102 protein-coding genes are annotated in these 103,926 nt (G+C 64.9%); 53 read left to right on the top strand and 49 right to left on the bottom strand.

The genetic code is table 11. The annotated features are described in order from the left end of the window. Positions 1–126: 126 nt before the first annotated feature. Together CXY71_RS12515 and CXY71_RS12510 are read right to left on the bottom strand one after the other, a co-directional pair. Positions 127–1,311: an acyl-CoA dehydrogenase family protein gene (locus CXY71_RS12515; RefSeq protein ID WP_104135925.1), complete on the bottom strand. Its 1,185-nt coding sequence runs from the start codon at positions 1,309–1,311 to the stop codon at positions 127–129. A gap of 35 nt (positions 1,312–1,346) precedes the next feature. Further along, on the bottom strand, positions 1,347–2,507 hold the full coding sequence (locus tag CXY71_RS12510; protein ID WP_104135924.1) for a CaiB/BaiF CoA-transferase family protein: 1,161 nt from the start codon (positions 2,505–2,507) through the stop codon (positions 1,347–1,349). Between the two features lie 242 nt (positions 2,508–2,749). Here CXY71_RS12510 and putP point away from each other — a divergent pair, with 242 nt between their 5' ends. Next, complete coding sequence (gene putP, locus CXY71_RS12505) at positions 2,750–4,252, top strand: sodium/proline symporter PutP (protein WP_104135923.1); 1,503 nt, start codon at positions 2,750–2,752, stop codon at positions 4,250–4,252. A 76-nt stretch (positions 4,253–4,328) separates the two neighbouring features. Here the strand turns inward: putP and CXY71_RS22085 are convergent, their stop codons facing one another. Both CXY71_RS22085 and CXY71_RS12495 read right to left on the bottom strand, forming a co-directional pair. Continuing rightward, entirely contained in the window at positions 4,329–4,484 is a 156-nt protein-coding gene (locus CXY71_RS22085) for a hypothetical protein (RefSeq protein WP_233204614.1), read from the bottom strand. 144 nt (positions 4,485–4,628) lie between these two features. Then, a complete protein-coding gene (locus tag CXY71_RS12495; RefSeq protein WP_104135921.1) occupies positions 4,629–5,465 on the bottom strand; it encodes an exodeoxyribonuclease III in 837 nt (278 codons plus the stop codon). A 125-nt stretch (positions 5,466–5,590) separates the two neighbouring features. On the opposite strand from CXY71_RS12495, the gene CXY71_RS12490 reads away from it, so the two are divergent. After that, a complete protein-coding gene (locus CXY71_RS12490; RefSeq protein WP_104135920.1) occupies positions 5,591–6,592 on the top strand; it encodes a TIGR03557 family F420-dependent LLM class oxidoreductase in 1,002 nt (333 codons plus the stop codon). A gap of 48 nt (positions 6,593–6,640) precedes the next feature. Beyond that, positions 6,641–7,438, top strand: a complete 798-nt coding sequence (gene cofE, locus CXY71_RS12485) for a coenzyme F420-0:L-glutamate ligase (RefSeq protein WP_104135937.1) — start codon at positions 6,641–6,643, stop codon at positions 7,436–7,438. Between the two features lie 232 nt (positions 7,439–7,670). Here the strand turns inward: cofE and CXY71_RS12480 are convergent, their stop codons facing one another. Further along, positions 7,671–8,072 (bottom strand): nuclear transport factor 2 family protein, encoded by a 402-nt coding sequence (locus CXY71_RS12480; RefSeq protein ID WP_146071835.1) that lies wholly within the window; start codon positions 8,070–8,072, stop codon positions 7,671–7,673. Positions 8,073–8,204: 132 nt separating this feature from the next. On the opposite strand from CXY71_RS12480, the gene CXY71_RS12475 reads away from it, so the two are divergent. Genes CXY71_RS12475 through cofC form a run of 3 tightly spaced genes read left to right on the top strand, consistent with a single transcriptional unit; the run spans position 8,205 to position 9,530 of the window. After that, a complete protein-coding gene (locus CXY71_RS12475; protein ID WP_104135918.1) occupies positions 8,205–8,441 on the top strand; it encodes an AbrB/MazE/SpoVT family DNA-binding domain-containing protein in 237 nt (78 codons plus the stop codon). Beyond that, complete coding sequence (locus tag CXY71_RS12470; RefSeq protein WP_104135917.1) at positions 8,438–8,854, top strand: type II toxin-antitoxin system VapC family toxin; 417 nt, start codon at positions 8,438–8,440, stop codon at positions 8,852–8,854. Before CXY71_RS12475 ends, CXY71_RS12470 begins: the two co-directional genes overlap by 4 nt. A 19-nt stretch (positions 8,855–8,873) precedes the next feature. After that, positions 8,874–9,530 (top strand): 2-phospho-L-lactate guanylyltransferase, encoded by a 657-nt coding sequence (gene cofC, locus CXY71_RS12465; protein WP_158253082.1) that lies wholly within the window; start codon positions 8,874–8,876, stop codon positions 9,528–9,530. A 3-nt stretch (positions 9,531–9,533) separates the two neighbouring features. Here the strand turns inward: cofC and cofD are convergent, their stop codons facing one another. The 5 genes from cofD to CXY71_RS12440 all read right to left on the bottom strand — a co-directional run bounded on the left by cofD (position 9,534) and on the right by CXY71_RS12440 (position 14,868). After that, a complete protein-coding gene (gene cofD / locus CXY71_RS12460) occupies positions 9,534–10,523 on the bottom strand; it encodes a 2-phospho-L-lactate transferase (protein WP_104135915.1) in 990 nt (329 codons plus the stop codon). Further along, the gene (locus CXY71_RS12455) at positions 10,520–11,308 is read right to left on the bottom strand and encodes an ABC transporter ATP-binding protein (protein ID WP_233198507.1); all 789 of its coding nucleotides are present in this window, start codon (positions 11,306–11,308) and stop codon (positions 10,520–10,522) included. The genes cofD and CXY71_RS12455 overlap by 4 nt, the downstream gene beginning before the upstream one ends. Beyond that, on the bottom strand, positions 11,299–12,315 hold the full coding sequence (locus tag CXY71_RS12450; RefSeq protein ID WP_104135935.1) for a putative F420-0 ABC transporter permease subunit: 1,017 nt from the start codon (positions 12,313–12,315) through the stop codon (positions 11,299–11,301). Before CXY71_RS12450 ends, CXY71_RS12455 begins: the two co-directional genes overlap by 10 nt. A 40-nt stretch (positions 12,316–12,355) precedes the next feature. Further along, entirely contained in the window at positions 12,356–13,342 is a 987-nt protein-coding gene (locus tag CXY71_RS12445; RefSeq protein WP_104135914.1) for a putative F420-0 ABC transporter substrate-binding protein, read from the bottom strand. Positions 13,343–13,503: 161 nt separating this feature from the next. Beyond that, on the bottom strand, positions 13,504–14,868 hold the full coding sequence (locus tag CXY71_RS12440; RefSeq protein WP_104135913.1) for a PLP-dependent aminotransferase family protein: 1,365 nt from the start codon (positions 14,866–14,868) through the stop codon (positions 13,504–13,506). Positions 14,869–15,020: 152 nt separating this feature from the next. On the opposite strand from CXY71_RS12440, the gene CXY71_RS12435 reads away from it, so the two are divergent. The 5 genes from CXY71_RS12435 (at position 15,021) to CXY71_RS12415 (ending at position 21,473) form a co-directional block, all read left to right on the top strand. Beyond that, the gene (locus CXY71_RS12435; protein ID WP_104135912.1) at positions 15,021–15,896 is read left to right on the top strand and encodes a nitrilase-related carbon-nitrogen hydrolase; all 876 of its coding nucleotides are present in this window, start codon (positions 15,021–15,023) and stop codon (positions 15,894–15,896) included. Between the two features lie 79 nt (positions 15,897–15,975). Next, a complete protein-coding gene (hydA, locus tag CXY71_RS12430) occupies positions 15,976–17,409 on the top strand; it encodes a dihydropyrimidinase (RefSeq protein ID WP_104135911.1) in 1,434 nt (477 codons plus the stop codon). A gap of 9 nt (positions 17,410–17,418) precedes the next feature. Beyond that, a complete protein-coding gene (locus CXY71_RS12425) occupies positions 17,419–18,435 on the top strand; it encodes a TIGR03842 family LLM class F420-dependent oxidoreductase (RefSeq protein WP_104135910.1) in 1,017 nt (338 codons plus the stop codon). 46 nt (positions 18,436–18,481) lie between these two features. After that, on the top strand, positions 18,482–19,837 hold the full coding sequence (locus CXY71_RS12420) for an aspartate aminotransferase family protein (protein WP_104135909.1): 1,356 nt from the start codon (positions 18,482–18,484) through the stop codon (positions 19,835–19,837). 136 nt (positions 19,838–19,973) lie between these two features. After that, positions 19,974–21,473 (top strand): CoA-acylating methylmalonate-semialdehyde dehydrogenase, encoded by a 1,500-nt coding sequence (locus CXY71_RS12415; RefSeq protein ID WP_104135908.1) that lies wholly within the window; start codon positions 19,974–19,976, stop codon positions 21,471–21,473. Positions 21,474–21,487: 14 nt separating this feature from the next. Here CXY71_RS12415 and CXY71_RS12410 read toward each other — a convergent pair whose 3' ends face one another. After that, the gene (locus tag CXY71_RS12410) at positions 21,488–22,402 is read right to left on the bottom strand and encodes a LysR family transcriptional regulator (protein WP_104135907.1); all 915 of its coding nucleotides are present in this window, start codon (positions 22,400–22,402) and stop codon (positions 21,488–21,490) included. A gap of 63 nt (positions 22,403–22,465) precedes the next feature. Here CXY71_RS12410 and CXY71_RS12405 point away from each other — a divergent pair, with 63 nt between their 5' ends. The 3 genes from CXY71_RS12405 (at position 22,466) to CXY71_RS21485 (ending at position 24,483) form a co-directional block, all read left to right on the top strand. Next, positions 22,466–22,654 (top strand): hypothetical protein, encoded by a 189-nt coding sequence (locus CXY71_RS12405; RefSeq protein WP_104135906.1) that lies wholly within the window; start codon positions 22,466–22,468, stop codon positions 22,652–22,654. A 93-nt stretch (positions 22,655–22,747) separates the two neighbouring features. After that, a complete protein-coding gene (gene pyrE / locus CXY71_RS12400) occupies positions 22,748–23,296 on the top strand; it encodes an orotate phosphoribosyltransferase (RefSeq protein WP_104135905.1) in 549 nt (182 codons plus the stop codon). Continuing rightward, positions 23,296–24,483 carry a hypothetical protein gene (locus tag CXY71_RS21485; RefSeq protein WP_199184296.1) on the top strand — a complete coding sequence of 396 codons (1,188 nt, stop codon included), beginning with the start codon at positions 23,296–23,298 and terminating at the stop codon, positions 24,481–24,483. Before pyrE ends, CXY71_RS21485 begins: the two co-directional genes overlap by 1 nt. 5 nt (positions 24,484–24,488) lie before the next feature. On the opposite strand, the gene CXY71_RS12380 is transcribed toward CXY71_RS21485, so the two are convergent. Then, positions 24,489–25,289: an HAD-IIA family hydrolase gene (locus CXY71_RS12380; RefSeq protein ID WP_104135901.1), complete on the bottom strand. Its 801-nt coding sequence runs from the start codon at positions 25,287–25,289 to the stop codon at positions 24,489–24,491. A gap of 178 nt (positions 25,290–25,467) precedes the next feature. After that, positions 25,468–26,112: a metal-dependent transcriptional regulator gene (locus CXY71_RS12375; RefSeq protein ID WP_104135900.1), complete on the bottom strand. Its 645-nt coding sequence runs from the start codon at positions 26,110–26,112 to the stop codon at positions 25,468–25,470. A 292-nt stretch (positions 26,113–26,404) separates the two neighbouring features. Here CXY71_RS12375 and CXY71_RS12370 point away from each other — a divergent pair, with 292 nt between their 5' ends. Continuing rightward, on the top strand, positions 26,405–28,099 hold the full coding sequence (locus tag CXY71_RS12370) for a leucine-rich repeat protein (RefSeq protein ID WP_233204613.1): 1,695 nt from the start codon (positions 26,405–26,407) through the stop codon (positions 28,097–28,099). Between the two features lie 107 nt (positions 28,100–28,206). On the opposite strand, the gene CXY71_RS12365 is transcribed toward CXY71_RS12370, so the two are convergent. Beyond that, positions 28,207–29,478, bottom strand: a complete 1,272-nt coding sequence (locus tag CXY71_RS12365) for an Nramp family divalent metal transporter (protein WP_104135898.1) — start codon at positions 29,476–29,478, stop codon at positions 28,207–28,209. 78 nt (positions 29,479–29,556) lie between these two features. Here CXY71_RS12365 and CXY71_RS12360 point away from each other — a divergent pair, with 78 nt between their 5' ends. The 8 genes from CXY71_RS12360 (at position 29,557) to CXY71_RS12330 (ending at position 35,740) form a co-directional block, all read left to right on the top strand. Beyond that, complete coding sequence (locus tag CXY71_RS12360; protein WP_104135934.1) at positions 29,557–30,204, top strand: TrmH family RNA methyltransferase; 648 nt, start codon at positions 29,557–29,559, stop codon at positions 30,202–30,204. A 42-nt stretch (positions 30,205–30,246) separates the two neighbouring features. Further along, entirely contained in the window at positions 30,247–30,615 is a 369-nt protein-coding gene (locus CXY71_RS12355; protein ID WP_104135897.1) for a nuclear transport factor 2 family protein, read from the top strand. Between the two features lie 153 nt (positions 30,616–30,768). After that, positions 30,769–31,254 carry a DUF3151 domain-containing protein gene (locus CXY71_RS12350; protein ID WP_104135896.1) on the top strand — a complete coding sequence of 162 codons (486 nt, stop codon included), beginning with the start codon at positions 30,769–30,771 and terminating at the stop codon, positions 31,252–31,254. Next, a complete protein-coding gene (locus tag CXY71_RS12345; protein WP_104135895.1) occupies positions 31,255–32,541 on the top strand; it encodes an adenylosuccinate synthase in 1,287 nt (428 codons plus the stop codon). Between the two features lie 50 nt (positions 32,542–32,591). Then, positions 32,592–32,771, top strand: coding sequence for a hypothetical protein (locus tag CXY71_RS20715; RefSeq protein ID WP_146071837.1), 180 nt, complete (start codon positions 32,592–32,594; stop codon positions 32,769–32,771). 566 nt (positions 32,772–33,337) lie between these two features. Beyond that, entirely contained in the window at positions 33,338–34,243 is a 906-nt protein-coding gene (locus CXY71_RS12340; protein ID WP_104135933.1) for a DMT family transporter, read from the top strand. A 28-nt stretch (positions 34,244–34,271) separates the two neighbouring features. Then, positions 34,272–34,718, top strand: coding sequence for a chorismate mutase (locus CXY71_RS12335; protein ID WP_104135894.1), 447 nt, complete (start codon positions 34,272–34,274; stop codon positions 34,716–34,718). Positions 34,719–34,816: 98 nt separating this feature from the next. Then, on the top strand, positions 34,817–35,740 hold the full coding sequence (locus CXY71_RS12330) for an SDR family NAD(P)-dependent oxidoreductase (RefSeq protein WP_104135932.1): 924 nt from the start codon (positions 34,817–34,819) through the stop codon (positions 35,738–35,740). Positions 35,741–35,771: 31 nt separating this feature from the next. Here CXY71_RS12330 and CXY71_RS12325 read toward each other — a convergent pair whose 3' ends face one another. Beyond that, a complete protein-coding gene (locus tag CXY71_RS12325) occupies positions 35,772–35,993 on the bottom strand; it encodes a hypothetical protein (RefSeq protein ID WP_104135893.1) in 222 nt (73 codons plus the stop codon). Positions 35,994–36,181: 188 nt separating this feature from the next. Next, the gene (purL, locus tag CXY71_RS12320) at positions 36,182–38,488 is read right to left on the bottom strand and encodes a phosphoribosylformylglycinamidine synthase subunit PurL (protein ID WP_104135892.1); all 2,307 of its coding nucleotides are present in this window, start codon (positions 38,486–38,488) and stop codon (positions 36,182–36,184) included. Between the two features lie 208 nt (positions 38,489–38,696). Between purL and CXY71_RS12315 the strand changes: the two genes are divergently transcribed. Continuing rightward, complete coding sequence (locus CXY71_RS12315; RefSeq protein ID WP_104135891.1) at positions 38,697–39,281, top strand: GNAT family N-acetyltransferase; 585 nt, start codon at positions 38,697–38,699, stop codon at positions 39,279–39,281. After that, a complete protein-coding gene (locus CXY71_RS12310; protein ID WP_104135890.1) occupies positions 39,278–40,093 on the top strand; it encodes a GNAT family N-acetyltransferase in 816 nt (271 codons plus the stop codon). Before CXY71_RS12315 ends, CXY71_RS12310 begins: the two co-directional genes overlap by 4 nt. Positions 40,094–40,824: 731 nt before the next feature. Here CXY71_RS12310 and CXY71_RS22665 read toward each other — a convergent pair. The 5 genes from CXY71_RS22665 to CXY71_RS22075 form a co-directional block, all read right to left on the bottom strand. Next, positions 40,825–41,151: a hypothetical protein gene (locus tag CXY71_RS22665; RefSeq protein WP_368665885.1), complete on the bottom strand. Its 327-nt coding sequence runs from the start codon at positions 41,149–41,151 to the stop codon at positions 40,825–40,827. Between the two features lie 48 nt (positions 41,152–41,199). Next, positions 41,200–42,495, bottom strand: coding sequence for an MFS transporter (locus CXY71_RS12290; protein WP_104135889.1), 1,296 nt, complete (start codon positions 42,493–42,495; stop codon positions 41,200–41,202). Positions 42,496–42,507: 12 nt separating this feature from the next. After that, positions 42,508–43,095: a helix-turn-helix domain-containing protein gene (locus CXY71_RS12285; RefSeq protein ID WP_104135888.1), complete on the bottom strand. Its 588-nt coding sequence runs from the start codon at positions 43,093–43,095 to the stop codon at positions 42,508–42,510. Between the two features lie 98 nt (positions 43,096–43,193). Continuing rightward, positions 43,194–43,580, bottom strand: a complete 387-nt coding sequence (locus tag CXY71_RS12280) for a GNAT family N-acetyltransferase (RefSeq protein ID WP_368665884.1) — start codon at positions 43,578–43,580, stop codon at positions 43,194–43,196. A gap of 126 nt (positions 43,581–43,706) precedes the next feature. Next, positions 43,707–43,907 carry a hypothetical protein gene (locus CXY71_RS22075; RefSeq protein ID WP_233198510.1) on the bottom strand — a complete coding sequence of 67 codons (201 nt, stop codon included), beginning with the start codon at positions 43,905–43,907 and terminating at the stop codon, positions 43,707–43,709. A 375-nt stretch (positions 43,908–44,282) separates the two neighbouring features. Here CXY71_RS22075 and CXY71_RS12270 point away from each other — a divergent pair, with 375 nt between their 5' ends. The 4 genes from CXY71_RS12270 (at position 44,283) to CXY71_RS12250 (ending at position 48,102) form a co-directional block, all read left to right on the top strand. Beyond that, positions 44,283–44,747, top strand: coding sequence for a cytidine deaminase (locus tag CXY71_RS12270; RefSeq protein WP_199184294.1), 465 nt, complete (start codon positions 44,283–44,285; stop codon positions 44,745–44,747). Between the two features lie 52 nt (positions 44,748–44,799). After that, positions 44,800–45,657, top strand: coding sequence for an alpha/beta fold hydrolase (locus CXY71_RS12265; protein WP_104135886.1), 858 nt, complete (start codon positions 44,800–44,802; stop codon positions 45,655–45,657). A 90-nt stretch (positions 45,658–45,747) separates the two neighbouring features. Beyond that, positions 45,748–46,173 (top strand): hypothetical protein, encoded by a 426-nt coding sequence (locus tag CXY71_RS12260; protein ID WP_233204612.1) that lies wholly within the window; start codon positions 45,748–45,750, stop codon positions 46,171–46,173. Positions 46,174–46,734: 561 nt separating this feature from the next. Next, on the top strand, positions 46,735–48,102 hold the full coding sequence (locus tag CXY71_RS12250; protein ID WP_104135884.1) for an NAD-dependent succinate-semialdehyde dehydrogenase: 1,368 nt from the start codon (positions 46,735–46,737) through the stop codon (positions 48,100–48,102). 125 nt (positions 48,103–48,227) lie between these two features. Here the strand turns inward: CXY71_RS12250 and CXY71_RS12245 are convergent, their stop codons facing one another. Then, positions 48,228–49,820, bottom strand: coding sequence for an AMP-binding protein (locus tag CXY71_RS12245; protein ID WP_199184293.1), 1,593 nt, complete (start codon positions 49,818–49,820; stop codon positions 48,228–48,230). Between the two features lie 340 nt (positions 49,821–50,160). Here CXY71_RS12245 and CXY71_RS12240 point away from each other — a divergent pair, with 340 nt between their 5' ends. Together CXY71_RS12240 and CXY71_RS12235 are read left to right on the top strand one after the other, a co-directional pair. Continuing rightward, positions 50,161–50,919: a phosphonatase-like hydrolase gene (locus CXY71_RS12240; RefSeq protein ID WP_104135882.1), complete on the top strand. Its 759-nt coding sequence runs from the start codon at positions 50,161–50,163 to the stop codon at positions 50,917–50,919. 2 nt (positions 50,920–50,921) lie between these two features. Next, entirely contained in the window at positions 50,922–52,160 is a 1,239-nt protein-coding gene (locus CXY71_RS12235) for an alcohol dehydrogenase catalytic domain-containing protein (protein WP_233204611.1), read from the top strand. 50 nt (positions 52,161–52,210) lie between these two features. On the opposite strand, the gene CXY71_RS12230 is transcribed toward CXY71_RS12235, so the two are convergent. Further along, positions 52,211–52,672, bottom strand: coding sequence for a DUF3817 domain-containing protein (locus tag CXY71_RS12230; RefSeq protein WP_104135880.1), 462 nt, complete (start codon positions 52,670–52,672; stop codon positions 52,211–52,213). 91 nt (positions 52,673–52,763) lie between these two features. On the opposite strand from CXY71_RS12230, the gene CXY71_RS12225 reads away from it, so the two are divergent. Together CXY71_RS12225 and CXY71_RS12220 are read left to right on the top strand one after the other, a co-directional pair. Continuing rightward, complete coding sequence (locus CXY71_RS12225) at positions 52,764–53,171, top strand: hypothetical protein (protein WP_104135879.1); 408 nt, start codon at positions 52,764–52,766, stop codon at positions 53,169–53,171. A 241-nt stretch (positions 53,172–53,412) separates the two neighbouring features. Continuing rightward, the gene (locus CXY71_RS12220; protein ID WP_199184292.1) at positions 53,413–54,279 is read left to right on the top strand and encodes an EamA family transporter; all 867 of its coding nucleotides are present in this window, start codon (positions 53,413–53,415) and stop codon (positions 54,277–54,279) included. A gap of 14 nt (positions 54,280–54,293) precedes the next feature. On the opposite strand, the gene purQ is transcribed toward CXY71_RS12220, so the two are convergent. From purQ to kynA, 5 genes are all read right to left on the bottom strand, one after another. Next, positions 54,294–54,989, bottom strand: a complete 696-nt coding sequence (purQ, locus tag CXY71_RS12215; protein ID WP_104135878.1) for a phosphoribosylformylglycinamidine synthase subunit PurQ — start codon at positions 54,987–54,989, stop codon at positions 54,294–54,296. Beyond that, positions 54,989–55,273 (bottom strand): phosphoribosylformylglycinamidine synthase subunit PurS, encoded by a 285-nt coding sequence (locus CXY71_RS12210; RefSeq protein ID WP_104135877.1) that lies wholly within the window; start codon positions 55,271–55,273, stop codon positions 54,989–54,991. The genes purQ and CXY71_RS12210 overlap by 1 nt, the downstream gene beginning before the upstream one ends. A gap of 84 nt (positions 55,274–55,357) precedes the next feature. After that, positions 55,358–56,650 (bottom strand): kynureninase, encoded by a 1,293-nt coding sequence (locus tag CXY71_RS12205; RefSeq protein ID WP_104135876.1) that lies wholly within the window; start codon positions 56,648–56,650, stop codon positions 55,358–55,360. Then, complete coding sequence (locus tag CXY71_RS12200; RefSeq protein ID WP_104135875.1) at positions 56,647–57,546, bottom strand: amidohydrolase; 900 nt, start codon at positions 57,544–57,546, stop codon at positions 56,647–56,649. Before CXY71_RS12200 ends, CXY71_RS12205 begins: the two co-directional genes overlap by 4 nt. Next, the gene (kynA, locus tag CXY71_RS12195; RefSeq protein ID WP_104135874.1) at positions 57,543–58,397 is read right to left on the bottom strand and encodes a tryptophan 2,3-dioxygenase; all 855 of its coding nucleotides are present in this window, start codon (positions 58,395–58,397) and stop codon (positions 57,543–57,545) included. Before kynA ends, CXY71_RS12200 begins: the two co-directional genes overlap by 4 nt. Positions 58,398–58,493: 96 nt before the next feature. Here kynA and CXY71_RS12190 point away from each other — a divergent pair, with 96 nt between their 5' ends. Continuing rightward, the gene (locus CXY71_RS12190; protein WP_158253080.1) at positions 58,494–59,210 is read left to right on the top strand and encodes a TetR/AcrR family transcriptional regulator; all 717 of its coding nucleotides are present in this window, start codon (positions 58,494–58,496) and stop codon (positions 59,208–59,210) included. A gap of 42 nt (positions 59,211–59,252) precedes the next feature. Here CXY71_RS12190 and CXY71_RS12185 read toward each other — a convergent pair whose 3' ends face one another. The 3 genes from CXY71_RS12185 to CXY71_RS12175 all read right to left on the bottom strand — a co-directional run bounded on the left by CXY71_RS12185 (position 59,253) and on the right by CXY71_RS12175 (position 61,995). After that, positions 59,253–60,167: a VOC family protein gene (locus CXY71_RS12185; RefSeq protein ID WP_233204610.1), complete on the bottom strand. Its 915-nt coding sequence runs from the start codon at positions 60,165–60,167 to the stop codon at positions 59,253–59,255. Between the two features lie 155 nt (positions 60,168–60,322). Next, a complete protein-coding gene (locus CXY71_RS12180; protein ID WP_104135872.1) occupies positions 60,323–61,279 on the bottom strand; it encodes a phosphoribosylaminoimidazolesuccinocarboxamide synthase in 957 nt (318 codons plus the stop codon). A gap of 14 nt (positions 61,280–61,293) precedes the next feature. After that, positions 61,294–61,995 (bottom strand): FadR/GntR family transcriptional regulator, encoded by a 702-nt coding sequence (locus CXY71_RS12175; protein ID WP_104135871.1) that lies wholly within the window; start codon positions 61,993–61,995, stop codon positions 61,294–61,296. Between the two features lie 126 nt (positions 61,996–62,121). Between CXY71_RS12175 and CXY71_RS12170 the strand changes: the two genes are divergently transcribed. The 3 genes from CXY71_RS12170 to CXY71_RS12160 are packed head-to-tail and all read left to right on the top strand — an operon-like array spanning position 62,122 to position 66,250. Next, on the top strand, positions 62,122–63,489 hold the full coding sequence (locus CXY71_RS12170) for an SLC13 family permease (RefSeq protein ID WP_104135870.1): 1,368 nt from the start codon (positions 62,122–62,124) through the stop codon (positions 63,487–63,489). Positions 63,490–63,527: 38 nt separating this feature from the next. Next, positions 63,528–64,736: a CaiB/BaiF CoA-transferase family protein gene (locus CXY71_RS12165; RefSeq protein WP_104135869.1), complete on the top strand. Its 1,209-nt coding sequence runs from the start codon at positions 63,528–63,530 to the stop codon at positions 64,734–64,736. After that, positions 64,733–66,250, top strand: a complete 1,518-nt coding sequence (locus tag CXY71_RS12160) for a carboxyl transferase domain-containing protein (RefSeq protein WP_104135868.1) — start codon at positions 64,733–64,735, stop codon at positions 66,248–66,250. The genes CXY71_RS12165 and CXY71_RS12160 overlap by 4 nt, the downstream gene beginning before the upstream one ends. 112 nt (positions 66,251–66,362) lie before the next feature. Here CXY71_RS12160 and purD read toward each other — a convergent pair whose 3' ends face one another. Further along, positions 66,363–67,628 carry a phosphoribosylamine--glycine ligase gene (purD, locus tag CXY71_RS12155; RefSeq protein ID WP_104135867.1) on the bottom strand — a complete coding sequence of 422 codons (1,266 nt, stop codon included), beginning with the start codon at positions 67,626–67,628 and terminating at the stop codon, positions 66,363–66,365. Positions 67,629–67,679: 51 nt separating this feature from the next. Between purD and CXY71_RS21125 the strand changes: the two genes are divergently transcribed. The 3 genes from CXY71_RS21125 (at position 67,680) to CXY71_RS12145 (ending at position 73,038) form a co-directional block, all read left to right on the top strand. After that, positions 67,680–67,820, top strand: a complete 141-nt coding sequence (locus CXY71_RS21125) for a hypothetical protein (protein ID WP_158253079.1) — start codon at positions 67,680–67,682, stop codon at positions 67,818–67,820. Between the two features lie 80 nt (positions 67,821–67,900). Continuing rightward, the gene (locus tag CXY71_RS12150; protein WP_104135866.1) at positions 67,901–68,260 is read left to right on the top strand and encodes a sterol carrier family protein; all 360 of its coding nucleotides are present in this window, start codon (positions 67,901–67,903) and stop codon (positions 68,258–68,260) included. Between the two features lie 188 nt (positions 68,261–68,448). After that, positions 68,449–73,038, top strand: coding sequence for a lamin tail domain-containing protein (locus tag CXY71_RS12145; protein WP_104135865.1), 4,590 nt, complete (start codon positions 68,449–68,451; stop codon positions 73,036–73,038). 21 nt (positions 73,039–73,059) lie between these two features. On the opposite strand, the gene CXY71_RS12140 is transcribed toward CXY71_RS12145, so the two are convergent. After that, entirely contained in the window at positions 73,060–73,977 is a 918-nt protein-coding gene (locus tag CXY71_RS12140; protein ID WP_104135864.1) for a ribokinase, read from the bottom strand. Positions 73,978–74,015: 38 nt separating this feature from the next. Between CXY71_RS12140 and CXY71_RS12135 the strand changes: the two genes are divergently transcribed. Genes CXY71_RS12135 through purM form a run of 3 tightly spaced genes read left to right on the top strand, consistent with a single transcriptional unit; the run spans position 74,016 to position 77,185 of the window. Beyond that, a complete protein-coding gene (locus CXY71_RS12135; RefSeq protein ID WP_104135863.1) occupies positions 74,016–74,465 on the top strand; it encodes a hypothetical protein in 450 nt (149 codons plus the stop codon). A 12-nt stretch (positions 74,466–74,477) separates the two neighbouring features. Beyond that, the gene (gene purF, locus CXY71_RS12130) at positions 74,478–76,067 is read left to right on the top strand and encodes an amidophosphoribosyltransferase (RefSeq protein ID WP_104135862.1); all 1,590 of its coding nucleotides are present in this window, start codon (positions 74,478–74,480) and stop codon (positions 76,065–76,067) included. Beyond that, positions 76,064–77,185 carry a phosphoribosylformylglycinamidine cyclo-ligase gene (purM, locus tag CXY71_RS12125; RefSeq protein WP_104135861.1) on the top strand — a complete coding sequence of 374 codons (1,122 nt, stop codon included), beginning with the start codon at positions 76,064–76,066 and terminating at the stop codon, positions 77,183–77,185. The genes purF and purM overlap by 4 nt, the downstream gene beginning before the upstream one ends. A 280-nt stretch (positions 77,186–77,465) precedes the next feature. Here purM and CXY71_RS12120 read toward each other — a convergent pair whose 3' ends face one another. From CXY71_RS12120 to CXY71_RS12105, 6 genes are all read right to left on the bottom strand, one after another. After that, a complete protein-coding gene (locus CXY71_RS12120) occupies positions 77,466–77,747 on the bottom strand; it encodes a DUF3073 domain-containing protein (RefSeq protein WP_104135860.1) in 282 nt (93 codons plus the stop codon). Positions 77,748–77,990: 243 nt separating this feature from the next. After that, positions 77,991–80,126: an APC family permease gene (locus CXY71_RS12115; RefSeq protein WP_233204609.1), complete on the bottom strand. Its 2,136-nt coding sequence runs from the start codon at positions 80,124–80,126 to the stop codon at positions 77,991–77,993. A gap of 115 nt (positions 80,127–80,241) precedes the next feature. After that, positions 80,242–80,460 carry a hypothetical protein gene (locus CXY71_RS22070; RefSeq protein WP_233198514.1) on the bottom strand — a complete coding sequence of 73 codons (219 nt, stop codon included), beginning with the start codon at positions 80,458–80,460 and terminating at the stop codon, positions 80,242–80,244. A gap of 48 nt (positions 80,461–80,508) precedes the next feature. Continuing rightward, complete coding sequence (locus tag CXY71_RS22065; protein WP_233198515.1) at positions 80,509–80,913, bottom strand: hypothetical protein; 405 nt, start codon at positions 80,911–80,913, stop codon at positions 80,509–80,511. Positions 80,914–80,928: 15 nt separating this feature from the next. Then, positions 80,929–81,147, bottom strand: coding sequence for a hypothetical protein (locus tag CXY71_RS22060; RefSeq protein ID WP_233198516.1), 219 nt, complete (start codon positions 81,145–81,147; stop codon positions 80,929–80,931). Between the two features lie 57 nt (positions 81,148–81,204). After that, complete coding sequence (locus CXY71_RS12105) at positions 81,205–81,999, bottom strand: CPBP family intramembrane glutamic endopeptidase (RefSeq protein WP_104135859.1); 795 nt, start codon at positions 81,997–81,999, stop codon at positions 81,205–81,207. A gap of 112 nt (positions 82,000–82,111) precedes the next feature. Here CXY71_RS12105 and CXY71_RS12100 point away from each other — a divergent pair, with 112 nt between their 5' ends. Further along, positions 82,112–83,272: a M20/M25/M40 family metallo-hydrolase gene (locus tag CXY71_RS12100; protein ID WP_104135858.1), complete on the top strand. Its 1,161-nt coding sequence runs from the start codon at positions 82,112–82,114 to the stop codon at positions 83,270–83,272. 187 nt (positions 83,273–83,459) lie between these two features. On the opposite strand, the gene CXY71_RS12095 is transcribed toward CXY71_RS12100, so the two are convergent. From CXY71_RS12095 to hutH, 3 genes are all read right to left on the bottom strand, one after another. Continuing rightward, positions 83,460–84,065, bottom strand: coding sequence for a YitT family protein (locus CXY71_RS12095; protein WP_104135857.1), 606 nt, complete (start codon positions 84,063–84,065; stop codon positions 83,460–83,462). A 57-nt stretch (positions 84,066–84,122) separates the two neighbouring features. Beyond that, positions 84,123–85,664: a M23 family metallopeptidase gene (locus tag CXY71_RS21120; protein ID WP_158253078.1), complete on the bottom strand. Its 1,542-nt coding sequence runs from the start codon at positions 85,662–85,664 to the stop codon at positions 84,123–84,125. Between the two features lie 219 nt (positions 85,665–85,883). Further along, entirely contained in the window at positions 85,884–87,488 is a 1,605-nt protein-coding gene (hutH, locus tag CXY71_RS12085; protein ID WP_104135856.1) for a histidine ammonia-lyase, read from the bottom strand. A 152-nt stretch (positions 87,489–87,640) separates the two neighbouring features. Between hutH and CXY71_RS12080 the strand changes: the two genes are divergently transcribed. Further along, positions 87,641–88,414, top strand: coding sequence for an IclR family transcriptional regulator (locus CXY71_RS12080; RefSeq protein WP_104135855.1), 774 nt, complete (start codon positions 87,641–87,643; stop codon positions 88,412–88,414). An 18-nt stretch (positions 88,415–88,432) separates the two neighbouring features. On the opposite strand, the gene CXY71_RS12075 is transcribed toward CXY71_RS12080, so the two are convergent. Next, positions 88,433–88,996: an alpha/beta hydrolase gene (locus CXY71_RS12075; protein ID WP_146072817.1), complete on the bottom strand. Its 564-nt coding sequence runs from the start codon at positions 88,994–88,996 to the stop codon at positions 88,433–88,435. A 202-nt stretch (positions 88,997–89,198) separates the two neighbouring features. Beyond that, positions 89,199–89,321, bottom strand: a complete 123-nt coding sequence (ykgO, locus tag CXY71_RS12070; RefSeq protein ID WP_104135854.1) for a type B 50S ribosomal protein L36 — start codon at positions 89,319–89,321, stop codon at positions 89,199–89,201. 49 nt (positions 89,322–89,370) lie between these two features. On the opposite strand from ykgO, the gene CXY71_RS12065 reads away from it, so the two are divergent. Next, positions 89,371–90,447: a GTP-binding protein gene (locus CXY71_RS12065; protein ID WP_158253077.1), complete on the top strand. Its 1,077-nt coding sequence runs from the start codon at positions 89,371–89,373 to the stop codon at positions 90,445–90,447. Position 90,448: 1 nt separating this feature from the next. Here CXY71_RS12065 and CXY71_RS12060 read toward each other — a convergent pair whose 3' ends face one another. After that, complete coding sequence (locus tag CXY71_RS12060; protein WP_104135927.1) at positions 90,449–90,910, bottom strand: GNAT family N-acetyltransferase; 462 nt, start codon at positions 90,908–90,910, stop codon at positions 90,449–90,451. A 260-nt stretch (positions 90,911–91,170) separates the two neighbouring features. On the opposite strand from CXY71_RS12060, the gene CXY71_RS12055 reads away from it, so the two are divergent. After that, positions 91,171–93,600 carry a DEAD/DEAH box helicase gene (locus CXY71_RS12055; protein ID WP_104135852.1) on the top strand — a complete coding sequence of 810 codons (2,430 nt, stop codon included), beginning with the start codon at positions 91,171–91,173 and terminating at the stop codon, positions 93,598–93,600. A gap of 58 nt (positions 93,601–93,658) precedes the next feature. Here CXY71_RS12055 and CXY71_RS12050 read toward each other — a convergent pair whose 3' ends face one another. Next, entirely contained in the window at positions 93,659–93,979 is a 321-nt protein-coding gene (locus tag CXY71_RS12050) for a hypothetical protein (RefSeq protein ID WP_104135851.1), read from the bottom strand. An 88-nt stretch (positions 93,980–94,067) separates the two neighbouring features. After that, the gene (locus CXY71_RS12045) at positions 94,068–94,358 is read right to left on the bottom strand and encodes a hypothetical protein (RefSeq protein WP_104135850.1); all 291 of its coding nucleotides are present in this window, start codon (positions 94,356–94,358) and stop codon (positions 94,068–94,070) included. 152 nt (positions 94,359–94,510) lie between these two features. Between CXY71_RS12045 and CXY71_RS12040 the strand changes: the two genes are divergently transcribed. The 6 genes from CXY71_RS12040 to CXY71_RS12015 all read left to right on the top strand — a co-directional run bounded on the left by CXY71_RS12040 (position 94,511) and on the right by CXY71_RS12015 (position 101,797). Further along, the gene (locus CXY71_RS12040; RefSeq protein WP_104135849.1) at positions 94,511–95,695 is read left to right on the top strand and encodes a thiolase family protein; all 1,185 of its coding nucleotides are present in this window, start codon (positions 94,511–94,513) and stop codon (positions 95,693–95,695) included. Positions 95,696–95,741: 46 nt separating this feature from the next. Continuing rightward, complete coding sequence (locus tag CXY71_RS12035) at positions 95,742–96,635, top strand: 3-hydroxyacyl-CoA dehydrogenase family protein (protein WP_104135848.1); 894 nt, start codon at positions 95,742–95,744, stop codon at positions 96,633–96,635. Between the two features lie 50 nt (positions 96,636–96,685). Continuing rightward, positions 96,686–98,743 carry a phenylacetic acid degradation bifunctional protein PaaZ gene (gene paaZ, locus CXY71_RS12030; RefSeq protein ID WP_104135926.1) on the top strand — a complete coding sequence of 686 codons (2,058 nt, stop codon included), beginning with the start codon at positions 96,686–96,688 and terminating at the stop codon, positions 98,741–98,743. Positions 98,744–99,036: 293 nt separating this feature from the next. After that, positions 99,037–99,819, top strand: coding sequence for a hypothetical protein (locus CXY71_RS22055; RefSeq protein WP_104135847.1), 783 nt, complete (start codon positions 99,037–99,039; stop codon positions 99,817–99,819). Between the two features lie 61 nt (positions 99,820–99,880). Beyond that, positions 99,881–100,891, top strand: a complete 1,011-nt coding sequence (locus tag CXY71_RS12020; RefSeq protein WP_233204616.1) for an O-antigen ligase — start codon at positions 99,881–99,883, stop codon at positions 100,889–100,891. After that, a complete protein-coding gene (locus tag CXY71_RS12015; protein WP_104135845.1) occupies positions 100,892–101,797 on the top strand; it encodes a tetratricopeptide repeat protein in 906 nt (301 codons plus the stop codon). 31 nt (positions 101,798–101,828) lie between these two features. Here CXY71_RS12015 and CXY71_RS12010 read toward each other — a convergent pair whose 3' ends face one another. Together CXY71_RS12010 and CXY71_RS12005 are read right to left on the bottom strand one after the other, a co-directional pair. Next, a complete protein-coding gene (locus CXY71_RS12010; RefSeq protein ID WP_368665883.1) occupies positions 101,829–102,263 on the bottom strand; it encodes an ATP-dependent DNA ligase in 435 nt (144 codons plus the stop codon). 119 nt (positions 102,264–102,382) lie between these two features. After that, positions 102,383–103,633: a low temperature requirement protein A gene (locus tag CXY71_RS12005; protein WP_158253074.1), complete on the bottom strand. Its 1,251-nt coding sequence runs from the start codon at positions 103,631–103,633 to the stop codon at positions 102,383–102,385. Positions 103,634–103,926: the final 293 nt, after the last annotated feature.

Below are 103,926 nucleotides of genomic sequence, written 5' to 3'. Positions count from 1 at the left end.
CGCTCTGGCGATGCTCAGCCTCGGCGGACATAAACACGTGCTCCCCGGCCGGGTTTAACCCACGGTTGCGTCAGGAGAGCCGAGAATACTGGCGTTATGCATCGCCCAAGCTCAGCAGTTGAGGCCCTAGCGGAAGGCGGCGATGCCGGTGATGTGCTGGCCGAGAATGAGGGTGTGTACCTCGTCGGTGCCCTCGTAGGTGCGCACGCTCTCGAGGTTGTTGGCGTGGCGCATCGGGGAATAGTCCAGGGTGATGCCGTTGCCGCCGAGCATGGCGCGGGCCTCCCGGCAAATGGCAATGGCCTCGCGGCAGTTGTTGAGCTTGCCGACCGAGATCTGGTGCGGTGCGAGCGTCCCGGCGTCCTTGAGCCGGCCGAGCTGCAGTGCGAGCAGGGTTCCCTTGTTGATTTCGAGGGCCATGTTGACAAGTTTCTGCTGGGTCAGTTGGTAGCCGGCGAGCGGCTTGCCGAACTGCATCCGCTCCTGCGAGAAGGCCAGCGCAGTGAGGTAGCTGTCGCGGGCCGCACCCATGACGCCCCAGACGATGCCGTAGCGGGCCTCGTTCAGGCACTCGAACGGGCCGCGCAGACCGCGGGCCTTGGGCAGCATCGCCGAGTCGGGCAGGCGCAGCTCGGTCAGTTCAATCTCGCACTGAATCGAGGCCCGCATCGAGAGCTTTTGCTCGATCGGCGTGGCGACGAATCCGGGGGTGTCGGTGGGCACGACGAAGCCGCGGATCCCATCATCCGTCATGGCCCAGATGATGGCGACCTGCGCGACCGAGGCCAAGCCAATCCAGCGCTTGGTGCCATTCAGAACCCAGTCGGTGCCGTCGCGGCGCGCGAAAGTGGTCATGCCGGCCGGGTCGGAGCCAGCGGTCGGTTCGGTCAGCCCGAAGCAACCGATCACCGAACCGGCGGCCATGCGCGGCAGCCACTCGTTTTTCTGCTCCTCGGAGCCGTGCTTGTGGATCGCGCTCATCGCGAGCGAGCCCTGCACGCTCACGAAGGTGCGCAGCCCAGAGTCGCCGGCCTCGAGTTCGAGCGCGGCGAGGCCGTATTCGACCGAGCTGCGCCCGGGGCAGCCGTAGCCCGTGAGGTGCATGCCGAGCAGGCCGAGCCTGGCCAGCTGGGGAATGATCTCGAATGGAAAGATCGCATTTTCGTACCAGAGCGCGATGTTGGGCTTGATGGTCATGTTGACGAAGGCGCGCACCTTGCCCCGCAGGGCGATCTCGGTCTCGGACAGCAGGGAATCGATGCCAACGAGGTCGGCGGCGTCGGTCAGATCGGTTTCATTGAGGGTAGTCATGAGTCGCCTTCTTTCAGTAGAGCGGATGCTTATGGTCAGAAAAAGGTCGCCCCATTGTGTTCCCCGAGTAGTGGCGGTGGGCGCCGGTATTGTGCGGGGGTGGCGGAGAGGCTGATCGGATTGGCAATCTGCTGGCTCACCCGCGACCGGTCCGAATCGGTCACCGGCACGACCGGGACCAAGCCGAGTTCAGTGGCCAGTTCGAGCGCCTCGGCGATCGAGTTCACCTTGCCGGCCGGCACACGCACGGTCGCCAGCAGCGTGGTCCATTCTGTGGCCGGACGGGTGGCGAGGCGCGCTTCGAGAAGCTCCTTGAGCGCAGCGCGATGCGCGAGGCGGTCGGCGTTGCAAACGAACCGTTGGTCGACTGCCAGCTCGGGGTGGTCGAGCACCTGCACGAGCGCCCTGAACTGCTTATCGGTGCCGACCGCGATCGCGATCGGATCGTCCAGAGTTCGAAACGTTTCATAGGGCGCGATGCTCGGGTGGGCGTTGCCAAGGCGTTTGGGGGCGACCCCGGTGGCGAGGGTACTCGAGGCCTGGTTGACCAGCCCAGCCAGCAGCGAGGAGAGCAGATTCACTTCGACGCGCTGACCCAGACCGGTCTGCTCGCGCGCGCGTAGTGCGGCGAGAATGCCGACGACTGCGTTCTGCCCGGTCAGTACATCGACGAGGGCGACCCCGACCTTGCTCGGTTCTTCGGCGGCCGAGCCGGTCACGCTCATCAGCCCGCCGACCGCCTGCACGAGCAGGTCGTAGCCGGGTAGGGCGGCGCCGCCAGCGCGGCCGAATCCGGTGATCGAGCAGTAGACGAGCTCGGGGCGCTCCGCGGTCAAACTGGCGTAATCGAGGCCGTACTGTTCCATGACGCCCGGACGGAAGTTTTCGATCACGACGTCGGCACTCAGCGCGAGGGTACGCGCTTCGGCCAGGGCGTTCTCGGCGCGCAAATCGCAGACCACAGAGCGCTTATTGCGGTTGACGCTCGCGAAATAGCTGCCCATGCCGTTCGGGTCGACCGGGGGCACCCAGGCGCGAGTGTCATCGCCGAGCGGATGCTCGATCTTGATCACGTCGGCGCCGAAATCGGCCAGCATCATCGATGCAAAAGGCCCGGCGAGCACGCGAGAAAAATCCGCAACACGAATGCCGTCCAACGGCCCAATCGCAGGTGCCGAACCATCGTTTCCACTCATTCGGATACTGTATCCAATTTGAGATGGGACGGGAAGGGGTGGGCGCCTCCTGCGGTCATTGTGGGCCCGCTCAGCCCGACCTCGGACAGGGGGTAAGCCCTCCGTTATCAAACGGTTACGGGGGCGAATAGGCGGTTAAAGATGGCGCAATGCCCATATTTCTGCGAGACTAGAGCTTTGAGCTTGCTCGCACCTCGAGTAATCACGTCCAGTACGTCGGGCATCCCAACAAAGGAATCCCATTGACGGATCAAACATTTCAACTCATCGCAATCGTTTTATATCTCGCAGGCATGGTCGTCATCGGCTACTTTGCCTTTCGTCAGACCAAAGACCTTGACGACTATATGCTCGCCGGTCGCGGACTCAAACCGGGCACAGCGGCCCTGAGTGCGGGTGCTTCGGACATGTCCGGCTGGCTGTTGCTGGGCCTCCCCGGAGCCATCTACGTGTCCGGTCTCGTTGAGGCCTGGATCGCCATCGGTCTTACCATCGGTGCCTGGCTGAACTGGAAATACGTGGCCCCGCGGCTGCGCTCCTACACCTTCGTGTCAAAGAACTCGATCACCATCCCGAGCTTCTTCGAAAACCGGCTGAAAGACTCGTCGCGGCTATTGCGCGTGGTCTCCGGCCTCATTATTTTGGTGTTCTTCACCTTCTACGTCTCCTCCGGCATGGTGGCCGGTGGCGTGTTCTTCGAGGAGTCCTTCGGCTCCACCTTCCTCACCGGCATGTTGATCGTGGGCGGCATCACCCTGCTCTACACGCTGTTCGGTGGCTTTCTCGGTGCCACCCTCACCGACGTTGCCCAGGGCATCCTCATGCTCATCGCGCTGATCGCCGTTCCCCTCGTAGCACTGAACGCCACTGGCGGAGTCGTTGCGACCCTCGACTCCATCCGCGAAGTCAATCCCGACCTGCTGTCCATCACCGCCGGCGGATCCGTGCTCGGTGTCATCTCGGCCGCTGCCTGGGGCCTCGGTTATGTTGGCCAGCCGCACATTATCGTGCGTTTCATGGCCATGCGCACCCCGCAGGACGCTAAGGCCGGTCGTCGCATTGGCATCGGCTGGATGGTCGCCACCGCCCTGGGTGCTGTTGCGACCGCCCTGATCGGTATCGCGTACTTTCAGCAGAACCCAGACCTGGATCTCGCAAACCCAGAGACGGTGTTCCTGATCCTCTCGCAAACCCTGTTCCACCCCTTCATTGCAGGCCTCGTGTTGGCCGCTGTGCTCGCCGCAATTATGAGCACCATTTCCTCGCAGCTGATCGTGTCATCCTCGGCGTTAGTTGAGGACCTCTACAAGATCGTCGGCAAGAAGGCTTCGCCGAAGCAGCTGGTCATGCTCGGCCGTAGCGGCGTGCTGCTCGTGGCCGTCATCGCCGCACTGATCGCGCTGCAGCAGAACTCGACCATTCTCGACCTGGTCGGCTTCGCCTGGGCCGGCTTCGGTGCCGCCTTCGGACCAGTGGTCATCCTCTCGCTGTACTGGAAGAAGCTGTCCACCTGGGGGGCGCTAGCCTCCATGATCACCGGTGCTGTCGTCGTGTTCGTCTGGGGCAACTCGGCCCTGGGCGACATCCTGTATGAGATCGTGCCGGGCTTTGCGGCCAGCCTGATCGTGGCCGTCGTGGTCTCCCTGGCTACGTTCAAGCCGAACGCCGAAATCGACGCCGAATTCGACCTTGCTGCGGAACAAGCGCACCCGAAGTACCAGGCTCCCAACAAGGTTTCGGTCTAACCAGCCTCAGACCGCGCGCTGCAACGGCATCCGCCGCTGGCCTCACGGTCGGCTGCCGGTGCCGTTGGTGTTGATATCAGCCCACAGGCGCCACGACGAGCAGATCATCGATGGTGCAGATCATCGAAGCGTTGGTCGGGAACACGGTGGCGTCCGGCGGTTTTGCCGGGCTGACCGAGCGCGTTGTGCTGGCGACGGTGCCGTCCGGGTCTGACGACGCTGTCGCATCCACGCTACAGGTCAAGCTGGGACAGACGGCGGTGAAGGAGGCTGCCGGGGGCTGGTTTTCCTGCGGACCCCCAGCAGGCTAGACCCAGCAGGCTAGACCCAGCAGGTGGGTGGGACAACCCCTCGGTGCGGCAGAACAGCGCAGGGCTTAGAAGATCATCGGGCGGTCGTCGTCATCGCCGCCCAGGTCGAGGTCGACGAGCACTGGAACGTGGTCACTCGGGGCGTCGCCCTTGCGCTCGTTGCGGTGGATGCTGGCATCCGTTACCAGATCGGCGAAGGCGGGCGAGCCGAGAATGAAGTCGATGCGCATACCCTCGTTGCGCGGAAATCGCAGCTGTTTGTAGTCCCAGAAGGTGAACCCTTCCGGCACGATCGGCCGCACGACATCGGTCAAGCCGGCCTGCTCGAAGGCGTCGAACGCCGCGCGCTCAAGCGCCGAAATGTGAGTAGAAACGCCGAGTACGAAGCTCGGGTCACCCATATCTTCGTCGCGCGGCGCGACGTTCCAGTCGCCCATCATGGCCAGCGCGAGCGCCGGATGCTGGCTAAGTTCCGCGGCCGCGTGGGTCTCGAGGGCCCTCAGCCAGGCCAGCTTGTAGTCGTAGTGCGGGTCGCCGAGCGCGCGCCCGTTCGGCACGTACAAGCTCCACAGGCGCAGGTCGTTCACGGTCACGCCGAGCGCGCGCGCCTCGAGCGGCTGGTCTGGACCGACCGCACCCTTCAGGAAGCCGGGCATATTCGGAAAATTGGTGACGACATCGGTCATCGGCTCGCGGCTGGCAAACGCAACGCCATTCCACTGGCTCAGACCGTGGATGGCGAGGTCGTAGCCTGCGTCCTCGAACACCTGCGAGGGAAACTGCTCGGGCTTGCACTTGATCTCCTGCATGGCCAGAACGTCGATATCCTCGCGTTCCATCCAGTCGACGATTCGTCCGGAGCGGGCACGAACGGAGTTGACGTTCCAGGTGGCGATGCGCATGCCACCAGCCTATAAGCCGCGAAGCGGATGCTGCTGCTCGTGGTATCGAATGCGGCCCGAGCCGTGTTGCGATTGAATGGGTACGCAGTTGATAGGTACAGTCACCAATGCGCAGGAAGGTCACAATGACGGAGTTGCAGATTGGCTATGCGGCCATGTTGGAGCAGTTCGCACCGGCCGAGGCGGTCGCTCTTTCGGCCTACGCCGAGGAGCACGGCTTCACCGGCGTGATGGCGGCCGACCACTTTCAACCGTGGGTTCCGGCCCAGGGCCAGTCGAGTTTCGTCTGGAGCGTGCTTGCCTCGATCGCCGAGCGCACCACGGGTGACTTCGGCCCCGGCGTGACCGCGCCGACCTTTCGCTGGCACCCGGCCATGGTCGCCCAGGCCTCCGCAACGCTTGCTTCGATGTATCCCGGCCGGCACTGGCTGGGCCTGGGTTCGGGTGAAGCCCTGAACGAGCACATCGTCGGCGGCTACTGGCCCGAAGCTCCCGAACGCATCAACCGCATGTTCGAGGCCATCGAAATCATCTCGAAGCTGTTCACCGGCTCGATCGCCGGTAAGGACGTCAAGCATTCCGGCCAGTTCTTCAAGCTCGAGTCAACCCGGTTATGGACCATGCCCGAGATCGCTCCGGAGATTCTGGTTGCCACCGCCGGACCGGTCACCGCTAAGCGCGCCGGTCGCCTGGCCGATGGCCTCATCACGGTCGGCGCTCCGCTGGAGAAGATCTCAATGCTGTTCGGCAAGTTCGATGACGGTGCCCGCGAGGCCGGCAAGGACCCTTCGGCGATGCCCAAGGTGCTGCAGCTGCACATGAGCTGGGCCGAAACCGACGAAGAGGCCATGACCAACGCGCTGCACGAGTGGCCGAACGGTGGCATGAAGTTTCCGAAGGGGGACATTCGTTCACCGTTCGAGTTCGAGCAGATGGCCAAGCTGGTGCGCCCCGAAGATTTCGAGGGCCGCATGATCATCTCGGCCGACCCCGACGAACACCGCAAGTACATTCAGAAGTTCGTCGACCTCGGCTTCGATCGCATCTACCTGCACAACGTGGGCCGCAATCAGAAGCAGTGGATCGACGTCTTCGGTGCATCCGTTCTGCCGAAGCTCGTTCGGTAGATGACGTACGATTCCCGGCCCGACGCCGCGGCCGCTGAAGTGGGCGCTATGGAGCTATTCGGCCTCAAGGTGTTCACCCTTGGTGGTTTTGGCGAGATTCAGGCTGGCGACGACCTCGCCGACCTGATCGCCGAGGCCGCACAGTCGCGCCTGATAGACGGCGATATTCTGGTCGTGACCAGCAAAATCGTCTCCAAAGCCGAAGGACGTTTCGCCCGCGCCGCTGATCGGGAACAAGCGATCACCGACGAGACCGTGCGCATCGTGGCGTCGCGGGCGTACCCCGGCGGCCTCACCCGCATCGTCGAGAACCGGCAGGGCCTGGTCATGGCGGCGGCCGGCGTCGACACCAGCAATGCGCCCGACGGGGTGGTGCTGTTGCTGCCGGTTGATCCGGATAAGTCGGCGCGTGCCATCTGCGCGGCCCTGCGCGAACGCACCGGACTGCGGCTCGGCGTGCTCGTGACCGACACCGCCGGACGCCCGTGGCGGGAAGGCCAGACCGACATTGCCATTGGTGCGGCCGGGCTCGCGGTACTCGATGACCTGCGCGGCACAACGGATGCCTCCGGTCGCCGCCTCGACGTCACCGTCGCGGCGGTCGCCGACGAGATCGCCGGCGCCGCCGACCTGGTCCAAGGCAAGACCAGCGGCAACCCGGTCGCTGTGATCCGCGGTCTCGGTCGACTGGTCGGAGAAATGGATGTCGCCGGTGCGCGGGCGCTGCAACGGCCGAGCGACACCGACATGTTTCGACTCGGCACGGCTGAGGCCCGCGCCGAAGGGTACGCGGAGGGTTTCGCGGCCGGGCGCGCCGCCGGCGGTGCGACGGGTTCGGCCAGCTGAGCTTCGCGGGGCGGGCCGGGCAGTGCGCGGCCGTTTCCTGCAGGCGCTGTCGTGACCGGCTCGCGCGCCTGGCTTGTCAGCCGCGCGAGCAACAGCGAGGTGCTGGCGCAGCACATGGCAGCGCGACCCGTGCCGTCCGCCAGCCGGAGCCGGGCGTGTCTGCAGCAATTGGTCCCGCCATCCACTCTGCTGGAAACCGGACCTGCCGGACGCGCCTCGCAGGCGAAGAATCCTAGATCGAGATGGTGAGGTTCTGGATCAGGCCGGTCTCGGGCTCGAGTTCGAAGCGGTAGCTCAGGTCGACGCTGCGGCCCGGAAAGTTGCCCTCGATGCGATTGATGACGGTCGTCGCTGACTCGTCTGTCTCGGTACCCAGCAGCGTCGTCGTGTACTCAAACTCCGCGGCGCTGCCCGCCAGCCAGGCCGCGATGGCCGCTTCGCCGGTGTACGTCTTGCCGTCATCCACGACGACAGCGTTTTCGACGAAGGTCTGGCGGGCTGACGCTGGCTTGGCGCTGACGCTGCGCTCAAGGTAGGTGACAACCGCCATGGGGAGCGCCCGAGCCTGTGCGGTGGGTGACTGTGTGGTGGGTGACTGTGCGGTAAGTGACTGTGCGGTGAGTGACGCTGACATGGGACCTCCTGGGCCGTTCCAACGAACGTAGTCGGGTCGATGGATGTATCTACTCGACCCTTGAGGCTACCGCGCCGGGTGGTCCCTGGAGCGTGCTCGCCAGAGAGGGAAAGCGCTGGTAACGTAATCCCTATGGAAGTAACTCTCGATGCCGTCGGCCGGCTCATGGTCCCCAAGGCCCTGCGCGATGCACTGGGACTCCACCCCGGATCAACCGTGGATATTTCTCAATACGGTAGTGGCCTGCAGGTTCTGCCAGCGGGACGGACAGCCCGACTCGTCGACGAAGCCGGGGTGCTGGTGGCTGCGTCCTCGACTCCCATCGACGATGACATCGTCTTTGGCCTGATCGACGCCGGACGCCGTTGAAGACGCTCGTCGCACTCGATACCAGCGTCGCGATTCCCCTGCTCGTAACGAGCCACCGGGCGCACCGAGCGGTTGTCGACTGGTGGCAGGGACGTGAGGTGGCGCTTGCCGGGCACGCGCTGGCTGAGACCTATTCGGTGCTCACGCGGTTGCCCGGTGACGCACGGCTTGACCCCGAATCGGCGTCCCGACTCTTGGCGACGCGGTTTGTGACACCGGTCCTGATGTCCGCTGAAACGGCACGTCGGTTGCCGACAGTCCTCGCAGACCTGGGTCTTGCCGGTGGTGCTGTCTACGATGCATTAGTGGCCCTCGCGGCACAGGAGAATGACTGTGTTCTCGCCACCCGAGATGCTCGTGCCAAAGCGACCTATGATGCCATTGGCGTTCGGCTTGAAGTCGTTGGCCGCTAACTCGTTGGCCGCTAACTCAGTGGCCGCTAACTCGTTGGCCGCCGGCTGGGTCGTCGTGGTGCCGGTCAAAGGAAGCTCGGGCGCCAAGAGCCGGCTCGGGAACATGCCGGAGCGGGCGGCGCTCGCCGACACGATCGCTCTCGACACGGTGACGGCGCTACTCGCAGCATCCGCCGTGGACCGCGTGTTCGTGGTGACCGGCAGCGGGCGCCTCGGTATTCGCCTCGCTGCCCTCGGGGCGGTGATCGTGCCGGAAACGGTGGCCAACACCACGGGGCACGACCGGCTAAACGCCGCGATCGAGCAGGGCATCGCCGCGGCCCGGCTCGTTTGCCCGGATGCGAACCTAGCCGTGATGACCGGGGACCTGCCTGCCCTGCGATTGGCCGATGTCGACACCGTGTTCGGGCTCGCCGCGGCACATCTGCGCTCGATGGTGCCGGACGCCGAAGGCATTGGCACGACGACTCTGTTGGCCCGAGCGGGCGTCATGTTGGTGCCCCGGTTCGGCCTGGACTCCCGCGCCGCGCACGAGAAGGCCGGCCACGTGGTGCTCGATCTACCGTCGCGCTCATCGATTCGGCGCGACGTGGATACCGCCGCCGACCTCGACGTGGCACGCGCGCTCGGGCTCGGGCCGAACACGAGCGTGCTGCTCCATAGTGTTCAGCACTGAAGTTTAGTTAGCGGCAACCAGACGCAGCGCGGCGCCGGCCAGCGCGGTCGTGGTGGGCAGGTCGGTCATCCACAGTGGCACCGCAGCTGAGCGGATGCCGGCCGCCGCCAGCGCGGGCAGCGCCGTGGCATCCGTTTCATCGATCAGCCAGCCATCGAGTATCCCGCCGGAATGCCGCGACCCATAGTGCAAACCCACGCCCACAGCGGTCGTCTCCACTCCAATTGTCGACAGACACGCGTCGGCCATCCCACGCACCGCCACGCCGCCGATGATCGGGGACACCCCGACCACTTGGGCGGCCGTGGAGCGCAGGGCGTCGCGCACGCCAGGCACCGCCAGAATCGTGCCGACCGACACAACCGGATTCGACGGCGGAAGCACAACGAAGTCGGCCGTGTTGATGGCTTTGAGTACACCCGGAGCGGCGACCGCGTCGGTGAGTCCGCGCTGGATGAATCCGCTCACGGCTACCCGAGCGCGGTACCGAACCCACCATTCCTCAAAGTGAATATAATCGCCACTAGCATGTTCGTCAATATTCTCCGCGAGGCATACGTGGGTTTCGACCGGCTGATCGCTCATCGGCAACAGCCGCACCCCCGGCTGCCAGCGGCGGCAGAGAAACTCGGTCGCCTCCGACAGGGTAGAGCCATTTCGCAGCAGATCGGTTCGTACGATGTGCGTGGCGAGGTCGAGGTCCCCGAGTGTAAACCACGACCAGCCGCGACCATAGGCGGCGATCTCGGCTGAGGTCCGGCGGGTTTCAGCGGGTCGGCCCCAGCCCTGCTCCTCGTTGATACCACCGCCCAGCGTGTACATGATTGTGTCGAGGTCGGGGCAGATCCGCAGCCCGTCGAGCCACAGGTCGTCGCCGGTGTTCACGATCACAGTGACCGCCGTATCGGGTGCTGCAACGGCGAGGTGCGCCAGCAGCCCCCGGGTGAAGCGGGCGCCTCCGACCCCTCCGGCCAGGACAGTGACATTTCTCATATGTTTCCCTTCGATGTGGGGGCCGAGTAGACGATAACCGGATGCCCTCCGCGTGGATGCGCCAGAATGAAACAGTCCACCCCATAGACGGCTCCGATAATTTCGGGGGTCAGCACCTCGGCGGGCGTGCCAGCGGCGACCAGTCGACCCGCGTCGAGCAGCAGAATGTGGTCACAGTACGCGGCGGCGAGGTTGAGGTCGTGCAGCGCCATGATCGCCGTCAATTGCAGGTCGCGCACCTGAGCAAGCAGCGACAGCTGGGCGCTTACATCGAGGTGGTTGGTTGGTTCGTCGAGTAGCAACAGGCTCGGTTGCTGCGCCATCGCCCGGGCAATTTGCACGCGCTGCTGCTGCCCGCCACTGAGGGTCTGCCAGGATCGGTCGGTGAGTGATGCCGCGCCGACCGAGGCGAGGGCTCTCAGGGCGACAGCGCGGTCATCCCCGGCGGCGAACGAGCCGAGCAGTCGGCTGCGATGCGGAATACGCCCGAGCAGCACTACCTCGAGCACGGTGAGTTCCACACTCGGCGACGCGTTCTGTTCGAGCAGGGCGATGCGGCGGGCCGCTTCGCGGCGCGGTAGGGATCCAACCGTGACGCCGTCGAGGTCGACGGTGCCTCCAGCCGCTTGTTCGATGCCAGCCACGAGGCGCAGCAGCGTGGATTTTCCGGCACCGTTCGGCCCGAGCAGCCCGGTCACGCTGCCGGTGGGCATCGACGCGGAGATGTCGCGCAAAATCATGCTGCCGTCGATGCCGAACGACAGACCGTTCAGGTCTACGCCCACAAATGCGATTTCTTTCTCTTGATCAGCAAAATAAACACCGGCACGCCGATGAAGGCTGTGATGATGCCGACCGGAAGCTCGCGCGGATCGAACACCGTGCGAGCGAGCGTGTCGGCGATGACCAAAAACAGCGCGCCGCAGACGGCGACGAGCGGCAGCAGCCGGCGATGGCCCGGCCCGCTGATGCCGCGTACGAGGTGCGGCAGAATGAGTCCGACGAACCCGATCGATCCACTGACGGCCACCATGGCTCCGGTCAACAGCGCGACCGCACCGAGCAGCGCCCAGCGGGTGCGGTTGACATTGATACCGAGGCTCGCCGCCGAGGTATCACCGAAGGCGAATGCGTCAAGCCGGGTCGCCGACAAAAGGATGCCGGTGCCGACGACCGCCACGGCCGTCGCCGCGATCGCGACGCTCTCCCAGGTGGCGCCGGCCACCGAGCCGAGCAGCCAGTTGAGAATCTCCCGGTAGGAGTCGCCCTTGGCCGCCCAGAAAATGATGAACGAGGTCAGGGCGCCGGCGAGTTGGGCGATGGCCAGCCCGGCGAGCACAGCCCGCACCGGGGTGATTGTTCCGCCGACCTTGGCGATGCTGAGCGTCGCCACGAGGGCCAGCAATGCCCCGGCAAACGCTGCAACCGGCAGGGCGAAGCCGATGCTGAGAATGACCACGCAGACCGCGCCGACGGATGCCCCGCTCGAGAGTCCGAGCAGGTACGGGTCGGCGAGGGGGTTACGCGTCACGCTCTGCATCACCGCGCCGCTGATGGCGAGGCCGGCGCCGACCAGCGCGGCCGTGAGTACCCGTGGCAGTCGCAGTTGCCAGACGATCGAGTCGACCAGCAAAGGCACCGGCTCGGTCGCGAGGCCGAGGTGCGCGCCGATACTGCCGGCCACCTGCGCCAGGCTGACTGCGGCTGGCCCGATGGTCACCGCTACCCCGCACACGACGACGAGGGCAACCGCCGCGGCCACGAGCCAGGCGAGGTACCTGCTCCGGGTCACGAACCCCACCGAACGGGACGCGAGAGCGGCCAGGAGCGGCTCACTCGAAGCTGGAGAGTTGGGCGATGGCGGAAGAGGCAGCCTCGACGTTGCGCGGGCCGGCCTCGGTCGCCGCGAACGGCAAAATGACGTAGCGCTGGTTTTTCACGGCGTCGAGCACCTGAGTGGCCGGGTCGGATTCCAGGTGGGCGATCTTGGCCGCCGCGGTGTTCCACGTGGCGTCAACGAGCACGATGACGCTCGGGTTGGCCTCGATGATCGATTCCCAGCCGACCGAGGTCCAGGTGTCGGCCACGTCAGCAAAGATATTGCTGAGCCCGGCGGCCTCCATAATTATGGCCGGCGAGCCGATGCCCGCGCCAACGTAGGGGGTGGTCGTGCCGCTCGAGTACCAGACTGCGGTGGTCCCCGCCGAGGCCGGTTCGAGCGCGGCGAGCTCGGTCTCCAGGGTGCTGACCAGAACGGCGGCGGCATCCGCTGCCCCGAAGAGCTCACCGGCTTCGGTGATTTCGGTGAACACGGTCTCGAAGGTGAGCGGGCTGGGCATGGCGTCGCCCTTGCAGGCGGCCGGCGAGACGTAGCTTCCGATGCCGAGTTCGGCGAGACCGGCCCGTTCGCCCACGCCGTCGGCGGTGAAGTTGGACTCCCACCCGCCGTAGATGAAGTCGGGGTTCAGACCGAGCACGGCCTCCCGCCCGGGCAGAAAGTCGCTGATCACGTTGAGGTCGGCGCCTTCGGCGGCGAGTGAATCGGGCAGCGGGCCGTCGAGAAAGGCCGATCCGACAATGCGGTCGCCGAGCCCGAGGGCGAGCAACAGTTCGGTCGCCGAGGACTTGATCGACACGATGCGTTCCGGCGCGGCCGCGACGGTCAGGCTCGTGCCGCAGTTGTCGACGGTGACCGGGTAGTTCGCACTGGCGGCTGGAGTCTCGGTGGGTGAGACGGCGGGGGTGGCCGTGGCGGCGCATCCGCTCAAAAACAGGGCCCCGGCGGCAAGAGCGGCGGCGCGCGCGGTAATTCGAAACATGAGGTCTCTTTCGACTCGTCACGGTGGGCTGCACGAAGCAGCGCGGGCGCAAACTGGCACGGTGTCGTTGGCACAGTATTGGTGGACCTCAGCCCAAATCCAGGCCAGCGGGGCCGGTCAAAGCAAACCGGTGGTCTGCCTCAACTCTAAACCCGGCGGCACTACGCCCAGCGCGCACCGATCGGGTGTACGGCCGAATCAGACGGATGCGCCGCCGCGGCCAGCGCTTCGGCTACCGGTCGCACGTCATCGGGCAGGGCGCCGGCGGTCACCCGAATGAACGTGGGACCGCCCTTGGTCGCCAGGAACGGCGAGCCGCCGGCCACCCGAATGCCCGAGGCGGCGAGGCGTACCAGGGCATCGCGCTCGTTCTGCACCGGCAGCCAGGTGTTGATGCCGTCGGCTTGCCTGACGTTGAGTCCGAACTCGCGGAGCGCCTCGGAGAGGGCGCGTTGCCGCGCAAAGTAGATGTGACGGGCCTCGCTGACCCGCGCCAGGCTGTCGCCGGTGGTGAGCAGGTCGTGCAGAATAGTCTGCAGCATGCGACTGGTCCAGCCGGGGCCGAGCAGGCGCCGCGACACAATCGGTTCGATGAGCGCAGCGGGACCGCCCAGCGCGGCCATGCGCAGGTCGGGGCCGTGCGTCTTCGAGAAGCTGCGCACGTGCAGGGTGCGCTCGGGCAGCCACCGGCCGAGACTCACATCGGGCGCGATGCTGATATCCGCCGAGTGATCGTCCTCGATCACGATGGTCTTCGACGCGGCGCCCGCGCGCAACAGCCCGGCTAGCTGCTCGGCACGCTTGAGGCTCATCGACGTCCCGGTCGGGTTGTGGGCGCGCGGCTGCAGAATGACAGCGACCGGGCCGAGCTTGAGCGCTGCGGCAAAATCGGCGGGAACCAGGCCGTGCTGATCGACGGCCACCGGCAGGCGTTCGAGGCCGAGCTGGTCGAGCAGGTCGAAGAACGGCGGAAACGATGGGTTCTCCACGATGACCCGGTCGCCGAACCGGGTCACTGCGTCGAGGCTGCGCGAAATGGCGTCGAGAGCGCCGTCCACGATGGTGATCGTCTCCACCGGGTACGGCCATGAAGCCTGCAGCACCTCGAGGAGCTCCGGAATGATCGGCAGGTCGTGATAGCTCGGGGTAACCGCGCGCTGTGCAACCCGGGAGAGCGCAGGTCCCAGCGGCGGCAACAACCGCGGGTCTGGCGTACCGCGGGAGAGGTCGAGCCGGGCGGGGCCAACCGCGCCGATCATGGACTGGCTGCGAGCCGGCAACCAGTTGGGCGCTTTGTCCTGCACGAAAGTGCCGCCGCGGCCGCGCGACACGATCAGCCCGACCGCCGCGAGCGCCTGCCAGGCGTGGCTGACGGTCGCGGGGCTCACACCGAGCTCGCCGGCCAGTACCCGCACGGTGGGCAGGCGGTCGCCCGGTGTGAGGCGCCCAGAGGTGATCAGCCGCCCAATGGCAGCGGCGATCCCCGCGGGGGTGCGTTGCTCAATTTCGTCGATAAAGTTCTGCATTGCCCTTGCCTCTGGCTGCGTTGGCCGACAGGATGATTAATGCGTGCGATACACAGAGAAACACATTTGAAATGTTTACGTCAAATAATAACAATACGAACAACGCGGTTCGTAGCGGTCATTGACTAACGAAAGCAAGTGGAAGGCACAGCATGAGTAACGGCACCACCTCCGATACCAGGAACATTGTTCGTACGGCTATCACTCAGGCCACCTGGACCGGCGACGAAGAATCGATGATTCAAAAGCACGAGGGCTTCGTGCGTACCGCGGCCGCTCAGGGCGTGCAGGTGATCTGCTTTCAGGAACTCTTTCACGGTCCCTACTTCGGCATCGTGCAAGACGCCAAGTATTACGACTACGCCCAGCCCGTGCCCGGCCCCATTGTTGAGCGGTTTCAAAAGCTCGCCGCCGAGTACAACATGGTCATCGTCGTGCCGATGTACGAAGAAGAACAGCCCGGCGTGCTCTACAACACCGCAGTGGTCATCGACGCCGACGGAACCTATCTCGGCAAGTACCGCAAGCACCACATCCCGCACCTGCCGCAGTTCTGGGAGAAGTTCTACTTTCGCCCGGGCAACACTGACTACCCGGTTTTTGACACCAAGTACGGCAAGATCGGCGTCTACATTTGCTACGACCGCCATTTTCCCGAGGGTTGGCGAGTACTCGGCCTGAACGGCGCCGAGATCGTGTTCAATCCCTCGGCGACCAAGCCGGGGCTGTCCAACCGCCTGTGGGAGCTCGAGCAGCCAGCCGCCGCGGTCGCCAACCAATACTACGTCGGCGCGAACAACCGTATCGGCAATGAGAAGTCCGAATTCGGCGACGAGGCCGTGACGTTCTACGGAAGCTCTTACTTCGTTGACCCCAAGGGCAACTACGTGGGCGAGCGAGCCTCGACCGACACCGAGGAGATCGTCGTGCGCGACCTCGACCTCGGCGTCATTCGCGAGGTGCGCAACTCCTGGCAGTTCTACCGCGACCGTCGCCCCGACTCGTATGAGGCCCTCGTCGCTCCTTGAAGCGCATAGAACGGATGCTGCCGACCGACCCGGTCGGCGGCATCCGCTGGCCCTGACACTTTTGAGCGAAGAGGATGCCATGAAGACTTTGATCAAGAACGGCAGCGTGGTCAATGCCACGGGCCGAGGAGTCGCCGATGTGCTCATCGACGGGGAGCAAATCGCTGCCGTGCTCGCGCCCGGCTCGAACCTGCTCGGCTTCGATGTCGCGGGCAATGTCGACCGCATCATCGACGCCAGCGGCAAATACGTCATCCCCGGCGGTATCGACGCCCACACCCACATGGAGATGCCGTTCGGTGGCACCCAGGCCAGCGACACCTTCGAAACCGGAACCCGTGCTGCTGCCTGGGGCGGAACGACGAGCATCGTCGACTTCGTCGTGCAGTACACCGGCGAGGACGTGCTCGAGCGCTACGCCGCCTGGCAGCAGAAGGCTGCCGGCCAGTGCGCCATCGACTACGGCTTTCACCAGATCCTCAGTGACGTGCAAGACAGCTCACTGACCGCAATGGACGAACTCGTCAACGAGGGCGTCTCGAGTTTCAAACTGTTCATGGCCTACAAGGGCGTGTTCCTCAGTGATGACGGTCAGATCGTCAAAGCCATGCAGCGCGCGGCCACGAACGGCAGCATGATCATGATGCACGCCGAGAACGGCAGTGTCATCGACCTGCTCGTGCAGCAGGCGGTCGCCGCCGGTAACACCAGCCCGCTGTACCACGGCCTCACCCGGCCCTGGCAGGCCGAAGAAGAGGCCACCCATCGGGCGATCATGCTCGCCAACCTCACCGGCGCTCCTCTCTATGTAGTGCACGTTTCAGCTAAACAGGCCGTGGACCAGATTGCCGAAGCTCGGCACAACGGGCAGAACGTGTTCGGCGAGACCTGCCCGCAGTACCTCTACCTCTCCCTCGAAGACAATCTCGGCGCTCCGGGTTTTGAGGGGGCCAAGTGGGTGTGCTCGACGCCGCTGCGCGCCAGGGTCGAGGGTCATCAGCATCACATGTGGCAGAGCCTGCGCACGAACGACATCCAGATGGTCTCCACCGACCACTGCCCGTTTTGCATGAAAGGGCAGAAGGACATGGGCCTGACCGACTTCTCCAAGATTCCCAACGGCATCGGCTCGGTCGAGCACCGGATGGACCTGCTGTATCAGGGCGTCGTCGACGGCAAGATTTCCCTCGAACGCTGGGTCGAGGTCTGCTCCACCACCCCGGCGCGCATGTTCGGCATGTACGGCCAGAAGGGCGTGATCGCGCCCGGCGCCGACGGCGACGTCGTCATCTACGACCCGAACGGGCACACGTCGATCGGGATGCCTGAAACGGGAAGGGTGAAGACCCATCACATGAACATGGACTACTCCGCCTGGGAGGGCTACGAGATCGACGGCCACGTCGACACCGTCATCTCCCGCGGCAAGGTCGTCATCGACGGCTTCGCCTACCTGGGCACCAAGGGTGATGGCCGCTACATCAAGCGCGGCCTGAGCCAGTACCTGATCTAAGGGAAAACCATGGATTTCGGAGCAGTACTGCAGACCAACCCGCCGTCGGCGCGTACCGTGCAACTGGCAAAACTGGCCGAGGCACACGGTTACAGCCACGTCTGGACTTTCGACTCACACCTGCTCTGGCAGGAACCCTATGTGATCTACAGCCGCATCCTGGCCGAGACCAGCAAGATCATCGTCGGACCCATGGTCACCAACCCGGCGACGCGCGACTGGACCGTGACGGCGTCGACCTTCGCGACCCTCAACGAGATGTTCGGGAACCGTACCATCTGCGGCATCGGCCGCGGCGACTCGGCGGTGCGCACCACCAACGGCGCCCCGACCACCCTCAAGACCCTGCGCGAATCGATCCACGTCATTCGCGAGCTCGCCAACTCCCGCCCGGTCGAATACAACGGTGCCACGGTGCAGTTTCCGTGGAGCCACGGCTCGAGCCTGGAACTGTGGGTCGCCGCCTACGGTCCGCTCGCGCTCAAACTTGCCGGTGAGGTCGGCGACGGTTTCATTCTGCAAATGGCTGACCTCGATGTCGCCAAGTGGATGATCGAGAGTGTGCGCACCGCCGCCTCGAACGCCGGCCGCGACCCATTAAGGATTAAATTCTGCGTCGCCGCCCCGGCCTACATCGGCGAAGACTGGGAACACATGCGCAACCAGTGCCGCTGGTTCGGGGGCATGGTCGGCAATCACGTGGCCGACATCGTTGCCAAGTACGGCGCCGATTCCAATATCCCCACTGCTCTCACCGACTACATCAAAAACCGTGAGGGTTACGACTACAACCAGCACGGTAAGGCGGGCAACGAGCACGCCGCTTTCGTGCCCGACGAGATCGTCGACCGGTTCTGCCTGCTCGGCACCGCGAAAGACCACCTCGAGAAGCTCGAGGCACTCAAGGAGCTCGGCGTCGACCAGTTCGCCAGCTATCTGCAGCACGACAACAAGGAAGAAACCATGCGCGTCTACGGCGAAACCCTGATTCCAGCCCTCACCGACTCCATCATGGCCACGAAGTAGCATTTTTCATCTCCACCACCACCGACCCAGAAAGCCAGCGATATACGTGACTGACACCAGCACACACACTGTCCCTCCCGCAGCCACCGGAGGGACGCCAAGTCTCAATGCGCACACGAGCGAACTCGACCGGGCCCATGTCTTCCATTCCTGGTCGGCGCAGGCGGCGCTGAAGCCGCTCGTCATCGCCGGCGGGCTCGGCTGCCGAGTCTGGGACCACGATGGGCGCAGTTATCTCGACTTTTCGAGTCAATTGGTGAACGTGAATATCGGCCATCAGCATCCGTCGGTGGTGAAAGCCATCATCGAGCAGGCCGCTCTGCTGAGCACCATTGCACCGTCGACGGCGAACCTGGCGCGCGGCCAAGCCGCCCAGCGCATCACCGATCGCGCCCCGGCGGGATTCAACAAGGTCTTCTTCACCAACGGGGGAGCGGATGCGAATGAGAACGCCATGCGCATGGCCCGCCTGCACACGGGTCGTGACAAGGTGCTCTCCCTCTATAAGTCGTATCACGGCAACACCGGGGCGGCCGTGGTCGCCACCGGCGACTGGCGCCGCATTCCGAACGAATACGCGCGTGGCCACGTGCACTTCTTCGGCCCGTTTCTCTACCGCAGCGAATTCTGGGCCAGCAGCGAAGAGGAGGAATGCGCCCGCGCGCTGCACCACCTCGAACGCGTCATCCAGGGTGAAGGTGTCTCGGCGGTTGCGGCCATTTTGCTCGAGTCGATTCCCGGAACCGCTGGAATCATGATGCCTCCGGCCGGCTACCTGCCCGGGGTGCGCGCGCTCTGCGACAAGTACGGCATCGTGCTCATCCTCGACGAGGTCATGTGTGGCTTCGGTCGCACCGGCAACTGGTTCGCCTTCGAGGCGTACGACGTCGTGCCCGACCTGATCACTTTCGCCAAGGGCGTCAACTCCGGTTACGTACCCACCGGCGGCGTGATCATCTCCGACGCCATCGCGGCGACCTTTGACGAGACGGTCTTTCCCGGCGGACTGACCTATAGCGGGCATCCGCTCGCCATGGCGTCGATCGTCGGTGCGCTCGATGCGATGAAAGCCGAGGGCATCGTCGAGAACGCCGCCCGCATCGGCCACGACGTGCTCGAGCCGGGGCTGCAGGCACTGCAGGCCCGGCATCCGATCATCGGCGAAGTGCGCGGTGTCGGCGTGTTCTGGGTACTCGAACTCGTCGCCGACCCGCAGACTCGCGAGCCGGTGAGCGGCGCCGTCATGGCTCGGGTCAAGGCCGAGCTGCTCGGGCGCGGCCTGCTGCCGTTTTTGGTGGAGAACCGCATCCACGTCGTGCCGCCGTGCGTCGTCACCGACGCCGAGGTCGCCGAGGCACTCGCCATCTACGACGAGGTACTCAGCCTCGACCTGCTCTCTTAACCCCATTCCGGTAGTCGGGTCCCCCGTTGGCCTCGATCACCAAAACGCGCGTTGGTCTAGCCGGTCGAGACCGCCATGCGAAAACCGATGGCGATTTCGAAAAGCCAGCCCAGCGCATCCACTGAAAGGATCACCCATGACCGACACTCCCACCATTCAGCACTACATTGACGGCGCCGCTGCCACCGGAACCTCGACCCGTACCGCTCCCGTTTTCAACCCGGCCACCGGCAAAGTCGCCAAGAACGTGCTGCTTGCGAGCACCGCCGACCTCGACGCGGCCGTCGCCGTTGCCCAGGCGGCCTACCCCGCCTGGCGCGACCTGAGCCAGGCTCGCCGCCAGACCATCATGTTCAACTTTCGCGAACTGCTGAACGCGCGCAAGGGCGACCTAGCCGAGATTCTCACGGCCGAACACGGCAAGGTCACCTCCGATGCGCTCGGTGAGATCGTTCGAGGCCTCGAGGTTGTCGAATTCGCGCTCGGTATGCCGCACCTTTCCAAGGGTGACTACTCCGAGAACGTCTCGACCGGCGTCGACGTGTACACGCTGCGCCAGCCGCTCGGCGTCGTCGGTATCATCAGCCCGTTCAACTTTCCGGCGATGGTGCCGCTGTGGTACTTCCCGATCGCGATCGCGGCCGGCAACACTGTTGTGCTCAAGCCGAGCGAGAAGGACCCGTCCTCGTCGAATTGGCTGGCCGAGTTGTTCACCGAAGCCGGCCTGCCCGCCGGGGTGTTCAACGTCGTGCACGGCGACAAGGAAGCTGTCGATGCGTTACTCGTGCACCCCAACGTGCAGGCGATCTCCTTCGTAGGCTCAACCCCGATCGCTCGCTACATCTACGAGGAGGCCGCCAAGCACGGCAAGCGCGTGCAGTCACTCGGCGGCGCCAAGAATCACATGCTCGTGCTGCCCGATGCCGACCTCGACCTGGCAGCGGATGCCGCCGTCAACGCCGGTTTCGGATCCGCCGGTGAGCGCTGCATGGCCATCAGCGTCATCGTCGCCGTTGAGCCCGTCGCCGACGAGCTCATCGCAAAGATCGCCGAACGGGTCAAGAGCCTCACCGTCGGCGACGGCATGCGCGGCTGCGACATGGGCCCGCTGATCACAAAGGTGCACCGCGACAAGGTTGCCGGGTACATCGACATTGCCCAGGCCGACGGGGCCGACGTCGTCATCGACGGGCGCGACATCACGGTGGACGGCGACCCGGACGGCTTCTGGCTCGGCCCGACATTATTCGACAAGGTCAGTGTCGACTCGGCCGTGTACCTCGACGAGATCTTCGGACCGGTGTTGTCGATCGTGCGCGTGGCAAGCTACCAGGAGGGCCTCGACCTCATCAACGCGAGCCAGTACGGCAACGGCACCGCGATCTTCACCAACGACGGCGGGGCCGCTCGTCGGTTCCAGAACGAGGTGCAGGTCGGCATGGTCGGCATCAACGTGCCGATTCCGGTGCCGGTCGCGTACCACTCCTTCGGTGGTTGGAAGAACTCGCTGTTCGGCGACGCGAAGGCCTACGGTCCCGCCGGTGTCAACTTCTTCACCCGCGAGAAGGCGGTAACGAGTCGGTGGCTAGACCCGAGCCACGGAGGTATCAACCTGGGTTTCCCGCAGAACCACTAGGTTCTCTCGCGAAGCTATTTGGCGGTCTGGGATTGTTGCACCCTCGACGCCTCGCGGCGCAGGGACTCTATTACGGTGCGCACGGCCAGGCGTTCGGCACGGTCTGGGCGCATGAGCGCCACAATTTGACGCTCGGATTCGATGCCGCGCAGGGGTTTCAGCACGAGGCGGCCCGGCTGTCCGCCGCCGGAGGTGTAGCGCGGCACGAGCGCGATACCGAGCCCGGCGATCACGAACGATTCGATCAGCGCGAGGTCGGCGAACCGCTGCGACATCGACAGCCGTGCGCCGGCCTCCTGCTCGATCGCGTGCAGAATGCGCTCGAACGGGTAGCCTTCGGTCACGCCGATCCAGGTCTCGCCGATCAGGTCGCTCGGACGCACCCAGGTGCGATCAGCAAGCGGATGTCCCACCGGCAGTCCCACATCCAGCGGCTCGGTCATCAACGGCACCACTTTCAGGCCGCGGCCCGCCCAGGACAGCTGCCCGCTCATCGAGTGCGCCAGCACGATGTCGTACTCGGCTGTGAACGCGGGAAAGTCGCTCAGCTCGGGGTCCTCGTCGGCGCAATTGAGTACGAGGTCGGGCCTGAGGTGCTTGATCACGCCGGGCAGCAGCATCTGGCCGGCGGTGGGAAAGGTCACGAGGCTCACTTCGCCGGTGGCGAGGTTTCGAAATTCGTCCCAGAGGGCGGTCGCCTTCGCAAGTGACACCGCGATATCCGTTGCGCTCCGGGCGAGGGCGCGGCCGGCGTCGGTGAGTACGAGGCCGCGACCCTGACGCTGGGTGAGTGGCAGACCGGCTTCGCGTTCGAGTACTTTCAGCTGTTGGGAGACGGCTGAGGGGGTGCGGTGGGTGGCCAGGGCGACCGCCGTGACGCTGCCTCGGTCGGCGAGTTCGCGGAGTAGTTCAAGTCGTTGCACGTCCATGTAGTTAGCCTAAACAGTTCGTGCAGCATAAAACGATTGTGCTGCACGGTTACTGGTGGTGTAGTGAAAGAGTCGTCCACGAGCAGTGTCGCCTCCGTGCCGGGCTACTTCTTCTCCTCTGAAAGGCACCTCGTGTTCATCCTCATCGCACTCCTGCTCGTTGCCGTTGTCTCTATCGCCGCCCTCGTTGTCGAGGTTCGCCGTGATGGCTACCGTCAGGTCGAGCGTCGCAACCTGGTGCGCGTCTTCTAGCTCGCACTTCTCTTCCCTTCTCTCCACCCTGCTGGAATCCCCACCGCTGCCTCGACTGCAGTCGGCTGTGAGCCATGCCCTAAGCTGGCGAGCGTGACTGATACGCGGCAGAGACTCATCGACTTCATCTCGGCCGAGGCCGTCTTTCACGGCGACTTCGTTCTCACGAGCGGCAAGAAGGCCACGTATTACGTGGACATGCGCCGGGTGAGCCTCGACCATCGAGTCGCCCCGCTCATCGGGCAGGTCATGCTCGACCTCATTCAGGACGTTCCCGACGTCGTCGCCGTCGGCGGCATGACCATGGGCGCCGACCCGATCGCCGCCGCCGTCATGCACCAGGGCGTGGCCCGCGGCGCGAGCTACGACGCGTTCGTGGTGCGTAAAGAGCCGAAGGACCACGGCCGCGGCCGCCAGGTCGAGGGCCCCGAACTCGCTGGCAAGCGCGTGATCGTGCTCGAAGACACTTCGACGACTGGGGGTTCGCCACTCGCCGCCATCGAAGCCCTGCAGAAGATCGGGGCTGAGATCGCCGGCGTCGCCGTGGTGGTAGACCGCGACACCGGTGCCCGCGAAGTGATCGAAGCCGCCGGTTACCCCTACCTCGCTGCGATCTCCCTTGAGGACCTGGGGCTGAACTAGTGGCGCCAGACGACGACGAGCGCGGAATCGACTGGCTCGCGTCGCAGCTCGGCCAGCCCGTCGGTCAGTCGGGTGTGGAATCCGGTGCGGATTCGACGGTGGCATCCGGTCCTGACGAAGCTGATGCCACCGCTTCTGTTGTTCCGGTCACGCTTGCTTCGGCCAAGCTCGGGCGAAAGGCCCGACGCGTCGCTGAGGCAACGGCCGAGCCGGTTGCCGCTGTCGAGCCGGCACCCGTCACTCCTACAGCCCCGGCGGAGACCGTCACCGTGCCCATCTCTGAAACGGATGCTGTCGCGCAGGGCCCGGCGGCGAGCATCCGCTCTCAGGCCGGTGAGGACGTCGTCGATCAGCCGACCGAACTGCTGGCGGCACCGGGTGCTTTCGATCAGCCGACCGAGTTGCTGCCTACCCCGGGCACGTTCGGTGCCGCGCAGTCTGGGGCCAGCGGCGCTACGGCCGCCACGACCGTCATCGCCGGAGCCGCGACCCCGATCGAGGCGCCGACAGCCACCGAGCCGCCGAGCCGCCACCGCTCCCGGCGTGGCACCGGCGGTGCCCGCCAGGCCGGTCTAGTCTGGATAGCCGTCGGATTGCTTGCGGCCATCGTGCTTGCTGCACTGTTTTATCTGGGCCAACGGCTCGTCGCGAGCCCGGTTCCGATGTCCGCGCCCACCCAATCCGCTTCGCCCACACCAACACCAACACCAACACCAACACCAACACCAACACCAACACCAACACCAACACCAACTCCCACGCCGACCCCGACCCCGACGCCGGAGATCACCGCGATGCAGCCGGCTGGCGTGCACGAGTGGAACACCCTGTTCGGCGGGGAATGCCTTGAACCCTACGTCTCGCCGTGGGAAGAAGATTTCACGGTCGCCGATTGCGCGGCCTCGCATGCGGCTCAGCTGGTGTTTCGCGGCGACTTTGGCGGCGACCAGACCACGGTCTTTCCGGGCGAGGCTGCATTGGCTGCGCAGATCAACCTGCTCTGCACGAGCCCCGGAATTCTGGACCTGAACGCGGCCAGTGCCTACCCGAACCTGCAGATGCAGGGCAGCTACCCGATCACCGAAGAACAGTGGACAGACGAGCCGCGCAACTTCTACTGCTTCGCCAGCCGTGCCTCGGCCGAGCCGCTCAGCATGAGCATCATGGGAGCCGGCCCCGGAGTCTGAACGGCCTAGAGTTCGTCGCTCTCGATCAGCTCGGTGGCGAGTAGTTCGTGCACGCCAGCCACGATTTCATCTGGCCGAAATGGGTACCGGTTGATCTCGGCCTCGTCACTGATGCCGGTCATCACGAGAATCGTGTGCAACCCCGCCTCGATACCGGCGACAATGTCAGTGTCCATCCGGTCACCGATCATGCCGGTGTTCTCCGAGTGCGCGCCGATCTTGTTCATCGCCGAGCGAAACATCATCGGGTTGGGCTTGCCGACAACATAGGGTTCCATGCCGGTGGCCTTGGTGATGAGCGCTGCAATTGCCCCGGTCGCCGGCATCGGGCCGTCCTTGCTCGGTCCGGTCGCATCCGGATTCGTCGCGATGAACCGCGCCCCGCCCAGAATCAGCCGAATCGCCTTGGTGATGGCCTCGAACGAATAGTTGCGCGTCTCGCCAACCACGACATAGTCCGGAGAGGTTTCGGTCATGATGAACCCGGCTTCGTGCAGCGCGGTCGTGATGCCGACCTCGCCGATCACAAACGCGGTGCCGCCGGAGACCTGCGACTTAAGAAAGTCCGCCGTCGCGAGCGCCGAGGTCCAGATGCGGTCCTCCGGCACGTTCAGCCCGCTCGAACGCAGCCGGGCGCTCAGGTCACGCGGCGTGAAAATGGAGTTATTGGTGAGCACCAGAAACGGCGTTCCGGAGTCGGTCCACTGCTGCAGCAGCTCGGCTGCACCGGGCAGGGCCTGGTTCTCGTGCACGAGCACACCGTCCATGTCGGTGAGCCAGCATTCGATTTCGTCGCGTCGTGCCATCAGGCCCTCCTTCTCGTCGACTCTCAGCCTAGCCGCGCGAGGTTGTGCCTCGGTTACATCTCAGGCAATGAAGCGGAGGCCGCGGTCTCACCCGAAATCGCCCGCCCGCTACTAACCGTGAACTTTCTGGGTTGCATTTTAGACTTCTGAGCTGGGGTTCACACGGCTGGCCTGCACCTCAGGCGGTGACCCAGATCGACGCGGCAGCAGCGGGCGTGACCAGCCGGCTCTGGCCATCCGCTAACACGATGGTCAGCGGCGCCGCGAGCGTGAACGTGGTACCGGGGCCGATCAGGTCGGCGGCGAGCTCGCGCAGCACGAGTGGGTCGCGGTCGCTGATGCGCAGCACGACTCCGGCGTGCCCGACCGAGGCGTCGGCGAACAGCACGGCGGGCTCCCGTAAGACAGTACCGTCGGCGGCGGGAATGGGGTCACCGTGCGGATCGTGCGTCGGAAATCCGAGCCGGGCGCTGATCGCCTCGAGCAGACGATCCGAGATGGAGTGCTCGAGAATCTCGGCCTCGTCGTGCACCTGATCCCAGTCATAGCCCATCTCGCCGACCAGCCAGGTTTCGATCAGGCGATGCCGGCGCACAACGGCGGTCGCGCGCAGCCGGCCGGCATCCGTTAGCGCGAGCGGACCATAGGGAACGTGGGTGATCAGCCCGCCGGCAGCGAGCTTCTTCACCATTTCGGTAACGGATGACGGCGCCACCCCCAGCCGCACCGCCAGCGCCGACGGGGTGATCAGGTCGCTCTGCCACTCGGTATGGGAGTAGATGGTCTTGAGGTAGTCCTCGGCGGCGCCGGTCGTGTAGGTCATTTCCCTTTCAGAGTAGCAAGTTGGCTGACGGGGCAGCCAATGCCAGGCGAGTCGATACCGTCGGCCAACACTCGAGAGCTACCGAAGCTGCCGGGGGGCACGTTGTTGGGCGGAATTTGGGCGATCTCGGTACTGGGATTTCGGCACTGGTTTTCTGCACAAATTGACCCAGATGGGGGGTAAATGGGCAATTCACACCATACGATCAGAATTCGGCGTCTCGCCGAGAAATTGCTGTGCACGACGGGCTCTGCCGGCGTGACAGGGGATGGGTTAGCTAATGGAGGTCGCAGTGCGCAGGTTTTTTTCGGTTTCGCGAGGTAATTCGTCGCGGGTAGTGGCGGCATCCGTTGCAGGAGCGCTGATTCTAGGCTCGGCGCTGGTCGCGGCTCCCGCGCAGGCAGCGATGACCGACCTGACCATAGATGACGTCGTTTACGCATTCGACGATGCAACGATGAGCGCAACAGCGACAATATATGAAGGCTCCGCGACGACGCTCGCGTTTCCCGAGAGTTTCCCGGGTGTGTACGCGCCCTATACCCTCACCGCTATTGGCGAGGAAGCCTTCCAATTTGCCTCGTTGACCTCGGTAACCCTCCCCGAGGGGCTGCTCACCATTGGTGCGGCAGCCTTCCAATATGCCTCGTTGGCCTCGGTAACCCTCCCCGAGGGGCTGCGCACCATTGGTGACAACGCGTTTTCCGGCACAATCTTGGGTGCGTCTGTTGCCATTCCGGCGTCGGTGACCAGTATCGGCAACTCCGCTTTCTCCGGAAATAATATGACCGCGGTCACCTTTCAGGACGCGGGGGCTCTCGCCACTATTGGCAACACTGCCTTCTCGTATAACGAATTCACCTCCATTAACATTCCGGGGTCCGTGACCGAAATTGGCAACGATGCATTCGACCACAACCTATTCCTGACCGAGGTGACCCTGAATGAGGGGCTGGAGACGCTCGGCAACTGGGTCTTTGCCCACGCCAATATCCCGTCAGTCGTCATTCCTTCGACGGTTACGAGCCTGGGGCAGGGTGTCTTCTATAACAACACGTCGCTGGCGTCGGTGACGTTTGCCGGCCGTGCGCCCACGTCTTGGGCAGCTCCCGGAAGCAGCGCGTCGCTGGGCGAATCCAACGCGTTGGTCGTTAGCTACCTGGCGGAGTGGGGCTTCGAAATCGTCGGAGACGGCGGGTTCACCTACCCGACTTGGAAGGGCCACAACACTGCGCTCTACGTGGCCGAAGTGCTTGACCCGACCGTGACGTTTGAGCTGAACGGGCACGGCACCGCCGTGAACGCCCAGTCGGTGAGTGCTGGGGATTCAGCAGTTCGTCCAGATGCTCCGTCGGAATCGGGCTGGTTGTTCAGCGGCTGGTACAGCGATGCGGAAGTTCTCCAGGTTCCGTTCGACTTCAGCGCGCCAATGACCGCCGATGTGACCGCGTATGCGAAATGGACGGCAGTGGCCGATGCCCCGACCGATGCCCCGACCGATACCCCGACCGATAACCCTGTTGCCGCAGCGCTGACCCTTGACCTCGACCTGGCTATCGGCGATGTCGTGGCCGGCTCCACGGTCACAGTCTCGGCAGTGGGGTTGCTGGCAGAGTCCGCCTACACGGTGGTCGTGCGTTCGACCCCGGTCACGATCGCGTTTGGATCCGCCAGCCTCGACGGTACGGTCACCGGCACGGGCGTCATACCCGCCGGGCTGGAAGTCGGCGCGCACACCGTCACGTTCAGCGGAACGGCTGCCGACGGCAGCGCTCTCAGCAGCGTCGTGTACTTCACTGTTGGCGCCGGGGGCATTGTGACCTATCTGTCATCCGTTGAAGCGGATGCTGCCTCCGCGGTTACGGCTGCTGCCGCGGCTTCCCTGGCTTCCACTGGCTTCGCTGGTGCGCCGCTCGGCGTCGCTGCGCTGCTGCTGCTGGTGGCCGGAGCCGCGCTCGTCGTTCGGCGTCGTCGGGTCGCCGCGTAGGGCATCCGCTTGTTGCGGCCGTCACCTCGCCAATTGGGCGGGTGGCGGCCGTTTTATTGCGGTCGGCGAACTCGAGCAGCGGGAGGCGCCGACACGTTGGCCGGCCGTTACGCCCCGGTGAAAACGAGCACGAGCAGCACGACGTTCAGCGCTACCAGCGCGAGGGCGCACACTACGCCGGCGGCCGTCGTGAACCAGCGGTTGGTGAAAGTGCCGAGCAGTCCGCGCTGCGCGGTGAGCCAGACCAGCGGAATCAGCGCGAACGGAATGCCGAACGAGAGCACCACCTGGCTGAGCACGAGCGCCTGGGTGGGATCGAACCCGACCCCCAGAATAAGCAGCGCCGGAATCAGCGTCACGAGTCTTCTGAGCAACAGGGGAATACGCACGTGCAGCAGCCCCTGCATAATCTCTGCCCCGGCATAGGCGCCGACCGACGTCGACGCGAGCCCCGATGCGAGCAGTCCCACCGCGAACAGTGTCGCGACGATCGGTCCGAGCGTGTCTTTCAGCGCCGCGTACGCTCCCTCAAGCGTGTCGGTTCCGTCTACACCCTGCAAAGCGGATGCCGCCAGCAGCAGAATCGCGAGGTTCACGGTGCCTGCAATTGCCATGGCGATCGTGACGTCCCATTTTGTTGCCCAGATCAGGCGGCGGGTCGCCTGAACGCCCTGCCATTCCGGGAATCGGTCGCGAGTGAGCGAGGAGTGCGCGTAGATCGCGTGCGGCATGATCGTGGCGCCGAGAATCGAGGCGGCGAGCAGTACCGAGTTGGAGCCCTCGAATCGGGGCACCATTCCGGCGAGCACCCCACCGCCGTCGGGCGGTGAGATGAAAACACCGGCCGTGAACCCCACGGTGATGATGAGCATGAGCATGATGATGACGCGTTCGAAAATGCGCGGTCCCCGCCGCGAGTGCACCATGAGCACGATCATCGAAATGGTTCCGGTGATCACGCCACCCCAGATCAGCGGCAGGTTGAACAGCAGATTGAGGGCGACGGCGCCGCCGATGATCTCGGCGAGGTCGGTGGCCATGGCGACCAGTTCGGCCTGCACCCAGTACAACCGACGGGCGGTGGGCCGTTTCATGCGCACCCCGAGAATCTCGGGGAGGCTCTGCCCGGTGACGATGCCGAGCTTGGCCGAGAGGTATTGAATGAGCCAGGCCATCACGTTGCCGGCCACGACCACCCAGACCAGCAGGTAGCCGTAGCGGGCTCCGGCGGTCATATTGCTCGCGACATTACCCGGGTCGAGGTAGGCGACCCCAGCGACGAGGGCGGGCCCGAGTAGCCACAGCAGGCGGCTGGAGGCGACCGTGGTGGGAGCTTGGGCGAGCACACGATCGGCAGCGGGGGCATCCGTTTTAGTCATGCCGAAACCCTAGTCGGAATTTAGGCAGACCGAAAGTCCGAATCTGGGTGCGCGCTGGCGGGTTACGGTTAATCAGTGATCGAACCAGCCGCCCCCACCTTCGCCGCCGACAGCTCCTCACCCGAACGCTCTACCTACGGGGTCGGTCCATGGTCAGGGGAGTGGCCGAGCGAAGATCGTTACGACGCCGAGCTGCTCGAACACGGCGACACCCGAAACGTGATCGACCGGTATCACTACTGGAATATGGCCGCGATCGTGGCTGACCTGGATGAGCACCGGCATCCGTTTCACGTGGCCATTGAGAACTGGCAGCACGACATGAACATCGGTTCGATCGTGCGCAGCGCCAACGCGTTCGGTGCCGACACCGTGCACATCATTGGACGCCGCCGATGGAACAAGCGCGGCGCCATGGTCACCGACCGCTACCAGCACGTGCTGCACCACGGTGATGTCGCCGCGTTCGTTCAATGGTGTGCCGCAGAGGCGCTGCCGGTGATCGCGATCGACAACGTGCCCGGAAGCGTCATCATCGAGACCTTCAGCTTTCCAGAGCGCTGCGTGCTGCTGTTCGGCCAGGAGGGCCCCGGCCTGTCCGAGCAGGCCATCGCCGCCGCTGAATCCGTCGTCGAAATCAGCCAGTTCGGGTCGACCCGGTCGATCAACGCTTCCGCGGCTGCGGCCGTCACCATGCATTCCTGGGTGGTTCAGCACCGGTTCTGATTTTTCCTTCATACGGTGACCGTTTGGGGCTAGCGTGACGGTATGACTGCGATCACTGACGATCTACCCGCCCGCTTGCTCCACGAAGAAAACGCGGGATGGGAGGCCATTCTGGGCGGTACGGGCGGAGCCTACTACCAGCGCGAAATGACCGACGACGGGTTGATGATCGTGCCCGGCGCTGTCATCACGCGCGACCAGGTCACCGCCTACTTTGACCAAGCGGCGCCGTGGGAGAGCTACGGCATCCACGAGCCCGCCATCATCCGCCTGGGCGAGCACGCCGGCGTCGTCGTCTACAAGGCAATCGCCCGGCGCGGTGAGGTGGTGGCCGAACTGAATATGTCCACTACGTATCTCTTCGTCAACGGCGGCTGGCGCGTCGCGGCCCGGCAGCAGAGTCCGGCGTAGCCTCCGTTCAGCAGCCTGGCGACGGTGAACGCGCCCGATGTGGGTAGTCGCTACGGTGACCCGGTGTAGCGCCCACTGGTATCGAGCGCGGTTACGAGACATGGGGCGGCAGCGCACCGAAAGCGACCGGCCCGGGTCTTGGTAGGATTCAGTGTGACCGGCGACAATTTGATTTCAGAGCCCGAGACCCTTCTTCCCGCGGAACCGGAGGTGCTCGAGGCTCTTCGCCGAACCGCGAGGAGCGAGATTGCTGCCGTGGTGCAGGTTCATCCGACCTCCCCGTTGGCCTGGGCTGAACTGGCCGATGTCACCCACTCCGAGGGCCGCATGCTCGAGTCGTACGCCTATGCCCGGGTTGGTTATCACCGCGGACTCGACGCTCTGCGCAAGGCCGGCTGGCGCGGCCACGGCCCCATTCCGTGGCGCCACGAACCCAACCGCGGGGTGCTTCGCACCCTGTTCGCGCTGCGGCGCGGTGCCGAAGAGATCGGCGAGACCGACGAGGTCGCCCGTCTCACTGCTTTTCTGACCGATGCCGATGCGAGCGCCATCTCGATCATCGCTACCCTGCACACCGGCAGCCCCGGCTTCGATCCGGCGCCGCCGACCGAAGCCTTTGTTATTCGAGGAGAAGACTAGATGCCCGCGATCGTACTCATCGGAGCCCAGTGGGGCGACGAGGGCAAGGGCAAAGCCACCGACCTGCTCGGCAGTCGGGTCGACTATGTCGTCAAGTTCAACGGCGGGAACAACGCCGGGCACACAGTGGTCATCGGTGATGAGAAGTACGCGCTGCACCTGCTGCCCTCCGGCATCCTGAGCCCCGGCGTCACCCCGGTCATCGCAAACGGCGTCGTCGTCGACGTCGAGGTGCTGTTCGAAGAGCTCGACGCGCTGATCGAGCGCGGTGTCGACGTCTCCCGGCTCAAGGTCAGCCTCAACGCGCACGTCATCACCGCGTATCACCGCACCCTTGACAAGGTCACCGAGCGTTTTCTTGGAAAACGCCAGATCGGCACGACCGGGCGTGGCATCGGCCCGGCTTACGCCGACAAGATCAACCGCGTCGGCATTCGCGTGCAGGACCTGTTCGACGAGAATATTCTGCGCCAGAAAGTCGAGGGCGCCCTCGACCAGAAGAACCACATGCTGGTCAAGGTCTACAACCGTCGCGCCATCGAGACTGAGGAGATCGTCACCGAGCTGCTCGGTTATGCCGAACGCCTGCGCCCGATGGTCACCGACACCGCGTTGCTGCTGCACCAGGCGCTGACGGCGGGCAAAACCGTGCTGTTCGAGGGCGGCCAGGCTACCATGCTCGACGTCGACCACGGTACCTACCCCTTCGTGACCTCGTCGAACGCGACGTCGGGCGGCGCGGTCACCGGTTCCGGTATCGCCCCGAATCGCATCGACCGAGTTATCGCCGTGGTCAAGGCGTACACCACCCGGGTCGGCAGCGGACCATTCCCGACCGAGCTGTTCGACGATTCCGGCGAATACCTGCGCGTCAACGGCTTCGAGTTCGGCACTACCACCGGTCGCCCGCGTCGCTGCGGCTGGTATGACGCCCCGATCGCCCGCTACACTGCGCGCATCAACGGTGTCACCGACTTCGTGCTCACCAAGCTCGACGTGCTCACCGGCCTGGCCGAGATTCCGGTCTGCGTGGCCTACTCGGTCGACGGCGTGCGCGTCGACGAGGTGCCCGTCTCGCAGAGCGACTTTCACCACGCCGTGCCGATCTACGAGAACTACCCCGGTTGGACCGAGGACATAACCGGTGTGCGCACGTTCGAGGAGCTGCCGCAGGCCGCGCAGGATTACGTGCTCGCCCTCGAAGCCATGAGCGGATCGCGCATGTCGGCGATCGGCGTCGGCCCGGGCCGTGAAGCCATCGTGGTGCGGCACGACCTGATCGACTAAAGCCGCAGGCTCGTCTACCCGGTTCGGGGTTGACCTGCCACACTGGGCGGGTGACCGCCCTGAGACCCCATTCCCTGACCCTGACCGGTCGTTTTGTGCAGCTGCAACCGCTCGGCAGCGCGGTGCTGCCCAACTTGCACCGCGCCATCGCTCGTCCCGAGGTGTTCGCGGCCGGCTATGGCGGTGGCCCGGCAGCGCTACGCCGTGACCGGCGGTGGTCCGCAGGGTAGCTTCCGCCCGGCAACCGGACGTGCGCCGGACGTGCCCGGGAGTCCCCCGCAGCCGACTGGTGCGGTGCCCGGTTTCGACGCCGAGCAGAACGCCGAGGCCGACACCTCGCAGTAGGCGAGCCATTCGTCTTCGTGAGGGGGCCGCTGGGTGGCTAATTCAGGACGAGCGGGTCGAGCGGGCGTAGCTGCCCTGGAACCATGCGGGTTCCAGGGCGGCTGGTGTGCCCGTTTTCCTGAATTAGCCACCGAGGGGGTGCCGGTCGGCCGGCAGCCGCCTGGCGCGTCCAGGTGGCGAGGTCCCGCGGCGCTGGTGGCTAATTCAGGATGAGCGGGTCGGGCGGGCGTGGGCGCCCCCGGAACCATGCGGGTTCCTAGTAGCAAGTGGGCCGGATTTCCTGAATTAGCCACAGAGGGCGCGTGCTGGTCCGGCATCAGCTGCCATTGTTCGGCGCATTTCAGACGTTGCGCTCAGACGGCCGCGCGGCCGGTTGGGCCCGCTATAGGCTCGAACCGTGCCCCCAACGCCTGCCGCCAGCAAGACCCTCATCACCGTGCAATTTCTCGGGATGGGACTGATCTGGGGCTCCAGTTTTCTGTTCATGAAGGTCGCGCTCGACGGCGTCAGTTTCGGGCAGGTCGCTTGGTCCAGGCTCGTACTCGGCGGACTCACCCTCGGCCTGATCGTGCTTGTGAACCGGCCGCGCGTGGGCAATGGGCCGGTGCTGCCGCGCGAGCCCGTGGTCTGGCTGCACTTCTTGGTGATTGCGATCAGCGGATGTGTGATTCCCCACCTGCTGTTCGCCTGGGCCGAACAGTACGTGTCGTCGAGCCTCGCGAGCATCTACAACGCGGTCACCCCGATCATGACGGCGCTGATGGCGACCCTGGTGTTTCGAGTGGAGAAACTCGTGCGGGCGCAGGTCGCCGGAATCGTGGTCGGCATCAGCGGCGTCGTGGTGATCATCGGTCCGTGGCAGTATTCCTCCCTCACCGGCGATCTCTGGGGCCAGCTCGCCTGTCTCGGCGCCGCCATCTGCTACGGCTTCACCTTCAGCTATACCCGCCGCTTTTTGAGCGGTCGGCCAATTGCCGGCAGCACCTTCGCCTTTCTCAACATCGGCATTGCCGGGTTCATCATGCTGCTGCTCACCCCTGTGATCGCGTGGATCCCGGTGGCGCTCACCGTGCCGATCGTGCTGTGCCTGCTCGCGCTGGGCGCGCTCGGCACCGGCGTCGCCTACATCTGGAACATCAACGTGTTGCGTGCCTGGGGCCCGACCAACGCGTCCACGGTGACCTACGTGACGCCGGTCGTCGGCGTGATTCTGGGGGTGCTCGTGCTCTCCGAAACGTTCTCCTGGCACGAACCGAGCGGTGCGTTGCTGGTGCTCGTGGGCATCCTGCTGACGCAGAAACGGTTGCGGCTCGGGTGGTTCGGGGCGCGCGGTAGGGAGGCGGCGGCATCCGTGTGACGCGTGCAGCATGCATTATCGTGAAACCATGGCCGTACACGAGGAGTTACCCGCCGGCGCCGGCGCGGACGCGATTGACCAGCTGCACAGCATCCGCGAAAGTATCGACAATATTGACGCGGCGCTGATCCATCTGCTGGCCGAGCGGTTTAAATTCACCCAGCAAGTCGGCCGCCTGAAGGCTACCCACGGGCTGCCCGCCGCCGACCCGGCCCGCGAGCTGATGCAGATCGACCGCCTGCGCGGCCTCGCCGAAGAGGCCCACCTCGACCCGGCGTTCGCCGAGAAGTTCCTCAATTTCATCATCGCCGAGGTGATCCACCACCACGTAAAAATCGCCGGCGGAGACCCGGTCGTGCTGGGGCGCGCCGCTGGGGCTGCGGCCGGAGTTCCATCTGGGTCGGTGACTGTGCCCGCTGCGACGCAACCGGTGCCGCACCCGCCGACCGCGCATGCACCGAGCCCGGCGTCGTGATCGTGTGGCGGCCTGATCTCTTCTGTGAGAAGCGGCACCGGCGAAACTCGACCTGGCCAGGCTGGGCGCCGCGCCCTGGGCACAGTGTGGTCAGTAGCGTGAGCTGGGATCCGCGCTCCCTGCCCGACCAGAGCGGCAAGACCTTTGTAGTCACCGGCGCCAACGCGGGCCTTGGCTACTTCACCAGTGAGCAACTCGCTGGGGCTGGCGCACACGTCATTCTGGCCTGCCGCAACCTGATGAAAGCGGATGCCGCGGCGGCGGCCATCCGCGATCGCACGCCCGGGGCATCCGTTTCTGTGCTGCAGCTGGATGTATCAGACCTGCAGTCGGTGCGTGAGGTCAGCGAGACCATGCGGGCTCTGCCGCGTCTTGACGGTCTGATTCTGAACGCCGGAATCGTGCACCCGTCTGCGGACCGGCAGGTCAGCCTCGATGGCAACGAGCTCATCTTCGCGACGAACTTTCTGGGGCATTTTGCCCTCACCGCGGGCACCCTTATGGCGCTGCGCCGCACGCCCGGCAGCCGTGTGGTGTCGCTCGGGTCGCTGATTTCCCGGCTGATGGATTCCCCCCTCGACGATCTGCAGCTCGCCACGACCTACAACGGGTGGAAGGCGTACGCGCAGTCCAAGATTGCCATGCAGGTGTTCGGATTCGAGCTTGACCGGCGGTTACGCGCGAACGGTGCCGGAATGGTGCAATCGCTCGTGGCGCAGCCGGGATATTCCATCTCGGGGCTGACTCCGACCATTCCCGGTGTTAATAGGGTCTCGCCAATCAAGCGGGTGATTGACGGTGCGCAAACCGTGGTCGGCGCGCAGGGAAAGCACCACGGCGCCTGGTCGACCGTGCGAGCCGCTATCGACCCGGATGCCCACGGCGGCGACTACTTCGGCCCGCGCCTGCTCACCCGCGGCCGCCCCGTGCGCCAGCCCGCCACCCGCACCTCCCGCGACCGCGCCGTGGCCGCCAAACTCTGGGAGCGAGCCGAGACGCTCATCGGTGAGCCCTTCCTCTAATACGCCCCGCGAAAGCGGGTGAAGTGTTGCTTCAGCCACCTCGAAGCACCACTTCACCCGCTTCCGCGAGACGGGGCGGAGCGAGGAGCTCAGAGACCGGGCGCCAGTCGGCAGCACGGAGCACCGTTTCCACCTTGCGGATTGCCGTCGGTGCACGGCTGCACAGGTCTGCCATCGTGGCGAGCGGATGCTGCCGGCACACGAGCGCATCCCCGATTTGGATCAGGTCATCGAGTCCGAGAATAGTAGACAACGGGCACCAAGTGTCGACCGTACACGCGACGCGCAACCCTCACGAAACGCTAATCCTCGACTCGCGAGTCGTGGGGAAATCCCAGTGGCACGTTTCATGTCGCAGAGCATGCCCCCGATTCGTGGTGCGTGCCGGGTTATTCACAGGTCGACTGCGCAACCCATTTCGCGCGCAGTTGGGGAGAGAAGCTACGCGAAGGCGGCGGGGAGAGCAGACTGGTGACGATTACGCATGCCGGACAGGGAGGCTGAGAAGACGTCCTGCACCTCCAGGGCGTGCAGGGTAGCGTCGGTCACGCCGATGCGCAGCACCGGAATGTACCGGCCGGCACACAGACCGAGAAACTTCACGTCGTCTTCGCGCGGCACGCTTACGATGACTCGACCGGCCGACTCAGAGAACAGGGCAGTGGATGCGTCTACCTCGTCCCGATCCAGAATGTCACCCAGCCAGACCCGCGCGCCCACCCCGAATCGCATCACGGCTTCGGCGAGGGCCTGGGCGAGCCCGCCCTCGCTGAGGTCGTGCGCACTGTCGATGAGCGCTTCCTTCGCCGCGGCGTGCAGCAGTCCGGCGAGGGCCTTCTCGCGGCCGAGATCCACAACCGGCGGACGACCACCGAGGTGGTTGTGCACCACACCGGCCCAGGACGACCCGTCGAGCTCAAGCCGGGTCTCGCCGAGCAGGTAGATGTTGTGTCCGTCGTCCTGCCAGCCGCTCGGGATGCGGCGGGCGACGTCGTCGATCACGCCGAGCACGGCCACGACCGGGGTCGGGTGAATCGGCTGGTCACCGGTCTGGTTGTAGAACGAGACGTTGCCGCCGGTGACCGGGATCTCAAGCTCGAGGCATCCGTCGGCGAGGGCTGTGACGGCCTCACGGAACTGCCACATGACCTCGGGGTTCTCGGGGGAGCCAAAGTTGAGGCAGTCGCTGACGCCGGCTGGAACCGCGCCGGTCGCGGCGACGTTGCGATAGGCCTCGGCCAGGGCGAGCTGCGCGCCGCGGTACGGGTCGAGCTGGCAGTAGCGGCCGTTCGCATCCGTGGCGATCGCGAAGCCGAGGCCGCTCTCCTCGTCGACGCGGATCATGCCACCGTCGTCGGGAAAAGCCAGAGCAGTGTTGCCCTGTACGTAATGGTCGTACTGGTCGGTGATCCAGCTCGGGTCGGCGAGGTTCGGCGAGCCGAGCAGGTCGAGGAACTGCTCGCGCAGGGTCTCGCCGTCGAGCGCGCGCGGCAGCACGGCGGCGGTGTCGGCCTGCAGGGCGTCGATCCAGGTCGGGTAGGCGAGCGGACGCTCGTAGACCGGGCCATCGACGGCGACGGTGCGTGGCAGTACGTTGACGATTTCTTCGCCGTGCCAGTTGATGATCAACCGGCCGGTATCGGTGACCTCGCCGAGCACGCTGGTCTCGACATCCCACTTCTTCGTGACGGCGAGAAAGCCCTCGAGCTTTTCGGGTGTGACGATCGCCATCATGCGCTCCTGGCTCTCGCTCATGAGAATCTCTTCGGCGGTGAGCGTGGGGTCGCGCAGCAGCACCTTCTCGAGTTCGATGAACATGCCGCCGTCGCCGTTGGAGGCGAGCTCCGACGTCGCGCAGCTGATTCCGGCGGCTCCGAGGTCTTGAATGCCCTCGACGAGCTTGCCCGCGAACAGCTCGAGACAGCACTCGATCAGCACCTTCTCGGCGAACGGGTCGCCGACCTGCACCGCTGGTCGCTTGGTGGGCCCGCCGGCACTGAAGGTATCCGAGGCGAGAATGGATGCCCCACCGATGCCGTCGCCACCGGTGCGGGCTCCAAACAACACGACCTGGTTGCCGACGCCGCGGGCGTTGGCAAGGTGCAGGTCTTCGTGCCGCAGCACGCCGACCGACAGAGCGTTGACCAGCGGGTTGCCTTGGTAGACCCGGTCGAACACGGTTTCGCCGCCGATGTTGGGCAGGCCGAGACAATTGCCGTAGAAGCTGATGCCCGAGACCACGCCGTGCACGACGCGGGCGGTGTCGGGGTCGTTAATGTCCCCGAAGCGCAGGGCGTCCATGACAGCGACCGGGCGGGCACCCATCGAGATGATGTCGCGCACGATTCCGCCGACGCCGGTCGCGGCGCCCTGGAACGGTTCGATGTACGAGGGATGGTTATGCGATTCGATTTTGAAGGTGACGGCCCAGCCCTCGCCGACGTCGAGCACACCGGCGTTTTCGCCCATGCCGACCATGAGGTTTTTCTTCATGGCGGGGGTGACTTTCTCGCCGAACTGGCGCAGATACATCTTGGAGCTCTTGTAGGAGCAGTGCTCGCTCCACATGACGGAGTACATGGCCAGCTCGCCCGATGTTGGGCGGCGACCTAGAATTTCGCGAATCTTCGCGTACTCGTCGGCCTTGAGCCCGAGCGCCCCGTAGGGCTGCTCCTTCTCCGGCGTCGCAATGGCGTTGGAAACGGTGTCGGCGACGCCGTGGGAAGAGGTTTTGGAAACAGCGGTCACGTGTGGAATTCTCCCCGAGATAGCGGATGCTTGACCCGGCAAGTCTACCGGTCGCCTCGACCCCGTCCGCAGGCAGCGAACGGGCGATGGTGGGACGGCATTGAAACTCTGCGAATCACCTATGGCGCCGCGTGCGTGTTCGGGTGCCCTGGTCACTGTCCTCTTTGCGGGTTCGGATGATTTGAGTACCGTGTGGGAGCATTCATGAATGTCTGCGACTACTCGTCTCATATCCGTCAACGATGTAGAGCGACTTGCCGACCTTCAGCTAGCTGACCGGCCCTTCTTTGCTCCGTGGGACCCAGTCCGCGCGGATCCCTACTTCACGGTGGCCGGTCAGCAGGCGGAAGTCGAAAAAGCGCTCGCTCGGCAGAGCCGGGGCGAGGCCTTGCCACACGTGATTCTCGACGAGGATGCGCAGGTTGTAGGTCAGATCACGTTCAGTGGCATCACTTACGGCGCCTTTCAGTCGTGCAACATGGGTTACTGGGTCGCCCAAGAGAGCAACGGACGTGGCTATGCCACCGATGCAGTTCGAGCAATGACCGCGTTGGCATTCAAAGAGTTGGGCCTGCACAGGGTTCAGGCTGAGACACTGATCCCGAACGCGCGTTCTCAACGAGTCCTCGAACGCGTGGGCTTCGTGCGTTATGGAACGGCACCCGAATACCTGAAAATAGCGGGTCGGTGGCAAGACCACCTCATGTATCAGCTACTCACCGCACCCAGATCGCAGCGAACGGCGGTCGAGGGAACGATCTGCAACGCGGCCCACTTAGGCTCATCACGATGACAACGAAGACTCGGCTTCTGGCCCTGTACGACGCCCAGCTTCGACTGCAGGTGCCGGAGCACCCGCCGGCAGGACAGGAATTCCACAGCGACGGACGCCTTTTGCGCGTTGCAGGGCAGAACCGCGGCTTCATCGAGACCGCACAGACGCTGCACGTCGGCGGCGTGGCATTGGACCGCCTCATCATGGAAAATCGGGACTTCTTCGCCCGCCGGGGTGAAGCTGTGGAGTGGAAGACCAGGGGTCATGATCACCCGCCGGACATCCCTGAGCACCTCAAGAAAGCTGGCTTCATTCCAGAGGAAGTCGAGACCATCATGGTCGGCGACGCGGAGCTCATGGCCGTCGCTACGGTACTGCCCGAGGGGGTTGTGTTGCGAACGGTTCACGCGAGAAGCGACCTCGAGCGAATCTCACAGATGGAATCGGCAGTCTGGAACGAGGATTTCAGCTGGCTTGCGGACGACCTTTTCAAGCAGATAGAAGCCTCGCCGGACAACATTGTCGTTTTCTTCGCTGAAGCCGGCGACCACGTCGTTTCTGCCGCGTGGCTCATCGTCAAGGAGGGTACGGATTTTGCTGGGTTGTGGGGCGGTTCAACCCTTCCTGCGTGGAGAGGAAAAGGAATCTACAAAGCGCTCGTCGCGCGGCGAGCTCAAATCGCACATGATCGAGGTGTGAAGTACCTCCAGGTGGACGCATCCGACGACAGCGAACCCATCCTCAGGCGGCTCGGATTCAGTACTCTCACGACCACGACACCCTACGTGTGGACCCCGCATCGGCACGAAGCTGCCTCTCTGGCGCGCTGAGCCAGATCCCGACCGCCGTCCCCGTCGGAGGCGGGACAATGAGGGCATACGCCTTTACCTCTCGTCCTACGAGCTTGGTGAGAATCCTTGGGAGTTCACGGCCATGGTCCGCGGCAGTGGACACGGCCGGCTCATCATGAACGCTCTAGACGGGGCTGATCCTGAGGTGTTGCATCGGGAGACAGCCCGTCAGATTTCCTACCTCGCGGGCCCTGGGCTCGCAGGGAGTGAGCTCATTAGTTTGTGTGGCTCCGAAAACGGCACGTATCCCGCTTGCTTGTAAAGGCCGTGCGGATCCAGCGTGGAGAGAAGCATCCGCTGAGCTGACCAGTGTTGTCGTAGACCTCAAAATTCAGAGAGCCGTCGGCTGCACGCTGAACGGTCTCTAGGGAGCGACCAGGGGCCCAGAACTCATCCGTAGACAGCCAGTCGTGGACCTTGAGTAGATCGATCCAGCTCAGGATGGTGTCGACAGAGGTTCGGCCTACGGGCCAGTGTGAGCCAGCGTCGCAAAGCATTCGGCGCCCATGACGCTCCAAGCACACGACTGTGTGTTACTGCCCTCGGCCACCCGGATCAGCTCGTTGAAATCGAAGTCGTGGCGGCAGTGATCGACTGACCAGGCAGCACCAGAGAGGGTTCCTCCAAGGTCGTTGCGAGAGTGGGGAGGGCGCAATGCACGCCGCTACTTGCGGATTCCGGAGTGGAAAGTGAGCGCTCTTGCTAGAGCGCTAAATCTCGGACGGGCGTATCGAGCGGTAAGGCGGCTCGTGTCGCGATGTGTTCGAACGCGTCATGAACCGCTGAGAGTGCGGCCGTGCGATTGCAGACGTCCAGGTGTGCTGGTCCGTGCGTGACGATCGGTTCCAGAACGTCGTCGCCGACGAAGCGGGGCATTCCAAGATGTATGTGGAATAGGTGCGTGGTGAGGCGCCGAATTGGCGGTCTTGACCAAACGAGTCCGGTGATCCTCCGGTAGTGATGAGCAGAACTGCTTTGCGGCCGACCAGGACCGCTTGGTCGAAGAGGCCGTGATCGCCGCCAAAAACAGCTCCCATGACAAAGACTCGGTCGATCCACCCCTTGAGGATGGCCATGAGAGACCGTCATCCTTTTCTGATGGCCCCGACCCCCACGGCCGGGTGCCGTTCCATTTGTCGCCAAGCTCCTCCGGACAATGGACTCAGTGTGACGAGCGTGTAGACGATCGCGACGATGCCGAAGGCGACTGTTAGGCCGATCGTGTCAGCGGCGATGCCGCCGAGCAGGGCGCCGAATGGCACACCCGCCCACGCACCGGCGTTGATCAGGCCGAACACCCGGCCGCGCATGTGTTCGGGAACGCGTTCGAGTTCCACCGCGCCGAGGATCGGGTTGATCGCTCCAGCCGCCAGACCCGAGAGCGCGGTCATTGCGACGAGCACGGGCAGCGGCGCACCGACGGCGAAGGCGGCGCTCGATGGGCCGCCAGCCAAGGCGAAGCAGGCCGAGAGGGTCACGCGCCGGGGCATCCGGTGAGCGACGAAGCCGAAGGCCACGTTGCCCACCAGGGCGCAACCGCCCAGGACCGCGACCAGCAGGCCGAGCGCGGCGGCGCCGCCTAAATGATCGTTCGCGTACAGGGGCATCAGGGTCGACCCGCGTGCGGCGTCGAGCAGGTTTGTGACCAGCACGAGGCCAACGACCAACCGCATCAGCGGGTCGTGGAGGACGAAGCGGAAGCCTTCGGCCAAGTCGGCCCAATAGGAGGTGTGGGATGCGTCAGCACTTTCGTTGCTGAGCCTGGCGGCGGCGGGCGCGGCTGCCACGAACGCCCAGGTCAACAGCGCCGAAACGGCGAATGTTGCCGCGTTGACGAAGAGGGCCACGACCGGTCCCAAAAGCGCGACGAGAAGCCCGGCGATTGTGGCGCCGATCAGCTTGGCTAAACGCTCAGAACCGTCGAGGAGCCCGACACTCTGCTCGATTCGCACGCCCGCCCGCATCGTCAGCCCGGGCAGCATGACGCGTCGGGCGGTCTGGCCCGGGGTGTCGAGAAGTCCGCCCGCGAACACCAGGATGAGAAGCGCCCAAAATGGCAGCCCTACTGTCAGCGCCAGCACCGGCATGGCCAGAACGGTGGCGCCACTCACGAGGTCCGCAACGATCGCCGCTTGTCGGTGACCCACTCGGTCGACGACGACCCCGCCGAGCGCCCCGCCGACCACGACCGGGGCGGTGGCGAAGAATGCCGCGATTCCCACCTCGACGCCCGACCCGCCGAGTGCGAGAACGTAGAAGGGGATGGCGAAGGCCGTGATCACGTTGCCCGTTTGTGAGATCGCGTGGGCGGCCAGCAACGCCGAGAGGGCGCCGGTTTCGCGACGGTCGCGAGGCCGCGCATCCTTGACATTCCTCCTCATCGGCGGTCTTAGTCAGGGACGGCGATAGGCCTGGTAGACGAGCACCACGTGCTCGGCGCCATCGGCCGTGGCGGAGTTGTGGGCGACGCTCGCGTCGACCCAACGGTCGACGAAGGCTTCGAGCTCGGCCCGCATAGTGCCCAGCTCGTCGACGGTGAGACGAAGACTCCGGTCACCGCTGGCGCCGGCGGCGACCCAATCACGCGGCAGGGTAGGTGTCGCGTCGATGTAATCGGTGAAACGGGCGGCGTAGGCCTGGGCAATGGACTTCTGCAGAACAGAGGACGCCGCCAGCTTGTCGGGGTCGTCGAGCAGATCGGCGGGCTCCCAGCTAGTCAGAAGGGTCATGGCCTTCCACCAACGTTCGCGGTGGTCGGCTCTCTGAGCCTCAGCGGGCTCGATCAGGGCGATAGAAGCAAGCTTTCCGAGGTGGTAACTGATTGTGCCGGGGGCCTCAGCGACGATGTCACCGAGCTGGGTGGCCGTCTGCGGGCCGCGCTCGCGAAGCAGACCGAGCAGACGTAGCCGGGTCGGATGCGCGAGAACCCGCATGGAGGCAGCCGAGCTGAGCGTGGTGCGTGAAGCGTCGCGGCGGGTCATACCGATAAAGCTATAAGAGCAACAGTTATTGCGCAATAGTCGTTGCGCAATAACTGTTGCGCAATAACTGTTGCTTACTTTTCCCCCCGCTCCGGCAGTCAACGTCGTTCGAGGAGTCGACTCCAGGCGACCTCGCGTTGGAGCTGTCCGGTTTCAGAGAAGAAGAGGCGCACCTGATGCGTTGACGCGAGCGCAACCGCGAGCTCGTCGCTATCTGCTGAAACAAATCCGACTTTCTGCCAGAACGGGCCAGAACGTCGACTAAAAAGCCAGGCTCGACCTGCTCCTGCTCCTGCTCCTGCTCCTGCTTCGGCTGCGCGATCAAGAGCAAAGCGTGCCAATGTGAGGCCCACGCCCTGACCACGAAAGGCCGGATCCACGGCCACGCTGCGGTCACTTTCTGTGTCACGGGCGGTCCACAACTGTACAGAGGGCGAATCGAGCCCGCTGAGAGTGAGATCAGCGACGCGGAGGGACTCGGTCACGGCCTTCAGATCTTGGGGAGTCGAAGGGGTCAGTGGGAGTATTTTTCCACGATATCGGTTGCGAAAAGCGGAGCCAGCCCAACTGTCAAGAGGGCCTCATGCGTTCAGCAGATAGTCTTTTGTAAGCTACACGCCGGGGTCGACGATGCGCTCCATCCACGTCTTCGGGGTGTTCAAAGCGGTGAACCCGAGATTAAAATACAAGCCGTGTGCATCGTTGGTCGAGAGGGCGATGCGCCTCAGGCCCAGAGGATCGCATTCCTCGAGGATCCCCGCAATGGGCCTTGCCAATGCCGTGACCGCGAACTGCTGGGTCAACGGAGACATGGCAGAGCCAGGCAAGCATGACACCGTCGGTGATTACGCGCGCGTAGGCGACCTGCCTGTTGGACACGGTCTCGTACACCCCGAAGTTGCGTGAGCTTTCAATCGCTGCGTCCTGCCGTGCGCGTGATCGCACGGGCGCCCAATAGGTTTGCGCGCTGATCCAGCGCTGATCCAGCGGTGAACCTAGTCACGATCGATCTCCGAAACGTCGGATGAGGACCGATAGTTTACATTCATCATCCCGTCTAATCGTGTTGACACAGGTTGTGCTGCGACCGGTCATCCGCCCGCCCGCCCGCCGAAGCTAGTGCGCTGGTCCGGTAAACCGATGCGGGTCCGTCGTTGCGATTCGCCTTGATCCGTAGGATTGCCCTCATGTACGCCGCTGCTGAACTTGAAGTTCCGACCGCCGAAGACATTGAGCTCATCGAGCTCGCCCGGCGGGCGATCGACGCGAACACGGATGCTGGCCCTTATGAAGACGGCGCGCACACGATGGGCGCGGCCGTTCGTGACGCGGACGGGCGCATGTTCGCCGGGGTCAATCTGTTTCACTTCACGGGTGGACCGTGCGCCGAACTGGTCGCGCTCGGCGCCGCTCGCGCGAACGGGGGGCGAGGCATCACGACAATCGTGGCCGTTGGCAATCACGGGCGCGGTGTTGTCGGCCCGTGCGGGCGGGACCGGCAGGTTCTATTTGACTACTACCCCGGTATCCGGGTGCTGCTCCCGACCGCCGCGGGAGTGCGCGTCGTCGCCATCGAGACCCTGATGCCGTTTGCCGCCGCGTGGAGCATGGACAGTGGCGTTCAACAATTCGATGAGGAGCGTTTTCGTTGACGTTGGCTGCGAACAAAAAGAGGTGGCTCCAGGGTTCCTGTAGCGTCGAGCCATGCCCCGCTACGAAAGCTCCGACGGTTTCGCGCTTCACTACGATGACATTGCGCGTGCCGATGCCGCATTTCCAATCATCCTCCTAGCCGGAGGCGCGGCCCGCCACCCCAGCTACCTGGGCGACCTGGCCGGACTCAGCGATAAGCACCGGCTGATCGTGCCTCACCTGCGCGGCGTCGGTCTGACCACAGCGCCCAGTTCGGCGGAGCGCGGGTCGTGGTGGGGGCAAGCTGACGACGTGGAGCAGCTCCGTGTTCATCTGTGCCTGGAGCGCGTTGTGCTCGTCGCCCACTCGGCCGGAACAAGGCTGGCCATCGCGTACGCCGCGCAATTTCCGCACCTCGTTGCCGCCTTGGTGCTGATCACCCCGCCGGCAGAATACTTGGTTGAAGAGCCGCCGGACGCTGACACTCTCATCGAGAAACGGCGCGGAGACTCCGCTTTCGACGCGGCACTGTTGGCCTTGCACGCCGGGCCGCAAACATCCGATGACGATGCTTTCAACGCCTGGCAGCAGAACTCAGCAGCCGTTGGTTACGCCAATTGGGATGACGCGGAACAATCGCACGCCAAAATCGGACGCTGGAGCTTTGCCGCCGCGACGGCATTTTTTGACGTCGTTCCACCACACGACATCGCGGCACGGCTAGGCGAGATGACGGCCCCTGTGCTGGTGATTTCTGGGACAGAGGACTGCCTCGTGGGCCTTGCACCAGTGCGGGCGCTGGCACATTTGTTTCCCGCGGGAGCCTCCGCGACGGTCGAAGCGTGCGGACACTATCCGTGGGTTGAGCAGCCAGCAGCATTCCGGCGCATTATCGATACGTTCCTTGATCGGGCGGACAAGTCCACTTAGCAGCTCCAAACTATTGACGTGGCTTCAGTCGCGGAGATCCCGTCTTACGCTTATTTTATTCGTCCCCTAAGCGGCCGCTAAGGTTGCGGAATGGATATAACTCAGCGACGGCAGTATCGGTGGGCGGCCGGGTTGCTCCTTGTTCAGGGTGTGCTTATGGAAGGGGTCGTTTTCATTGGAGTTCTTGTTCTCCTCGTTCTCAAAATCCCGCAGGCATCTATTGCCGAACATGCCTATGTTTTCGCCCTTCCTTATTTGCAAGACAATCTCTATCTCATAATGGCTATGAGCGGGATTTTCGCGGTCCTACGAGTCCTCGGGGCGGTCGGGCTGCTGCGGAACCAGCTGTGGGGACTAGGGCTTTCCCTCGTCAATTGCATCGTGACGCTAATATTGATGGTCTTTTTGCTGCCCGCCGGCCTCTTAGATGGGGTGTTGTCGGGTACCGCGCTTGTGCTGATACTCTTCGCCTGGCTCGGTCATGCTCCAGACGGACAACCACGGCCCATTTTTTAAGTGCAATATCTAGCCAGCGCATTCAATAGCGCGCCGCCATCTGTAGCGGACATAACGATAATGACATCAACAAGCCGCAACTCGATCCTCACCGTGATCCGCCGGAGCGAACGTAGCATCGTCAGTCGAAAATTTTAGGGCTGGATCGACAACAGCTCCGACCTCGACGTCCCACCGCTGGTACTGCGCAGTTTTGGCGACCTCTCCGTTCCGATCGCCCTGTCGCGGGAGTTCGTGGATGCCCACACTGGCCTGGTCGAGCTCGTCATGCCACCCCCAGCGCCGCACACACTTGCCTGGAACAGGAGCCCCAGTTTGTGGGACTCGGCTCTCTTCGATTGGCTGCATCGCGTACAGGTTTCGAGAAGTCTCTGGCGCAGCTCGGAATAAGGTCCAGAGCCAACGCTTGGTCTGCAGCTGCCCGTCATTAGAAGACAGCACGCGCTGAAACTAGCGCCTCAACTCCACTGGCCTCCTTAGCCTTGACAATTTCCGCGAACATGATTGGCTCGTATTACGTGATTTCCTCCGGACCAGTAGCCCCGTGAAAGGAGGTGGCTCGTGAGCCACCACGCCGTTATCAACCCCGCCACAGGCGAGACCATCAAGACGTACCCCCAGATTTCGAGTGATGAACTCGAGCAGGTCATCGCATCGGCGGACGGGGCGCACGTCAACTGGTCACGGAATTCCTCGACAGACGAGCGGGCCGCACTCCTGCGCAGGGTTGGTGATTTACATGAGGAGCGCCGCGACGAGCTTGCGGCCATGATCGTGCGCGAGATGGGTAAGCCTGTCGATCAAGCGCTCGGCGAGGTCGACTATGCCGCCGACATTTACCGGTACTACGCCGACAACGCGCAGGAATTTCTGAAGGACGAACCAATCACCCTTCTCAGCGGCGAGGGTTCCGCGTTCATGCGCTCCAAATCGCTCGGTGTGCTTATCGGTGTCATGCCGTGGAATTTTCCGTATTACCAGGTTGCACGCTTCGCCGCACCGAACCTCATGACGGGCAACACGATCATCCTCAAGCATGCGTCGCAGTGCCCGGAGTCGGCCGCGGCGATTGAGCAAATCTTTCACGACGCAGGCTTCCCGGCTGGCGCCTATACCAATGTGTACGCGGACAGCGAGCAGGTCGCCACGATCATCGCCGACCCGCGGGTGCAGGGCGTCTCCCTCACCGGTTCGGAGGGCGCCGGCGCGGCCGTTGCCGAGGTGGCCGGTCGCCACCTCAAGAAGGTCGTGCTGGAGCTGGGCGGATCAGACCCGTTCATTCTGCTAAGCACCGACGACATGGCCGCCGCCGTGGATGCCGCCGTTGCCGGTCGCCTCCGCAATGGCGGGCAGGCTTGCGACGCCGCCAAGCGATTCATCGTGATCGATGGACTTTACGATGAGTTCACGGAGAAATTCACCGCCGCCATCCTGGCATGCTCTCCCAGCGACCCGACCGTCCCCGGGGCAGACTACGGACCCCTTTCGTCCCTCGGCGCGGCCGAGCACCTCGAGGAGCAGGTCGAGCGCGCAGTCGCGCAGGGAGCGACGCTGGCGCGCACGGGCAAACGGTCTGGCACCTTCTACCCATCGGCCGTGCTCACCGACGTCACACCAGACAACGACACGTACCATGAGGAGTTCTTCGGCCCCGTCGCATTCGTCTACCGGGCAGTCTCAGAAGATGACGCCGTCACCCTCGCAAACGACACTCCCTTCGGTCTGGGCTCTTACCTGTTCACGACCGATCCCGAGCAGGCACTGCGAGTTGCTGACCGCATCGAGGCCGGCATGGTCTACGTCAACCTCGTTGACGCCGGCAGCGCAGAGCTGCCGTTCGGCGGGGTGAAAAGAAGTGGCTTCGGGCGCGAACTCGGACGCTTCGGTGCCAGCGAGTTTGTGAACAAGAAACTCATCCGCATCGGCTGACCCATCGCCGACCTCGGCGGCCGACGCGGTGATTGCGGTTGGCCGCCGATTTTGGGGCGGCAGTGCACCACACCTCAGGCTGACTGGTAGGAGCCCGCCACCGGCGCTCGTCGGGGGCGTGGCGGCTAAACCGCCACTGCACGCTCCTGTGCGCGCAGGTCCTTACGCAGAATCTTGCCGGAGGCCGACTTCGGAATTACCTCGATGAACTCGACTGCGCGCACCTTTTTATGTGGGGCGACCCGCTCGGTCACGTACGCCATGACCTCCTCGGCCGTGACAGCAGACTCAGCCACGGTGACGACGAAGGCTTTCGGTATCTCCTGGCCGTCGGCATCCGCTGCCCCGATCACTGCCGCATCAGCGATCTGCGGGTGGGTGAGCAGCAGCGCCTCGAGTTCGGCGGGCGCGATCTGGTAGCCCTTGTACTTGATCAGCTCCTTGCTGCGGTCGACGATGGTCACCTCGCCGAGGGCGCTCACCGTGGCGATGTCGCCGGTGTGCAGAAACCCGTCGGAGTCGATGGTCTCGCGGGTGGCCTGCTCGTTGTTCAGGTAGCCAAGCATCACGTTGGGGCCGCGCACGAGCAGTTCTCCGGGCTCGCTCACCCCCTCTGAGGGCATCTCGATCTCCTCGCCGGTTGCGGTCGAAATGAGCTTGCAGTCCATGTTCGGCACGGTCACCCCGACCGAGGCTCGCGAGAGGTGCGACGCGTCGATCGGAATCAGGTGGCTCACGGGGCTGACCTCGGTCATGCCGTAGCCCTGCAGAATGCGGCAGTCCAGTCGCGTGGCGACGGCCGCGGCGAGGCTGCCGTCGAGCGGCGCTGCACCCGAGAGCATGGTGTGCACGCTCGACAGGTCGTAGCTTTCGACGAGTGGATGCTTCGCCACGGCGACCGCAATCGGCGGCGCGATGAAAACATAGCTGCAGCGGTGATCTTGAATCATTCGTAGAAATTCGACGAAGTCGAACTTCGCCATCGTTACGAGGGCGGCCCGCTGTTTGAAGGCGAGGTTGAGCAGAACCGTCATTCCATAGATGTGGTAAAACGGCAGCAGTGCGAGCACCTTGTCCTCGGCCACGACGCCGATCAGGTCCCGCGCTTGCTGCACGTTCGCGACCAGGTTGCGGTGGCTGAGCATGACGCCCTTGGGCGCCGCCGTGGTGCCCGACGAGTACGGTAGAACCGCCACGTGCGTGGCTGGGTCGATGCTCAGAGCGGGCGGGGCTGCATCCGCTCGTAAGAGATCAGCCAGCGACAAATGCCCGGGCTCGCCATCGATCACCACGATCGACTCCGTCGCCAGGCCGGCAGCGTGCGCTGCCGAGAGAGCGCCGGGCAGCAAAAGAGAGACGGTCACGAGCCAAGTTGCGCCGGAATCGACTAGCTGGCGCGCAATATCCTCGGGCGTATAGAGCGAGTTGATGGTGGTGACCGTGGCGCCGGCGCGCAGAATGCCATGGAAGACGGCGGTGAACTCCGGTGTGTTGGGGCAGAGCAGGCCGATGACCGTGCCGGGGCCGACGTCTTGGGCCGAGAGAGCGCCAGCCACTCGGCTGATCTGGTCGACCAGGGTGCGATAGCTAAGTGCCGCGCCCGTGACTCCGTCAATCACCGCGGTGCGCTCGAGCTCGGCTTCGGTCAAATCGTCGAACAGAAAATCGAAAATGCTGAGGTCGGGAATCTCGACTGGAGCGTAGGGGCTCGTGAACACGGTGATCTCCTTTGATCGGGTGCGGCGATTTACGATACCGCTCGGGGTTGGCGCGAAACTGTGCATGTCACGAAAGTGTCGGTCGAGGCGTCAGGTGTAGCTGGCGCGTTCACCGGCAGGTGGCGCGGTGACCGAGTGCCACGGAGCCCAATTGCCATGGCGCGTTCACCTGCCGGTTACCCGGGTTGCCTTGGCTGTTGGCGTGGTCTGTCTACCGTTGCAGAACGACCTGGCCGCGCCTGGCGTCGGCCACCACCGGAATCGGGATGACAACCGGCCTCGACGAGCACGTCATTTCTACTGTCAGCGACTCACCGATCACCTCCCTGAAAGGCACTTCATGAGTACTGCACCGCTCTCTTTCGACCTGGACTCAAACCTGGACCTCGATGATTTCGATCCGGACGACGTCGAGGTTGAACTCGTCGTCTTTGACATGGCCGGCACGACCGTGAGCGATGACGGCCTCGTCGAGCGGGCCTTCGTGCTGGCAGCGCAACGCAGCGGCATCGCCGACACCGCCGACGCCTTGGACGAGGCCGTCGCCTTCGTGCGGGAAACTATGGGCCAGTCCAAGCTTGATGTCTTTCGCGAACTCACAGACACCGAAGAGGCGGCCGTAGCAGCCACCAATGTTTTTGAAACCGCCTATGGCGAACTTGTCGAGCGGGTCGGGGTGACGGCGGTCGACGGCGCGGCCGACCTGTTTCAGGAGCTGCGCGACAACGGCCTGAAAGTTGCCCTGGTTACCGGTTTTTCCCGTGCAACCCAGGACATGCTGATTAACGCGCTCGGCTGGAGCGATCTGATCGACGTGAGCCTGTGCCCGGCCGAAGCCGGTCGCGGCCGCCCCTATCCTGACTTGCCGCTCACCGCCCTGTTGCGCACCGGAACGTCCAGCGTCGCCGCGATGGTCGTCGTGGGAGACACTGCCAGCGACATGCTGTCCGGGCTGAGCGCGGGTGCTGGCCTCGTGGTCGGCGTGCGCACGGGCACCCATGACACCGAGACCCTTGAGGTTGCCGGGGCTGACGTGGTCATTGACAGTGTGGCCGACCTTGCCGAGTTGCTCGGCCTGCGTGAGGAAACGATCGAGTAGTCATGTTGCAATCCGACCCGCACTCAAGGCCACCGTCGACGGACGGGATGCTGTCGACCGCTCCTGGGGATGCACTGCCGCTGAGCGGCTACCGGCTCGGCCGCGAGATCGTGCTGCCGCGCGCTGCCGAGGCGATGGTCTGGTCGGGAGTCGGCCTGCCGCTGGAGTGCGTGGCGGTGCCAGGAGTGCTACTGCGTCCCGGTGACGTGCTGGTCGAGGTCGAGTTGGTGACGGTTTGCAGATCCGACGTGCATGCGGCGTTGGGTCACCGCCCGGCCGCGAAGCCGCTAGTGCTCGGCCACGAGCAGGTCGGCCGCATCGTCGCGACCGGCGACCAGGCATATGCCGCAAATGGAATACCTCTGCGGGTGGGGCAGCGCGTGGTGTGGTCGGTCATCGTGAGCTGTGGAACGTGCCCGTGTTGCCGTCGCGGAGTCCCGCAAAATTGCCGCGAGCTGGCGAAATACGGTCACGAACGGATGCAGCGGGGCTGGGAACTCAGCGGCAGCTTCGCCACCCACGTGCAGGTGCGTGCCGGCACGGCGATTGTGGTGGTGGACGAGCAGGTTCCGGCGTCGGTTCTAGCACCGGCCTCCTGCGCGACCGCGACGGTCGTCGCCGCGCTGGCAGCGGCGTCCGCTCTGGTGCCGCTGGCCGGAGCCACGGTGCTGCTGACCGGTGCGGGGATGCTCGGGCTGACGGCCTGCGCCATGGCGACGGACGCCGGTGCCCTCGTGGTCGTGACCGACCCGGATGCTGCGCGCCGACAGCTTGCACTGGCCTTCGGTGCTGCCGCCGTTGCTGACCCGAGTGCACCCTGCGAGTCGCCGACCGGGGTGGCGAGCGTGCTCGCGGCGCTGCAGGATGCCGGTGCGGCCGAGCCGACGATTGCCCTGGAACTGAGCGGTGCCGGAACGGCGATACAGACCGTCATTGACCTGATCGGCATCGGCGGAGTTGTCGTGCTGGTCGGGAGCGTTTCGCCGGGCGAGCCGGTGCTGCTCGACCCGGAGTCGATGGTGTGCCGCCTGATCACGCTGCGCGGTGTGCATAACTACACGCCGGCCGATCTGCAGCAGGCGGTGACCTATCTCAGCGGCGGCTGGCATCGGCATCCGTTTTCGGCGCTGGTGGGTACGACGTTCCCTCTCGAGAAAGCGGATGCTGCTCTCGCGCTGGCCGCAACCACCCACCACCCCCGCGTCGGCATCACGCCGCAGCAGCCGGCGATGCTCGGCTGACCTCGCTGCGAAAGCACCCCTCAGTCGACCGGGCGCTGCCCCGAAAGAGGCTAGCTGGCGCCGCCGGGTGGGCCAAGTGTGAGCAGCGTGGCCATGATCGACACCAGGGCGACCGCCATGGCAGTCACGAGCAGCACCGGGCGGGCCAGTGCCCAGCGCAACAGAGCGCTCACCCGGGTCTGGTCACGGGGATCGTCGGTGCGAGTACGGCGCCAATCGCCGTCGAGCAGGCCATTCTTCTCTAGCCCGCGGTCAAGGAAGATCGTGACAAACGGAACAATCGCGGTGACCATGGCGATCGCGGTGAGCTTCGGGCCCCAGTGCTGGTTGGCGCCGACGAACCCGGCCGTCAGCCCGAAGGCGATGAAGACGAGGCCGTGCAGGAACCCGCCGATCTGCACCCCGAGCTCACCGACCTGCAGCACATATTTCATGAGCATTCCGGCGATGAGCAGCGTCCACGTGATGGCTTCGGCAATGGCGACGGAACGAAACAGCAGGCGCGGGGTCATGGTGACTTTCGACTCGGGGCGGGCAGGGGGATGTCCATCGTCGCAGTCGTGTCTGAACAGGCGCCGCAGTCCTGAGCGTTCGCCGCAAAACATGCAGAACTCCTTCCCGAACTCGCAGGTCGGAACGGCCACCGCCTCGAACAACTACTTCCGCCAGATTGGTGCCTCCATCGGCTCTGCCGTGGTCGGCAACCTGTTCGCCGCACGTCTGACCGAGGTGTTGACCGAGCGGATGCCCGCCGGTGCTGCCGGCGCGGTCAACTCGTTCACCCCGGCCATGGTGCGCGACCTTCCCGAGGCCGCCCGCCAGATCATCATCGGCGGCTACAACGACGCACTGACCGGTCTTCCTCTGTCTAGTGCCGCTCATCATGGTCGCGGTCATCCTGCGCTGCTTCGTCACCGAGAAGCCGCTCGCCACCGCAATCGAGCACGACCTACTGACCGAGACCCTCGACACGGATGGTGCAACTCACGCTTGCCCGGAGGCTGCGGCTGAGCCGGTAGCATCCGCTCGACCGGGCGTGCCGGCGAAGTAACCGCAAGTACGTCGATCGTGGCCCCTGGGTCATGAGTGCCCTCACAGCTCTTGAACCAGGGGACATCGCCATGCCCGCGCGAGACACAGGCAGCAAACGGCAGCATGACGGGTGCCGACCGCCGTCGAGCGGTTGCTGCCCGCGCTGCTACCGTGATCGTATGCGCACGCCTTCGCTCCGCCCCGACCTCTCGGACGCGGCGTGATCGGAATCGTGCTCGCCCTCGTCTCGGCCGCGGCCTACGGCATGAGCGACTTTCTTGGCGGCATTGCATCCCGCCGCGTGGCCGCATTGCGGGTCGTACTCCTGTCGTATCCGATCTCGACCGTGATCATCGCCATCGTCGCGGCTTTCGTCGACGGCGAGTTCTCGTGGCCGTCGATGCTGTTCGGCGCGGCGTCCGGCCTGGTGATGGCCTTGGCCATGTGGTGGTTCTACATCGCCCTCGCCGAGGGTCCGATGAGCATAGTGTCGCCACTGACCGCCGTGATCGTTGCCGGCATTCCGGTCATTGTGGGTGTGCTGATCGGGGAGCGGCCTTCGGTCATCTCCTACGCCGGAATTGCGCTGGCGATCGTCGCGGTGATCTTGGTGAGCCGGGAGCCGAAAGGTGTCGCGGACCACACCGTTTCTGGGGCCGATGCTCCGCGGTTCACCCGCCGGGTGGGCTGGTTCACGGTAGGATCCGGCGTCTGCTTCGCCCTGAGTTTTGTCTTCACGCACCAGATCGAGGTCGGCACCGGGCTGTGGCCGCTGGTCGTGGCGCGCACCGTGGCATCCGTTATCGTCATCGCGGTGGCGACCGGAACCCGGCAGTTGGGCAGGCCGCCGCTGACGATTCTCTGCTTCGCCGTACTCGTGGCGATGCTCGATGTCATTGCCACGATCACGCTGCTCTACGCACTTCAGGGTGGCTTGCTGTCGCTGGTGTCGGTGCTCGTGTCGCTCTACCCGGCCGTGACCGTGCTGCTCGCGGTGCTCGTGCTTAAGGAACGGGTCGGTCGCTGGCAGGTCGCCGGCATGGGCCTCGTCCTGGTCGCGGTCGTCGCCATAGCGGCCAACGGCTAGCTGCACGATTGCGCTTACGCGCCGACGAGCGCCCGCGCGATCACCGAGGTAAAGAAAACGAGGCCGTCGACGCCGCTGGCCATCGCCGCGTCCGTGTCGGGTCCGAAGCCAGCCTCGACAGCGTGCTCGGGGTGCGGCATGAGGCCGACGACGTTGCCGCGGGCATTGGTTACTCCGGCAATGTCGTTTAGCGAGCCGTTCGGGTTGTCGAGGTAGCGAGCCACGATGCGGCCTTCACCCTCAAGCGCTTTGAGGGTCTCGGCCGAGGCCATGAATGAGCCCTCGCCGTTCTTGAGCGGAATGACGATTTCGGCGTTGGCTTCGAAACCGTTGGTCCAGTCGCTCGCGTTGTTCTCAATGCGCAGGCCCTGGTCCCGGCAGATGAAGCGGCCCTTGTCGTTCCGAATGAGTCCGCCGTCGAGCAGGTGGGCTTCGGTGAGCATCTGGAATCCATTGCAGATTCCGAGCACCGGCATGCCCTTGTTGGCCGCGTCGATGACCTCGGTCATGATCGGTGAGAGGCTCGCGATGGCCCCGGCCCGCAGGTAATCGCCGTAGCTGAAACCGCCGGGCAGTACCAGCGCGTCGACGCCGTGCAGGTCGTGGTCGCCGTGCCAGAGGGCGACAGCGTCGGCGCCAGCCAGGCGAATCGCGCGCGCGGCGTCACGATCGTCGAGCGAGCCAGGAAAGGTGACGACGCCGATCCGCATCAGGCGACCGCTGTCGAGGGGGCGTCCTGCACGTGGATGCCGACGACATCCTCGATCACGGAATTGGACAGCACGCTGTCGGCGAGCTCGCGCACGGCGGCGAGGGTCGCGGCATCCGTTTCACCGTCGAGGGAAATCTCGAAGCGCTTGCCGACGCGCACACCGGTGACGTTGGCCAGCGCTGACTGGGTCTGGCCGAGGCGACCGAGGGCGCCGGCGACGGCCTTGCCCTGGGGGTCAAGCAACTCAGCCTTGGGCATTACTTCGACGACGATCGTTGGCACAGGGCACTCCGCATACAGTCTGGGGCTATTAGTCGTGGCAAATCACTACAATTCTACAGGTCGAGCCCGACCGGGCCCGCCGGTTTACTGGCTCAGCCCGCTTTGGCCGAGCAGAATGCCACGCAGCACGTCACGCACGGCGGCCAGGCCGTCGTAGGTTTCGACAAAGCTCGTACTGAGCGGTGCCAACCCGAGCCGCAGCCCGTTTGGGGCACGAAAGTCGGGAATCACATCGTTGTCCCACAGAATCCTGGTCACCTGACGCATGAGCGGATGGTTGATCGTCACGTGGCCGCCGCGATGCGTTTGCTCCCGCGGCGACGCCACAGTGACGCCCATGGGCGTAAGCCACTCGTCGACCAGGGCGATTGCGAACTCGGTCAGCGCCACCGACTTCGCGCGCACCGACTCGATCGTCGCCTCGTCGAGAATGGCGATCACGTCCTGCATCGCGAGCATGCCCAGCACGGCGGGTGTCCCGCTCATGAATCGACGGATACCGGTGGCCGGCCGATACTCCGGCCCCATTTCAAAGATGGCCTGCGCTCCCATCCAGCCCTGAATCGGCTGGGTCAGCACATCCTGCAGGTCACTCTTGACGTAGCCGAAGGCCGGCGCGCCGGGCCCGCCACTCAGGTACTTGTAGGAGCAGCCGACCGCGAGGTCGACGTCGCAGAGGTCGAGCTGTACCGGAACCGAGCCGACCGAATGGCTCAGGTCCCAGAGCACGAGCGCGTCGTGTTCGTGGGCGATGGCGGTGGTCGCCCGCATGTCGGCGAGGTAGCCGGAACGGTAGGCGACATGGCTGAGCAGCACCAGCGAGGTCTGCGGCCCTACGACCTGGCGCACCTGCTCGGTTGTGACGCCACCCTCCGGATCGGAGTCGATCCAGCGCAGCGTGAGGCCACGCTCCCGCGCGATGCCCTCGAGAATATAGCGGTCGGTGGGGAAGTTATCGCTGTCGACCACGATCTCGGTGCGGTTCGGGCGGGAATCTACCGCGGCGCGGGCCAGTTTGTAGAGCAGTACGGTCGTCGAGTCACCGACAAACACCTGTCCGGCGGCCGCGCCGAGGCAGGCCCGGCCGAGGTCGTCGCCGATCTGCAGGGGCAACTCCATCCACTGCTCGTCCCAGCCGCGAATGAGTCGCGTGCCCCAGTCTTGCTGCAGAAAGTTGGCGATGCGTTCGGCGCTCGCCCGCAATGGGCGACCGAGCGAGTTGCCGTCGAGGTAAGAACGGGGGTTGGCGGTCTCCGGGCCGGCGTCGGTGCCGAGAAAACGGCCGCGGTAGTGCGCCAGGCCGTCGATGCGGTCCATTCGGCGCGCGAAGGTGAGCTGGGCGTCCAGGCCGGTTGCTCCGGCAAGGGTGGGCGTCATTCGAGTACCTCGAGTTCTGAGGGGGTGAGGGCGCGGGCGCTGCCGAGCCACTCGGTAAATTCGTCTGGATCGCGTGGGCGCTCGCCCGGAATGAAGGTAACCCGCGTGTCGGCGAGGGCCAGACCGAGCGGTGCCCGCGGGCACAGGGCGGCCAGGACGTCGTCTGTGGTCAGTCCGGCGCCGAGCAGGGCGCTGATCTCCCGACGGTTGATGCCGAGTGGGAGCGGCCCGTTGCCGAGGTCGGTGCCGTAGAGCACCCGACCGCCATTGCAGTGAAACCGGCGCAGATTGTCACTGGCAAGGTCGAAGGCGTCGGTCTGCGTGCCCCAGCCGTGAACGTCGAGGGTGCTGATCCAAGTCATGCTGGTCGCCATCGCGGTCAGAAGGTCGTCGGCGAGGTGTTCCGAGAACGGCGTGTGCGCGAACGCATCGACTCCCGCAGCGAAGGCCCGATCGGCCTGCCCGGCGCCCTCGGCGTGCGCCACGACCGGTAGGCCGAGTTCGTGGGCCCGACCGATTGCTGCGGCCAGCGCCTCGGTGTTCAATACCGGACCGGCCACGGAATTCAGCGTGACCTTCAGAACGGATGCCCCCGCCGCGGCCTGCAGATCGACCGCAGCCGCAGCATCCGCGGCTGTTGCAGCCTCGCTGCACCAATCGGGTTCGGCCCAACCGGACTGGCTCGGGTAGCCGCCCGGCGCCGTGAGGAATTGGTGGGCATATGCGATATCGGGCATGGATCTGCTTGGGGTGGCTGGTGCCCACCCGCCCAGGTCGATCACCCGGGCGATGCCGCCGTCGACCAGCTGGCCCGGATCAATCAGGGCTAGGTGCACGTGGGCGTCGAGAAAGCCCCGATAGATCGCACCCCGCCCGTGCAGAAAATGGCCGGTCACGCGCCGATCTCCGTGCGCACCGCAAACAGCTCCGGAAAGAACGTGAGTTCGAGGGCCTTGTGCAGAAAAGCCGCGCCGCTCGAACCGTCGGTGCCGTGCTTCATTCCGATGATGCGCTGCACGGTCTTCAAGTGGCGAAAGCGCCAGAGTTGAAAGTTGTCTTCGAGGTCCACGAGTTCTTCGCACGCCTCGTAGGCGGCCCAATTCTCGGAAGCGTTCTCGTATATTCCGCGAAAGGTATGCACGAGTTCGGGGTTAAACGTCCAGGCCTCGGTGACGTCGCGGCCGAGGATGGCGGCCGGAATGTCGAAGCCCGCGCGGTGCAGGTAACGCAGAAATTCGTCGTACAGGCTCGGTGCCTCGAGCATGTCGGTTAGCAGTGCGTGTGCCGGGGCATCTGCTTCAAAGACCGTGAGCATGCGGCGGTTCTTGTTGCCGAGGGCGAATTCGACCGCACGGTACTGGTACGACTGAAACCCGCTCGAATTACCGAGAAAGTGCCGAAACTGCGTGTATTCAGTCGGGGTGAGGGTAGCGAGCACCGACCATTGCTCGGTCAGCGTGCGCTGGATGTGTTTGACCCGGGCAATGCCCTTGAGGGCCGGTGCGAGTTGATCCTGGCGTAGCGCTTCGATGGCTGCACGAAGCTCATGCAGCACGAGCTTGAGCCACAGTTCGGTGGTCTGGTGCGCAATGATGAACAACAGCTCATCGTGGTGTTCCGGAACGCTGACCGGATTCTGCGCATGGAGCAGTGTGGGCAGATCAAGGTAGGCCCCATAGCTCATCTTCTCTCGAAAATCGGTGACGATCTCGGGGTCAAACTCGCGGGTGTTGTTTTTAAGGGTCATGGGTTCCGTTCGGCTCGTTCAAATTGTGCGCAGGTTGCGGCGGCGGGCGCAACACCGGGGGCGAACCGCACAGGTCGAAGTTCTAGACTGGATCGCATGACCTCGCCGACCCGAAAGCCCCAGGATGGCGTGCCGGCTCTCTCTGTGGCCGAGAAGAATGCACCGCCCCGTCGCCGCGACGCTCGGCTGAACCGCGACCGTCTCATCATCAGCGCGCGTGCCCTGATCGCGCAGCACGGCGTCGACGCATCGCTCGAAGAGATCGCCCGCCAGGCCGAGGTCGGCGTGGCTACTCTGTATCGCAACTTTACGACCAGGGACGATCTGGTGCGCAATCTCTACGACCTAGCCCTCGCTGAGCTACACGCGGTGCGCGGCGAAATCGAGACCGCGCCCACGCCGTGGGACGCGCTCGTCGTCTATACCGAACGGGTCGCCGAATGGCTCGTCGCCGACCCGTCGCTGCCGCCGATTCTGCGGCGCATGGCCCAGCTTGACCCGTCGGCGCGGCCAGCCGCCGAGTTCGACGGCTTTATCGCTAGCCTGGTCGCGCGTGCGAAGAAGGACGGCACCCTGCGCCGCGACGTCGACGCGGTCGATCTCGCCGTGCTCGTCACCATGGTCGGGTCACTCGGCAGTCTCGGTGACGGCTTTGCTGGTCAATGGCGACGTCAGCTGTCGATCGTGCTCGACGGCCTGCGTGCGGCGGATGCGCCCCGTCGTCCTCGGCTGCCCGGTCGACCGCTCAACCTGAAGGACTATCAGGCGACCGTGCACGGCCTCACGCGGCGGGCGGCTCGCGCGGCCCGCTGAGCGCATGTAGGGGGAAAGTCGCGCCAATCGGTACAGCCGGTCTTAGGGCGTCGAGACCGTTTCAGCGGATGCTGCCTCGTCGGCGGTACTATCAGCCGCGCGCACGCGGATGCGGTTGGCCCAGGGGTCGTCGAAGCTGAGGGTATGCCCGTCGTTACGGGTCTCGACTTTGTAGTGGGTCATCCGCTCATTAAGGCTATCCACATCGTTGGTGCTCGGCACGATGATGCTGACCTCGCCGAGCCCGAGGGCCAGACGGCGTTTGCCGCTGCCCGAACTCTCCCAGGTATTCATGGCCATGTGATGGTGGTAGCCACCGGCCGAGACGAACAGGGCGGAGGGGCCGAAATTCGCGGTCGCCTCGAAGCCGAGTCGGTTCACGTAGAACGCGCGGGCACTGGCAACGTCGCCGACCGATAGGTGCACATGGCCGACGATGGCGTGGCCTTCGCTCGGCTCCGCCGACATATGCTCCGAAATGAATGCGTTCGGATCGAGGTAGAGCGAGGCCATTTCGACCTGGCCGTGGGTCCAGCTCCACAGGGTGCGGTCGCGGTCCCAGTACAACTCGATGCCGTTACCCTCCGGATCGGTGAAGTAGAAGGCCTGGCTGACCAGGTGATCCGCGCTGCCGGTGAACGTTCCCGGGGATTTTGTGCCGATCGAGTACACGGCGGCGGCGAGGTCGGCCTGCGTGTCGAACAGAATGGCCGTGTGGTAGAGCCCGGCCGAGCGCGGCTCGGCGGCCCTGAGCTCGGGGGCGTGCTGCAGAATGACCAGCGGAACCGGGCCGCGGCCGAGCACAGCGACGGGGCCGTCCTGGCTGATGAGGTCAAGGGTCACGATGTCGCGATAGTACGCGCTCATCGCGTCGAGGTTGCCGACGCGCAGGGTCACCGCGCCCATTCCGGTGTCGGCGGCCAGCAGGTCTTTCGCAGTTAGGGTCACAGCAGGCATCAACGGATGCGCCGCCTCGGCTATTCCGGTATCTGCCCAGTTTGTGCTGCCCCCCGGTCGCACGGCGCGCAGCCTGCTGCGGGATCGGCCGGGTGTGCCGCACAGCGTGTCGGGTGCCGCTAGGCACCTCAGTGCCGCCGACGGTGTGCGCCGGGTCAGGCCCGCGAGAGGAGCTCGAGCAACTCGCGGTAGCGGGCCGCGGTCTGCTCGACGATCTCGGTCGGCAGTAGGGGCGGGGCGCCGGCGCCGTCCCAGTGCGCGGCGAGCCAGTTGCGCACGATCTGCTTGTCGAAGCTCGCCATGCGCGTTTCGGGGGTAGTGCCGGTAGCCCAGGCCGAGGCATCCCAATAGCGGCTGGAGTCGCTCGTGAGCACCTCGTCGGCGAGTACGGTCACGCCGGTCTGCCGGTCGGCGCCGAATTCGAATTTGGTGTCGGCGAGAATAACGCCGGCCTGCTCCGCGATCGCGCCGGCGGTAGCGAACAGGGCGAGCGACAGGTCGCGCAGCTCGGCGGCGACGTCCGGCCCGACGAGCTCGACCGTGCGCTCGAATGAGATGTTCTCGTCGTGCTGGCCCATCGGGGCCTTCCACGCCGGAGTATAGATGGGTTCGGGTAGGCGGTCGCCGTTCTGCAGGCCGGCCGGAAGCGCAATGCCACACACCGACTGAGATTCGAGGTATTCTTTCCAGCCGCTGCCGGTGAGGTAGCCGCGCACGACGCACTCGATCGGGTACATGTCGAGGGTGCGGCAGAGCATGGCTCGGCCGGCCACGGCGGCGGGAATCAGCTCGCGCACCGAGCTACCGACGAGTTCATGGTCGGCGACGAGGTGGTTGGGAACGGTGGTCAACCGGTCGAACCACCACAGGCTCAGGCTGGTCAGCAGTTCGCCCTTGCCCGGGATTCCGGGCTCGAGCACGTGGTCGAAGGCGCTCACGCGATCGCTGGCGACCACGAGTACCCGCGCAGCACTAGCCAGGGAGGGGGCGGCATCCGTTGTATCGATATCGTTTGCTTCGACATAGAGGTCGCGTACCTTGCCCGAGTAGGCATGAACCCATCCGGGCAGTTCGCGGGCGATGGATACTGTCGGCTGCGCGGATTCATTCACGCTTGTATTCTCTCCTACTTCAGCAGGGCAACGTCGGAGACGAGCTCGATGTGCGAGAGCATCGCCGCGCTCGCGGCCGCGACGTCCTGCGCCCGGATCGCCGCAGTGATCGCGCGGTGTGAGACCAGAGACTGCTCGGGCCGGCCGGGCTGGGCCAGGGATTCCAGTCGCGTTTCGAGAATCATCTCGGCGATGAAGGTCATGAGCTGGGCGAGCACGGGGGAGTGCGCGGCCGCCGTGACGGCCTGGTGAAAGAGTTCGTCACCGTGCGCGCCGCGGTCGCCGACGGCGATTTCGTCGGCCATCACCTGCAGCGCGTTCTCGATCGCGACCAGGTCGGCATCGGTTCGACGTAGCGTAGCGAGTTCGGCCAGCTTCACCTCGAGGGTGCTGCGGGCCTCAACGATTTCCGGCAGTCGATTCCGGTGGTCGCGGAGTCCCTTGATAACCGTCGCGATGCTCGGCCGGTAGACGAGTACGGCGCCGGTGCCGTGCTGAACATCGATGACTCCGAGCACCTCGAGGGCGACGAGTGCTTGCGCCAAAGTGGCGCGCGAGACGCCAAGACGTTCCGCGAGATCGCGCTCCGCGGGCAGTAGGTCGCCGGGGCCCAAGTGAGCAGACTCGATATAAGAGAGTAGCTGCGCCACAAGTTGTTCATACAGCCGGGGTTTCGACACTCGCGACAAAGGCTGCGTTTCAAATTCCTGGGCCACGCGTATGCCTCCCACATCGAAGTCTGACCCTTAGGGTACACGGGTCTTGACAAACTCACCTACTATCCAGGAGGCTAGTCCAGTGAGCCAATGGTCCACATTCGCCTTAATTATGGAGGAACAAAGATGTCCGCTCCCATCATTTCGATCATCATCCTGGCGGTGATGTTTTTGACCGCCACACTACTTCCCGTCAACATGGGGGCGCTGGCCTTCGTAGGTGCGTTCCTGCTCGGCGCAGTGTTCCTCGGCATGGAGACCACCGATATTCTCGCCAACTTTCCGGGCGGGCTGTTCCTCACGCTCGTGGGGGTCACGTATCTGTTCGCGATTGCCCAAGGCAACGGCACAATCGACCTGCTGGTACGCGGCTCCGTGCGGCTTGTCGGCGGACGTGTGGCCCTTATCCCGTGGGTGATGTTCGTGATTACGGCCGTGATTACGGCCGTGGGTGCACTCTCCCCGGCCGCCGTTGCGATTGTGGCGCCTATTGCGCTCGGGTTCGCCCGCAAGTACAGGATCAGCCCGCTCCTGATGGGCATGATGGTGATCCACGGCGCGCAGGGCGGCGGCTTCTCGCCGATCGCCGTCTACGGCGTGATCGTGAACAGCCTCATCTCGACCACTGGGCTCGACGCGAGCCCTACGGCGGTATTCCTCTCGAGCCTCATCTTCAACTTCCTCATCGCCGTCGTGCTGTTCATCGTGCTGGGCGGGCAAAAGTTGATGTCGAGCAGGGTCGGACACTTTGTCGAGCAGGCCGCGGAGGCTCGTATGTCGGTGAGTGTGGGTACACGCGCTGGCGGCGACGTGGACTTCAAGGGCTTCGGCTCCGGCATCTACGGTCCCCGTGACCCGGCCGGCGCCGGCGTGCAGGCCACGGCAACACGCGGGGAGCGCATCCCGCAGCTTGTGACCATCGCGGGCCTGATCGCCCTCGCCGTGATTGCCCTCGGTTTCAAGGTGGACGTGGGCTTCGTAGCCATCACGATCGCCGTCATCCTCGCGCTCGTCTCGCCCGCCGCCCAGAAGGGCGCGGTCAACAAGATCAGTTGGTCGACCGTGCTGCTGATTTGCGGCATGCTCACGTTCGTTGGAGTGCTCGAGGAGGCTGGAACGATCGAATATATTTCGGGTGCCGTCGCCAACCTCGGCATGCCCCTGCTCGCTGCTCTTCTAATCTGTTACATTGGTGCCGTTGTCTCGGCCTTTGCGTCGTCAACCGCCATTCTGGCAGCGCTCATCCCGCTCGCGGTGCCGTTCCTCGCCACCGGGGAGATCAGCGCGATCGGCGTGATCTGCGCGCTCGCCGTGGCCTCGACCATCGTGGACGTGTCGCCCTTTTCCACCAACGGCGCCCTCGTGCTCGCTAACGCCCCGGACGGCGTGGACAAGGACCGCTTCTACAAGCAGATCCTTGGTTACAGCGGAATTGTAGTGGTGGCTGGGCCCGCCATCGCCTGGGCCGTGCTCGTGCTGCCCGGCTGGCTTTAGGTCGTCATTGCATACCGGAGATCGAGAGAGGAACGAACATGAGCACCGACACCGAAACCGCAGGCCCGCTCGCGGGCTACCTCGTTGTGGACCTGAGCCGCGCACTCGCCGGACCGCATGCGAGCATGATGCTCGCCGACCTCGGCGCGCGCGTCATCAAGGTGGAGAATCCAGGATTGGGAGACGACACCCGCGGCTGGGGACCGCCCTTCGTGGGTCCCTCTGACGATTTGCAATCCACGTATTTCCTCTCTTGCAACCGCAACAAAGAATCGATCGCCCTCGACCTTAAAAGCGACGACGGGCGCGAGGTGCTGCGCGAGCTGCTACTGCGTGCCGACGTGGTGGTCGAGAACTTTCGCCCCGGTGTTCTGGAGCGCCTCGGATTCTCACCCCAGGCGATGCACAAGCTTAATCCGTCGCTCGTCATCCTCTCGATAACCGGTTTCGGCCACGACGGCCCCGAGTCGAGCCGCAGCGGCTACGACCAAATTCTGCAGGGCGAAGCCGGTCTAATGTCGCTCACCGGCTCCGGCCCGGGGGACCCTCAACGGGTGGGGGTGCCGATTGCTGATCTACTCTCGGGCATGTACGGCGCATTCGGGCTGCTCGCAGCCCTGCTGCAGCGCGAGCGTACGGGAGAGGGGCAGATCGTTCGCACCTCGCTCCTTGCCGCGCTTGTAGGAGTGCACGCCTTCCAGGGCACCCGGGCCACGGTGGCGGGCGAGGTGCCCGAGGCCCAGGGTAACCATCATCCGTCGATTGCACCGTACGGTCTATTTGAGTGCCGTAACGGCAGCGTACAGATTAGCGTCGGAAGTGAGAAGCTTTGGAACACCTTCGCGGCCGAGTTCGGCCTCGATCCCGTCCGAGCTGAGTGGGCTACCAACGCGCGCCGAGTACGAAACCGGAACGGTCTATTAGCTTCGATAACGGATGCCTTCGCTCATTTCGACGCCGTGCCGTTGCTGCAGAAGCTTGCCGACGCCGGAATTCCGGCCGGGAAGGTGCGCTCATTGGACGAGGTTTATAAATGGCCTCAGGTGTTGTCGCAGGGCCTGTTGATCGACGTGGAACATGATGTGCTTGGTCAGATCAGCCTTCCGGGGCCGCCGCTGCGGTTTTTCAGCACCGCCGACACCGCCGAAACGACCAACACCACGCATTCCGCTCCGCCCCTGCTCGACCAGCACGGCACCGACATCCGCACCTGGCTCAACCGCTCATTGGAAGGAACCGCACCATGACAACCGAATCTGTACTGGCAACTCGCCACCTCACCGCTTCGGAGCTCGTTGACGTCGTGCTCGACACGGGGTCCTTCACGAGCTGGGACCAGCCCGTGGTTGATCCCGACCCGGACGAGGCTTACCGGCTTGATTTGAAGAAGGCTCGACAGAAGAGTGGCACCGACGAATCCGTACTGACCGGCGAGGGCCTGATCCGCGGTCATCGAGTGGCGATCGTGGTGAGCGAGTTCGCGTTCTTGGCCGGATCGATCGGGCTCTCCGCTGCGGACCGCATTGTTGACGCGATCGAACGCGCCACCTGTGAGGGGTTGCCGGTACTGGCCGGGCCAGCGTCGGGCGGTACCCGCATGCAGGAGGGGACGCTGGCCTTTCTCTCCATGGTGAAAATCACCGCCGCAGTACGGGCGCACCGAGACGCGGGGCATCCGTATCTTGTCTATCTGCGGCACCCCACCACGGGCGGGGTCATGGGCTCTTGGGGCTCGCTCGGGCACGTCACGGTGGCGGAGCCGGGCGCGCTGCTCGGGTTCCTGGGCCCGCGCGTCTACGAAGCGCTCTACGGAAAGAAGTTTCCGGAGAACGTGCAGGTTGCCGAAAACTTGTTTAACCATGGCTTGATCGACGCCGTCGTCCCGCCCGAGGAACTGCCGGAAATCATCGACCGCGCGCTCACCATCCTGATCGGCAAAGCAACAGTGCCGGTGGCGGCTCCGGAGACCGTGCGGGTGCGGCCCTCTCCCGTTGGCGCGTGGGCCTCCATCCAGATCTCGCGCAACCCGCGCCGGCCTGACCTACGCCAGCTACTCGCCCACGGCGCTTATGACGTGCTCCCGCTCAACGGCACGGGCGAGGGCGAGAACGATCCAGGGCTCATCCTCGCCTTGGCGCGGTTCGGGCGGCAGAGCTGCATCGTTCTGGGCCACGTCCGGCCGCGGCCCTCGCAAGACACGAAGATGGGCCCGGCGTCCCTGCGCGAGGCCCGCCGGGGTATGCGCCTTGCCGAAGAACTCGGCTTGCCGCTGCTCACCGTGATCGACACCGCCGGGGCAGCCTTGTCGAAGGAGGCCGAGGAGGGCGGTATGGCTGGCGAAATCGCTCGGTCCCTGCACGAGCTCATCGGCCTTCGATCGGCCACAGTCTCGGTGCTACTCGGCCAGGGGGCCGGCGGCGGGGCGCTCGCGCTCCTGCCAGCCGACCGTACGATCGCAGCGCAGCACTCGTGGCTGTCACCGTTGCCGCCTGAGGGCGCGAGCGCTATCGTGCACCGAACGACGGGGTTCGCGCCGGCAATGTCCGAGGCGCAGGGCGTGAACGTTGCGTCGCTCTTTGCCAACGGGATTGTCGACCACATCGTCGACGAGCGCCCGGATGCAGCCGAGGAGGGACGGGCATTCTGCCAGCGGATGGCGGCGGCCATCGAATTTGAGCTCTTCACGCTTTCAAGCGTGCCGGTAGCCGAGCTGCTGCCGCGCCGGGTATCGAAGTTTCGTGCGATGGGGCGACGCGCTTAAGCCCGCTGGAGGGCGATGACATCGACGGCGAATTTCTTGTCGAGCCGTGAGTTTGGGGCTCATTCTCGCGGCTCGGTGGACCACATCGCGCGGATGCCGCGAGTCGGGCGGCTCAGGCCACCCGAGCCGCGATATCCGTGCGAAAGTGGGCGCCGGCCAGGGACACGTGGCCGAGTGCCTCGTAGGCCCGGGCCCGGGCCTGGGCGAAGGAGTCACCGACGGCGACGACGCTGAGCACCCGGCCTCCGGTAGACAGGAGCGTGCCGTCGCCCCGCTGGGTCGCGGCGTGCGCGATTGTGACCCCGTCCACGGCCAGGGCGGCGTCGAGTCCGGTGATTTCGCGTCCGACGAGCGGGGTTTCCGGATAATTTTCGCTTGCGAGCACGACGGTGACGGCCACGTCGGCCGAAAAGATCGGCCGGGGCAGCGACCCGAGGACGCCGGTCGCCGCGGCGAACAGCAGCCCGGAAAGCGGGGTGACCAGGCGCGGAAGTACGACCTGAGTCTCTGGATCTCCGAAACGCGCGTTGAATTCGATGACGCGAATGCCGGCATCCGTCAAAATAAGGCCGCAGTAAAGCAGTCCGACGAACGGGGTGCCCTCGGCGGAGAGCTGGCGCACGGTGGGCAGCGCGACGGTTTCGATGATCTCGTCGACGAACGCGTTCTCGCTGCCGAACTGAGCGTCGAGCCAGGGCAGCGGGGAGTACGCGCCCATGCCGCCGGTGTTGGGGCCGGCATCGTTGTCCAGGGCGCGCTTGTAGTCCTGGGCGGGGGAGAGCGGCAACACGTTCTCGCCGTCGCTAAGCAGAAACAGTGAAATCTCCTGGCCATCGAGAAATTCTTCGATCAACACGCTGCCGTGTTCGAGCCAGAAGGTTGCGTGGATGATCGCGGCGGCGCGATCCGCTGTGACCAGCACGCCCTTGCCCGCGGCGAGGCCGTCGGCCTTGACTACATAAGGGGCACCGAACTCATCGAGGGCGGTTTCGGCCTCCGCGAGGGTGCCTGCGCGCAGGGCGCGGCCGGTGGGAACGCCGGCCTCATCCATGATGCGTTTGGCGAAGGTTTTGCTGCCTTCGAGGGCGGCGGCGGCTTTATCGGGTCCGAACACGGCGATTCCGCGGGCGCGCAGCGCGTCGCCGACACCGGCCACGAGCGGGGCCTCAGGACCGATCACTACGAGCTCGATGCTGTGCAGCACCGCATAGTCGGTCACGGTGACGGGGTTGTTCGGATCGAGGGCGACGACCGGAACCTCGGCCGCGATTCCGGCATTGCCGGGGGCGCACTCGACGCTGGGCCGTGGCTTCTCACGGAACAGCGCGGTGATGATGGCGTGCTCGCGGGCACCGGAACCAAGGACCAGAATTTTCACCGTTTCAGGCTACCCGATGCCTCGGGCCCGCCACGGCATTACGGTGTGGGCATGCCCCTGATCCCTTCCCAGACCCTTGTCACCGTCACCGTTCCCGGCTACAGGTTGGAGGCCGCCGTCGAAGCGTTGCACCGCGCGCTGGTTCCGTACGCGGACGCGCACATAATCGCGCTCACCCAGAGCACCAATTAGATATTCGCCATGTTCGGCCGTATATCCGTTCTTGCCGTTGTGGAGTACATGCCCGCCATCTGATCCGGCAGAATGGAGCCATGGCACGAGCGCGCATCGACGACGGAGCCGGCCGTGCGGCCGTGCGGACGGCGCTCACTGACAGTGCCAGCGCGAGCCGGTCCAGCCGTGCGCAAGCGGTTCGCTACACCCTGCAACTTCTCGCAGAACAGGCCGAAGGCAACACCCTCGAGGTGCGCGTGCCGCCGTTCGGCGCCGTGCAGTGCGTCGCCGGGCCGCGGCATACCCGCGGCACCCCGCCCAACGTCATTGAAACGGATGCCGCCACCTGGCTGGCGCTTGCGACCGGGGCCCTTTCCTGGGTTGACGGCCTCGCGAGTGGGGCCATCCACGCCTCCGGGGCCCGCGCCAACCTGACCGGCCACGTTCCGGTGCTCTAACCCTCCCGCGAGAGCGAAAAAAGTGCCCGTTTGACCCATCTATACGGGCATTTTTTGCGCTCACGAGTGAATGGCGACACCCCGAAGTGGGGTGAGCACTGCCCCGTCCGTTAACCGGGAATTCACAGACAATCTCCTTAACGCTCCTAGTTTGGGTGAGTCCGCCCCTGAACCAAAGGCCTCGCTCCGTGCGCATTCTGTCTCGTCCCTTCCGTCCGTCGTTGACCGCTCTTGGTCTGGTGCTTCTGATCGGCGGAGGAGCGGGTGCACTCACCCCGGGGCTGTCGGCCTCTGCGGCGACGGACGCGGCGATTCCGCCGCTCCTGGTCACCGAAATTACCCCGGACAACCTGGGCTACGACAACTTCGAGTTTTTCGAGGTGACCAACACCACGACCATGGACATCGACGTCGATGCAGCCGGCATCGGCCTGACCTACATCTACGTGGACTCGGATGACCGCTCTAAGGACGTACCGTTCGACGTGCCGGCCGGTACCGTCCTTCCCGGTGAGGGAACCACCGTGTTCTGGCTGGACTACCGCACCAACACAGTCGACACCCAGGCGTTCACGGAAGCTGATTTCCGTGCGCATTTCGCCAGCGCAACAGATTCAGTTGACGCGTATCCGGTGGTGCGGGTCACCGGTCAGCCGGGGATGGCCAACGGCGGCGATCGTGGTATCCGAATCGTCGACGGCACAGGGGCCTCGATCAGCTGGGCGCTTTATCCGACCGGGTCGGTCTCCGTCGATACGAGCGCACACTTCGGTGCCCCCGCAACGAGCGAGTCGCTGTCGCAGGAGCTGGTGCAGTCGCGCGGCGTACCTACACCCGGCAACCCTGCCCCGGAACCAGCGCCGACGCCTACTCCGACGCCGACTCCGACCGCCACGGTGACGCCATCGGCACCCTCGAACGCTGCCACCGCCCCGCTGCAGATCACCGAGATCACGCCAGACAGCACCAACGTCGGGTCGGCCGACGGCTTCGAATTTATCGAGTTGTACAACGCCACTGCCGGCCCCGTTAACTTTGCGGACTACACGCTCAACTACCTGTATCCGCTCGCTGACCTCACCAACAGCTCAACGGTGCGCTGGCCGAGTACCCCAACGGACGTTATCATCGCCTCCGGCGGCGCCCTCGTGTTCTGGATCAAGAACGGCCAGAACGACGCTCTCACGGCAACCGAATTCAACGCCGAATTCGGGTCGAGTCTGACGCTCGGCACCGACCTGGTCGAAGTCTTCTCGGGCGGCATGGCCAATGGTTCGGCGCGCGGCATAGAGATTCTGACCAATACCGGTTTCAGCGTCAACACCGCCTATTACAACCTCGACAGCGTCGATGATGTCGATCCGAACTTCGGTATCCAGTACGGCAACGACGGCAGCAATCCGGGACGGCAGCTGAACCTCGCCAAAGTCGCTGCAAACCCGGGCACGGTATTCGCGGCGCAGGTTGCCGGCGACCTCAAAATCGTTGCCGACGACAACACACCCCCCGTGATCACCGATCACACCCTCGGTGAAATCGATCCCGCTCAGAACTTCGCTCTCTCGGCCACCGTCACCGACGACGTGCAGGCTCGCACGGTTGAGGTCCATCTCAAGAGCAATATCGACACCGAATTCGTGGCGACAAACCTGTCCACCGACGGCGCCGACGGCTACCGGTACGACCTGCAACGGGTCGACCTCACCGGCAAGCGCTGGTACGAGTACTACTTCACGGCCGACGACGGCAGCACCGAGGCAAACACCCCGGTCGTACGGGTCGACCTCACCGGCATCGACAACTCTCCGGTGCGACTCAACCTCACCGACGGCCAGTTCGTCGCCGACAGCACCACGCTCTCCGCCGCAGGCGACGGTAGCGCTGACGGCATGACCCTGAGCATCGACGGGCAGACCGTACAGACGAATCCCGACTTGGAGTTCGCCCCCCAGTTCGTGTTCGAGGTCACCGCAGTGAACACCTTCTTTCAAAATGGTGTGCGGATAGGGACCGACGTGCTAAGCATCTTCGACGACGGCATCCCAACGGGTTGGGAAACCATCGCGACACCGGTACCCCTCACTTACGTGAAGCAGGGCGAGAACCTCGTCGTCGGAGTCTGGGCAGGCTCCAAGGTCGCCCCCGAGATCAACCCGAATGAGAACAACGACGACTTTCAGATTCGCAACCCCCGCCTCGTGCTGCCTGACGGCCGCAGCCTGCACCCCGTCGGCTACACCGACCCCACCTTGGCGCTCAACATGGGTGACAGTGCCGGCAAGCTCGACTTCTACGATGCGAGCTTCACCATTCCGAGCGACGCATACATGGCCGTCGCCCATTTATGGGACACCACCACGGTCGAAGACGGCACCCACACGGTGCAGGCGAGCAGCGGGGTCGACTCGGTGACCCGCACGGTGAGGGTCGACAATACGGCTCCGGTCGTGACGACATCCGCTGTTGCCGGAGCGCTCTATCAGGGTGAGTTCATGATCGACGGTGCGGCGACGGATGCCGGCGCTGGCTTCGCCACGCTCGTCGCGACCCTCGATGGCCGGGCCATCGAGCTGCCATACGCCACCTCATCGATCCAACTCGCCGACGGTGAACACACCCTGCTGCTCACGGCCCGAGACAATGTCGGCAACGTTGGCGAGCTGCAGACCGTGTTCTCCACACCGGTCGAGGAGCCCGGCAACGAACTGATCACGCCGCTCGACGGTGCCGTCGTCGAGGAGGGGCCGATTGACCTCAGTGCACGGGCGACCGACCCGACCGGTGACCAGCTCGACGTTACCTTCCGGCGAGGATTCGCGGTATCCGCTGCCGACAGCAGTGTGCGCGGATATTCGGGCACGACGGCCATTGCGAACGGCACCGATCGGAACGCCAAGACCCTGTTGACCGGCGACCAGGTGACCGCGATAGCGCGTCTGGACGGAACAGCAGCGCCGATCACCTCGGACTCGCAGTTTCCCTACCAATTGTTTGAGGTCGATGTGCCAGCGGATGCCGGCGCAGACTTCACCGCGCGAGTGCGCTGGGATGGCACGGCCAACGCCGACGCCAAGGTGCTGCTCTACGTGCAGAACCTGACGACCGGTGTCTGGGAGGAATTCGACCGGCACGTGACCATCGGCGAGGGCGCGACCTCGTTCACCCTCGACGCCATGGTGCCGGCAGTGGACCACGTGCAGAACCAGGTCATTACAGTGCTGATTCAGCATTCTGAAGGCTTCGCCGGAGCCGATCTCTCCGATCGGTCGAGCACGTTGCCGGTCAATAATGTCAACGACACCGCGCGGGCAGATTACGACTTCACGCTCGCCGTGGAATCCGACACACAGTACTACAACGACACGTTCTACCAACGTCAGCTCGACATTCACGACTACCTGCTCGAGCAACGATCAGCGATCAACTTGCAGTACCTGTTTCACACCGGTGACATCGTTGACAACTTCGAAGATGAACACCAGTGGACCAACGCCAACGCGGCCTACACGATGCTCGACGACGCCCAGCTGCCCTACGGTGTGCTCGCGGGCAACCACGATGTCGGACAGAAAGACGCGGACTACGCGGCGTACAAGGCCAATTTCGGGGCCGAACGGTATAACGGCAACCCCTGGTACGGCGATAGCTTTGAAGATAACCGCGGCCACTACGACCTCATCACGGCCGGCGGAATCGACTTCATCATGCTCTACCTCGGCTGGGCGCCGAGCGCCGAGGGCATGGCCTGGCTGAACGAGGTGCTCGCCCAGTACCCCGAGCGCACGGCCATTCTCAACCTGCACGAATACATGCTCACCACCGGCGGTCTCGGAGCGGTGCCGCAGCAGATCTACGACGAGGTTGTTGCGCCGAATGCCAACGTGGCGATGGTCTTCTCCGGCCACTATCACGACGCTTTCACGCGCATCGATCAGTTCGACGACAACAGCGACGGAACCCCCGACCGCTCGGTCTACCAGATGCTGTTTGACTACCAGGGCCTGCCAGAGGGGGGTCAGTCCTTCCTGCGGCTGCTGCATTTCAACAACGCGGCCGAGCAGATCAGCGTGCGCACCTACTCGCCGTACCTCGACGTGTACAACTCCGACGATCCAACACTCGACCTGGAACACCAGGAATTTACCGTTCCCTATGCGGCCTTTGGCATGACGTCGATGCAGAAATCCCTCGCAACGGATGCCTTCACCGTCGATATCCTGACGAATTCCGAAATCGCCGGCTTCGATGCTGTGACGAGCGGCACGACGGTGACCGCCAGCTGGAACCCCGGCGTGGGAACGCACGGCTGGTTTGCCTATTCCGCAGACTCGTACGGCGCCGACGCCTACTCAGAGGTGCGCACCCTGACGGTCGCAGTGCCCGTTGTGGTTCCGGAGAGGACGGTGCCCGGCGCGACACCGGGTACGGAGTCTGCCCCGGCGGCCACCGGGTACAGCCCGTCCCAGGTCGTGGTTCCGGCAGTGCTCACCGCTGACTCGCAGGTGCTCGCTGACACGGCGAGCGTGGCGCTCGCGGCAGAGATCGAGGCAGCAGAAACGGATGCCTCGGCCGCCGCCCCGCGCGCAGTGTCCGGCACCGGCACCGACAACGACAACGACACCGACAACGACAACGACAACGACAAGCTTGGTGTCGTTGGAGCGGTCGATGACTTCACGCCGTTCAACATCTGGACCATCGCGCTGATCCTGCTCGGTGCTGTAGCCGCAGCGACGATCGGCCTCGTGACCATTCGCATTCTCCGAACCCGCCGCTAGCATCTCGTGAGAGCGTACTTGTCAGACGAGGATCGACTCGACCTCGTCGCGGGTGGGCATCGAGGTCGTGGCCCCGGCGCGGGTGACCGCGATCGAGGACGCCACCGTCGCGTAGCGCACTGCCTCGATCATCTGGTCGGGGGTCACCGCGATGCCGCGCACGAAATCAACCGCCAGACGCGCCACGAGCGCCCCGACAAAGGTATCGCCGGCCGCGGTCGTGTCGACGGCCGTCACCGGCCGGGCCGGTGCGAGGCCGAGGACCTCGCCGTCGAAGGCGACGACCGAACCTTCCGAACCCAGCGTCACGATCGCCCAGCTCTGGTCAGCGCTGAGCACCTCGGCGGCCCGTACCGGGTCGCTTTCTCCGGTCAGTTCGGCGGCCTCAATCTGGTTCGGAACCACGAGGTCGACCGAGGCGAGAAACCCCTCGGGCAGCGGCACGACCGGCGCCGGGGTCAGCACGGTGAACACTCCGGCGGCGTGGGCCGCGGCGATCCCTTCGACCAGTACAGAGATCGGCAGCTCGCACTGCATCACCAGAAACGCCGATTCCGCAATCGCCGCCCGCTGCGCCTCGCTCAGCGTCGTGACCGCAGCGTTCGCGCCCGACACCACCACGATCGAGTTCTCGCCACTGTCTACGACGGAGATGTGGGCGGTGCCGGTGGGGGCATCCGCTGTGGCGAGCCCATCAGAACAGATGCCCTCGACCAGCATTAGCGCGCGCAGCTCGCTCCCGTAGGCATCCGCTCCCACAGCTCCCAGAAAGTTCACGGCCGCGCCCAACCTGGCAGCAGCGACGGCCTGGTTGAGTCCTTTGCCGCCGGGAACCGTGCTGAAACCGGCCCCGAAAATCGTCTCGCCGGGTCGGGGTAGGCGTGCCTGCCGCACGACGAGGTCCATGTTGGCGCTTCCGAGTACTGCAATCGAGTTCATAGAGTCAGTCTCGCATCCGCTCATGGGACAATAGGGGCGTGAGTTCTTCTGAGCAGCCCCAGAACCCGTCGCCCGAGAACGAGAACGAGAACGAGAACGAGATCGTGCTCGCCGAGGCGACCGTGACGCTACATCGTGCCCCGCGGTACCGCAATTTCATGCTCCTCGGCGCCATTGTCGGGGTATTTCTCGCCCTCATTCTCACGGTCGCTTTTCCTGAAAACGAGGATTACGACCGCGTGCAGATTTTCGGGTTTCTCCTGCTCGGCGGGGTGGCCGTTGGCACGACGCTCGGCGCAGTCGTGGCCCTCGTGATTGACCGCATCATCGGCCGCTCGAAGATGTCGGTGGTCGCGGATAGACTGGGCGCGAACGAACTCAGTACCAACGAAGACGGTACCAACGAAGACGGTACCAACGAAATGCGTGCCACTGAGCCTGGCTCCGGTACGTCCAACGACGATTTCCAAGCGTTCAACGAGAAGTAAAGAGGCTGCGGCTTGCCCGGTGGCGACGGACTGTTAAATCACGATCTTCTTCCTAACGAGAAGGGCCCACAAGATGCTTGTGGTGTCTTCGGCGTCTGGGCTCCCGGCGAAGAGGTGGCCAAACTCAGCTACTTCGGCCTCTACGCCCTGCAACACCGCGGCCAGGAATCGGCTGGAATCGCCACGAGCGACGGCAGTAAGATCCTCATCTACAAAGACATGGGATTGGTCTCGCAGGTCTTCAACGAAGCTTCGCTGAGTACCCTGCTCGGGCACATTGCCGTCGGGCACACCCGCTATTCCACCACCGGGTCCTCGAGCTGGCAGAACGCGCAGCCGACCCTGGGCCGTACCTCTAGCGGAACGGTGGCCCTCGGCCACAACGGCAATCTGACCAACACAGCCGAGTTGCTAGAACTCGTACGTGAACGCTACCCCGAGGTCGACGGCGAGCTGGCCCGCGGCAATACCACCGACACCGCCGTGATCACCGCCCTGCTCACCGGCGACCTCGATCACACCCTCGAGGCCACCGCCCTCGAGGTGCTGCCGCGCCTTCGCGGCGCGTATTGCCTCGTCTTCATGGACGAAACCACCCTCTACGCTGCTCGCGACCCCCAGGGTGTTCGTCCGCTCGTGCTGGGCCGCCTCGAGCGCGGCTGGGTCGTCGCCTCCGAGACCGCAGCCCTCGACATCGTCGGTGCGAGCTTCGTGCGCGAGGTCGAGCCCGGCGAGCTCATCACGATCGATGAAAACGGCCTGCGAACCCAGCGTTTCGCCAAAGCCGACCCTAAGGGCTGCGTCTTCGAGTACGTCTACCTTGCCCGCCCCGACACCACGATCGCCGGTCGCGGCGTGCACGAAGCCCGGGTCGAGATGGGGCGCCGGCTCGCCGCCGAGCACTCGGTCGAGGCCGACCTCGTCATTCCGACCCCTGAGTCCGGCACCCCGGCGGCCATCGGTTACGCGCAGGCATCGGGCATTCCGTTCGGCCAGGGTCTGGTCAAGAACTCCTATGTCGGGCGCACCTTCATCGCGCCGTCGCAGACCATCCGGCAGCGTGGCATCCGCTTGAAATTGAATCCGCTCAAGAACGTGATCAAGGGCAAGCGGCTTATCGTGGTCGACGACTCGATCGTGCGCGGAAACACGCAGCGCGCCCTCGTGAGCATGCTGCGCGAGGCGGGTGCCGCCGAGGTGCACGTGCGCATCTCGAGTCCGCCGATCACCTGGCCGTGCTTCTATGGCATCGACTTCGCCAGCCGCGCCGAACTGGTCGCGACCGGCCTGGAGATCGACGAGGTGCGCCAGTCAATCGGTGCCGACTCGCTCGGGTACCTCTCCGAGGACGGCATGATCGAGGCCACCGAGCAGCCGCGTGAGCGTCTTTGCACCGCCTGTTTCACCGGCGTGTACCCGATCGCGCTGCCCGAATCGCAACACCTCGGCAAGAATCTACTTGAGCGGCCAACTGCATCAACCGGATGCGACCCGGGTCCGGATGCCGATCTGGAAGCCGTGCTGGCGCCCGCCGTACGGCAAGAAGAAGCCCTCGCCCGCCTGGGCCAGGTACCGTTCGGTGACCCGGGAAGACCAGAATGAGCACCTCCAGTACGAGCTCCAACGCAACGTATGCAGCCGCCGGAGTCGATACTCGGGCCGGTGACCTCGCGGTCGAGCTCATGAAGTCGGCCGTCTCCAAGACGCACGGCCCCGAGGTCTGGGGCGGGGTCGGCGGTTTCGCCGGACTGTTCGACGTGTCGTTCCTCACCAAGTTTCGGCAGCCGCTGCTGGCCACCTCAACGGATGGCGTCGGCACCAAGGTCGCCATCGCGCAGGCGATCGACAAGCATGACACCATCGGCCAAGACCTCGTTGGCATGGTCGTCGACGATATCGTCGTCGTCGGCGCTCGCCCGCTGTTCATGACCGACTACATTGCCTGCGGCAAAGTCGTGCCCGAGCGCATCGCCTCGATCGTCGCCGGAATCGCCCGCGCCTGCTCCGAAACCGGAACGGCCCTCGTCGGCGGCGAAACGGCCGAACATCCCGGGTTGCTCGGCCCCGACGACTATGACGTGGCTGGCGCGGCCACCGGCGTGGTCGAAGCCGACCAGGTGCTGGGCGCCGACAAGGTCGTCTCCGGTGACGTGGTCATCGCGATGGCATCGAGCGGCCTGCACTCCAACGGCTACTCGCTCGTGCGGCATATTCTGGCGCAGCGCGGCATCGGCTACACCGACACCTCTGCCGAACTCGGCGGCGTGGTCGGCGAGGTTCTGCTCGAACCGACCCGCCTGTACACGGGCCCGCTGCTCGATGTGCTCGGCGACCCAGAGTTGACCGGCACCATCCACTCACTCAGCCACGTCACCGGCGGCGGCATCGCGGCCAACCTCGCCCGCGTGCTGCCCGTCGGCTCCTGGGTCGAGGTCGACCGGTCCACCTGGTCGCCCGCCCCCGTGTTCCGGGTGCTCGGCGACATGGCCGGGTCCACGCTGGAAAGCGCGGAAGGGACCTGGAACCTCGGCGTCGGCATGTTTGCGGTCGTGGATGCGGCATCCGCTTCATCGGTTATCGCGCGGCTTGCACTCAGTAAAATTCCGGCCTGGGTCACCGGCCGCGTTTCACGCGCGGCGCACGACCTGACCGGGTTCGAACAGGGCGCCAAGGGCGTCAACGGCGGCGCAGTGCGTCTCGTCGGGGCCTACGCCAACTAGGGTTCTTGCCTCACGGGTACTCGCTCGGTCGCTTGTTGCCCGGGTTGCCCCGGGTTACCCCGGATGGCTCGCGCGGCGACAGTTGCGCGGTCGGTTGCTGCACGCGTGTCCGTGCGCGCAGAGATCGGCGCGGCCGAGTGCTGCACGCGCTACCTCGTAGTGCTCACGCGCATGGCGTGCTGGGCGCGCGAGCCACAAGCGCCCGCGCGACCCGCATGCGCCCCAACGCCCCAAGAAGCGCGCGGCACACCAGCATCGCGAACCCAGGCCGCCGACGGCCCTAGGCGCGCTTCTTCTCGTCTTCGGTAGCGTAGTGGTCGACGTAACGGTCGTCGTCATCCGGATCGTCGTCGTCAGCGGAATCAACGGTGTCGCCATCGGCGGCCTTCTTGGCCTTGTCCGCCTCATACTCCGGCCACTTGGCGAGGTCTTCGTCAAGCCGAGGATCGGACGGATGCCCGGTCAACTCGCGTTCGAGCGCGTTGTAGTTGGTATCCGGGCTGAAGTACTTCAGCTCCCGAGCTACCTTGGTGTGCTTTGCTTTTTGACGGCCGCGCCCCATGCGTGACCCCCTTACGATGCCAGGCCGAGCGAGTCGCGAGACACTCGGGATTTGCCGAACGGAATGTGTAAAAACTAGAGTTTAGTTTAGCATGACAGGCCTTGCCGCCCACTGACGCCGTTCAACGATCAAACAGGCCGGTCAGTAGGCAAGAACGGAAATCGCAAATGCTTCTGCGGCCTGGCCGACTCTGAAACAAACGGATGCCGACGGCCGGCAGGGTGCGAGCGCCGAACTCAACGGCTACTTGCGCTTCCGGCGGCGAGAAGCCGTCGGCCGCGACTGCGCCGGGACCACGACCGGGCTCGACTTCGTCGCCGTGTCGCTCGCCCCGGTCGGCGGCGCGAGCGGACGGCGGGACACTGGGTGTGAGCGCACCGGCTCGCCGCGGCGGTCCTGCCCGGGAATGGGGCGCGAGCGGCGACCGTAGATGAGCTCGGATGAGTCGAGCAGCCACGGCACAAGGGCGATCGTGACGCCGTGCACCATCATGAGTTTCTGGCGCAACCGTCGGGCCTTGTGGTTGTGCAGCAGGCCTTCCCACCAATGGCCAACAATATAGATCGGCGTGTACACGGTGATGACCTCGGAACCGTGATCGTCGCGACGACCGCGAATGTAGCTGATCAGCGGCCAGCTGATGTCCCGATACGGTGAGGCGATGATGCGCAGCGGAACCTGAATGTTCTGTTTTACCCAGGCGCGTTTGAGCTCCTTGGTCTCGGCGGTGTCGATCGACACGTGCACCGCTTCGAGGCTCACGTGTCTGGCGGCGATCGCGTAGTCGAGTGCCTTAAGCACCGGTTTCTGCATCTTGCCGACCAGCACGATGGCATGATCGCCCTGCGAACCAAACGTCGTGACCGGGTCGACCTCGATCTCCTTCGCCACGTCGCGGTAGTACCGGTTGACGCCCATCATCAGGATGAACAAAATGGGCATCATGACAAAGACGAGCCAGGCGCCGTGGGTGAACTTGGTGATCGTGACGACGACGAGCACGACACCGGTGAGCAGAGCACCGAAACCATTGATCGACAGGCTGAGGTAGATCGACCCGCGGTTGGGCGGATTCTTCTTAAGCAGCTTCATCCAATGCCGCACCATTCCGGTCTGCCCGAGGGTGAACGACACGAAAACGCCGATGATGTAGAGCTGAATCAGCACGGTGAGGTTGGCCTGATAGACAACCATGATCGCGCAGGCCGCCAGGCCGAGCAGTACGACACCGTTGGAGTAGATCAGGCGGTCACCGCGGGTACTGAGCGACTTCGGTGCGTACGAATCGCGGGCGAGCACCGATCCGAGCAGCGGGAAACCGTTGAAAGCGGTGTTGGCAGCCAGTAGCAACACCGCAGCCGTTGCCGCCTGCAGCACAAAGAACATGACGGAGAAATCGCCAAAGGTTGTGGCCGCAACCTGCGCGATCAGGCTCCGCTGGGGCGCCGTGGCGCACTCGGCCCAACCGATAAGGTCGCAGGCTCGTTCCGCGTAGTGCACCTGGGAGATGAGCGCCAGCGCGGTCAGACCGATGAACAGCACGATCGCAATGCCGCCCATGAGCGTCAGGGTGCGCTGGGCGTTCTTGACCTTGGGGTGCTTGAACGCGGGCACCCCGTTGGCGATCGCTTCCACGCCGGTAAGGGCGGAGCATCCGCTCGCGAAGGAACGCAGCAGCAGCAAAATGAACGCGGCCTGCGCGAGGCTCTCGCCCTGCACGTCGTAGCCGGCTGATTCGGCGACGGGGGTGTTGCCCATCAGCGCCCGACCGAGGCCGACGACGATCATGAGCAGAACGCTGCCGATGAACAGGTAGGTCGGAATGGCGAAAGCCTTGCTCGACTCCCGCACGCCGCGCAGGTTGGTGGCGGCGAGCAAAATAATGAAAACGACGGCGAGTTCTACACGCAACGGTGCCAGGAAGGGCAGGGCCGAGATAATATTGTCCACGCCGCTCGCCACCGAAACGACCACGGTCATCACGTAGTCGACCAACAGAGCGGATGCGACGACCAGACCGGCCTTCTCGCCCAGGTTCTTGTGGGCGACTTCGTAATCGCCACCGCCCGAGGGGTAGGCCTTGATCAGCTGGCGATACGACGCTACGACTACGACGAGCAGCACGACGACGACCGCGGCCACCCAGGGGGCGAAGCTCAAAAACGCGAGCCCGCCCAGGGTCAAAATCATGAGCAGTTCTTGCGGCGCGTACGCCACACTCGACAGGGGGTCACTGGCAAAAATGGGGAGGGCGAGGTGCTTGGGAAGCAGCTGGCCGTCCAAATGCTCGGTGGGGAGCGGATCGCCGATGATCCACCGCTTGGGTGAACGGCTTTCCGGTACTGGGGCGTTCGCCTCGGGTGTCACGAGGGATGACATTACACCTTACTCGGCCACTGTCAAATCCGGACGCTTGTGAAGCTCTCGCGTGCGAGCAGCTCGGCGAGCAGGCTCAGCAGTTAGAGGCTCAGGCTTCCGTGGGCGAACATGGCGGTCATGTCGGGTCCTGCGGGCTGTCGGGAGCGGCGGACGCTGCGGCATCCGCTTGACGGGACGCTGCCTGAGTCGATGCTGCACCGCGCGGCGCGGTGCAGCCGTTCTCTCGCCGCACGACCGAGATGTCGCCAGACACCGAATTGCTGCGCAGGTCGAGCCAGCTGCCGTCGAGGGTACCGGTGGAGCCTTCGTGGCCCTTGCCGAACGCGGTGCGCACGGTCTGGTTGTCGAGCTGCAGCGTTCCGGAGAGGGTGTTGAGGTGGTATCACGCCGCGACGTGCGGCGCGAGCCGCACCGTGAGGTTGCCGCTGACCGAGTTCGTCACGATCTGGTCTGACGTGCCGACCAGGTCGAGAAACACGTTGCTCGAGACCTCGTCGAGCGTGAATCGGCGGATGCTGCCGCTCGCCGTGATATTGCGCGATACGGTGTGCACGGCCAACGCTCCGACGTGGTCCCGCACCGAGATTTCGCCGTTGACCGCGTTGAGTTCGAGGTCACCCTCGCCGTTGTCGATGACGAGGTCGCCGGAGACGGTGCTGAGTTTGGCGTCGTTGCGCAGTCCGGACACGAGGGCATCTGCCGAGACGACACCGAAGCGCAGAGCGGCGTCGCGAGGGACTAGCACGCTCACCTCGGCCCGGGCGGTACCGCGGAATGCGGCGAACACCTCAAGAAAGTTGTCTCAGCGCAACTGGGGGTGGTCGATTTCGAGGCGGTCGCCGTCTATCGAGATCTTCAGATCTTTGCTGGTGACGCCGTGCACTTCAATGCGGGTACCGGGTTCATCGTGGCCGATGATGTCGACCGTGCCGCCGATCAGACTGACCTTGAGCTTGCGCACCAACTCGACATCGATGAGTTTGGTCTGCCCAGGGGTGACCAGCCATTTCTCCAGTGTCACTGGGTTGTCCTTTCAGGAAAATAAACTCGCGCTATATCGCGTTCCTGAAAGTTGCAATCAGTATAGAAAAATATCCAGCCACTGGCGATTGTGAGCGTGCACCAGCACGGCGAACACCACGACGTCGAACAATAGGTGCACGCAGACTACGTAGGTGAGCGACCGGGTGCGGGCAAAGGTGTAGCCCTGCAGCAGCGCGAACGGCACGGTCAGCAGCGGCCCCCAGGCCTGATACCCGAGCTCCCAGAGGAACGACGAAAAGATCACGGCCTGCAAAATATTGGCCTGCCAGTCGGCAAAGTGCCGCCTCAGCAGGGTAAAGGCGACGCAGATGAAGAACAACTCGTCCCAGATTCCCACGAAGCCCACCCCCACGAGCAGCCGGGCAATCTCATCGGGAGCAATCACCGCTGGCCAGTTCTGGTAAGCGCCGCTTCCGATGAAGTAGCGGGGCAGAATCAGGTACCCGAGCAGCACGACCAGTGGCAGGTAGGCGCGTTCGAGCCGGGTCCAGCGGTGCCCCGTGCGAATCGGAAACCGGATTGCGTGGTCCTTGAAGCAATACCGTGAGAGTAAATACGGCACGAGCACCGCCAGGCTGAGCACCGTGCCCATCAGGACGATATTCGGGTAGCTGATGTTCGCCTCAATCGAGATCGTGCTGATGATCCCCAGACCGACAGCGATCAGCAGCAGATCGCGAAACAGCACCCGATTTATCAGCAACGCGAGCACCAGGGCCGCGGCCAGCACGCCATAGCCGGGCAGCGGCATCCTCAGCGCGAACAGCAGCACAGCGGATGCGCTCACCAGCGCCGCCGGAATCAGCCCCCACCGCGATGTAGTACCCATGCTGCACCCTACACAGAGCACCTCTCAGTTTCGCGAGAGCGGATAAACTGCTGATTTGGTACCCCGGCGGCAGCGATTTTCCCGCTCTCGCGGGAGGGCCTAGATTCGAGGGATGAAGCGTTTTCCCAGCGACCCGGTCGCGATTCTGCAGCACCTCGTGCGCATCGATTCGGTCAACCCTGACCTGGTCCCCGATGCGGCGGGTGAAGTCGCGATCGCGATCTGGTGCAGTGAATGGCTCCTCGCCCAGGATTTTCAGGTGACCCTGCTCGAGGAGGTTCTCGGGCGGCCCTCGGTCGTTGGTATCAAACGCGGAACCGGCGGGGGACGCTCGCTCATGCTCAATGCGCACCTCGACACGGTCGGCGTCGCCACCTACGCGGGCGACCCGTTCAGCGGCGACCAACGCGCCGGCCGGGTGTACGGGCGTGGGGCCGTCGATACCAAGAGTGGGCTCGCGGCCATTCTCGTGGCGGCAGCGCGGGCATCCGCTGTCGGGCTGGCCGGGGATGTGATCGTGACGCTGGTCGCCGACGAAGAATTTGGCAGCATCGGAACGGAAGAGGTGCTGCGCAGCGTTCGCGCTGATGCCGCCCTCGTGATCGAACCCAGCGGCCTTGAACTGACCACAGCGCACCGCGGATTCGCCTGGTTCGAGCTCGAACTGACCGGCCTGGCCGCGCACGGCTCCCAGCCCGAGCTCGGCGTCGACGCCATCTGGCATGCCGGCCTCGCGCTGCGTGCTCTCGACGAGTTGCGGCAGCAGCTGAACTCGGCCCCGGCGCATGCCACACTCGGCCACGGTGCCGTGCGGGTGTCGCGGATTTCTGGTGGTGACGATGCGGCTACGGTCGCGGCCCGCTGCGTTCTCACCGTGGAACGACGGATGCTGCCCGGTCAGTCCCCAGAGAGCGTCGAGTCTGAATTGCGGGCACTGTTCACCGAGCTGGTGCGCACGGAGCCGCAGTTTCGGTTTGAGCTGACCCGACTGGTGGCGCGGGCGGCTTTCAAGGCCGAGCCGCACTGGCCGATCCTGCGCGCGCTCAGTGGCAACGCCGAGCGGGTGCTCGGCCACCCGGCGAAAACGCGCGGTGAACCGTTCTGGACCGATGCCGGACTTATTCTCGATGCCGGTATTCCCTGCGTCGTGTTCGGTGCTGACGGTCAAGGGTTGCACGCCGACACGGAATGGGCCGACGTGCCATCGGTGCTCGCGCTCGCCGAGATTCTCGAGGGCACGATCACCGAATTCTGTGGGCCTACAGTCGGCTGATCCGCGGGGAACCATCCCGGCGCAGGGAGGCCATCGTCTTGTTGGTGCCCGCGTCGAATATAGAGCGGACCCGCGCCGCGAATTGCGGAGCATCCGCTTGAATATCTCGCCATGTTGCGATGTGTTGAACGCTACCCCTTGGCACCGATACGACGGCTTGACCTTGACCTTGACCTTGCGTCGAGTTCTATCGTGGTACGACCGCCGAGGGGACGTCGGGGCGGCGGATTGTGAAGAAGGGGATCGTGCGCTGGCAGAGGGGGCCGATTAAGACGGCGAACAGCACGGTGCCGATTCCTACATTGCCGCCGAGCGCCCAGCCGATGCCGAGCACGATCACCTCGATGCCGGTACGCACGATCCAGATTTTCCAGCCGGTGCGCTGGTGCAGCCCGGTCATCAGACCGTCGCGCGGGCCTGGGCCGAAGTGCGCCCCGATGTAGAGGCCGGTGGCGATCGCGATCATCAGTAGGCCCGCTGCGAAGAACAACACGCGCGCCCAGAGGTCGAGGTCTGCCGGAAGAAACCACAGGCCCACATCGGCTGACGGGCCAATGAGCAGTGCGTTGAGCAGTGTGCCGGCGCCGGGTTTTTGGCGGATGGGGATCCAGAGCAGGAGTACGACACCGCTCAGTAAAACCGTGATCAGCCCGAAACCGAGGTGCGTGTAGTTATCAATGCCTTGGGCGAGAACATCCCACGGAGCTACGCCGATGGCGGCGCGCACGATCAACGCGATGCCAATTCCGTAGAGGAACAGGCCAATCAGCAGTTGAATCAGACGACGGGTCACGAGAGGTCAGTCTAAATGCTGCTCAGCGCCCACGTCGGCCACCGGTTCCTGCGGAGCTCAGCCGCCGAGGATGATTCCGCGGTTCAGGAAGAACGGTTGGGGGTCGATCCTTACGCCGTCGACCCGAACCTCGACGTGGGTGTGACAGCCGGTGGACAGGCCGGTGCTGCCGGCGCGTCCGATCTGTTGTCCGGCGCCGACCCGGTCGCCGACATTGACCAGGGTCTCATCGTCAGCCAGGTGGGCGTAGCCGGTCTGTACACCTTGGCCGTGATCGATCAGGATCCAGTTGCCGTAACTGCCGACCGCTCCGGCGGCGCGAACGACGCCGGAGGTGGCAGCAAAGACCGGTGCCAGGCAACCCGCTCCAATGTCGGTGCCGTAGTGGAACGCGCCCACTCCGGGGAGTGGGCGAACCGGCCGCGGCCCGTAGACATCCGTTGTGGGGCCGCTCGCCGGATTCGCCCAGCCCTGATCGCTTAGCTGGCCGTCGTCGGTTGGTGTGGTCGGAAGCAGGTCTAGTGCGGACAGGCCGGCGGCGGCACTCGTGGTCTGCGCTGCGGCGTCGATCAGGGCCAGGCCGGCAGCTTCGAAGTCACTTTTGGCAGCGTCGAGCGCGGTCTGGCTCGCGTGAAGCGACAGGTTGCTCGCGGCAGCACGGGTCTCGGCCTCTTGTTCGTTCAGTCGCTGCGCTCGGGCCTCATCGGCCTCGGCGCGGGCCTGAATCGTCTCGATATTGTCGGTGACATGGTTTATCTGGTCGAGTGTGCTGAGCTGGTCGAGCACGTTGCCGAGGGAATTGCCGCCTAGGAAGACCTCGGTCACGACGGCGCCGGATTGCTGCTGCGCCAATTTGCGCGCGAGCACGGCAAAGCTTTGCTTGGAGTCGGCGGCTTGCTTCGTGGCCTCCACGGCGAGCCGGTGCACCAGGGTGGAGCGACTACGTGCGAGCGTCTGACTCGCTTGCGTCGACTCGAGCGCGCGCTGGGCAGTGGTCAGCACAGCCTCCGCTGACTGTGACTGGGTGAGTGCTCGTGCCAGCGCGGCGGCTCGTTGCATCGAGTCTTGTTGAGCTGATGCGCGCTGCGCGGCCGCCAGCACGGCGGCCGTCTGATTCTCGGCAAGGGTGGCTGCGGCTGCTGCCTGGGCTGCCGCCTGCGCCTCAATGCCGGTATCACTGGGAGTCGGCGCTACCTGGGGTAGATCGGGCATATCGACAACTGGCGGGATCGGTCCGCCTGTCGGCTCGGGAATTGTTTCGTCGTTCGGTCCGACCGTGGGTTTTGGGGTTGGTTCGGCGGTGGATCCCGCGGTCGGCTCAGCCGTAGGTTCTGACGTCGGCATCGGCGTCGGCGTCGGTTCGGGGGTCGGTTCGGGGGTCGCTTCGGCCGTGGGCTCGGGAGTGGGCACCGCGGTCGGTTCTGCCGTTGGCTCGGGTGTCAGGCCGCTGGTTGGTTCGGCGGTTGGTTCAGCGCCCGGTTCCGGGTTCGCACTCACGCTCGGCGTGGACATGCCGGTCGAACTCGCTGGCAGTTCATCGGCGCTCGCCGCGATCGGGGCTCCAAAGAGGAACAGCGTGGTCACGACGATGATTGCCAACGGGCCGCCTGGCCCCCGATGTGTCACGGCTCGGTGCAGGGCTCGCCCGAGAGACGCAACGGGACCGTGACTTGGGGCGAGCGACATCGGCAACCTGATCCATTCGAGTATGGACTAACGCAGCTCGGGCGGGCTGGCGTGGCGCAAGTATGGCACGACAGCCCGACGCTGACAACGGGTTAAACGGGCAGTCCAAGGTGCTTATAAGGTCGAATTGAATCAGGCCAACCGGGGTGCCCCGCACTCCGCGGCCGCGCGCACTGCCCCCGAAGCGACGAGCTCCACGACTCCCTCAATTTCGGGGGAGAGAAAGCGGTCGTGGCCGGGGCCGGAGGCCACGGTGCGTACGAGGTCCCGCACCGCTCCGGTCGCGGCGCCCGGCTCGAACGGTGCCCGCAGATCGAGCGAGTGCGAGGCCGTCATGATCTCGATCGCGAGCACCCGGCCGAGCCCATCGAGCGAACGGCGCAGCTTGCGGGCCGCATGCCAGCCCATCGAGACGTGGTCCTCCTGCATCGCTGAGGAGGGAATCGAATCAACGGATGCGGGCACCGCCAGCCGCTTGAGCTCCGACACGATCCCGGCTGCTGTGTATTGGGCGATCATGAGCCCGGAATCCACGCCCACCTCGTGCGCCAGGAATGGCGGCAGGCCCTTGCTGCGACTCGCATCCAGGTGACGGTCGGTGCGTCGCTCACTCATGCTCGCGACATCCGCCGTGGCAATGGCGAGAAAATCGAGAACATAGCCGAGCGGGGCGCCGTGAAAGTTGCCGTTCGACATGACTCGACCGTCGACCGTGACAACCGGGTTGTCGATGGCGCTGGCCAGCTCGCGGCTTGCCACGAGGGCGGCGTGGGCGACGGTGTCACGTGCGGCGCCGTGCACCTGCGGGGCGCAACGCAGCGAGTAGGCGTCCTGCACCGACGTATCCTCGGGACCGGCGTGGCTCGCGACGAGCGGGGAGTCCCGCAGTAGGCGGCGCAGATTGGCGGCACTCTCGGCCTGACCGAGCTGAGGCCGCAGCTGCTGCAGATCCGCCGCGAAGGCGGCATCCGTTCCGAGCAGAGCCTCGACGCTCATCGCCGCCGCGATGTCGGCGGTCACGAGCAGGCGGGCCAGGTCGTCGAGGGCAAGCACGAGCATGCCGAGCATGCCGTCGGTGCCATTGATCAGGGCGAGGCCCTCCTTTTCGGCGAGCACGACCGGCGTGATGTCGGCCTCGGCGAGAGCGTCGCCGCCGCCGATCAAGGTGCCGCTGGCATTGCGCGTCTGGCCCTCGCCCATCACGACAAGCGCGCAGTGAGCAAGCGGCGCGAGGTCGCCGGAGCAGCCGAGTGAACCGTATTCGTGCACGACCGGCGTAATTTGCGCGTTGAGCACGGACGCGTAGGTCTTGGCGGTCGCCGGGCGCACGCCGGTTCGCCCGGTCATCAGCGTCGAAAGTCGCAGCAGCATGAGGGCGCGGACGACCTCGCGTTCCACTTCAGGGCCGCTGCCGGCGGCGTGCGAGCGCACCAAGCTTGCCTGCAGCTGCGCACGCCGGTCGGAGGTGATGAACGTCGTTGCGAGGGCTCCGAAACCGGTCGAGATCCCGTAATGCGGTTCGATGTCAGCCGCGAGGGCATCGATAATGGTGCGGGTCGCTGCCACCTGCTGCAAGCTGGCAGGATCGAGGCTGACGCGCGCATTGTGCCGCGCAACGGCGATTACGTCGGCGAAAGAGAGGGCGCCGGTTCCGACGACAACGGTGGCTGTGTTAACGGATGCCCCGCTCTGGTTGCGCGCAGATGCGGAAGTTTGAGGAGTGGTCGCGAGGGTCATGGTTCGATTCGACACCTCCAAGGCGCCCGGCGATAGAGCGCTATGCTGCTTCGTGTCCGGGATACCGGACATGGGCATCCGCTCTGAACGAACGCGGCAGTATTTTTCGACTCGAGGCGGCAGCTGCTCACCGAGGACATAAGAGGAGGGCTATGGCAGCCGCATCGAAGGTTCCGGCCGCTCAAAGTACACTGCGCGTGCTGACCCACCTCGCCGCGCAGCGCGGACCGACACCGGCGGTCGCCATGGCCAGCGCTCTCGGCCTGCCGCGCTCGACCGTCTACCAGCTGCTCGATGTACTTGTGGCTCAGGGATTCGTCGTGCACCTGCCCGAGGAACACCGCTACGGACTCGGCATCGCCGCCTTCGAGCTAAGTTCGGGGTTCAGCCGCCAGGAACCACTCTCGCGGCTCGGTCGCCCGTTGATCGCCCAGCTCGTCGACCGGCTCGGGGAGAGCGCGCACCTCGTGGTGTTGCACGGCCGCGACGTGATCTACCTCGTCGAAGAGCGCGCCGCGCATCGCCCCTCGCTCGTTTCCGACGTCGGGGTGCGGCTGCCAGCGCACCTCACGGCGAGCGGTCGCGCCCTGCTGGCGGCGCTTCCCGCGGCCCAGTTGCGCGCGCTCTACCCCAGCCAGGCCGCGCTCGAGCAGCGCGACGGTCGGGGCCCGCGCACCCGGCTTGAGCTGCGGGCGGTGCTCGATCGAGTGCGAACGGATTCTTACGCCACCGAGAATGGCGAAATCACGCCTGGCATCGCCTCGGTCGCGCTCGCTGTGCGCGATCATGCAGGGTGGCCCGCCGCCGCGATTGCGGTGACCTTTGCGCACGACCGTTTTCCGGACGACTACTGGCCGGCGCTCGCTGCAACCGTGGCAGCGACGGCCGCCGAGCTGTCCCGCCGCATCAGCGGCCGCCCGCGCTAACGCCCGAGCCGCGACCGCCTACCGGCCCAGTTCCGCGTGCAGAAATGCCGCGACCCGGGCGCGCATGCCCTCATCGAGGATGCCGATGGAGTGCAGGAATCCGGGCACGACCACGAGTTCAGCGCGAATGCCCGCGCGGTCCAGTTGCGCGGCGAAGTCCCTCGACTGGCTCACGGGAATGAATTCGTCCGAGGATGTGCCGATGAACACCGGAGGGTCGCTGCGGTCGAGTCGGCTCGACGCCGATGCGTCGACGGACTGCGCGCAGCGGTTGATGTTGTCGCAGCCGAGATACTCGCGGGTGATGCGCGTGAGTCCGTCCCCGGCGTTGACGAGCCCGGAGGCGCGCAGATCGACCGGGCCAGACAGCTCGGCGACGGCCGCCACGCGTGAGCCCGTGGTGAGCGCCCCCGTACCGCTCGTGCCGAGCAGGGCGACTAGATTGCCGCCGGCCGAGCCGCCGAACGCGCCGATGCGATTGGGGTCGATGCCGTACTTTTCCGCATTGCCCGGGTCGCGCATCCACTCGACGGCGAGCGCGGCCGTGCTGCGGGACAGATGCAGGCGTCGTACAGGTACCACTGTATTTCCCCCGGGTTGTTGCTGGCCGATATGAGACTAGGCGCATCCGCTTCGCCCGCCGAATCGCCGCCACGGTACCCGCCCGCACGCGGTCTCCGGAGCCTCGCGGCACTCGATAAGGATGCGGGCACTCGTCCGTAGGGGTGCCCCCATCGACAACAAGTGCCACGAGCCCGGTTTCGCTTGCAGGTGCTGCGACGGGCTAGCCCTGGCGGGCCTTCGCGCGGGGGTCGAGCTTGTTGATCACAAAGGTTCGACCGCGGCGCCGCACGATTTGCGATCCCGGAACCTTCTTGAGCGCCTTGAGGGAATTGCGTACCTTCATCTATTTCTCCATTGCTTATTGAGAACAAATGTCAATTAGACTAACAGGCATGCAGACAGAAACGTATCTTCGGGTGAATGTTGTGAGCGGCCTGGTCGGCGCCGGTAAATCCTCGGTGGCCCTGACGCTCGGGCGGCAGCCATTCGCCCTGACCACCTCCGTGTCCGATGCCCTGCGCACGGTGCTCACCGAGGTTGCCGACGCGGTGCCGGCCGGCCGGGGGGAGGCGTGCGCCATTGATGTCTTCGTCGAAGCGCCAACCGCGGTGGGCCCGCTGGAAATTGCCAGTTCCCTCGTTGAGACCGGCGACTCGCCGGAGCGGCTGGCGAATGGGCATGCGGTGCGGCTCGGTGACCTCATTACCGTGCTCGATGCCGAGCGATTCTGGGCCGACCTGCGCAGCGAAGCCCTCGCGCCGGTCCCGGAAGAACACGACGTCAACTTCTCCGATACCCACGACGATCCCGACCGCACCGTCGGCGACGTATTGATCGAGCAGGTCGAGTGGGCCAGCATCGTCGTGATCAATAAGACCGACCTCGTGCACGCCCGCGACGCTGCCGATATTCGGGACTTCGTGCGCCTGCTCAACCCGGCCAGTCACGTCGTGTTTGCCGAACACGGCCGCGGCAGTGCCGAGGGTTGGCCGGTGTCACGCCGGGACATGTTCGCCTGGCTGCAACGCAGTCCCGGCTGGGTACGCCAGCTCAACGGTGACGCCCTGCTCTCACGCAGTCCGCAGGGGCTGATCTGTGTCGTCTACCGTGACGTGCGCCCGTTCCATCCGCTGCGCCTGGCCGAATTCTTTCGTGACCGCGCCGAGGAGTCGGGTGAGATCCTGCGTTCCCGTGGCCTGTTTCGCCTCGCCACTCGGCCGTCGACGGTCGGCTCGTGGAGCAGTGCCGGCCCCACGATCACCTTCGAACCGACCGGCATGCAGAGCCATGACCCGGATTCACCGCTAGGCCAGGAGATCGCCTTCTTCGGACGTGACCTCAACGCCCGTCTACTCAGCGCCAACCTCGATGCCTGCCTGCTCACCGACGCTGAATTTCTCGCCGGACCCATGTTCTGGAACACCCTGGCCGACCCGTTCCCCGCCTGGGTGCTCGAAAGCGCCGCCTGAATTACAGGCTCTTGGCGAAGCAGACGCTGAACTCTTCGCCGATATACTGACCGAACAACTCGATCTGTTCGTAGCCGCGGCCACGGTACAGCGCCATCGCCGCGTGTTGCAGTGGGCCGGTTTCCAGCGCGAGAGAGCGGATGCCGCGGCCAGCGGCATCCGCTTCGATGCGGTCGAGCAGGCGGCTGGCTAGGCCGCGCCCCCGAGCCTCGTCGTAAACGAACAGTCGCTTTAGCTCGGCCGTCGGACCGGAGCCAAGTGGAACCAGGGCGGCCATGCCGCACGCTGCGCCGTCTTCGTTCCGGGCCACGTAGACGGCGACGCCGGGACGCTCGAGTTCGTCGGTACTGAGCAGAAAGCTGTTCTCCTCGGGGTAGAGGGAGTGCGCGAAGACGGTGCCGGCGGCCAACAGCGCCTCAACGTCGGCCTGACGTGGCGGCTCGATACTGATCGAAATGGTCATGTTCTCAGAATAGAGCGAGGCAATGTGCACTTATCCGCGTGACTTTTCAGGATGCATCGGGTAGCGTCGATAGCTCGGCTCTTGACACCGCGCTGTGCGCGGATGGGTTTGTAAGTCAAGTTGGGCCGGTTTCCCAGTAATCCGCTGGTGAAAAATCACTGTATGTGAACGGCCCCGACCACAGATTGCTCGGGTTCTCAGTTACGTCGCGTGTGCGATGTTGTTCTGCCATGTACTGAACACAACCCAGAGATATTTTTATGCCTCAAGGCAATTCGCACAACTCCACCGTCGGTCGTGGCGGTAAGAACTTCGATCCCAAGTACGCCTCCAAGGGCGGATCGGGCCACGGCGGTTCCAACAACGCCGGCAGCAAGAGCCCCGGACACCGCGGATACCGCGCTGACGAGGGTGCCCCCAAGAAGCAGCGCTGGAACGCAGACGAGCGTGCCGCGCGCTCGAACGAGCGTCCCTCGAGCGAGCGTCCGGCCTACGGCTCGCGTTCCGTTCGCCCGGAAAACGGCGGCCGCACCAACTCTGAGCGCAACGAGCGCCCGGCCTACAATAACGACCGTCCGCGCACGGACCGTCCGGCCTACAACAACGATCGTCCGTCCTATGGTGACCGCAACAGTGCTCCTCGTGCCGAGCGTCCGTCGTATGGTGACCGTGCTCCGCGCACGGACCGTCCGGCCTACAACAACGATCGTCCGTCCTATGGTGACCGCAACAGTGCTCCTCGTGCCGAGCGTCCGTCGTATGGTGACCGTGCTCCGCGCACGGACCGTCCGGCCTACAACAACGATCGTCCGTCCTATGGTGACCGCAACAGTGCTCCTCGTGCCGAGCGTCCGTCGTATGGTGACCGTGCTCCGCGCACGGACCGTCCGGCCTACAACAACGATCGTCCGTCCTATGGTGACCGCAACAGTGCTCCTCGTGCCGAGCGTCCGTCGTATGGTGACCGTGCTCCGCGCACGGACCGTCCGGCCTACAACAACGATCGTCCGTCCTATGGTGACCGCAACAGTGCTCCTCGTGCCGAGCGTCCGTCGTATGGTGACCGTGCTCCGCGCACGGACCGTCCGGCCTACAACAACGATCGTCCGTCCTATGGTGACCGCAACAGTGCTCCTCGTGCCGAGCGTCCGTCGTATGGTGACCGTGCTCCGCGCACGGACCGTCCGGCCTACAACAACGATCGTCCGTCCTATGGTGACCGCAACAGTGCTCCTCGTGCCGAGCGTCCGTCGTATGGTGACCGTGCTCCGCGCACGGACCGTCCGGCCTACAATAACGACCGCCCGGCTCGTACCGAACGTCCCTCCTACGGAGACCGCGCCCCGCGCCGCTCCAACGATGACCGCCCGCCCCGTCGCGATTTCGGAAACGACCGTCCCAGCGACGGCGACAGCAAGTTCTACCCGAAGCGCAGCGAAGACGGTGTCAAGCCCACCTTCGCCGGCGGCGAAGACGTCGTCCTCGAGCGTCTCGAGGCCATTGCAACGACCGCGTCCGACGTTGTCGGCGTAACCTTCGGCGACCTCGGCCTCGGCGAGAACATCGTTCGCGAGCTCGCCAACCTCGGCGCTCCGGCCCCGTTCCCGATCCAGGCCGCGACCATTCCCGACGTTCTCGCCGGTCGCGATGTGCTCGGCCGGGGCAAGACCGGATCCGGCAAGACCATCGCCTTCGCCGCTCCGCTGGTCGAGAAGCTGATGGAGAACAACGGCGCCAAGGACCGCAAGCACGCCCGTAAGCCGCGCGCGCTCATCCTGGCCCCGACCCGAGAGCTCGCGCTGCAGATTGACCGCACCGTGCAGCCCATTGCCCGCAGCGTCGGCCTTTTCACCACCCAGATCTACGGCGGCGTTCCCCAGTACCGTCAGGTCAGCGCCCTCCAGCGCGGCGTCGACATCATCGTCGGTACGGCTGGACGTATCGAAGACCTCATCGACCAGGGTCGCCTTGACCTGAGCGAAGTTGTCATCACCGTGCTCGACGAGGCCGACTACATGTGCGACCTCGGATTTCTCGAGCCCGTGCAGCGCATCCTGCGCCAGACCAAGACCGGCGGCCAGAAGCTGCTTTTCTCGGCCACCCTGGACAAGGGCGTTGCCTCGCTGGTCAAGGAATTTTTGACCAACCCGGCCGTGCACGAGGTCGCCGGCGAAGACCAGGCGTCCTCCACGATCGACCACCGCGTGCTCGTCATCGAGCACCGTGACAAGAGCCGCATCATCGAAGAGCTCGTCAACCGTGAGGGCAAGACGCTCATCTTCAGCCGCACCCGGGCCTATGCTGAGCAGCTCGCCGACCAGCTCGAAGATGCCGGAGTCAAGGCCACCAGTCTGCACGGTGACCTCAACCAGGCCCGTCGTACCCGCAACCTGCAGATGCTCACGAGTGGCCGAGTCAACGTGCTCGTCGCAACGGATGTTGCTGCTCGCGGAATCCACGTCGACGACATCGACCTGGTCATCCAGGCCGACGCCCCCGATGAGTACAAGACGTACCTGCACCGTGCGGGCCGCACCGGCCGCGCGGGCAAGATCGGAACCGTCGTCACGCTTATTCCCAAGCAGCGCAAGCGCCGCATGGACGAGCTGCTCGACCGTGCCGAGATCGACGCGAGCTACACCTCCGCCACCCCTGGTGACGCGGCAGTGCGCGAACTCGCCAACATCTAGCATCCGCTCGACGCAATAAAAAGGGGTACCCGCCGGTCGGCGGGTACCCCTTTTTTTATTACTCGCTCAGCGCCGGCAGCCGGCGGGCCTCGTCGAGCGCTTGCTCGGTCGACTCCGGCACGGTGGTCTGCGAGGTATCGATGATCGGGCAGTCACGCCACTGCGCCATCGTGCGATACCGCTCGATGTAATGCCGGTGAGTGACGAGTGACTCGGCTGACTCGGCTGGCTCGTCCCGCTTCGCCCCCGCTTCGCCCCCGCTTCGCTGGCGGTCTTTGTCGAGCGCATCCGCGGCATCCGCTGCCTGCGCGCGCACCCGCCAGCGGTCCGGGCTGATTGGCCATGGGGGATGGTCCTCTGTGAACTGGTACCGGTGCATCGGAAATCCGATATGGCACCGCTTCACTCGGGATTCCAGATTGCAGACCTCGACCCGACGCTCGGGCGCGCACCGATGATGGTCGTGGTCATGGGAGTCTCCAACGGTGGGCGCAGAATGGTGAAACGGGCATTGGGTACACGCCGGTGGCCACGGTGGATTCGGCCAGCGCGCAGTCGGAGTCGCCGTTGCTCGCAAGCAGCTGACGCTGCTGCACGATGTCAAAGCTCAGGTTGCGCAGCATTAGATAGGTGCTGCTTCTCGCCGGAACCCGCATTTCGTCGCGGAGGCACAGGTCGTAGTCGGCGAAGTTGATGCTCTCTATGCGGTCGACCTTGACCTCGCGATACTGCTCTCGATTATGACTCCCTGCCGACACCCGTCCATAGCTTCTGAGCCTTCCAACGGGGCCGTCGTGTCCCGTCTGGGGTTGCCTCGCAGGCAGGCATCTGCCACAATTACTTTCCGAACGGTCGGTAAGTTACCGATCGTTCCCACAGCCACACGCAGACACCGTCGTCAGGAGAGAATATGGCCGAGGCCTACCTCGTTGGAGGAGCACGCACCCCCGTAGGCCGCTACGGCGGAGCGTTGGCCACGGTTCGCCCCGACGACCTCGCTGCGCTCGTCGTGGGCGAGGCCGTGCGCCGCGCCGGGATCGACCCTGGCCTGATCGAGGAGATCATCTTCGGTGCCGCCACCCAGGCCGGCGAAGACAATCGCAACGTCGCCCGCATGGCGGGTCTGCTTGCCGGTCTGCCCGACCACGTTCCGGGCATCACCGTCAACCGGCTCTGCGCCTCCGGAATGTCCGCCATCACGATGGCGGCCCAGGCAATCCGCGCCGGCGACGCCGACCTGATGATCGCCGGCGGTGTCGAATCGATGACCCGCGCACCCTGGGTGCAGGCCAAGCCCGAGCGCCCCTGGGCCAAGCCCGGCGCCCAGTTCGACACCTCCATCGGCTGGCGTTTCGTGAACCCCAAACTCGCCGCCCGCGACAAGGCCACCTTCTCCATGTCGGAGACGGCCGAGGAGGTCGCCCGGCTCGACGGCATCACCCGCGTAGAAGCGGATGCCTTCGCTCTTCGCAGCCATCAGCGCGCCGCTGCCGCCATCGATGCTGGCCACTTTGTTGATGAAATTGTCGGTGTTCGCACCAAAAAGGGTGAGGTGCTCGTCGATGAGGGCCTGCGCCGGGACACAACCCTCGAGGGCCTCGCCGCCCTGCGCCCCATCGTTGCCGGCGGCTCCGTCGTCACGGCCGGCAACGCGAGCTCGCTCAACGACGGCTCCTCGGCCATTCTGGTGGCGAGCGGTGAGGCCGTGAAAAAGTATGGCCTGACGCCGCGCGCCCGCGTCGTGGTCGGTGCGAGCGTCGGCCTGGCCCCCGAGATCATGGGCCTCGGCCCGGTCGTCGCCACCCAGCGTGCCCTCGAGCGCAGCGGCCTCGACATCGCTGACCTCGGGGCGATCGAGCTCAACGAAGCCTTCGCAACCCAGTCCATCGCCTGCATCCGTCGCCTCGGCCTCGACGAGGAGATCGTCAACCGGGATGGCGGGGCGATCGCGCTCGGGCATCCGCTTGGATCGAGCGGATCGCGCCTGGTCGTGACCCTGCTGGCACGCATGGAACGTGAAAATGTCCAACACGGTCTCGCCACGATGTGCATCGGCGTCGGCCAGGGCTCGGCCCTCATTCTGGAGCGGGTCTAATGTCGAAAGGCACGGCCGTCGTAATCGTCACTGTGGAGGATAGCTGATGTCTGTTTCTGAACTGGAACTCGGTGATCGCGGCGAATCCGGCGTGCCCGACCGGGTCGGCGTGCTCGGGGGCGGGCGGATGGGCGCCGGCATTGCCCACGCCTTCCTGCTGGCCGGTGCTCACGTGGCACTGGTTGAACGCAACGACACCGAAGCGGATGCCGCGCGTGAGCGAGTGCTGCGCGCCGTCGACGCCAGCATCACCCGCGGTGCCACCGGCGAAACCCGCCTCGAACTCGAGGCCCGCCTCGCCGTCGGCGCCGATTTCGGCCTGTTCAGCGACCGGGAACTCGTGGTGGAGGCCGTTCCCGAGGTGCGCGCGCTCAAGGTCGATGCCCTGCAAAAGGTCGAAGCAGAGCTTCCCGATGGTGCCGCGCTCGCCAGCAACACCTCATCGATCTCGATCGACGACCTCGCCTACGAGCTGAAGCGTCCGGCCCGCTTTCTCGGCCTGCACTTCTTCAACCCGGTTCCCGCCTCGAACCTGGTCGAACTGGTCACCGGCAGCGCGACCTCGGCTGAATTGGTAGCGGATGCCCAAAGCTGGGTCTCCGCCCTCGGCAAGACTCCGATCACCGTCAGCGATGCACCAGGATTCGCCTCCTCCCGGCTCGGAGTGGCCCTCGGGCTCGAGGCCATACGCATGCTCGAAGAGGGAGTCGCGAGCGCCTCGGATATCGACGCCGCCATGATGCTTGGCTATAAGCATCCGGTCGGACCGTTGAAACTGACTGACCTGGTCGGGCTCGACGTGCGGCTCGGCATCGCCGAATACCTGCACGAACAGCTCGGCGCCCGTTTCGAGCCGCCGGCGTTGCTGCGCAAACTCGTGGCCGAGGGCAAGCTCGGCCGCAAGTCCGGCCAGGGCTTCTACCGCTGGGACGAAGCCTGATGCCCGCCCGCACCGACACCGCGCCCCGCACTGACCATCAAGGAGAACGCATGACGACCATACTGCCCAGCTACGTTCAGGGCGCCTGGTGGACCCCGACCGACGCCCCGACCGGTACCGAGGTCTGTGACGCCTCGACCGGCGAGGTCGTCACCCGCGTTAGCACCCACGGCCTCGACCTGGCCGCTGCCCTCGAGCATGCGCGCACTGTCGGCCAGAAGTCTCTCGGCGAACTCACCTTTCACCAGCGAGCCGTGCTGCTCAAGCAGATGGCGCTGCTGCTGACCGAACACAAGCAGGAGCTCTACGCCCTGTCCAGCCGTACCGGCGCCACCAAGGTCGACTCCTGGGTCGACATCGACGGTGGCATCGGCGTGCTGTTCAGCTACTCCTCCAAGGGCCGCCGTGAACTGCCCAACGCGCGCGTCTACGTCGACGGACCGGTCGAGTTGCTCTCCAAAGACGGCTCCTTCATCGCCCGCCACATCTACTCACGCCTGCCCGGCGTCGCCGTGCAGATCAACGCCTTCAACTTTCCGGTCTGGGGAGCCCTCGAGAAGTTCGCGCCGGCGTTCCTGGCCGGCGTGCCCACACTCGTGAAGCCTGCGACCCCCTCCGGCTACCTCGCCGAGGCGTTCGTGCGCATCCTCACCGACTCCGGCCTGCTGCCGGAGGGTTCGCTGCAGCTCGTCTCCGGCAGCGTGCCGACCCTGTTCGATGACTTGCGCCTCGGTGACCTCGTCGCCTTCACTGGATCCGCGTCGACCGCCGAAAAGCTGCGGGCGAGCGACTCAGTGCAGACCGGGGGAGTGCGCTTCACCAACGAGACCGACTCGATCAATGCATCCGTTCTCGGAATGGATGCCGCCACCGGAACTCCCGAATTCGACGCCTTCGTCAAGCAGGTCGTCACCGAGATGACCGTCAAGGCCGGCCAGAAGTGCACCGCCATCCGTCGCGTTATCGTGCCGCGTGCGGCCATGGATGACGTCGTCGCGGCCGTGCAGGCGCGCATCAGCGAGCGCATCGTGCTCGGCGATCCGCGCGCCCAGGGCGTCACCATGGGCCCGCTCGCCGGGGCCGCCCAGCGCCTCGAAGTGCTCAAACAAGTGGCTCGCCTGCAGGCCGCCGGCGGCAAGCTCGTCGTCGGCACAACGGATGCCCCCGCCGTTCTGCACGCGGACGGCACTACCGCGCCCGCTCCCGATGGCGCTTTCGTCGAGCCGCTGCTGCTGCGCTTTGACGACGCCTCCGTTGTCGCCGTGCACGAGGTCGAAGCCTTCGGTCCGGTCTCGAGCGTGCTCGGCTATGACACCCTCGACGAGGCCATCGCCCTCGTACGCCGGGGTGGCGGATCGCTCGTGACCAGCATCGCAACGCACGATCCCGAGGTTGCCGTCGCTCTGATGACCGGAATCTCCGCCTTCAACGGCCGGGTCCTCCTGCTCGACCGCGACGACGCCCGCACCTCGACCGGGCACGGTTCGCCGGTCCCCCAGCTCGTGCACGGCGGCCCCGGCCGGGCTGGAGGTGGCGAAGAGCTCGGCGGCATCCGTGCGGTGCTGCATCATATGCAGCGCACCGCCATCCAGGGGTCGCCCGAGATGCTCACGGCCATCACCGGAATTTGGCACCAGGGCGCGATTGCGCGAGCCGGCTCGACGCATCCGTTCAGAAAGAGCCTGGCCGAGCTCGTGATCGGCGATCAGATCGTGTCGGACTCGCGCACGGTGACCCTCGAGGACATCGAAACCTTCGCCCAATTCACCGGCGATACCTTCTACGCCCACATGGACGAAGCGGCCGCTGCGGCCAACCCGTTTTTCCCGGGCCGGGTGGCCCACGGCTACCTGCTCGTCTCCTGGGCCGCAGGCCTGTTCGTCGATCCGGCGCCCGGACCAGTACTCGCGAACTCCGGCCTCGAAAACCTGCGCTTTGTCACACCGGTCTCGCCCGGCGACAGCATTCGCGTCGCCCTCACCGCGAAGCAGATCACCCCGCGCGAGACCGACGAGTACGGCGAGGTGCGCTGGGACGCCGTGCTGACCAACCAGAACGACGAACTGGTCGCGTCCTACGACGTGCTCACCCTCGTAGCCAAGCACTAAGTCGCGACAGATTTGAAAGCGGGCACGCATTTCATGTGCGATCACGAATAATCTGCTGGGTTCCAGCTCCTCGAACTGGGGTGATCGGGGAGGGTTGAATTCGACTGTCGTCGAACGTTGCGCCACAGAAGCTGCACCTGGGGGGCTTCGCTCCGCGCGTTCGGGCATGCAGGTATGCATGCCCGAACGCTGGCACCAGACCAAAGGTCATCATGGGGAACTTCTTCACCCGTATCCGAGAGCGCAGCTTCGCGGTCGCTCTCGCGGTCGCGGCCGTTTGAACCTTCGAGGCGTTGTCGGCCGCCCCGGCCACCGCGATCGTCGAAGACGATCCGTGGACCGCCTCCATCAGCGGAGTCGTCGTTGGAGCAGATGGTGTTTCAGCTCCGCTCGCGATTGGATCGTCAGTTTGGCTTTATTCCTTGACTCAGGACGGAAGCTTCGAGTCATACCCCATTGTCGCCCCGATAGACGCGAGCGGGGCGTTTACCAAGGCGCAGCTCCCTGCTGGCACGTACAAATTGGGTGTCGACAACGTTGAAGCCGATTCACTCTGGGGTTCTCTCCCCATGAATAAATCTGACGGAGCCGACGCCCGTACCGACGCCGAGCACCGCCCCGACACCGACCACACTCCACTCGCAGAGACCGCAGCGGCAACAACCGCCTCGGTGGTCGGAGCCAAGAGCGACCGCGTCACCACGCCGGCGGTAACCCTCGTCGTCGGAGCCAGCATTCCCGTCACCGGCGAAGGCTTCGCGCCTTTTGAGGTCGTCGATATCTGGATGCACTCGACCCCCGTGCTGCTCGGAACCCTCACCGCCGACGCCCAGGGTCGCATCAGCGGCAGCTTTGCCATGCCAGCAGGGCTTGCAACCGGCACCCACCACGTAGTCCTCGTTGACGAAGCGGGTGTCTCGTACACCTCCGCCGCACTGGTCGTCACTACGACAGCGGTCTTAGCCTCGACCGGCGCTGACATCTCCTCGGGCTGGCTCGCACTGGCCCTCATGGTGCTCGGTGGCCTGGCGTTGACCGTCACTTCGCGTCGCCGTACCGCCTCGGCGCTGAAATAGCACCAAGTACCTGCACTAACCAGCGGCCTTCGACGACATGCACGTCGAGGGCCGCTTCGTGATGTCGAGAACGGCCTCCGCCACGCGGATGCCGCAGCGCGTAGCACCCCGACCAGCCCCGATTCCGCCAGGGCGGCGCCGTGCGGCAACGGTAGGGCTGTGGCTGCTCGTCGCCTCCTCGATCTTCTTTTTGCCCGACGCTTTCGTGCGCTGGTTTTTACCGAAAGATGCACTCGCGGCCATTGCCGTCGTTCTGGCCTCCGTGGCGGTTGCGCGAGGACGGTTGCCGCGCTGGTTTGTAGCTGCGGCATCCGCTGCCCTCGCCGTTGCACTGCTCAGCGTTCTGATTTCGGCGGCTCCCGGTGTGCAGCTCTGGGGTCGCTGGCCGCGCTATGAGGGTCTCGTCACGCTTCCGGTCTATTTCGGTGCGGTGTGGGTCGGCGCACGATTGCTCGGCCCCGCAGCTCCAGCCGCTAGCCTGCGCACGCTGGTGCGGGCCATCGCCACGGCGGCCGTCGCCCTCGGTTTGGTCTCGCTGCTCGAAGCGGTCGGAGCCCGACCCATCGCAACCGACCTGGCTCGACCGGGGTCCCTCACCGGAAACGCCACTGACCAGGGCGTGCTCGGTGCCATTTTCTGCGCGATGCTCATACTCCCCGTGCTGCGGGCATGGGCCGAGCCGAGAAAAGCGTTCGCAGAGCGAGCCTGGCTGAGCACTGCTTTGCTGTTCGCGGCGGCGACCGTCATCGTGAGCGCATCTCGGGCGGGGTTGCTCGCGGCCGTAACGGTGCTCGGCATCCTGATGGTTCTCGAAATCGTGCCGTCAACGAGCCGGCGGAGACTGCACCTCGTCGGACTCACCGCCCTCGCGGGAATGGTTCTTATCGGCGGCGCGCTGACCGTGCCCTTCACCCGTAGTCGCCTGCTCGGTGCGAGCCCGCTCTCGACCCAATCTCTCGAAGGCCGATTCATTTTCTGGAGTGACGCCGCCGATGTACTGGCGGAGCGTCCGCTCGGGGTCGGCGTGAGTGGGTTCCTCAACGCCAATTCCCGCAACTCCACAAGTAATTGAGTGCTGGACTCCCCGCACAACTGGGTCATCCAGGTACTTCTGGCGGGGGGAATACCGCTCCTCGTCGTCGTTGTCGGCCTTCTCGTCACTGCCGCAGTGGTCGGCCTGAGCTCGTGGCGACGATTGGGCGTTCCCGAACCGCTATCGGCCGCTGCACGGCGCTCGACCGGCGGTCTGGTCTCAGCGGATGTCGCCCGCAGCGACGTTCTCGCCGGTGCGTTTGCAGCGCTCGGCGGATTCGGCGTCGCTTTGCTGACACACTTCACCGCGCCTTCAACGACCATCGTGGCCGCTCTTCTGCTGGGAGCCCTCGTGACCAGGGCGCCGGTTGGTGGGCTCCGGGTTCGACTGCGGTCCGGTTCGCCACGGTTGGCCGCCACGGCTGCACGAACGGTTCTTCTTGGCGTCTGGTCAATCTGGCTAGTCATTCTGGTTAGCGCGGAGATGCCTCTGGCTTTGGACGTCTCGCATGCGGCGCGCGGTGACATTCAGGCCGCCGAAAGTGCTTTTGACGCGGCGTATGCCATCCGCCCGTGGGACGCGGACCTCGCGGGCATCGCCGCCCAGTCGTTCGCCGCTGCGGCAGATGCTCGTGTCCCTGGAGCCGCGACCTTGGCCGTCTACTGGGCTGAGCGCTCGCGAGCAGCACTTCCCCACACCACGACGACCGAACGTGCGCGCGCGGTCGGACAGTTTGCCGACGGCAATGCGACTGGTGCCGTAAAAACCCTCGACGCGCTCGTAAAACTTGCCCCGACTGACCCCACCATCGCCGTCCAAAACGCGATCGCGCTCTATACGAACGGCGACACAGACGGTGCACTGCGTGAGGTCAAGCGCGCCCTCGCCCTCGATCCGACGAACGACGTGGCACTGCACTTCGAGGAGATTCTGCTGCATGAGTGAGCGCTTGGGCGCGCACCTTCAAACCGTGGGATTATGCCAGAACCGTATCGGTGTGGGCGGTCGTTCGCGCGTCAATTGTCGTCTTCGGCCGCGCTGCGAAAGTGGTGGCGGGCAAGGAGGCATCTTCGCTCACGATGACGAGTCCTTGGGCGCTGTTGGCAGAACGGCTGAGGTCTTCGATCCACTGGCGGTTCAGCGTGGCCGCCCGACCGCCTGCGAACTTGAAGTAGAGCGGAATAGCGGGATTAAGCCAGATCGAACTACGGCCAGACCCGACCTCGGCGGAATCCCGCCAGGACAGCAGAAAACTCTCGCCGCGGCGAAGCTTCTGAATGATCACGAGTTGCAGGTGCGCGAGGGTGCGGTCATCGATCTCCACGACGACGCGGTCATATGTAAGAGAGCCCATGAGCGCCTTCCAATCGAGTTCAGCAACGCTGTTTGTTTTATATTTCGTCTGCGCCACGACAGTACTAGAGTCCAGCGACCCGACTTGCCCCCCTCTTCGGGTTCGGAACCCGGGCTCGGACTGCGGGCTCAGGTTACAAGCTGGGCTTGCGGCCTTAAGATGGGCCCGGCCTCCGCTCAGCCGGCATCGTCGTCTGTGGTGCCGGCGCGAACGCGCGCGATCGTCTCCCAGGCCGCCACGGCAACGAGAATGACCGAGGTCGCAGCGCCAAGTCCGAGCGGAGTCACGAGCGCGGCGGCCGTACCTGCTGCGGCGAGCACGGCGATTCCGACGATGTGCGACACGAGTAGGGTGCGCGCGACGATCCAGCGAAACAGCAGCAGTCCGACGAGGTAGAACAGGGGCCCACCGACCAGGGTGACGGCCACCGGAAGCGTCATGGCGTCCTCCGGATGCTCGAGCACCGATTTATCCGCGACCGAAGTCAGTACGATTCCGGCAATGATGATTGCGTGCACGTAGGTATAGGCGAGTCGAGCGATGCGGCCCGGCTCGTTCGACGCGGCGATCGCCTTGATCCCGGCGCGCTCCCCGTGATCGAAATAGAGCCACCACATGGCCACGCCGTTCACAAAGGCGAGAAACAGTCCGGCAATCCCCGAAGTGGATGCCTCCTGGTCGACAAATGCAAACCCGGTCACCAGAAAGGACTCGCCGATCGCGATGATCACGAATAGGGCGCTGCGCTCGGCAAGATGCGGGCCGGAGACATCCCAGTCGTCGACACCGGGTGCTTTCAACCCGGGAACGCGAAACCCAAGGCTCGCGGAGCCGTACTCGATGGCAAGGGCGATGAGCCAGGCCGGGAGGCGAAAGGCCAGCGGCAGCAGCGCCCCGACGATCCAAAAAACGCCGGCTACCGACAGCCAGAGCAGAATGCGCAAAAACGTCGCGTGCAGGGCCGGATCGTGCCGGGCGAGGGCCAGCACCATGAACACCGAGCGTCCGAGTTGCAAGGCCACGTACGCACTGGCGAAGATCAGCCCTTGATCGCCGAAGGAATCGTAGATCGAGGTACTGATCACGAGGCCCACGAGGGAGAGACCGATGACGACACCGCGCACTGGAAGCCGGGCCGGATCGAGCCAGTTGGTCACCCAGGTCGTGTACACCCACAGCCACCACAGAGCGAGCACGAGAATGATCGACTCCAGTGCACCGACCCAGGACTGGTTGGCATACAGATAGCGTGAGAGTTGAGTCAGCGCGAACACGAAGATGAGGTCGAAAAACAACTCGATGTAGGTAACGCGCTCGCTGCGCTCGGTATCTTCCGGCCGCAGCAGGCTTCGACGAAACCCGAGCCGCAGAATCCAGGGGCGATGTTCAAGCGGATGCTGCTGCGTCGTCTTCGATGATCGGCTCACGTCCCCAGTCTCCCGCAAGCCCCCGACATCCGCAGTCTTAATTCCGCCCTATGCATCGGCCCTCCTTTCAGCGTTCCCGTATGCCGGGCCCCGTTCCTCACTTCTGCACCGGGCCCGGTGCCTGGGCCCAGTCTAGAAATTGGGCGCACGTTCATAAAGCGGGCCCCGTGGGCGCGGTGGCCCGGCGAACGCGGGTCCGTGTGCGGAGCATCCCATTTCGTTGATCGAGCTTGTCGAGATGGCCATCGGACCGGCGTGGGGTGGTTTGCGGTCCTGGTTTTGTGGTTGGTTGG

Origin of the sequence: Cryobacterium sp. Y62 (assembly GCF_002929785.1) — a bacterium.
GTDB lineage: Bacteria > Actinomycetota > Actinomycetes > Actinomycetales > Microbacteriaceae > Cryobacterium.
The sequence above is the reverse complement of the archived record's forward strand: the minus strand, read 5'-3'. Positions and strand labels throughout refer to the sequence as shown.

What these genes read in the sequence shown, in the direction of transcription:
- purM (WP_104135861.1), top strand. Translation starts at nt 76,064, where the DNA reads ATGAGCACCTCCAGTACGAGCTCCAACGCAACGTATGCAGCCGCCGGA.
- CXY71_RS12170 (WP_104135870.1), top strand. Translation starts at nt 62,122, where the DNA reads ATGTCCGCTCCCATCATTTCGATCATCATCCTGGCGGTGATGTTTTTG.
- CXY71_RS12495 (WP_104135921.1), bottom strand. Translation starts at nt 5,465, where the DNA reads ATGCGCATCGCCACCTGGAACGTCAACTCCGTTCGTGCCCGCTCCGGA.
- CXY71_RS12310 (WP_104135890.1), top strand. Translation starts at nt 39,278, where the DNA reads ATGACAACGAAGACTCGGCTTCTGGCCCTGTACGACGCCCAGCTTCGA.
- purQ (WP_104135878.1), bottom strand. Translation starts at nt 54,989, where the DNA reads ATGCGGATCGGCGTCGTCACCTTTCCTGGCTCGCTCGACGATCGTGAC.
- CXY71_RS12380 (WP_104135901.1), bottom strand. Translation starts at nt 25,289, where the DNA reads ATGGCACGACGCGACGAAATCGAATGCTGGCTCACCGACATGGACGGT.
- CXY71_RS12340 (WP_104135933.1), top strand. Translation starts at nt 33,338, where the DNA reads ATGGGACTGATCTGGGGCTCCAGTTTTCTGTTCATGAAGGTCGCGCTC.
- CXY71_RS12100 (WP_104135858.1), top strand. Translation starts at nt 82,112, where the DNA reads ATGAAGCGTTTTCCCAGCGACCCGGTCGCGATTCTGCAGCACCTCGTG.
- CXY71_RS12475 (WP_104135918.1), top strand. Translation starts at nt 8,205, where the DNA reads ATGGAAGTAACTCTCGATGCCGTCGGCCGGCTCATGGTCCCCAAGGCC.
- CXY71_RS12425 (WP_104135910.1), top strand. Translation starts at nt 17,419, where the DNA reads ATGGATTTCGGAGCAGTACTGCAGACCAACCCGCCGTCGGCGCGTACC.
- CXY71_RS12515 (WP_104135925.1), bottom strand. Translation starts at nt 1,311, where the DNA reads ATGACTACCCTCAATGAAACCGATCTGACCGACGCCGCCGACCTCGTT.
- cofD (WP_104135915.1), bottom strand. Translation starts at nt 10,523, where the DNA reads ATGAGAAATGTCACTGTCCTGGCCGGAGGGGTCGGAGGCGCCCGCTTC.
- CXY71_RS12105 (WP_104135859.1), bottom strand. Translation starts at nt 81,999, where the DNA reads ATGGGTACTACATCGCGGTGGGGGCTGATTCCGGCGGCGCTGGTGAGC.
- CXY71_RS12205 (WP_104135876.1), bottom strand. Translation starts at nt 56,650, where the DNA reads ATGACGCCCACCCTTGCCGGAGCAACCGGCCTGGACGCCCAGCTCACC.
- CXY71_RS12285 (WP_104135888.1), bottom strand. Translation starts at nt 43,095, where the DNA reads ATGACCCGCCGCGACGCTTCACGCACCACGCTCAGCTCGGCTGCCTCC.
- CXY71_RS12055 (WP_104135852.1), top strand. Translation starts at nt 91,171, where the DNA reads ATGCCTCAAGGCAATTCGCACAACTCCACCGTCGGTCGTGGCGGTAAG.
- CXY71_RS12445 (WP_104135914.1), bottom strand. Translation starts at nt 13,342, where the DNA reads ATGTTTCGAATTACCGCGCGCGCCGCCGCTCTTGCCGCCGGGGCCCTG.
- CXY71_RS12020 (WP_233204616.1), top strand. Translation starts at nt 99,881, where the DNA reads ATGTCGAGAACGGCCTCCGCCACGCGGATGCCGCAGCGCGTAGCACCC.
- CXY71_RS12435 (WP_104135912.1), top strand. Translation starts at nt 15,021, where the DNA reads ATGAGTAACGGCACCACCTCCGATACCAGGAACATTGTTCGTACGGCT.
- CXY71_RS12060 (WP_104135927.1), bottom strand. Translation starts at nt 90,910, where the DNA reads ATGACCATTTCGATCAGTATCGAGCCGCCACGTCAGGCCGACGTTGAG.
- CXY71_RS12230 (WP_104135880.1), bottom strand. Translation starts at nt 52,672, where the DNA reads ATGACCCCGCGCCTGCTGTTTCGTTCCGTCGCCATTGCCGAAGCCATC.
- CXY71_RS12240 (WP_104135882.1), top strand. Translation starts at nt 50,161, where the DNA reads ATGAGTACTGCACCGCTCTCTTTCGACCTGGACTCAAACCTGGACCTC.
- CXY71_RS12050 (WP_104135851.1), bottom strand. Translation starts at nt 93,979, where the DNA reads ATGCACCGGTACCAGTTCACAGAGGACCATCCCCCATGGCCAATCAGC.
- CXY71_RS12315 (WP_104135891.1), top strand. Translation starts at nt 38,697, where the DNA reads ATGTCTGCGACTACTCGTCTCATATCCGTCAACGATGTAGAGCGACTT.
- CXY71_RS12440 (WP_104135913.1), bottom strand. Translation starts at nt 14,868, where the DNA reads ATGCAGAACTTTATCGACGAAATTGAGCAACGCACCCCCGCGGGGATC.
- CXY71_RS12490 (WP_104135920.1), top strand. Translation starts at nt 5,591, where the DNA reads ATGACGGAGTTGCAGATTGGCTATGCGGCCATGTTGGAGCAGTTCGCA.
- CXY71_RS12190 (WP_158253080.1), top strand. Translation starts at nt 58,494, where the DNA reads ATGACCTCGCCGACCCGAAAGCCCCAGGATGGCGTGCCGGCTCTCTCT.
- CXY71_RS12120 (WP_104135860.1), bottom strand. Translation starts at nt 77,747, where the DNA reads ATGGGGCGCGGCCGTCAAAAAGCAAAGCACACCAAGGTAGCTCGGGAG.
- CXY71_RS12265 (WP_104135886.1), top strand. Translation starts at nt 44,800, where the DNA reads ATGCCCCGCTACGAAAGCTCCGACGGTTTCGCGCTTCACTACGATGAC.
- CXY71_RS21125 (WP_158253079.1), top strand. Translation starts at nt 67,680, where the DNA reads ATGCCCCTGATCCCTTCCCAGACCCTTGTCACCGTCACCGTTCCCGGC.
- CXY71_RS12415 (WP_104135908.1), top strand. Translation starts at nt 19,974, where the DNA reads ATGACCGACACTCCCACCATTCAGCACTACATTGACGGCGCCGCTGCC.
- CXY71_RS12160 (WP_104135868.1), top strand. Translation starts at nt 64,733, where the DNA reads ATGACAACCGAATCTGTACTGGCAACTCGCCACCTCACCGCTTCGGAG.
- CXY71_RS12080 (WP_104135855.1), top strand. Translation starts at nt 87,641, where the DNA reads ATGGCAGCCGCATCGAAGGTTCCGGCCGCTCAAAGTACACTGCGCGTG.
- CXY71_RS12040 (WP_104135849.1), top strand. Translation starts at nt 94,511, where the DNA reads ATGGCCGAGGCCTACCTCGTTGGAGGAGCACGCACCCCCGTAGGCCGC.
- CXY71_RS12260 (WP_233204612.1), top strand. Translation starts at nt 45,748, where the DNA reads ATGGATATAACTCAGCGACGGCAGTATCGGTGGGCGGCCGGGTTGCTC.
- CXY71_RS12410 (WP_104135907.1), bottom strand. Translation starts at nt 22,402, where the DNA reads ATGGACGTGCAACGACTTGAACTACTCCGCGAACTCGCCGACCGAGGC.
- CXY71_RS12290 (WP_104135889.1), bottom strand. Translation starts at nt 42,495, where the DNA reads ATGAGGAGGAATGTCAAGGATGCGCGGCCTCGCGACCGTCGCGAAACC.
- CXY71_RS12365 (WP_104135898.1), bottom strand. Translation starts at nt 29,478, where the DNA reads ATGACTAAAACGGATGCCCCCGCTGCCGATCGTGTGCTCGCCCAAGCT.
- CXY71_RS12510 (WP_104135924.1), bottom strand. Translation starts at nt 2,507, where the DNA reads ATGAGTGGAAACGATGGTTCGGCACCTGCGATTGGGCCGTTGGACGGC.
- paaZ (WP_104135926.1), top strand. Translation starts at nt 96,686, where the DNA reads ATGACGACCATACTGCCCAGCTACGTTCAGGGCGCCTGGTGGACCCCG.
- CXY71_RS12235 (WP_233204611.1), top strand. Translation starts at nt 50,922, where the DNA reads ATGTTGCAATCCGACCCGCACTCAAGGCCACCGTCGACGGACGGGATG.
- CXY71_RS12270 (WP_199184294.1), top strand. Translation starts at nt 44,283, where the DNA reads ATGTACGCCGCTGCTGAACTTGAAGTTCCGACCGCCGAAGACATTGAG.
- CXY71_RS22665 (WP_368665885.1), bottom strand. Translation starts at nt 41,151, where the DNA reads ATGGGAGCTGTTTTTGGCGGCGATCACGGCCTCTTCGACCAAGCGGTC.
- CXY71_RS12065 (WP_158253077.1), top strand. Translation starts at nt 89,371, where the DNA reads ATGCAGACAGAAACGTATCTTCGGGTGAATGTTGTGAGCGGCCTGGTC.
- hutH (WP_104135856.1), bottom strand. Translation starts at nt 87,488, where the DNA reads ATGACCCTCGCGACCACTCCTCAAACTTCCGCATCTGCGCGCAACCAG.
- CXY71_RS12345 (WP_104135895.1), top strand. Translation starts at nt 31,255, where the DNA reads ATGCCCGCGATCGTACTCATCGGAGCCCAGTGGGGCGACGAGGGCAAG.
- CXY71_RS12480 (WP_146071835.1), bottom strand. Translation starts at nt 8,072, where the DNA reads ATGTCAGCGTCACTCACCGCACAGTCACTTACCGCACAGTCACCCACC.
- CXY71_RS12115 (WP_233204609.1), bottom strand. Translation starts at nt 80,126, where the DNA reads ATGTCATCCCTCGTGACACCCGAGGCGAACGCCCCAGTACCGGAAAGC.
- cofE (WP_104135937.1), top strand. Translation starts at nt 6,641, where the DNA reads ATGGAGCTATTCGGCCTCAAGGTGTTCACCCTTGGTGGTTTTGGCGAG.
- CXY71_RS12165 (WP_104135869.1), top strand. Translation starts at nt 63,528, where the DNA reads ATGAGCACCGACACCGAAACCGCAGGCCCGCTCGCGGGCTACCTCGTT.
- CXY71_RS12140 (WP_104135864.1), bottom strand. Translation starts at nt 73,977, where the DNA reads ATGAACTCGATTGCAGTACTCGGAAGCGCCAACATGGACCTCGTCGTG.
- CXY71_RS22075 (WP_233198510.1), bottom strand. Translation starts at nt 43,907, where the DNA reads ATGTCTCCGTTGACCCAGCAGTTCGCGGTCACGGCATTGGCAAGGCCC.
- CXY71_RS12150 (WP_104135866.1), top strand. Translation starts at nt 67,901, where the DNA reads ATGGCACGAGCGCGCATCGACGACGGAGCCGGCCGTGCGGCCGTGCGG.
- CXY71_RS12225 (WP_104135879.1), top strand. Translation starts at nt 52,764, where the DNA reads ATGCAGAACTCCTTCCCGAACTCGCAGGTCGGAACGGCCACCGCCTCG.
- kynA (WP_104135874.1), bottom strand. Translation starts at nt 58,397, where the DNA reads ATGACCCTTAAAAACAACACCCGCGAGTTTGACCCCGAGATCGTCACC.
- CXY71_RS12355 (WP_104135897.1), top strand. Translation starts at nt 30,247, where the DNA reads ATGACTGCGATCACTGACGATCTACCCGCCCGCTTGCTCCACGAAGAA.
- CXY71_RS12375 (WP_104135900.1), bottom strand. Translation starts at nt 26,112, where the DNA reads ATGACCTACACGACCGGCGCCGCCGAGGACTACCTCAAGACCATCTAC.
- CXY71_RS12035 (WP_104135848.1), top strand. Translation starts at nt 95,742, where the DNA reads ATGTCTGTTTCTGAACTGGAACTCGGTGATCGCGGCGAATCCGGCGTG.
- ykgO (WP_104135854.1), bottom strand. Translation starts at nt 89,321, where the DNA reads ATGAAGGTACGCAATTCCCTCAAGGCGCTCAAGAAGGTTCCGGGATCG.
- hydA (WP_104135911.1), top strand. Translation starts at nt 15,976, where the DNA reads ATGAAGACTTTGATCAAGAACGGCAGCGTGGTCAATGCCACGGGCCGA.
- CXY71_RS12185 (WP_233204610.1), bottom strand. Translation starts at nt 60,167, where the DNA reads ATGCCTGCTGTGACCCTAACTGCGAAAGACCTGCTGGCCGCCGACACC.
- CXY71_RS12335 (WP_104135894.1), top strand. Translation starts at nt 34,272, where the DNA reads ATGGCCGTACACGAGGAGTTACCCGCCGGCGCCGGCGCGGACGCGATT.